The organism is Glutamicibacter sp. NPDC090743 (assembly GCF_044769125.1).
Taxonomy (GTDB): Bacteria; Actinomycetota; Actinomycetes; order Actinomycetales; family Micrococcaceae; genus Glutamicibacter.
This window is the reverse complement of record NZ_JBIVXE010000004.1, coordinates 57,672-171,340: the sequence shown is the minus strand read 5'-3', so window position 1 is coordinate 171,340 and position 113,669 is coordinate 57,672. Positions and strand designations below refer to the sequence as shown.

The window sequence follows — 113,669 nt, the reverse complement described above, 5'->3', positions numbered from 1 at the left end:
CACCGCCCAGCTATCCCTATGGCCACGAAGCCAGGATTTGCGCCGCGCCCCCTCCAAGCCTTCGGGCAGCTCGCCGACGCCTTGCAGGTGGTCGAGCATCGAGGTACCGACGTTCTGCTCGGTGATGTCTTGGGACAGGCACCGGTCGATGGCGTACTGGACACGCAGCCACCATTGCCCGGCGGTATCCAGCTCCGAGCGCAGCCGCAGTGTCCGCAAGGCCAGAACAACGCCTACGGCCGCGATGAGTACTGTCAAAAGCGGGACGAGCGAGAGCAGGATCCCCAGCCCCGCGCCCCAGCTACCACCATAACCGTTCATGCTCCGATCCTAGCCCCTGAATCGGGGTCGGACCGGAGCAATCCTCGGGTTGGAAGAACTAGATGCGCACCAGCATCTTGCCGGTGTTCGCACCGCGCATCATGCCAAGGAAGGCGTCCACGGTATTCTCGATGCCATCCACGATCGTCTCGTCGTAGGCGATCTTGCCTTCGGAGAACCACTTGCCCATGCGCTCGCCGAACTCGGGGGCGAGGTCGAGGTAGCTGGAGAGGGTGAATCCCTGCAGTTTCAGGCCGCGGGTGATCAGGTTGGCCATGTTCTTCGGGCCCGGAGTCGACTCGGTGGTGTTGTAGCTGGCGATAGCGCCGCACAGCGCAGCACGACCGCCATCGTTGAACGCTGCCAGGGCGGCTTCAAGGTGGTCTCCGCCCACGTTGTCGAAGAAGACATCGATGCCTTCCGGGGCTGCGGCGGCCAGCTGCCCGCGGACATCGCCATCCTTGTAGTTGAAGGCGGCATCGTAGCCGTACTTGCTGGTCAGCAGTTCAACCTTCTCTGTACTGCCGGCCGAGCCGATGACGCGCTTGGCACCCATGAGCTTGGCGATCTGCCCGGCAGCCGTGCCCACGGCACCTGCAGCGCCGGAGACGAAGACGGTCTCGCCCTCGGCAAGATTGGCGACTGCGCTCAGGCCTACATAGGCGGTCAAGCCGGTCATTCCCAAGATGTGCAGGCGCAGCGACGAGGAAACGCCGGGCAGATCAGGTGCGGACTTGAAATTGGCAGAGTCGGCCTGCACGGTGTCAGACCAGCCCAGCTGATGCTGGACCAGGGTACCTGCCGGGAACGCTTCGTCCGCGGTCTCGATGACACGGCCAATGGCGCCGCCGAGGATCTGCTCGCCAATCTTGAATGGCGGGATGTAGGAACGGGTGTCATTCATGCGTCCGCGCATGTACGGGTCCACGGAAATGAACTCGTTGCGCACCCGGATTTCACCGGTCTTTAGCTCCGGCAGCTCAACGGTCTGGACGGTGAAGTTCTCCTGCGTTGGCCAACCGGACGGACGGGAGGCGAGCAGGATCTGCGTGCTGGTTGCTTCAGTCATGGTTACCAGTTCTTTCAATTCTCGGTGATATTGGAAACTCTCGGTGTCGTTCTAGTTGCCCAGCGCCAGGCCGAGGACCAGCAGCGCAACTGACAGCAGCGGGAACATCCCTTGCTTGACGGCCAGCTTGGCTTTGCCCGGGCTTCCCAGTGCCAGCACCAACGCAGCGGCCAGCATGGAGCCGGCTCCGGCGAAGACCAACGTGGCACCCACAGCCAAGTGGCCCATGCCCAAGGCAATCACCCCGGCAAGTGCGGCAACCGCCAGGAAGAGGTTGTAGAACCCCTGATTGAAGGCCATTTCGCGCGTTGCTTCTGCTTCAGCCTCGCTGGTCTTGAACAAGGCGCGGGTTTTTCCAGTGGTCCAGGTGATGGACTCCATCGAGAAGATGTAGACGTGGAGCAGGGCAGCGGCGGTTGCGAAGATCTGCGCGGCGATGATCATGGCTTGTCCTTGGTGTTGGGAAGGCAACTATTCTGTAACGACCATTTCAATATATACTGGAATGGTCGTTACGAAAAGAGGAGGTGGGTGTGATGGCGCGTACATCTGCATTCGACAAGGAAGCGGCTATCCAGAACGCCCGCTCGGTGTTCTGGTCCAAGGGCTTCGAGGCCACGTCCATTCCCGAACTTGAAAATGCCACCGGCCTGAGCCGTTCAAGCATCTACAACTCCTTCGGCTCCAAGCGCGGCCTGTTCGATGCCGCAGTGGACAGCTACCTCAATGAAATTGTCCGCCCGCGGTTGCGTCCGCTGCTCCAGGACCCAGTACCTTCACAGGCATTGGGAGACTATCTGCGTGGGCTTGCTGCCGTTTTCGCGAAGCCGGAGTCCCTGCCTGCAGCCCATGGGTGCCTGCTGATCAACACCGCCAGCGCACCGATTGCAGCAGAGAACGAAATCGCCGCCATCATTGCCGCGTACCGGGAAGAACTTGATGAAGCCATGGGCCGTGGCTTGCATGCCCTTCGGCCGGATCTTTCAGTCGAACGCCATGCCCTGCTGAGCGACACCATTACCGGTCTGGTGGTAGCGGCCTTCGCACTGGTGCGCATCTCCCCCAGCGAAGCTGTTCGCTTGTTGCAATGCGCCGAGAACTTGCTGGAAGACTAGTACCGGCTCCTTTCCAGGATCAAGGCGCAAGCCCCGGGGCATCTGTTGTCCGGATTGCTTCTAGCCAGGCACTGATCCACGGATCCATTCAGTGAATGCATCGCGGAGGGCTGCCGGCTCGATGCGCGGGGGCTCCGCCGACTGCTGCCAGCGGCAGATCGTTCTGCAATCACCGGCGCATGCTTGGCAGATGAGTTCGCACGCAGGGGGCCTTATTCGTCGCGCTTGCCACAGAAAATCCAACTGGCTTTGGCTGCCGCACCGATTTTCCGCACCTCTGGGATCAGTTCCTCCATGAGCGCATGGCACTGGCCGGGGCCTGCGCCTATCCCACCCAGCATTCTGCTGAGCACGCCCCACGGCTACCAGTTCCAGCGAAGCGGGACAGCGTGCAGAAGGGCTCAAAAGGCAGAAGCCCACCAGTTCAATCGAATTGAACTGGTGGGCTTCGGATCAGCCAGCAGCTGCTAGCGTCAAATCGCTTCGCTTAGTGGGTGTCCTCGGCAGCGATCTCGGTACGGTCACCGCTCCACTGCGTGTGGAAGGTGCCTTCCTTGTCGGTGCGGCGGTAGGTGTGCGCACCGAAGTAGTCGCGCAGGCCCTGGGTCAGGGCTGCTGGCAGACGGTCGCGGCGCAGGCCATCGTAGTAAGCCAGCGACGAGGAGAACACTGGTGCAGGGATGCCCAGCTGGACAGCAACGGAAACCACGCGGCGCCATGCTGGAACTGCCTTGTTGATGGCTTCAGCGAATGCCGGAGCGAACAGCAGGTTCGAAGGCTTCTCGCCTGCCGAGTAGGCAGCGGTGATGTCCTTGAGCAGGGCTGCACGGATGATGCAGCCTTCACGCCACAGGCCGGCGATCTCGTCGAGCTTCAGGTCCCAGTTGTATTCGCCGGCAGCCGAAGTGAGCATGTCGAGGCCCTGCGCGTAGGAGACGAGCTTCGAAGCGAACAGCGCCTGGCGCACGTCCTCGACGAAGTTCTCCGGCAAGGTGACCTCGGCGGTTTCGCCGGTCAGCACCTTCTGGCCCACGGCGCGGATATCGCGCTGCGAGGAAAGGGAACGGGCGAAGACCGACTCGGCGATGGCCGAAACAGGCGAGCCCATATCCAGGCCGGACTGCACGGTCCAGCGGCCGGTGCCCTTCTGGCCTGCGGAGTCCTGGATGACGTCGACCAGCGGCTTGCCGGTGGAAGCATCGACGTGGCCGAGCACTTCAGCGGTGATCTCGATCAGGAAGCTGGACAGTTCGCCCTGGTTCCATTCGTTGAAGATCTCCGACTGCTTGGCTGGCTCGATGCCGGCGGCGCTGCGCATCAGATCGTAGGCTTCGCCGATGACCTGCATGTCGGCGTATTCGATGCCGTTGTGGACCATCTTCACGAAGTGGCCTGCACCGTCGGTGGAGATCCAAGCGCAGCACGGTGCGCCGTCGTCGGCCTTGGCGGAGATCTTCTCCAGCATCGGGCCCAGCGACTTGTAGGATTCAGCGGAACCGCCGGGCATGATCGATGGGCCGAGCAGCGCGCCCTCTTCGCCACCAGAAACGCCGATGCCAACGAAGTGCAGGCCCTTTTCAGCCAGGGCAGCTTCGCGGCGGCGGGTGTCGGTGTAGTGCGAGTTGCCGGCGTCGATGACCACGTCGCCCTCTTCGAGCAGCGGCACCAGCTGGTCGATAACCGAGTCCACTGGACCACCGGCCTTGACCATGATCAGCACGCGGCGCGGGGTTTCGAGGTTTGCTACCAGCTCTTCCAGGCTTTCGGTGCGAATGAAATCGCCCTCATCGCCATGTGCTTCAAGCAGCGCGTCGGTCTTGCCGACCGAGCGGTTGTGCAGGGCGACGGTGTATCCGTTGCGAGCGAAGTTACGGGCAAGGTTTGCGCCCATGACGGCCAGACCTGTGACACCAATCTGTGCAGGCATAAAAATAAGTCTCCATCGATTACGGGGAGTTGAACCGCCAAGCAGAGACCGGATGAGTCACGATCCCTGTTCACGGCCACGTGACCTTTCCATCCTACAAGGGCGATGCCCGTGTTTTACAGAGGATCGCGTAAATTAAAGCATATTTATTTCGCGGATCGACTCGCCATAGTCCGATTTGGCGCAAGTCATTGGCTAAACTGACCCCATGGCAACTAGTCTGCACGCTCATGTGGTTGAGCACCTCGGCTCTCGCATTATCAGCGGGCAAATTCCGCGCGGCTCCATTATCCTCGCCGCCGACCTCGAGCAGAAGCTCCAGGTCTCGCGTTCGGTGATCCGTGAAGCCATCCGCGTTCTGGCCCAATGCGGCCTAGTCACCAGCACCAAGCGCGTGGGCATCCGCGTGCTGGGGGCCGAACGCTGGAACCCCTACGACGATCATGTCATCCGCTGGCGGCTGGCCAGCGACCAGAAGGGCGCACAGCTGCGCTCGCTGACCGAGCTGCGCATTTCCGTAGAGCCGATGGCCGCGGAACTGGCTGCCGAGTTCGCCCCCGAAACGATGCGCAAGGAGCTGATGATGCTCTCGGCGCAGATGAACCATTACGGGCGCCAAGGCGATTTGCGACGTTTCCTGGAACTGGATATCCGATTCCACGCTGTGGTGCTGGCCGCCTCCGGCAATGAGATGTTTGCGAACCTCTCCACCCCGATCGGAGCGATTTTGCGCGGCCGCACCGAATTGGGCCTGATGCCTGAACGCCCGCACGAGGAAGCCCTGCTCTGGCACCAGTCGGTCGCCGATGCCATCTCCAATTCGGACTCCGCCAGCGCGCGGAAGAACATGGAAAGCATCATGCGCCGGACGCACAACGAGATCTGCAGCCTCTGGGACGGCGCGCCGCGCTTGTTCGTGGACCCGGCCAAGAGCGCCCAGTAACCCGGCATTCCCTTCTTAAATGCGAATCCGCCGGGGCAGCGATGCAGATCGCTGCCCCGGCGGATTTTTTGTCCTGCTCGCTGCCCTTAGTTAGGCCAGCGCGGTCGCCAGGCCGTAGAGCACCATGACGCAGGCGAAGCCGACCACCGATACCAGCGCCTGGCCAACAGTCCAGACCTTCAAGGTGGTTGGCACATCGATGTCCAGGAAGCGCGAGATCAGCCAGAAGCCGGAGTCGTTGACGTGGCCGGCGAAGACCGAGCCTGCTGCCAGCGCCAGCACCATGGCGGCGACCTGGAAAGCGGTCAGCGAGGCATCCGCCAGCACCGCCGGCTGGACAATGGCGGCCGCAGTGGTCAGCGCTACTGTTGCCGAGCCCTGGGCCAGTCGGACGATGGCCGCGATCAGGAAGCCGGCGACAATCAGCGGCATGCCCACCGATTCAAGCGATGTGGCAATGGCGTTGCCGATGCCGCTGGCACGCAGCACGCCACCGAACATGCCACCAGCGCCGGTGATCAGGATGATCGAGCAGACCGGGCCCAACGCGGAGTCCACGATGGTCTCGGTCAGGGTCTTATCCTTGCCCTTGCGGAAGCCCAGAAGGAACATTCCCAGCAGCACGGTGATCAGCAGGGCCACCGGAGTTTCACCCAGCAGACGCAGCCAGCGCACCCAGGAGGTTTCCGGGTCCACGACGCCGGCTGAGCCGAGCATATTCAGCCCCGTGTTCATGAAGATCAGCAGCAGCGGGAGCAGCAGCAGGCTGAACACCGTGCCCACGGAAGGAGAGGACTTGAACTCGTCCTTAGATGCGCCGTTGCCCAGTGCCGTATCCAGGATATTCGGTACCGGGATGTTGAACTTCTTGCCGACAAACTTTCCAAAGAGATGGCCTGCAACGAACCACGTTGGAATCGCGACGACCAGGCCGAGCACCAGCACGAGCCCGACGTTGGCTTCCAGCAGGCCGGAGGCGGCCACAGGGCCCGGGTGCGGCGGAACGAAGACATGCATCACCGAGAATGCGGTGGCCGATGGGATGGCGTAGAGCAGCAGCGAGCCGCCCAAGCGGCGGGCCACGGTGAAGATGATCGGCAGCATGACTACCAGCCCGGCATCGAAGAAGATCGGGAAGCCGAAGAGCAACGACGCAACCGACAAGGCCAGCGGTGCGCGCTTCTCGCCGAACTTGGAGATCAGCCAGCTGGTCATCACATCGGCGCCGCCACTGGTTTCCAGCATGCGTCCGAGCATTGCGCCAAGGCCGACCAGCAAGGCCACACTGGCCAAGGTGGATCCGAAGCCGCTGGTCAGCGTCGTAATGACCGATTCAGCAGGGATGCCGGAGGCCACCGCGGTCAGCAAGCTGGTGAGCACTAGTGCGAGGAACGCGTGGACGCGGAAGCGGATAATCAGCACCAGCAGCAGCGCTACCGCACCGACCGCCAGCATCAGGAGCCCGGGCGTACTTAACGTCCAGTTCAGTTCAAGCTCAGTTGTCATTGTCTTCCTTGATCAATGGGAGGCTTATGCCATGGGTGGTCTGTGGATTGCTGCCAGCGCACTGCGCTAGGACAGTTTGGCGATCAGCTGTCGAACGATGTCCTCGGGGCTATCGGCAATGTCGGCGCTGAGCACAGGCTCGTCCGCAGCTGGGGCCTCCAGCGTGGCCAGCTGGCTGTCGAGCAGGCTGGTGGGCATGTACTCGTGCGAGCGCGCGTTCATCCGATCGCGAATCAGGGTCGGGACACCGGTGAGGTGGACGAAGATCGTCGCTGGCTCCAAGCTGAGGATGAGATCCCGGTAGCTGCGCTTGAGTGCGGAACAGGCGATCACCAGCGGCGCCTGGCTTTGCTTGCTTTCGGACAGCTTGGTGCCGATCAGCTGCAGCCACGGCTCGCGGTCAGCGTCATTCAGAGACTGACCGCTGGCCATTTTTTCCTTGTTGGCCTTGGGGTGCAGGCTGTCGCCATCGATGAACTCATGATGCAGCTGGTCAGCCAGCATCTTTCCGATGGTGGTTTTGCCGCTGCCCGAGACACCCATTACAACAAGGGGCGGGACCTGTTCACTCATCCATTTACTCCGTCGTACGTGAACCTAATATATGACTTATGCTGTATCCAAAGTCATAAAGTATGATTTAACTAGAGTAAGAGTGGCGGCCGATGCTGTCAACAGGTCGCACCTGGTCCATTGCGGACGATTCTGCAAAACATGTGACCATAGAGGGAATTCCCGACTCAATTGGCCCTAGGTTCAAGCATGGCTTGAACCCAGCCTTAGAAAATGCTGAATTTCTGCGATGTCACTGTAGAACCCCAGCTCAATGCCATGTACTCTCGGTTTTTAGGTGGATCGAACCCGACCACTGCACAGTCTGACCATTGGAGCGAATCATGGGATTCATTGGATGGATAGTTTTGGGCTTGATTGCCGGAGCGATCGCAAAGGCCATTCTGCCCGGCAAGCAAGGTGGCGGCTGGATCGCTACCCTGATTCTCGGCGTCGTAGGCGCCCTACTCGGAGGCTGGATCGGAAGTGCTATCTTCGGTGAGGGCGTGGATGAGTTCTTCTCGATCTCAAGTTGGCTTCTTGCCATCGGTGGCGCCCTGATCGTCTTGGTCATTTGGGGCTTCATCACCAAACGACGGGCATAACGCTCCTCCCGAGGGACCATTGTCCCGCGGATCTTGAATTCCCGCCGAGCAGCAGTACCAACTGCTGCTCGGCGGGTTTTTCTCTTGTGTTGGCTACTTCACCCGCAGCAGCTCAGAGCCCACGGCTTCCCTGCGCAATTCGAAAAGCAGAAGGCTCCCCTCCGTGTCCGAGGCTTCCCCAAGTGCGGTATGGAACACCTTGAAGCTCAGTACCGCTGGGCAGTTGCGTGCGAACATCTGGGCCACGGCAGCAGGCCGGGACCGCTGGCCCGGGGCGTCGAAGACCATATCGGTAAATCCTTCGGGAACCCAGCGTGCACCAAGGTTGTCGTCGCCATCCAGGGAAGCTTCCTGCTGCTTTTCCCAGCGTTCAACGATCCGTTCTTCCGAGACATCTTGCGGCGCGTACGCCTCCACGATCTGAATCTCGTATCCGGCCTCCTGCAGCTGAGCTGCCAGCTTCTGTGCTGAATCCTCGGACGCAAGGACCTTGTCAATGACGACATTCAGCCCTTGCTCGAAGCATGCGGCACGCAGGTTCTCGCTGAGCATGGAAGATTCCTCATGCACCAGGCTCGCCATGTCCATCGGGAAGAACTGCTCACCGCGCTGCTCGCGCTCTTTGACTTCCCGAGGCTTGAAGAATCCTTCGTAGGTTCCGTCTTCTTGCGCTTCGCGCATCAGATTCGCCTTGAATTCATCGGCATCGATCACCACATAGTCATCTTCATGACCGCCAAGCAGTTCGCGCAGCAGGCTGCTCTTGCCGGCTCCCGGAGCTCCGGCAAGCACAACAGCTTGGCGCTGCGCTTGGGCGCCGCCCGCTGCCCGCAGTTCCTGGTCGATCAACCGCCGATGCAACTGGTCGCGTTCCCCGATCGCCTTCCACGAGCCCGGGGCCACTTCTTCGAACCAGTCAGGGTTGCGCACGGAGATGAACGGTGAATCATTGGCCAGCACTTCTCCGGGCTCATTGAGTTGAGCAATAGTCTTCAGGTGTTCGGTGATTTCTTGGTCATCTGCCATATTCGAATCCTAATCGGGATTAATCGCGATGACCCCACAGCACGCTGACAGCCGATTATCGTATAGTTCGATGATGGGCCCAGTGCCCGCGCACGACGTTAAGGAGACCCATGGCTACCGCACCGCTACCATCTGCAGGCAAAGGCCGAGCCGGGCGAACCTTCGCGCACATCGGCACCGAGCGTACTCGCTGGCGCGGGCTGATCCATGCCTGGTCCACCCCGGGCATTATCATCATGAGCCTGGTGCTGGTCGTACTGGCCAACGGACGCTTGGCGGAATGGACCACCGCGGTCTTCGCGCTCTGCTCGATCCTGCTCTTTGGCACCTCGGCGCTTTACCATCGTGGCAACTGGACCGACAAGGTCATGGGGCTCTTCCGCCGGGCCGACCATGCGAACATCTTCCTGCTCATTGCCGGCACCTACACTCCGGTAGCGGCATTGACCTTGCCCGGTCCGCAGGCGATCATCGTGCTGTCCGTCATCTGGGCCGGTGCACTGGCCGGCATTGCCATCAAGTCATTCTGGCCCGCGGCACCCCGCTGGGTTGGAGTCAGCCTCTACATCCTGCTCGGGTGGGGCGCATTGATGCAGTTGCCAGCGTTCTGGGCCGCGAACCCCGCGGTGATGATCCTGATTCTCGCTGGCGGCTTGGCCTACACGATCGGCGCGGTTTTCTACGCCACGAAGCGGCCAAATCCGCTGCCGAGCATTTTCGGATTCCACGAGCTCTTCCATGCCTGCACCGTCATGGCCTTCCTGTGCCACTGGACGGCTGTGCTTCTGGTGGCCCTATAAGCGCGCGAACCCACTGGAAAAAGCGATCGCCGCAAGCTCCACGAGGAAGCTTGCGGCGATCATTGGCTGAATCCCAGGCCGGACTAGCGCTGGCCGTAGCGCTTTCGCACGACCACGAGGCCGATCAGCGAAATCACGGCGATTGCCATGTAGTACAGGCTCGGTGCATCCAGCGACCCGGTCAGGTCCAGCAACCAAGTCAGTACCAGCGGGGCAATTCCGCCCAAAAGGGTCACGCCCACGTTGTAGGCCACCGACAGGCCCGAACCACGGATGGCAGCCGGGAAGAGGTTGGAGAGCAACGCCGGCAGCGGACCGAAGTAGAAGGACATGATCACGCCGAGAACCGCGATCACGATCACCATCACGATCACGCTCGGGTTCGACGTCATCAGCTTGAACAGCGGATAGGCCAGCACGAACGCCGCGACCGCCGCGTAGGTCATCACCCGGGCCGGGCCAATGCGGTCGGCCAGATGGCCCACCAGCGGGACGCCGCACAACGTGATGATGCCCGCCGAGATGCCGCCCAGGAAGGCCGCGTCGGCAGGGATCTTCAGGTTCGTGACGGCGAAGGTCGGCATGTACAGGATCATGTACACCGAAATCGTGGCCACGCCAATGGTAGCCGCCGCGGCCAGCAGGCGGCCGTAGTGCTGGGTGAACAGCGTGCCCAGTGGCGATTTCTCCTTGGCGGCGGAAACGAACTCGTCGGTCTCATCCAGCTTGGCGCGGATATACAGGCCCACCGGCCCGATCAGCAGGCCAACGAAGAACGGCACGCGCCAGCCCCAGCTCTCCAGGGCTTCCTGGCTCAGGCCGGTGGTCAGGAAGTAGCCGAAGGCAGAAGCCAGCAGCATGGATGCACCCTGGCTGGCGACCTGCCACGAAGAGTAGAACGCCTTCTTGTGCGGTGCGGTTTCGATCAGGAATGCGGTGGCCGTGCCGAATTCGCCACCGGCAGAGAAGCCCTGGATCATGCGCGAGAGCAGGATGATCAAGGCACCCGCCACGCCTGCCACCTCATAGGGCGGCGCCACGGCCATGATCAGCGTACCGAGCATCATCAGGCCCAGGGTGAGGGTCAGCGCGTTCTTGCGTCCCTTGCGGTCGGCGTAGCTGCCCAGCACCATGCCGCCCAGGGGGCGGATCAGGTAGGAAATCGCGAAGGTGGCGAAGGTGAGAATCAGCGCGAACGTGCCGTCCGATTCCGGATAGAACACCTTGGCAATGGTGGTCGCGAAGGTGGCATAGACAATGATGTCGAACCATTCCAGCGCCGCGCCAATGGAACTGGAGATGACCGCCTTGCGGGCTTTGACGATCTGCTCGGGTGTCGCCTTCACCTCGGCGCTCACGAGCTGACCTGCGCAATCAGCGAATCGATGAAGTTCTCGCACGCCACGATCTGCTCCAGCTCGATGTATTCGTCCGGAGCGTGGGCTTGGGCGATATCGCCAGGACCGCACACCACGGTGGGGATGCCGGCCGCGGCGAACAGCCCGGCCTCCGTGCCATAGGTGACCTTTTCATCGGTGGCAATGGCGCCGCAGGCGGCCGCGAAGGACACGATCTCTTCCTCCGCAGCGGTATCCAGTCCCGGAGCGCCCGCCTGCTGGGAGAACTCCACGGAGCAGCTCGGGTTCTGCTCGCGCATCTGGGCTTCCAGCTTGGCCGCTTCTTCGCGCAAGCGCGCGGTCAGCGCCTCGCGGTCCACCACCGCGAGCGAGCGGTACTCGAAGAACACCACCGCCTGCGAGGGAATGGTGTTCACCGCGATGCCGCCGTCGAACTTGTTCACGTTCATGGTGGTGGTCGGTTCGATGAATGCTTCATCGCGCGGGCCATGGTTGCGCAGCTCGGCCGAAACCTCCTCGACGAAATTCGCGAAGCGCAGCGCATAGGAAATTGCGTTGACTCCCTCGGAAGGCAGCGAGGAGTGCGCTGCGACGCCGTTGAATTCGGCGCGGAAAACGTTCATCGACTTGTGGCCGCGGATCGCCCGCATGCTCGATGGCTCCCCCACGAAGCATCCGCGAGGCGCCAGCTTCTCGTCAACAATTCTCTGCACCAGCGACACCGCGCCGACGCAGCCGACTTCTTCGTCATAGGACAGTGCCAGGTGGATTGGTTCGGCAAGTTCTGCGCCGGTGAGCTGGTCCAGCTTGGCCAGGATCACCCCGAGGAAGCCCTTCATGTCGCAGGTGCCGCGGCCATAGAGCTTGCCTGCGCGCACCTGGGCGTCGAATGGATCGCTACTCCATTTCTGCCCGTCCACTGGCACCACGTCGGTGTGCCCGGAAAGCACAATGCCGCCTGTGCGGGTTCCGTCGGCGGCGGGGATGGTGGCCAGCAGGTTGGCCTTGGTGCCCTCTTCGTTGTGGATCAGCTGGGAGCTGATGCCATAGGCGTCCAGCTTCTTCACGACATTCCCGATCAGCGCAAGGTTGCTGTCGCGGCTAGTGGTGTCCACGGCGATGAGCTCGTGGATTTCTTTCATGCTTGCTTCGCTGGGCGCGGGCATTTCAGCTCCTGGTTCTAGGCGATGATGCTATGGATTCATGTTTCCATATTGCTCCCGCACCACCTAGAAGATGTCAAAGAATGGCCTCTGGCTAGTCGGGAATAACACCGGCACCACGCAGATAGTGCATGATCGCGTTTTCGAAGGCGGTTTGCTGGTCCACGGGTCTTGCCGCTTGGCCCAGCGCGGCCGACAGGTGGGGGTAGCGGCCTGTTTCCAGCTGCGCGAACAGGGCCGCCGGGTCTTCGGGCCGCTGCTGGCTTTGCTCATTGAGCGCAAATGCTGCGGTGATGGCGTTGAGCATCGCCAGGCAATGCAGCTTGGCCCCTGCCTCCAGCCCGCTGCCTTCCAAGGCCGCTAATCCACGTTCCAGGTAGGCCAAGGCGTTCGGCCCCACGGACGACTTGCCCATGGCCAGCAAGGGCACCCAGGGATGCCTGCGCATGATCTGCAGGCCCTGGGTGGCCAGGCCGAGAAGCTGCTGGGCAGCCGAACCGGCCAGCGATTCCAGTTCATATTCCGCGCTGATCTGCTCAACCATGAGTCCGGTGAGCTCCTCATGGGACTCAACGTAACGGTACAGGGAGGCGGCTCCTGCTCCGATCTTTGCAGCGACGGCTCTGATGGATACCGCTCCCATGCCTTCTTCATCGGCCAGCACGATCGCCGCCTGGGCGATTTTGGCCCGGGAGTGCCGGGGCCTGGGCCCGGTGCGAGGCTGATTGCCGGTCATCGCCCGTCCTTTCCCGCAGGGCGCGTCGCGCGCCGTGCTCTGGCTGTATAGTTAACAGCGAACACTGTTCGCATTTAACTCTACAGGAGGAACCATGCGCTTGCTGATGATCGCACCGGGAACACGAGGCGATGTCGCGCCGATGGCCGGCCTCGGCCAGAAGCTGGCGCTCCATGGTTTCGTTGTATCCATTGCGGCAAACCCGGCATACAAGGACCTTGCCGTTTCCGCAGGCTGCCGATTCCGGGAGCTCCCCGGCGACATGGGCGCCTTGGTCAAGCCGGCAGCTCCGGGCGCTAAGGCCAGCCCCAAGGATCTGCGCCGGTACCTGCGGGAGCTCCGGGACTATTTCGAACTGGCAGCTACCGGAACGATGGCCGCAGCCGAGCGAGGTGCCGATATCATCATGACCAATGCGGTAGCACCCTATGCCTACGACGTGGCCGAGGCCATGGGCATCCCCGCGATCGGCGCGCACCTGCAACCCATTGAACCCAGTGCAGCGTACTTGCCCATGGCTTTGGGTGCATCACGCAGCTTCGGGCCACTGGGCAACAAGCTGCTCGGCCAGCTCTTCGCCGCTTCCAAGGCGCCGTACGACCTCCCAGCAAAGCGGGTACGCGAATCCCTGGGATTGCCCGCGCGCAGCCGTATTGCCTCCGAACGCCTTCGCCGCCAGCACCGGAGCCCCATTCTCCACGGCTTCAGTTCAGTTATCGTTCCCCGGTCCGCTGATTGGCATGAGGGGATCGTCAATTGCGGGTACTGGTGGCCGCCAGCCGATCCGGCATGGACACCGTCGCAGAGGCTGCTCGACTTCATCGACGAGGGGCCGGCGCCAGTCTTCATTGGCTTCGGCAGCACGCAGGCGCTGGAACCGGACTTCATCACGGATGTTGCCCGGCGCACCGGAAGACGGACTATCGTGCAAGGGGAACCGGAAATCGACGAACCCGGCATCCTGGGCATCGGCGCGGTACCCCACCACTGGCTGTTTCCGCAGATGGCGGCCGTCGTGCACCATGCCGGGGCCGGCACCACGGCCGCTGGCCTGCGGGCAGGCGTCCCTGCAGTTCCGGTTCCGGTCTTCACCGACCAGCCGTTCTGGGCCCAGCGCATCCACCGGCTCGGCGCGGCTGCCGAGCCCATTGCCTACAAGCACTTGACTGCGCAGCGGCTCGCGTCCTCAATTACCGGAGTCCTGGCCAATGAGGACCTGGCCGATGGCGCCCGGCGAATTGCCCGGCAGCTGGCAGCCGAAACGGACAGCTCGATTCCAGTGATAAGGATCCTCGAACAGCTGGGCGCCAGGCACCGGCCCAGCTAGCCTGGCCGGGACCGGTAGAATTGGAACTCCAGCCCCTCGCAACAGAACAGCTCATGCGCGGTTGCCATGCGCTTGAGCAACGCTGATCGACAGGGCCATCCCATCGCTTCCCATTCCGCCACCGCCCCTGTGACCGTTTCCTGGGACCACGAAGGAACCAGCACCACAGCCATCTGGCTGTCCGCCAATTCCCGCCGGGCACCAGCACACATCGTGGTGGCCGATGACCGCTTGAGCGCGGATGCGGCCATGCGCCACGCGGCCCGCGGCACGGCCATGCTGTGGACCGGCGACTTCCACAACGCCAAGCAACTGCTTGCCGCCATGGACCGGCGCATGGCGGCCGCCAACGCGGCCAAGGCCAGCAGCGCGAAGGCCAAGAAAAAGGTCCTGGATGATGCGCAGAAGTTCTACGCCATCCGGCAGGCCCGGGCCCAGCGTTCGCGGATGCTGTCGCTGATCCTGATTCCCTTGGATTTCCACGCCGAGGACGGCCTGGCCGTCCTGGACTTGCCCCGGGCGCCGATCGTCGGTCCGGCGGTGGCATTCGGCTACGAGCAGGCCGCGGACCTGGCTGGACACCTGGCTGTGGCCAGCCTGCAGGAACTAGCTGGCATGCTCAGTGCCCACCAGTGGTTCCTGAAGGGTGTGGACGTTCCGGCACTGGGAGCGAAAATCCACCCGGCCTACGGGACGTTCATGCCCACCCGTCAGGAATATGTGGATCTGGTGGCGGTGGCTCCGCTGGAGGACCTCTCGCTGGCTTTCGACATCGGCACCGGAACCGGAGTGCTCTCGGCAGTGCTGGCCCGCCGCGGAGTCAAGCAGGTCATCGGCACCGACATCCACCAGCGCGCGGTGGACTGCGCCAACGACAACTTCGCGCGCTTGGGTATTTCCGGCGCCGCCCGTGCGCAACTGACCAGCATGTTCCCCGAAGGCCGGGCCCCGCTGGTCGTGTGCAATCCCCCGTGGCTTCCGGGCAGCGCGCCGAGCACCCTGGATGCGGCTATTTACGATCCCGAGAGCAAGATGCTGATGCAGTTCCTGCGCGGATTGCCTGGTCACCTGACCGAGAACGGCGAAGGATGGCTGATCATCTCGGATCTCGCCGAGCTGCTGGGCTTACGTACCCGCGCGCTGCTGCTGGAGGCCATCGAGGCGGCAGGCCTTGAAGTCATCGACAAGATCGACACCGCGCCAAGGCACCACCGCGCACAGGATGCCCAGGACGTGCTGCATGCGGCCCGTTCGAAGGAAGTCACTTCATTGTGGAGGCTCAAGGCCAAGTAGCCCCGAGTGCGTTCCATGCAGAAACGGCAAAGGTGCCCGCGGAATTCGCGGGCACCTTTGCCGTTTAAGCTCCTGCGTGCCTGTTGCTACTTGTCCAGGCCGTCGCGTACGTCCTTGGCCGCATCCTTGACTGACTCGCCGGCCTGCTTGGCTTTCGCAGCGGCTTGGTCCTTAACGCCTTCAGCCTGCAGGCGTTCATTGCCGGTCGCATCGCCTACGGATTTCTTGGCCTTGCCCGAAACTTCTTGCGCCTTATTCTGGATCTTATCGCCTAGGCCCATTGGAAAATCTCCTTCTGCAGTTGATTCGACAGCGTACCTTCTCCAGCCTAATGGGCCGCGCAGATGATTCACCTGTCCCGGGCCTCTGCATTAGCTGGCAGATTTTCCCGGTTCCTCCCCGGCTGCGCAATTGCGTGTATCCTTACGCGTTCGTCCGGCGATCACACCGCATCCAGCAGTGCGCGAAGCTGTTCCTTGTACTCTTCGAAGGCGGTTCGCCCAGCGCGGGTCAAGGCAATGTAGGTCACTGGGCTGCGCCCCTCCAGGATCTTGTCCACCTTCACGTAGTCAGCGTCTTCCAGCTTGCGCAAATGCGTTGCCAGATTACCCGAGGTCATCGACAGCAGGCCCTGCAGCTTGGGAAACGAGATGCTGTCTCCGGCCCGCAAGGTGTCCAGGACCGTGACGGTCCTCAGCCGTGCCTGGGCGTGGATCAGCGGGTCAAGCTCCTGCATGCCCACCCCGGATCAACGCTCCTGAGACCAGTTCCGGCTTGCTGCCGTGCAGCAGGCCCAGCACGATGAATCCCAGCCCGCCAACGGCACCGGCCAAGAGGTTCAGCGGTGCCGGCACGGCCAGTGAGAGCAGGGCAATAGCCAGGATCCAGGACCCGAAGACCAGCTGGGCCCGGTCGTTGAAGAGCACCGAGCCGGCAACCACGAGCACGCCGATCACCAGGCACAGGCCGGTGAGGGCAAAAGTCGCCATGCCCATTGAGCTCAGCCCCTCGACATGCAGCCGCCAACCGAGCAAGGCGGTGATGATCATGCCCAGGCTGAAGGTGTTGCCGTAGATCGCTCATTGCGCCATCGACGGACCTTTGGTCCCCGAACCGCGCTTGGCCGAATGCACGGCGGAAATCACGATCGCAATGAGGAATGAGGCAACTGCGGTGCCGATGCCAACCGCCGGCGGCAGCAGCGGCGCAGACTCGTGCCCCACCGTTTCCTGACCACGGCAGAAGCCGCAGGCCAGGGCCTTTCAAGAGCGATTGCACGTCGCATGGAAGCGAAGTGGATTTTTCCTGCAGCGCTCGGTTTGCGCTTGGCGCTATTTGCGCCCGAGCACGGCCACCAGGAAATCGGCGGCAGGCAAATGGAAGTTCCAGGTCGAATAGCGTTGCTGCAGTGCCAGCCCCGCCTCCAAAGCGTCGGCCTCGAAGTCATCGAACCCGTAGCCGCGTCCCGAGCCGAAGCCGATGATCATGCGCCCGTCCGCCGCCAGATGCCCGCGCAGTTGCTGCAGCGCCGGGCGGCGTTCGGACTCGGAGAGGAAGGTGACGACATTGCCGGCAGAAACTATCAGGTCGAATTCCTGGTTCTCCCCCGCTGCGTCAGCGATGGTGAAGTCAGCCAGATTGCCGACCTGCCATCGGGCTTTGGGGTAATCTGCCCGGGCAACATCGATTAAATGCGGGTCGAGGTCCACGCCAACCACTTGGTGCCCTTGCTCGGAAAGCCAGCCGCCGATCCGCCCGGTCCCGCATCCGGCATCCAGAATTCTGCTACCCCGGGCAACCATCGCGTCAACGGCGCGAGCTTCCCCAAAAATATCCTGGCCTTCGGCGGCAAGCGTGCGCCAGCGCTGGGCAAAATTCTGCGAGTGGTCCGGGTTCTTGCGAACGGTGGCGAGCCAAAGGTTTTCTTCTGGTGCAGTCATGCATCCAGTTTCGCACTTTCGCTGGCATCCGGCGATTGGCTGGCGCCGGCCGGGAATACGAAGAAGACCGCTTCAATCACTCTTTCCAGAGTGATTGAAGCGGTCTTCGTTTTGGTGGGCCCTACCGGGATCGAACCGATGACATTCACGGTGTAAACGTGACGCTCTACCAGCTGAGCTAAAGGCCCTCCTGCAGTGTGTGAAATCGGGAAGTTTCTTTCCTTCAGTCCTTCGCTGCAACAAGTAATAATCTAATGCATCCCGGACTGACTTGGCAAATTGAAATGGAGGTTTTCATAGAAGAGTGCCGAGCGTCACCACATCGCCTGATCTTGGAACCTACTCTCCAGTGGCGTTGCCGGCAAGTTCGAGGCTGTTCGCATGCACGGGTAATCCGCAATCGCCAGCATCGCCCCCACACCTGCTTATTCCACGCTGCACCACTGGGACCAGCGCCACCGAGGCGCGAGCTCAGTCCAGCGCGGAAGAACACGAGGCGCCTGGATCTGCGGACTTGCCCCGCAGGTGGAAGCGAAGCAGCTCGATGAGCGATAGCACGTACCAGGAAACGGTGATCGAAGACGACGCCGCCACCCTCCACGGGGCATTGGAAAACAGCGATGCCAGATCGCTGTACCGGGTTCGCAGATTCGAAGCACCCTCCGGTGCCGCGCAAGGGCCACCGGCTCAGCCACGCTGGCTTCGGACGACAATGCCAGGAGTCCAGCGTCATCGAGGATCAAATATTCAATGAAGCCGGCACTATGGGCACCGCAGGACTTGCCCGAGTGGAAAAATCGCCTCAAGGAGACAAAAAATCCCCGATCCGAATGGATCGAGGATTCTTATTTGGTGGGCCCTACCGGGATCGAACCGATGACATTCACGGTGTAAACGTGACGCTCTACCAGCTGAGCTAAAGGCCCTTACCATGTTCGCTTTTGCAAGCCAACGAGGAATAACTCTACACAGGTTTCTGCGTCCGGGCAAATCGGTGAGCCGACTTTTTTCGTGAACTGGAGCACAGCCCATATCGGCACGCTAAACGGCGCGTTCCACTGCCGCCTTGTAATCATCAATGCTTCTTGGCTGCGTCATCTCGCTGCGGAAAATATCGCGCACTTCACCGTCAACCAGGTACAGCGTCAATCTGGCCGCGACCCCACGCTCAGGGTCAAAGGCGTCGGCCTGTTGCGCCACCGCCCCATGAGGCCAAAAATCGGCCAGCAGCTCGAAGTCCAAGCCAAGCGACTGCGCATAGTTGCGCAGGGTGAATTTATGGTCCACCGAAATGGCCACGATGCGCACCTGGTGCTGCGTGAAGAATTCGGAGTGCTCTTGGAGTGTTGCCAGTTCCGACCCGCATACCCGCGAAAATGCCCAGGGATAAAAGACAACCAGCACCCGGCCGCTAGACAGCCCGGTACTGGTTATCGTTTCGCCGTACTGATTTTCCAGCGAGAAGTCGAACAGGCGTGAACCTGTTTGAATCATTAGTTCTTCTTACGCGGGGCGAGGCGGATTGCGGACCAATCCTCCGAAACGCCTTCACTAGTAGTTACATGCAGGCCAGCGGTTGGCGCCTCCTGCTGGATAAGTGCTGGGGATACATGTCCCTCGCGGCCCTGCTTAGGAGTAAGCAGCCAAACGATGCCACTCTCGTCCAAGCAGTTCAGCGCGTCCATCAATGCGTCAACTAGATCTCCATCGCCGTCGCGCCACCAGAAAATGACTGCGTCGACAACGTCATGGTCCTCTTCGGTGAGCAGCTCTGAACCAATCAGGTCCTCGATCGATTCGCGCAGATCGTAGTCCACGTCATCGTCGTAACCCAGTTCCTGAATAAGGTCTTCATTAGCGAAGCCCAATTTTTTGGCGGGCTCCAAGTTTGCCGATACGGCGTCGCTCACTTCATTCCTCCTGCTGGTGCAAAGCGTTACTACCAACGAAACACGGTTTTGCCGCTCCGTTCAAGCGCTACAGCGATAACACGCCGAACAAATATAACCCACATTCCAGTGACCCGCATCATATTGACATGGCCATCGGGAAGTTAGCTCCCGTACCTAGTTGCGCAAGTCACTTCAAATATCTGATTTAAACCGGTTCTTGCTGGAAAACGCGCCACAAAACTGGATCGTTTAACACTAGAGTTGCATATGAACCGGCAGTGCACATCATTCCAGTGCTACTGCACCCGTTGTCCCAATACCGATGCACCGCAGCGCAAAACTGCACAGCGTCGGAGCCGCAATTCAATCAAGGAGCTTCCGTGGCTGTAGAGGAACACATCTCCCAGATCCGTAGCGGGTTGACTTACCAGCTGTCCGATCGGGATCCTGAGGAAACTCAGGAATGGATGGACTCGTTTGACTCCCTCGTAGAGACCCAGGGCACCGAGCGTGCCCAGTTCATTATCCGCTCGCTGCTGCAGCGTGCAGGTGCCAAGTCCGTGGGCGTGCCGCACGTGACCACCACCGACTACGTGAACACCATTCCTGTGGACCAGGAACCAGAATTCCCGGGCGACGAGGCCATCGAGCGCCGGTACCGCGCCTTCATGCGCTGGAATGCCGCCATCATGGTGCACCGCGCCCAGAACCCTCATATCGGCGTTGGCGGGCACATCTCCACCTATGCCGGTGCAGCGACCCTGTATGAAGTAGGTTTCAACCACTTCTTCCGCGGCAAGAACCACCCAGGCGGCGGCGACCAGGTCTTCTTCCAGGGCCACGCCTCGCCAGGCATGTACGCCCGCGCATTCCTCGAAGGCCGCCTGTCCGAAGAGGACATGGACGGGTTCCGCCAGGAAAAGTCGAAGGAAGGCCACGCGCTTCCTTCCTACCCTCACCCGCGTTCCCTGCCTGACTTCTGGGAATTCCCAACCGTCTCGATGGGCATCGGCCCAGCTAACGCCATCTACCAGGCGCAGCTGAACCGCTACCTGCAGAACCGCGGCATCAAGGACACCTCGGACCAGCAGGTCTGGGCCTTCCTGGGCGACGGCGAAATGGACGAGCCGGAGTCGCGCGGCTTCCTGCAGCTGGCCGCCAACGAAAAGCTGGACAATCTGAACTTCGTCATCAACTGCAACCTGCAGCGCCTTGACGGCCCGGTTCGCGGCAATGGCAAGATCATGCAGGAACTGGAAGCCTTCTTCCGCGGTGCCGGCTGGAATGTCATCAAGGTTGCTTGGGGCCGCGAGTGGGATGCTCTGCTCGAAGCAGACAAGACCAACGCGCTGGTTGACATCATGAACCAGACCCCGGATGGCGACTACCAGACCTACAAGGCTGAGTCCGGCGCATTCGTTCGCGAGCACTTCTTCGGCCAGCGTCCGGAAACCAAGGAATTGGTTGCCGACATGAGCGACGACGAGATCTGGAACCTGAAGCGTGGCGGCCACGATTACCACAAGGTCTACGCCGCCTACAAGGCTGCTGCGGAGTTCAAGGGCAAGCCGACCGTTATCTTGGCCAAGACCGTCAAGGGCTACGGCCTGGGTTCGCACTTCGAGGCTCGCAACGCGACCCACCAGATGAAGAAGCTGACCATGGAGGACTTGAAGAAGTTCCGTGATCACCTGCGCATCCCTATCACCGACGAGCAGCTCGAAGCGGACCTCTACACTCCTCCGTACTACCGCCCAACCGAGGATTCGGCTGAGTACAAGTACATGATGGAGCGCCGCGAGGCCCTGGGCGGTTCGGTGCCTACCCGCCGCCAGGAAGCTTCGAAGAAGCTGGCCCTGCCAGGCGAGAAGACCTACGCGATCGCCAAGCGCGGTTCGGGCAAGCAGCAGGCGGCCACCACCATGGCCTTCGTGCGCCTGCTCAAGGACCTGATGCGCGACAAGGAATTCGGCCACCGCATCGTGCCGATCGTGCCAGATGAGTCCCGTACCTTCGGCATGGACTCGTTCTTCCCGACCGCGAAGATCTACAACCCGGGCGGCCAGAACTACCTGTCCGTGGACCGCGACCTGGTCCTGGCCTACAAGGAATCCCCTCAGGGCCAGCTGATCCACCCGGGCATCAACGAGGCCGGCGCTGTCGCAGCCTTCACCGCTGCCGGCACCAGCTACTCGACCCACGATGAACCGCTGATCCCGATCTACGTGTTCTACTCGATGTTCGGCTTCCAGCGCACCGGCGACCAGTTCTGGGCAGCCGGGGACCAGATGACCCGTGGCTTCATCATCGGCGCTACCGCCGGCCGCACCACCCTGACCGGTGAAGGCCTGCAGCACGCAGATGGCCACTCGCCAATTCTGGCCTCGACCAACCCTGCTGTGATCACCTACGATCCGGCCTACGGCTACGAAATCGGCCACATCATGCGCTCCGGCCTGGAACGCATGTACGGCGGAACCCACGCCGATCCGAACGTGATGTACTACCTGACCGTGTACAACGAGCCGATCAGCCAGCCAGCTGAGCCGGAGAACGTTGACATCGAAGGCATCATCAAGGGCATCCACCTGCTCAAGGAAGCTACCACCGACGGCCCGCGCGCACAGCTGCTGGCCTCGGGCGTGGCCGTGCCATGGGCGCTGGAAGCCCAGGCCATCCTGGCCGAGGAGTGGGGCGTTTCGGCTGATGTCTGGTCGGTCACCTCGTGGAACGAACTGGCCCGCGACGGCCAGCGCGCCGACGCCGACGTGCTCGTGGATCCATCGAAGCCGCGCCGCACCCCGTACGTGACCTCGAAGCTGGAGTCCACCCCGGGCCCAGTCATCGCGACCACCGACTACATGCGCGCCGTGCCCGAGCAGCTGCGCCCGTACGTGCCAGGTGAATTCCACACCCTGGGCGCAGACGGCTTCGGCTTCTCGGACACCCGTGCCGCGGCCCGCCGCTTCTTCAAGATCGATGCGCACTCGCTGGTCGTGCAGACCTTGCAGTCGCTGGTTGAGCGCGGCGAAATCCCTGCGGACACCGCAGTGAAGGCGCACGCCAAGTACGACCTGAATAACGCTAACGCCGGCCAGTCCGGCAACGCTGGCGGCGACGCCTAGGCCCCAGGGTCCAGGTGCCCGGAGCTTGCTCCGGCGCCGCATTGAGCAGCTGCCCGATGACGAGGTTTTCCTCGTTGCCGGGCAGCTGGCTCATTTAATCTCACCTTTACCTGCTGTGCCGGGCGCGGGGGAAGAAAAGAAACTAAGCTGGAACCCATGAGTCCTGAAATGGATGCCGCCGCAGCTCCGAAGAACCGTCCCAGCCGATCCCAGGCACCCAGCAGTGAAACGCTCAAGCGACTCAAAAGCCATATTGGCGTCCTGTCCACCACCGCGCTGAAATACCTGGACCAGCAACTGCCCTGGTACCGATCGCTGGCGCCCAATGAGCGCGCCGCCTTGGGACTGATCGCCCAGAAGGGCATCTCCACCTTCGTTACCTGGTACGAGGATCCCTCCTCCACCCCGTCCTGGGTGGTGACCGACGTCTTCGGCGCCGCTCCCACGGAGCTGACCCGATCCATCTCCCTGCAGAAGGCCTTGGGCCTGTTGCGCACCATCGTGGAAGTGGTCGAATCCCAGGTGCCCGACATCGCCGCCGAGCATGAGCAGGCAGCCCTGCGCGAAGCGGTGTTGCGCTATTCGCGCGAGGTCGCTTTCGCCGCCGCCGATGTCTATGCCCGCGCCGCCGAAACCCGCGGCGCCTGGGACTCGCGCTTGGAGGCCCACGTGGTCGACGCGGTGCTGCACGGCGAGGCCCACGACTCGCTCTCCTCGCGCATTGCGGCCATTGGCTGGAAGTCGCAGAAGAATATCCGCATCCTGGTGGGCACCACCCCTTCGTCCAACCCGGCCACCTTCGTCTCGGCCCTGCGCCGTATTGCCATCCGCTACTCGCGCGATTCGCTGGTGGGCGTGCTCGGCGACCGCTCGGTGCTGATGCTTTCGGACACCAAATTCGAAGAAGCGGATCTGAGCCGGCTGACCCGGTTCTTCGGGCCCGGCCCGCTGGTCTACTCCCCCATGGCTCCGACGGTGAAGGAAATGCACCACGCCGCGGTGGCAGCCGTGGCGGGATTCAGCGCCGCCAAGGCCTGGCCGCAAGCACCGAATCCGGTCGGTGCCGATGACCTGTGGCCAGAACGCGCCTGCAACGGCGATGAATTGGCCCGCACGGCGCTGGTGGACCAGGTCTACATTCCGCTGCAGCAGGCCTCCAATGGCCTGGCTGAAACGCTCTCCAGCTACTTGGCGCTCGGCCACTCGCTCGAAGGCACCGCCCGGGAACTGTTTGTCCATGCAAACACGGTGCGCTACCGGCTCAAGCGGGTCAGCGAAGTCACCGGTTGGGATCCACTGGTTCCCCGGGATGCCTTCGTCCTGCAAACCGCGCTGCTTTTCGGACGGCTCCACGAATCGAACTTGTAGGCTTCAACCAAAGAGCGTCGAGCTCCCGACACCGATAATTCCGAGTTGATCGCGCATTACAGCGGAATTCAGCTTCTGGATACGCTAGGCTTTTGTAGAAATCCTACAAACAGTCACCACGAGCTTGGTACTCAAATGAAGCGCCAAAAGCTCCCAACATTTGGAAAGCTGTAAGAGTGTTAGCAATCGTTTGCCCCGGACAGGGCTCCCAGACCCCAGGTTTCCTCACCGAATGGCTCGACGTCGAGGGCGTGGCCGAGCATTTGCAGGCGCTCAGCTCGATCACCGAGCGCGACCTCACCGCCCACGGCACCACCTCCGATGAAGAGACCATCAAGGACACCGCCGTCGCCCAGCCGCTGATCGTCGCTGCCGGCCTGGTCACCGCCCGTGCGCTCTTTGGCAGCTCGCTGCCGGCAGGCGCCGTTGTGGCCGGCCACTCGGTTGGCGAGATCACCGCGTCGGCCCTGGCCGGCGCGGTGGACGAAGCTGACGCCATGAATTTCGTGAAGGTCCGCGCCAACGCCATGGCCGAAGCCGCTGCGGCGGCTCCGACCGGCATGGCAGCAGTGCTCGGCGGCGACCCGGATGAGGTCCTGGTCAAGCTCGACGAACTGGGCCTGACCCCGGCCAACGCCAATGGCGGCGGCCAGATTGTGGCCGCAGGAACCATGGAGCAGCTCGCGGCCCTGGGCGAGAACCCGCCGGCCAAGGCTCGCGTGATCCCCCTGAAGGTTGCCGGCGCATTCCATACCGCGCACATGCAGCCCGCAGTTGGCATCCTGGAGGAACTGGCCGGAACCATCACCCCGAAGGAACCAGCGGAAACCCTGCTCTCGAACTTCGACGGCAAGGCCGTAGCCGATGGCCAGGCGAACCTCGATTCGCTGGTCGCCCAGGTATCGCGTCCGGTCCGCTGGGACCTGTGCATGCAGACGCTGGCCGAAGCTGGCGTGACCGGTGTGCTGGAACTGGCACCGGCCGGAACCCTGGTGGGATTGGCCCGCCGCGGGCTCAAGGGCGTGAAGACCCTGGCGGTGAAGAGTCCAGCGGATCTGGAAGCTGCCAAGACGTTCATCGCCGAGCACACCGCCAACTAGGCTTTTGCGCCGTTCACAGATTGTGCACGCCGGGAACGTCATGTTGCGTCCGCCGAGCGCGTCTCTGGCCTAAGCTTTAAACCGACGAAACGTGCCGCGCATTCTTGATGCGCCACCAAAGTTTCATTAAGCCGGCTGGAACCGGTTCCTGGAAACAGGATCTGCACCCAGCCACAAAAATGACCGGAGTCCTCCGGCTAAGAAGAAAAGGAGCCATCCATGGCTAGCAACGAAGAAATCCTGGCGGGCCTCGCCGAAATCGTCAACTCCGAGACCGGCCTGGACGAAGCAGACGTGCAGATGGACAAGTCCTTCACCGAGGACCTGGACATCGACTCGATCTCGATGATGACCATCGTCGTTGAGGCTGAGGAAAAGTTCGAGGTCAAGATCCCTGACGAAGAGGTCAAGAACCTGAAGACCGTCGGCGACGCCGTCAACTTCATCGCTGCGGCACAGGCCTAAGCTTCCCGGCGTTTTTCGCCACACCGTTGTGCGGGCAAGCCGCGCACACCGGCCGGTACGTCAAGCCGGCCCCCTGAATTTCCAAGCACAGTTCTTATTCGCACAGTAGAGAGTTTGATGATGGCGCGCAAAGTAGTGATCACCGGTCTCGGAGCCACCACCCCAATCGGCGGGGATGTCCCCACCCTATGGGAAAACGCCCTCAAGGGCGTCTCCGGCGCCGTAACCCTGGAAGATGACTGGGTTAAGGAATACGACCTGCCGGTCACCTTCGCCGCCCGCGCTGCTGTGCAGCCGACCGAGGTACTCTCCCGCCCGGAGACCAAGCGCATGGACCCATCGACCCAGTTCGCTGTGGTTGCGGCCCGTGAAGCCTGGGCCGACTCAGGCCTGGTCAAGGAAGAGATGGACCAGAACAAGCTGGCCGTTGCCTTCGCTACCGGCATCGGCGGCGTCTGGACCCTGCTCAACGCTTGGGACACCCTGCGCGAAAAGGGCCCACGCCGCGTCCTGCCCATGACCGTTCCAATGCTGATGCCTAATGGCCCAGCAGCTGCCGTGTCGCTGGACCTGGGTGCCGCCGGTGGCGCGCATACCCCGGTTTCGGCTTGCGCTTCGGGTACCGAAGCGATGCACGTTGGCCTGGAGCTGATCCGTTCGGGCAAGGCCGATGTGGTCATGGTCGGTGGCGCAGAAGCCGCGATCCACCCCATGCCGATGGCCGCCTTCGCGTCCATGCATGCACTCTCACGCCGCAACGATGATCCGACCAAGGCTTCGCGCCCCTACGACACCGACCGTGATGGCTTTGTCATGGGCGAGGGCGCTGGCGCGCTGGTGCTGGAAGCCGAAGAGCATGCAATCGCCCGCGGCGCACGCATCTACGCCGAGCTGGCAGGCTCCTCGGTCACCTCCGATGCGCACCACATCACCGCACCGGATCCAGAAGGCATGGGTGCAACCCGTGCGCTGAAGGCTGCCATGTTCGATGGCCGCATCCAGCCAGAGGACGTAGTCCATGTGAACGCCCACGCAACCTCCACCCCAGTTGGCGACAAGCCGGAATACGCTGCGCTGAAGAACGCCCTGGGCGATCACCTCGAGAACGTGTGGGTATCCGCGACCAAGTCGCAGATGGGCCACCTGCTAGGCGCCTCCGGTGCCGTGGAGTCCGTGCTGTGCGCACTGGCCATCTACAACCGCAAGGCCCCGGTGACCATTAACCTGGACAACCAGGATCCAGAGATCCCGTTGAAGGTCGTCACCGGCCAGCCTGCGCAGCTGCCTGCAGAGGGCTCCATCGTTGCGCTCAATAACTCCTTTGGCTTCGGCGGCCATAACGCCGTGGTCGCCATCCGCAGCGTCTAGCCGTTCCGGCAGCTGCAGGCGAGCGCGCCATTGGGCTGGTTGAAGATTACTCTTCAACCAGCCCAGTGGTCTTTAACCCCGAAAGAATTGGCTCAGAGCCATTGCTTCGGTCCTGACATGTTCGTTAAGCTCAAGTACCGCCTCATGTCTGAGGCAACTGACGGTACTTGCCACGAGCAAAGGATCCCTTCCCATGCGCACCCTGATCGCCACTTCCTTCGTCTCCTTGGACGGTGTCGTCCAAGCCCCGGGCGGCGAACCCGGCTACCGCAATTCAGGCTGGACGATGAACTCGGTCGAGTTCGACCCCGCCGCCTACGAACTGAAGGGCGCCGAGCAAGAAGAAGCCAGCGCCATGCTCTTGGGCCGGCACAGCTACGAGGCCTTCTGCGCGGTGTGGCCCTCGATGACCGAGCAGTTCCCGCAGTACAACGCGATGCCCAAGTACGTGCTCTCCACTACCTTGCGGGAGAAGGACTTGGCCGGGAACTGGGGCGAGACTGCGATCTTGCGCTCGGTCGCCGATGTGGCGCGGCTTCGAGCCGGCGACGGCGGCCCGATCAGTATCCATGGATCGGCAACGATGGTCCACTCGCTGCAAGAACATCAGCTCATCGACCAGTACAACCTGCTGGTCTTCCCGGTTTTGCTTGGTGCAGGCAAGCGCCTTTTCAGCGACGCGAGCCTGGACGCGCAGAAGCTGGCCCTCATTGATTCGCAGGTCTACTCCAACGGCATCCAGAAGAACGTGTTCAAGGTTCAGCGCTAGCTGGTCCTAGCTGGCTGCGGGCAGGTAAGGCCGGGTGATCAATTCCAGGTAGTGCCCGGAAGGATCAAGCAGATAGACTCCCCGGCCGCCGTGTTCATGATTAATCTGCCCTGGCAGCTGCCGTTGGGGATCGGCCCAATGCTCCATTTTCCCCTCGCGGATAGTCGCGTAGGCGCGGTCGAAATGCTCGTCATCGAGCAGGTAGGCATAGTGCTGCGCTGGGAAGTCCATCGGTGGTGCAGCGAATTGAAGCAGCACCCCGTGGGCCAGGCTGATGTTGGTAAATGGTCCCCAGCTTGATTCCGCGCGGGCTTCGAGCAGCTCAAGATAGAACTTTGCCATGCGTTGCGGGTCGAGTGAAGCGATGATGGTGTGGTTGAACTGTGCGGTCATGTCTCCCTTTCGTGGTTCAGATGTGCTGTTCTTTGGTGGAATGCATCTGGCACGGGAGGGCCGCGGATCAGGGAACGACCAGTTTGCCGTTCCGGGAGTGGCCGCATGCGGCCTGACTGGTCTTCATCGCCATCGAGCATAGCACTGCGCTTCGGCGCTTCTCCACAACCGCAGTTTTTAAAGCAAGAAGTGGGATCCCCGGCATGGGATCCCACTTCTTTTGGGTAACAACCCCGCACCATCGGGGTTGTATCTGAGTGCCGGTTGATAAGTCACTCAGGGACTGGATAACCAGTTGCTAAACCACCTGGTTGAGCCATCGAACAGGCGCGTCTTCGCCTGCGTGACGGAAGGGTTCGAGTTCTTCATCCCAGGGCTCGCCGAGAGCGATGGACATCTCCTGGTAGAAGACCGAGGGATTTCCGTCGCCCTTTTCATAGGCCCACCGGATGCGTTCTTCGCTGACCATGACGTTGCCAGCGCAATCAACGGTGGCGTGGAAGATGCCAAGATCAGGGGTCACGGACCAACGGCTGCCGTCGGCACCCGGGCTTGGGTCTTCGGTGATTTCGAAACGAAGGTGCTGCCAACCATGCATCTCACTGGTCAGCAAAGCGCCGGTACCTTGCGTACCTACCCACTCGATTTCGGCGCGACAAAATCCGGGTGCGACGTGCTGTTCGGTCCACTCCATTTTTACTGGAGTACCGAGCACGGACCCGATTGCCCATTCCAGATGTGGGCATAGCGCTGCAGGGGCGGAATGAATATAAATCACGCCTCTGGACATCGGTGCAGACATGCCATCCTCCGTTGCGGTGTTGATCGTCTTCCCCTACGTCAACATCGTTCCGGTGCCATCGCCGCCGATACTTCCATTTTGCCCGATGAAGAGGCCTTTCGCCACCCAGAAAGGCTATTTTTGCAGATTGGTACCAAATAGTCAGGCTCGGGGATGGGCTTGGCGGTAGCTTTGCCTCAATCGGTCAACCGAAACGTGAGTATATAGCTGGGTCGTTGCCAGCGAAGCATGCCCGAGGAATTCCTGGACAGCACGCAAATCTGCGCCCCCATCCAGCAGATGCGTGGCTACGGTGTGCCTTAAGGCATGCGGGCCGCTGGCAGCGGTATCCCCCAGCGATTGCAAGGCCTTGGAAATGACCTCTCGTGCCTGGCGTACATTCAAGCGCGCACCGCGCACCCCTACGAGCAAAGCGCCTTGAGCTTCCTGGCGGGCCAGGACCTTGCGATGCGACCGAATCCACCCGATGATCACGCGCTCGGCGGGCTTGCCAAACGGAACAACCCGTTCCTTGTTGCCCTTGCCGAGAACCCTGACGGTGCGTCGTTCGAAGTCGATGTCGTCAACGTCCAAGGCCACGAGCTCGCTGATACGCAGGCCGGATGCGTACAGCAACTCGGCGATGACTTTATCGCGTGCCGCTACGGCCTGGCTCTTGGCATCGGGGGCAGGTTCCGGCTTGCTCTCGCTGACTTCTTTTCCAGCAGGCGGCTGGGCTGTTTCGGAGAGCAAGCGGTCGATCTGGCTTGGCTGCAAAACATGCGGAAGACGCCGTTCCTTCCTGGGCGCGGCCAGCCGCAGGGCAGGGTCCGCGTCGATCAGCTGATGCTTCAGCGTCCACGCGAAGAAGCTCTTCACCGCAGAGATCCTGCGGGCCAAGGTGGTGCGGGAAATCTGCGATTCATGAAGCTGTGCCAACCAATCGCGGAGCGTATCAACTGAAATCTGCTTGAGGCTCGGATCCTGCGCATGGTGGAGCAAGAACTGGCCGAGGTTCCGCAAATCCACTTCGTAGGCTCGCAGGGTATTAGTGCTGCGGCCGCGTTCGCGTTGCAGGTACTCCAGGTAGTCTGCCACCGGCTCAGCGAATTTTGCTGACATCGCATTGCTGGCGTGCGTCGTTGATTCTTGCTTCATCACTATTGAGGATACCCTCAGCTGCGTCACCGGTCAGTTTTGGCGCACCAACTTCCATGCCAGGCCATCGGTGGCAGCCATTTGCAGTGTCTCCAATCGATTGATGGCGCGTAGCGTCTGGATCAACGGCACCCCGCTGCGGGCAGAGATCTCATCAACCAGCAATCCTTTGGTGAAGGACATGATGTCGTACACCATTGCTTCGTCCCTACCCAGGATGTCCGTCGGGCGTTGCTGAACTTTGGCACTCCGCGGCTCTGCTTGGCAGTGGTGGCCAACCAGGCCCAGCGCATCTTGCGGGCTGGCGAGCAAGGCCGCACTGCCTTCTGCAATCAATCGGTGGCACCCTGCGGAGTTGGGCGCGAAAACGCTTCCGGGAACGGCCGCTACATCGCGTCCCAACTCGACTGCATGGCTGGCGGTGTTCAGCGCTCCTGAGCGGTGGCGCGCTTCGCTGACGATAACCAGCCTGCTCAATGCCGCGATCAGCCGGTTGCGGTTCAGGAAGCGGAAGCGTGCTGATGTGGTTCCGGGAGGCACCTCTGAGATCAGCACGCCGCGAGCAATAATCTGGTTGAGCAGGTTGCTGTTGCCCGAAGGGTAGAGCCGATCGATGCCGCCAGCCATAACCGTGATCGTTGGCGGGTTCGGATGCTGCCAATCGTCCACGCTCAGAGCGGCCCGGTGCGCGCTGGCGTCAATGCCGTAAGCGCCACCCGAGACAATGGTGTACCCGTTCAGGGCCAGGGTCCGGCCAAGATCGAAGGTGACTTGATCACCGTAGTCACTGGCATCGCGGGAGCCGACGATGGACACGCTGCGCGCCAGCTCTTGGCCTTCGAGCAATTGCGGGTTCGCTGAACGCCACCACAGGCACAGGGGACGTCCCAGTTCCAGGTCGGCTAGCTGTCGCGGCCACGAAGCATCGTCCGGGATCAGCAATCCGCCACCCGCGCGCGCAGCGGCATCCAAGGCTCCCGCTGGGTTGCTCAGCGACAGGCGCTTTCTCCATCGGGCCAAGGCTACGCTCAAGTCTTGTGCGCCATCCCCGGGCGGGTGGAATCCGAGGATTCCGTCGACCGGCGCTTTGAGCGCGGCCGGGTAGAAATCCTCTCGCTGGATCAGGCGCAGCAGTTCCTGTGGGCTCATCAGTTCCAGCAAGGCCGTGGCCACATAGTCGTTGGGCTCGATAAGTTGGTTCAATTGGGCGTAGACCCGGCGCTCCTGGCTGGTTGGAGCCGAGGCTTTTCCGGCAGTGTTCACATCGTTGAAAGTCATGGCCTTACCTAGCTATTTTCCAAGTTCTGGCGAAGGTGAGCGGCGATGGCCAGATCATCCTCGGTCGGTGCTGCATGCCCTTGCTGGTCTGCAACCGTCCACGCGACCCGCAGGAGGCGGTGGATGGCGCGCGCAGAGAGCCCGCGTCGTGTGGCGAGTTGTTCAAGCGCCGCCCGGGTCTTGGCCGGGTATTCCAGTTCATTCCTGAGGATCTGAGTTGGTATTTGCGCGTTGCAAGCAATGGAGAACTTTCCCAGCCGCTCCTTGCTGCGTGCCCGGGTGGCCAAGACGCGTTCACGCACCTGTGCACTGGATTCATTTGGTACTCCGCTAAGAAGCTGTGCTTGCGCTACCGGATTGACTCTGACTTGCAGATCCACACGGTCGAGGATGGGTCCTGAAAGCCGGGCGAAATAGCGCCGGCGGGCCATGGGCGTACAGGTGCACCCGGTACCGGTGCCGAAGTTTTTTCCGCAGGGACACGGATTGGAGGCCATGATGAGTTGGAAACGGGCCGGCAGCCGCTGGTGGCCGCGTATCCGCGCGAGGTTGATATAGCCTTCCTCGATCGGTTGGCGAAGCGCATCAAGTACTCCGGTGTGGAATTGCGCTGCTTCATCGAGGAATAGAATGCCCTGGTGCGCGCGGGTAATGGCCCCGGGAATGAGTTGGGCGGTTCCGCCGCCAATCAGGGCTGAACGGGACGCGGTGTGGTGCGGCGCCACGAAAGGCGGGGTGCGTTGCAGCTGGTCCAATTCCCCGGATCCGCCCCGAGTAATGGAATGCACCGCGGTGGCTTCAAGGGCTTGCAGGTCATCAAGTGGCGGCAGAATCGATGGCAGGCACTTGGCCAGCATGGTTTTGCCGGCACCGGCCGGTCCGACCATGATCAGGTGGTGCCCGCCGGCCGCGGCCAGTTCCAAGGCGAGCCGAGCTTCCTGCTGCCCGTTGACCAGGCCCAGGTCCGCATCGCCCGAGGCAGCAGTTCCTGCGGCAGGGCCAGCAGATTCGGTAGGCGCCTGCGGCTGCCGGTGGCGCAGGTAAGTGGTGACATGTTCGGCTGGGGCACCGCAGCAGGTGAGGACCTGTCCCAGATGGCGTAGCGCCATGACCTCGATTCCATGCACCAGCCTCGCTTCGGCCCCGTTAGCCTCGGCCACGATCACCCGGTCGAGACCATGGACCTTGGCTAGCTGCACCGCTGGCAGCACCCCGGGTACTGGCCGCAAGGTTCCATCCAAGCCGAGTTCCGCCATGAACAGCGTGCTCGGTGACGCGAACAGCTGTTGATCAGCGGCCAAGGCGGCGATGACGATGGCCAGATCGAAAGCTGATCCATACTTGGGCAGGGTGGCTGGCGAAAGATTGACCGTCAGTTTCCGGTTTGCCAGAGGAATCCCTGAATTCCTTGCCGCGGCTTTGATTCGTTCACGGGCCTCGCTCAAAGATGCATCGGGCAAGCCCAGCAGGACGAATCCTGGGATGCCGTTGCCGAGGTCGGCCTCGACTTCCACCAGTGAGGCGCTGACCCCGTGCAGTGCCACTGCGCTGGTCCGGGCGGTGCTCATGAGCGCACGTTCTCATGCAGCCGGCATTCGAACCCTGTTGCTGTCAGATAGACCTCGACGATGTCCACGCGAAGTTCGGCAAGAAACATGCGATGGCATTGGGCCCAGGAAATCAGCAGCCTGTTGAGCCGGCGGAATTTTGCCGCGCTGATCGCCTCGAAGCCCGATCCATAGCGTTGCGAGGACCTGGTTTTGACTTCGACGGCGGTGATCTGGCCGTTGCCGGCTCTTGCCACCAGGTCCAGCTCCCCTGCTGGGCATCTCCAATTGCGATCGAGGATTTCGTAGTGCTGCCCGGTGAGAAATGCGGCGGCAGCTTGTTCGCCATCGGCCCCTAGGCGTTGCTTCGCGGTCTGCATGTTTGCTCCTCGATGTCTGCGATCCGTAATGGAAACATCGTCGGAGAATTATGGTCCACAGCGGCGGCGCCCGCCGCGGAATGTGGACAATTCGCTTTAAGCGAGATCGCCGGCTTTGTTCCAGGAACAGAGCCGGCGATCGAATGCCACAGTGCCTCGCGCTAGGAGCCCAGCCCATCCTTCGGGATCTGGAACTCGTCAGGGTTGAGTTCTTCGACGTTGACGTCCTTGAAGGTCAGCACCTTGACGGACTTCACGAAGCGCCCTTGGCGGTAGATGTCCCAGACCCACGCGTCGGTGAGGTTCAACTCGAAGTACACTTCCCCGGCGTTGGACAGGGTCTTCACGTCCACTTGGTTGGCCAGGTAGAAGCGGCGCTCGGTCTCGACCACGTAATTGAACAGCCCCACCACGGTCTTGTACTCGCGGTATAGCTGCAGTTCCATGTCGGACTCGTAGTTTTCCAGGTCGTCGGCAGCCATCACTTTGCTTTCTTTGTCGTGGCTTCACCTTGGGCCTGATCAGCACCCGAAGTCAAGTTCCAGCTCTTGCGGTGGTAGTCGCAGGGACCCTGCGCAACGATCGCGGCACGATGCGCAGCGGTGGCATACCCCTTGTTGATCTCCCAGCCGAAGGCCGGATGCTCGGTGGCCAGATCAACCATGATGCCATCGCGTTCGACCTTGGCCAGGATGGAAGCTCCGGCGATCGCCTGGCAGGTCATGTCGCCTTTGATGATGGTCGTCACCGGGATGTGCAGGCCCACGGGTTCGCGGTCATCGGCCAGGATGTCGAAGAGATCCGGTTCCGGTGCGGTCAGCCAGTCGTAGCTGCCATCCAGAAGCGCCGCCTCGGGCTGTACCGCGCACAGCTCCATGGCCCGCGATCCGGCCAGGCGCAGGGCGCCAGTAACTCCCAGCTCATCGATTTCAGCCGCAGAGGCATGCCCAACGCCATAGCCCACGGCCCACTGGCGAACTGGATCGACCAGTTCCGTACGGGTTTCCGGGCTCAGCAGCTTGGAGTCGCGCAGCGCTGGGAACTCCGTGACCTGCTCAATATCTATTACCGTCATGCCGACGGTAATCGGACCAGCCAAGGCGCCGCGTCCCACCTCATCGACCGCTGCGATATAGCGGAACCCATGCTTGGCTGCCAAGGCGCGCTCATGTTCTAGCGTGGTTGCCTTGCTCTTCAAAACGGCCATGGGCGGTGCCCCTACTTCGCCACTGCGTGCGGGACGTTGGCGAAGACTTCTTCGTGCGAGTCGACGATGCCCCAGCGCGAGGTTGGCCAAGAGATCACCGAAGCGCGGCCCTGGACGGATTCGAGGTCGACGAAACCGCCCTGGCGATCGGCGTGGAAGCGGGAATCCGCGCTGGCACCTCGGTGATCACCCATCACCCAGATTTTTCCTTCTGGGACGGTCGCCTTGAATTCCATGTCTGACGGGCTGTCGCCGTCAAAGATATACGGCTCGTCAATGGGCTCGCCGTTGATCGTGATGGCGCCTTCCGCGGTGCAGCATTCCACGGTGTCACCGGGCATGCCGATGATGCGCTTGACCAGGTACTGCTCATCAGCCGCTGGCAGCACGCCGACAAAGGAGAGCACATTCTGGAACGCGGTGGGGTACTCGGTCAGCGGTGGCAGCCATTCCTGGTCATCGCGGAAGACGACGACGTCGCCACGTTCCAGCTCGAACGGCCCGGGAACCATGAGGTTGGCGAAAATCCGGTCGTTGACCTCGAGGGTATGCTCCATGGAGCCTGATGGGATGTAGTAGGCACGGAAGAAGAAGGTCTTGATCACGAACGAGAGCAACAGCGCGATCGCGATGATGATGACAATCTCGCGGACGAAGCGCCATATTTTGTATAGGGGTCCCCTGCTTGGAGGAGTCTCTGCTGATGCTGCGCTCACGATTCGATTAGTACCTTCCATTGTCGCGTGTAATCCCCATCTTACGTGTCTTGCCAGGCGCAACGGATCATTGCATAGCCACGGCCAGTTGCCCAGAAACGCACCAATGGCCAGGTCCGTCGCCGGGCCTGGCCATTGGTGCGTCCGTTCAAGCGGGCTGCGGGCTACTGGGTGGCAGCAGGCGACATGATGCCACCGCTCTGCTTGTAGTCCACGGGGATTTCGCCGATGGGCTTCTCAGCGTCAATCAGCTTTTGGACTTCGTCCAGCTGGCTCTTATCCACCGACAGGGTGATGCCGCCCGTTTCAGGATTCAGCGTGTATGCATGGATGGCAGTGCGCACGGGGTTTTCCTGCTTGCCCTGCCACTTCATGATTTCGGAAATCGCCGAACGAAGCTCCTCGCTGCTGAATTGGACTAGGTGCCCGATAGCCCCGGCTTCTTCAATAACGGATAGCTGCTCTTCGCTGGTCGTCGAAACATTCAGCTGCCCGTCCTTGATCCAACCCTGGACGTATTCATCGCCCAAGGCTTCGGAGAGCTGGTCATTGGTCTGGAGCAATGCGTCTTGGTCCACGGTGTTCCCGCTCGATTTTTCTGTTTGCTGCGAGGGTTCCGATGCCGTGGCGCTGGCCCTAGCCTGCGCACCTGGATCGGTTCCCTGACCACAGCCGGTTAGCAATAGGGCAGCCATGGCGGCAGTAGAGGCCAGCATGATTGGCGTGCGTGAAGTTCTAGCGTTGAAATTCATAATTTACACCTCGGTGATATTCACGTTGCCGCAACGATCTTAGCTTTGAGACTAGTGCCGAAATCGTAGAGCAACCAAGGAACTACATGTGTGCCAAGTAAAAATGCCCCGCTACTTGTTCTCAAGTAGCGGGGCATTTTCAGCAGGACCCAGTCCCGCCGGAACAGAATCCCTTAGCCGTGGCGACGTGCGTTGCGGCGGAACAGCAGGAATGCCGCACCGGCCAGGGCCATTGCGCCACCGGCGGCGATCAGCGGAACGCTGTTCGAACCGGTATCCGCCAAAGGATCGTCCTTCTTAGGAGTTTCCTTTGGAGTTGCAGACTTGCTTGGCTCGTCGTCCTTCTGGTCCTTCGGAGCTTCCGACTTATCGTCCTCCGAAGCGGAAGGAGAGGTGCTCTCCGATGGCTTGTCGCTTTCTTCTTCGGAAGGCGATGGCGAGGTGCTCTCGGAAGGCTCCGTAGTTGGTTCCTCAGTAGGTTCCTCGGTAGGCTCCTCAGTAGGTTCCTCAGTAGGTTCCTCGGTAGGCTCCTCAGTCGGTTCCTCGGTAGGCTCCTCAGTCGGTTCCTCGGTAGGCTCCTCAGTCGGTTGCTCGGTTGGAGTCGGCGTCGGAGTCGGCGCAGCAACGATCACGACGTTGGCGTTGACCCGCTCAGAGGTGTTGAAACCGTTCTTGGCCACAACGCTGAACGCAAACTTTCCTGGTTCTTCCGGGGCAGGGAACGAGAAGTTTCCTTCAGCGTCCAGCTCAACCTTCTTGTAGAGCTTGCCGTCAACGACCACACGGATGATGGTGCCAGCCGGAGCATTGGCAAGGGTACCGGTGATTGCTTCACCAGGTTCAACTTCAGTACCGTTTTCCACCGTGATGGCAGGGGTATTGATATGGAATTTCAGCGTGTAGCCATCAATGTAGCCCTTGTCGAAGACATCATCGAGCGAGGTGTACATGGCGATGTCATCAGCGGTGTTTTCCTTCAGGTCTTCACCTGCGGCGTTGGCCGAGTTGATGCCTGCCGCCTTGCTGCCTACGAGCATTGGGCCACCGGAGTCACCCTGGTCAAGCACGCTCTGGCCAGGATTTTCAGCGACATAGCCAGCAACTGAACGGTAGGTCTTATCCGAGCCACCAACGAAGAAGACGCCTTCACCGATAATCGGGGAGCAGCTCCAACCGGTCGTACGACCCGAAGAGCAAGCTTCCGACCCAACTAGTGCCTTGGTCGTGCCAGTCACGTTGATAACTTCGTCGCGAGGTTCCTTGCCGTCAGCCCATTCGGACACAGCAGCGTGCAAGTTCAGCGCAGGATTGATGTTATCGATCACCGAGATGTCCGTGCCTGGTTCCAGGTTATTGAACTCTTCCTCGGTCATGGAGTCCAGTTCTTCGGCGGATAGGCCCGAATTACCCGGACCACCGAACTGGTTGAATCCAAAAGTACCCAGCTCGGCACCCAGAGTTGGCGATTGGCCTGGAACCGACTGTTCGGCAAGGCCCAAAATCCTGGTGGCGCCATCTTCCGAGCAGTGCCCAGCCGAGATGATGGCATCTTCGCCCTCTGCGGTCCACGCGGTGAATCCGAGCGAGCAGACGGTCGACTTACTAGTAGGTGCGCCGGACTTGTCCATTGCGTAACCCAAGGCGCCGTAAATATCCTCTGCGGCGGTGGTCTTGGCAACACCCGAGCTTTCTACACCGTCAACGTGCGTAGCTTCGCTGACGAACTGCTCAACGGTCAGCTTCTCAGGCAGGGAGCCAGCGGACTTGGACTTCAGGTCGTCCGCAGCTTCCTTCTCGTCGAAGCCCTTTGCATAGATCTTCAAGCCATCGTTGGTCTGAAGGATAGCGGTGATGCGCTTCAGTTCCTTCGGCTCGATGTTGGCCAAGAGCTCGGTGTAGACCTTGTCTACGGTCTTGACCTGCGAGTCGACTTCGGTCACCACGATAGGAGCCGGAGCAGCACTGGCCTTGACGATCTCCTTGGCCTTGGCAGCGTCCTTCTTGCTTACGGTGATCTCGGCTTTGCCGTCCTTCACCGAGGCAGTGGCGTCAATGCCTTTCGCATTCAGTTCGTCGCGGACCTTGGAAGCAGCGTCGCTGGTCTCCCCGTCCTTGACGTACTCTTCAACGGACTTATTGAGGTCCTTCTCAATAGCCTTGCCGAGCCCCTCGGTGTCCAGAGCGGTTTCGCTGGCCAAAGGCTTCTCGCTTGCCGTAGCGGACGCAGACGGCGATTCGGAGGCCGTTGGCGCCGCTGCGGCAGGCATGAAGCTAGAGCCGACCACCAAGGCGGTCGCGGCTGCTGCAACGATGCCGCGTTGCGCAGTCTTCTTTTTTGGATGTGGCATTAATGCTTCTCCCAGATTTATGGTGCGAGTGCCCGCGCGTCCCCTTACCTAAGGGCGCGCGCGTAAGCACAGGTGTTGTTACCAAAATGAAACAATACTTGGTTCCGACACAGCTTTTCAACCATCGAATCCAACAAAAATATAAATTCCAGAACCCGTTTCACCTAGTCAAATAGCTCTACCCTCATCGAGGTTGGTTACAACTTACGTGCCAGTAATATTGGTTTAAGATTGGACTTCTCTTTCTAATCCCTAGTCAGCTTGGTGGATCCTGAGTGTTGTCGCGAAATTTACACACCAATTGCACAGCAAATCGGGTGGGATGGAAATCCATCCGAATTAATTCCATTAACCTAGAAAAATAGCGCCAGATGGGTAGTTCTACCCATCTGGCGCTATCAAAATCGCCGGTTGCTACGGCGTGTCATCTGATTACTGAACGCTGATCGAGCGGCCAAATCACCTCGGTCGCTTTGCCCGTGACGCGCTCGACGCTGATCATTCCGCCGCCGCTTGCGCCCAGCAATGCCCGCGAATCCTTGGAAGTGGAGCGGTGATCGCCCATGACCCACAAGCGGCCAACCGGCACTTCTACGGAAAACTTCTGTTCGCTCGGAGCATCCCCGGCGAAGATGTACTGCTCGTCTGCAGGCTCGCCGTTGACGAGCAGTCGCCCATCGGCGCTGCAGCATTCCACGGTGTCTCCCCCAACGCCAATGACGCGCTTGACGTACTTATTGCTGCTCCCGGTGAGGCTGAACGCCCCCAGCAGATCATCAGCGAAGCTGGCCTTGGCGTAGGGCAGGAACGAGCCGCGGCCATCGAAGACGATGATGTCTCCGCGTTGCGGTTCGGCATCCGAGTAAGCGCGGCGGTCTACGGCGATGCTCTGGCCAGGATTGAGCGTGGATTCCATGGAGTTGGACTCGATATGGAAGACGTCGATCAGGGTGGCGCGAATGACGATGGTGGCCAGCAGACCAAGAATGATGGCGAGTACAGCGAAGCGCCAGACCCATGGAAAGGCCCGGCGCTTCATTGTTGCCCGCTCAGTGCGTGCAATCCGGTTCATTGAAGAACGCAGATTACTTCTTTGCGCTGAAGTCGCGCTTCTCGCGGATGCGAGCAGCCTTGCCGTGACGATCGCGCATGTAGTACAGCTTTGCACGACGAACGTCACCCTTGGTCACAACCTCAATCTTGTCGATGATTGGGGAGTGAACTGGGAAGGTACGCTCAACACCGGTGCCGAAGGAAACCTTGCGAACGGTGAAGGTCTCGCCAACACCCTGGCCCTGGCGACCAAGGACGTAGCCCTGGAAGACCTGAACACGGGAGTTCTTGCCTTCGATGATGTTGACGTGAACCTTCAGGGTGTCGCCTGGGCCGAAGGCTGGAACGTCGGAGCGCAGCGAGGCTGCGTTAACAGAGTCAAGAATATGCATAGTGCATCTCCTAGGATCAATGCCGCAGGTCACCGAATCCTCGTAGCGGGGCCCGACACCGGTCGGAACCAGTGAAATCCCCGGAACGTTGTACCACCGATTGCCTCTAGCAAACGGTGCGGCGGTCTTCTGTGGCTCGAACTTCCCCCTGCGGCAGGAGTCGAACAAAAACACACCAAGAAACAATTATGCCGTATCAGCGAAGCCGATGCGAGTTTGCCCGAAATGGCTTTCGAGTGATTTTGGCCTCTTAGTCGCTCTCGGTGCCAGCGCCGGTAGCCCAGTCCAATTCGGATTTGGGGGTTATGGCACCGTCAACGAGCGCGAATCCGCTGTGCCATAGGGCATCGCGGTCCCTGCGGTTCAGGCTCTCGGCATCCAGCTGCGTGATCAGGTCGGGGCGACGCTCTGCGGTGCGCTTGATCTGCTCGTCGCGGCGGAACCGTCCCACCCGCTGGTGGTTGCCACCGAGCAGCACCTCGGGGACATCGCGGCCGCGCCAGGAGGCCGGCTTGGTGTACACCGGGTATTCCAGCAGAACATCCGAGTGGGATTCTTCTACCAGCGATTCCGGGTTGCCGATGACTCCTGGGATCAGCCGGGCGATGGCTTCCACCATCACCATCACGGCCACTTCTCCCCCGTTGAGCACGTAATCGCCGATGGATACGGGGATGACGTTGAAGTTCTCGTGCGCGTATTCGATGACGCGCTCATCGATGCCTTCGTAGCGGCCGCAGGCGAAGACCAGATGCTCTTCCTCGGCAAGGTCGTAGGCCATCTGCTGGTTGAAGACGGCGCCTGCAGGCGAAGGGACAATCAGGGTTGGCTTGGGGCCGCCAGCATCGGCTGGGCGCACCGCGTCCAGTGCCTGTCCCCATGGTTCCGGCATCATCACCATGCCGGCGCCGCCACCGTACGGGGTGTCGTCGACCTTGCGGTGCTTGTCGGCAGTGAAGTCGCGCAGGTTGGTGACGTTCAGATCCAGGATGCCGTCTTCGGCTGCGCGGCCGATCAGCGAAAGCGAGAGCGGCTGGAGGTACTCAGGGAAAATCGAGATGACGTCAAGGCGCATGGCTTACTTTTGTCCCTCTTCGTCGCTGCCGTCTTCATCGCTGTTCAAGGTCAGCAGGCCTGCCGGCGGGGTGATGACCACGATGCCGGCTTCCGGATCGATCTCTGGGACGAATTCGTCGACGAACGGGAGGTAGATCTCCTGGCCGTCAGCGTCTTCGAAGACCAGCAGGTCCTGGGCGGGGTTGGTGCGCAGTGCGGTGATGGTACCGACCTGCTCGCCATCGAGCATCACCTTCAGGTCCAGCAGTTCATGCTCGTACCATTCATCCGAGTCGTCTTCCGGCTGATCGGAAACTTCAATCTCAAGGCGCGCGCCGCGCAGGGTTTCAGCCTGGTTGCGGTCGGCGATTTCCTTGAAGGAGAGCAGCAGGATGGTCTTGTTCCAGCGCGCATTGGCGATGGTCAGCGTCTTGACCGGGCCGTCGACGACGATGAGTTCTTCGCCAGCGGTGAAGCGCTCTTCCGGGGTGTCGGTCATGACCTGGGCGGTGACTTCGCCACGGATGCCGTGGGGCTTGCCGATGCGGGCAACCTGCAATCGCATAGTCTGCTGCTCTTTCTGCACTGTGTTCCGTGGCGTGTGCCGGGAGACTGGAATGGAAATTCTAGGGGTAAACACGAAAGGAGTTTCCGTCACTAGTTAGGACGGAAACTCCTTTCGTTTCGAAGCCAACTTAAAAGCCAGACCTCTAAGTTGCTTAGCCTCGGCGACGGTCGGTGTCGATTACATCGACACGTACCGGCTCCTTGGCCAACGCTGCCATTACGGTGCGCAGTGCTCGTGCGGTGCGTCCCTGGCGTCCGATCACACGACCGAGATCCTCAGGGTTCACACGTACTTCGAGCAGGTCGCCGCGGCGGGTGGACTTCAAGGCGACCTTGACGTCTTCCGGTTCCTCGACAACCCCGCGTACCAGGTGGTCTAGCGCGTCAACGAGCACTGTTACTCAGCCTCGGTAGCTTCGGCCTCTGCCTCTTCAGCAGCTGGCTTTTCAGCCTTCTTGGTGATTGCCTCTGGGAGGATCACCGAACCCTTGTCAGGAGCAACGAATGCTGGCTTAGGCTCGGCAACCTTGTAGGTGCCTTCCTGGCCATCGATGCCTTTGAACTTCTGCCAGTCACCGGTGATCTTCAGCAGTGCGTGTACCTGCTCGGTTGGCTGAGCGCCAACGGACAGCCAGTACTGTGCACGATCCGAATCGATCTCGATAACCGATGGGTTCTCGGTTGGGTGGTACTTGCCGATCTCCTCGATGGCACGGCCATCGCGCTTAGCGCGCGAGTCCATGACGACAACGCGGTAGAAAGGTGCGCGCATCTTACCGAAGCGCTTCAGACGAATCTTTACGGCCACTTTTGTGGTCTCCTGTTTCTCAACATGGTCGAATCCGATTTTTAGCACCTGTGGGGCAGGCCTTACTTACCAGACTCTAAAAGGACAGGATTCATAGCGGAGAGAGGGGCCACTGCGAATCGAGTACCCTGCAATTATGCCAGAGAGCGTGCGTGGTGGCCAACTCTAATTGGCCCCGCGCGTCGGGCGAAGATCATGAGCTTGCTCACCCTGGGGGCCGCACCCAGATGCAGCTACTAGCATTGAGTGCATGACCGTTGCTTCCGCATTGCTGGGTTTCAGTATAGTTGCCGCCCTGATGACGTTGATTCCGGGTGTCGATACCGCGCTGATCCTGCGATCGGCCATCGCCCGGGGACGCGGTGAAGCGCTGCTGGCGGCGCTGGGGATCTGCACGGGAGTATTCGCTTGGGGTGTGGCCGCGGCCGCGGGAGCTTCGGCAATTCTGGCCGCCTCATCCCTGGCCTACCAGGTGCTGGTCTATGCCGGTGCAGCCTATCTGGTGTTCTTGGGCGGGCAGATGATCCATCGGAGCCTGCGGGGCAAGCAGTTGGCCACGATCCGAGTTCCGGTATCGCACAGCAGGTATCGAACCTACCTGACCGGGCTGGTGACCAACGTGCTGAACCCGAAGATCGGCGTCTTCTATATCGCCGCGATCCCGCAGTTCACCCCGGCGGGCACCAACGCCCTATTCATGGGCATGGGGCTATCGGCGGTGCATGTTGCACTGACCCTGGTGTGGGCAGTGGCCTTGGTATACGGGGTTCGGATCGCTGGCCGCTGGCTGGGCTCAGCGAAGTCGGTGTCCTGGATGGACCGGATCACCGGGACAGTGCTGATCGGGTTCGGACTGAAAGTTGCGCTCTCGCGCCCATAGCATCTTGGCCACGCCGGCAGGTGCAGCAGTTCGCGGCTCCGGGTGCTCAGGCGGCCACCGGAACACTGTTTCTTCGCGGTACCTGCATCGGGTCCAGGTGCTTGGGCAGCAGGATGTGAGCCAGTCCCCCAACGGTAACCAGGGTCAGCAATCCTGCATGAATGGCATGGTGGTGCCTCCGGCACAGGCAGCTGCCATTGCGCGATGAAGTGCACCCGCCACGTTCCCACCAGTTGTCGTGATGGTATTCGAGCATTTCAGGCGGTGCGGTGCATCCCGGGACGATGCATCCGCGGTCGCGGGCGAAAATTGCGCGCTTCATTGCATCCGTGAAGAAGCGTTCCTTGCGTCCTACATCCAGCGGTTGCCCATCGGGTCCGAAGACCACCCGGTAGATCTCGCCTTGGCAGATCAGCTGTGCGGTGTCCGCGGAATCGAGTTTCACCCCGTGGTCGGAGGTGGCGCGAAGCTTGGCCGGATCTCCAAGATCCTGCGGATCGCGCAACTGGATATGGATGCCGATCCTTGGAATGATTCCATTGGGCGCGGCACCTGCCGTGCGCCCTCTCAGCGCGGCCAATAGTGCGTTGAGCCGGCGCTGGGCCACCGGAACCTCCCCATCGCCAAGCAGCAGGGACGCTTGGAGGCCTTCGCCTGCTCCGCCTGCGCCGCGCGTTTCCTGCTCATCAACAAGCTTGTCAGGTTGTTGCTGCGCTCCGGACAAGGATTCTTCCTCCCCGTGCCCGTCCTGGGCCCATGGCGGTGGTGGTTCCTTGCTGCTGAACAGGTCGTCGGTGGCTGATTGCCCGGCATTTGCCCCGGGATCCGCTTCCTGCTGGTCCTCTGAGGCGTTCTGGCCATCATCAGGGGCAGCGCCTGAACCGGATTTGGCGGCACGGGCGGCTTTGCCTGCCTTGGTACGCGGGTTATCGGCCTGGGCCAGGGTGGAGCGGAATTCCTCGCGCTGGGTCCCGGCGATGTAGAGCTCGTACTTGTCGCAGTCGCCCACGGTGCCTCGCGGATAGATTCCGGGTGCCGGGTTCCTGGTTTGCTTGCGGGCCCTGCGCTCGGCGGAAAGCATCGCCGCGAGCTGGGTCTCGCGTGTGGCACGGTCAGGTTCCTGCAGCAGGGCGGCGGCTTGGTGATCGAGCAGCTGGCCCTGTTCATTGCGGGCGGACGATTCCAGCGGCCGGCCTTGGAAGCTCGTGTCAGCCGGCTCGAATTTGTCCAGTGCGCGGGCCGTGCGGGCAATCAGCCGCGGGTCCAGATCCGGCGCTTCGGCGTAGAGCCTGGCCAGCTGGGACAAGCGCGGGGCGGCGGTGCTGCCATCCATGAGGCGCCGGGCGATGAGCAGGTGCGCGTCATTCACCCGGTGCTGCCCCTCATGGGCGTTGATCCCCATCCAGCTGGCCAGGAAGTCGCCGGTGTTCTGGTAGTGGGCGCGGCCTGAATGCTGGCGGGCGGGGCGGTCGTAGCTGGTCCGCGATGCGGAAACGGCCGCCAGCTCATCGTCTTCCAGCAGGTGGGCGCCGGTTGATTCGAGATGGATAGCGCAGTGCAATTGCTCCCGCAGGGTGTAGCGGTAGAGCGTTTCAATCAGCCGTGCATGCCCCGCCGCCACCCGCGGGTCATCGGACTCGCGCAGGGTGCAGGAGAGCTTGGCCAGCAGCGCGCAGCAGGAAGCCATCAGCTCAAGGAGCACTTGGATCGCTCCGCGCGGGAGCGACCCGGTGATGGATTCGCGCAGGATCTGGATCGCTGCGGCTAGCTGGTGGATGCCCATGGACCCATCATGGGCGCGGCCAGAGGCCCGAGCTGGCAGCCATCGCCAACTGTGGATAAACCGCTAGCCGCGTTGGCGGACCTTGGATTGGCGGATGACCAGGAAGATCAGGTACGGGGCGCCAATCACCGCGGTGGCCACCCCGGCGGGCAGGATCACCGGGAAAGCCCGGGCCGCAACCAGGTCGGCCAGCAGCACGAAGATCGCCCCGATCAGCGCGGCATGGGGCACCGGCGGGATGGTGCCGCGGGCCACCAGCCGCGCGGCATGCCCGCTGGCCAGCGCAACGAAGGCCAGCGGCCCGGCGATCACGGTCGCGGCGATGGCCAGCAGCGAGGCGATGCCGAGCATCAGGACCCGGTCGCGCCCCAGGTTCATGCCCAGCGCGCGGGAGGTATCCGAATCCAGCGCCAGCACCTCGCGCTGGTTGCGCAGCAGCGCGGCCGCGGCCAGTCCCAGCACGATGACCACCGGCGCGAAGGCCAGGTCGGCCCAGGAGATCGCGTTGATGGTCCCGGCCAGCCAGGTCAGCGCCTGCTGGGCGTTGTAGATTTCTCCCAGGGTCAGCATCCAGGAGGTCAGTGCGGCGCACAGCCCGGAAAAGCCCAGGCCCACCAGCACCAGCCGGTTGCTTTCCAGGGAACTGTGCCAGACCAGCGCGAAGACCAAGGTCGAAACCAGCAAGCCGCCCAAGGTGGCGGCAATGGGCAGCCCGTAGTGCACCAGCAGTTCCGAACGCCCGCCGGCGTGCACGCTCAGGGCCAGCACGGCCACTGCGCCCAGGGCCGCGCCGTTGGTCACCCCGAGGATGTCGGGGCTGGCCAGCGGGTTGCGCGCCACGTTCTGGGTCAGCGCCCCGGCCACTCCGAAGCCGGCCCCGGCCAGCACCGCGGCCACGCTGCGCGGCAGCCGGAACTCGATGATCGTCAGCTCGGTGCGCGGATCCGGGGCCGCGCCGAAGAGCGTGGCCACCACATCGCCCAGCGCGATCGGGGTGCCCCCGATGGCCAGGTGCAGGCAGAAGGCCGCGAGGGCCACGGCCAGCAGGATCAGGCCGGTAGCCACAGCGCGCCGGGCGCGCACCGCGGAAGCGGGGGTGCGGATCGCCGGGGCGCTCATACGGTGACCGCCTTGCGGCGCCGGGCCACGTAGATGAAGAAGGGCGCACCGAGCAGCGCGATGACCACGCCCACGGGCAGTTCCCCGGGGCGGGCCAGCATGCGGCCGAGCACATCGGCCACGCACAGCAGCAGCGCGCCGCACAGGGCCGAGCCGGGAATCACCCAGCGGTAGTCGGCGCCGAAGATGCGCCGGGAAATATGCGGTACCAGCAGGCCCAGGAAGGCGATCGGCCCGGCCAGGGTGACCGCCAGCCCAGACAGTGCCACGATCGCCGCCAGCCCCAGCCCGCGGGCAGGCAGGGCGGTGACCCCGAGGCTGCGGGCGGAATCCTCGCCCAGGGTCAGCGCGTTCAGCCCGCGGGCATTGGCCAGCGCCAGCACGGTGCCGGCCACCAGCAGCGGCCACAGCGACAAGAAGGATTCGTAGCCTTGGACCACGGAGCCGACCTGCCAGAAGCGCAGGGTTTCCAGGGCGGCTTCGCTCAGCAGCACGATGGCCGAGACCACTCCGGCGCAGAGCGCGGTGACCGCGGCGCCCACCAGCAGCAAGGTGATGGGCGATCCCCCGCGCCCGTCGATGCGCCCGATGCCGAAGACCACCAGGGCCGCCAGCAGCGCTCCGCCCAGGGCCAGCAGCGCCTGGGTCCACGCCGGCAGCGGGCCGGTGAAAGCGGCGACCGAGACGATGGCCAGGGCCGCCCCCTGGTTGATGCCCAGCAGGCCGGGTTCGGCGATCGGGTTGCGGGTGTGGCCCTGGATCAGCGTGCCAGCCATCCCCAAAGCGGCGCCGGCAGCCAGCGCGGTAACGGTGCGCGGCCAGCGGATCTCGCGGATTGCGATGTCGCTGACCTGGCCGTCGGGGGCCAGCAGCGCGTGGCGCAGCTCGGCGAAGCTGGAGGTGGTGCTGCCGATCCACAGGCTGAGCCCGATGACGGCGCCCACGCCGGCGGCCAGGGCCAGCAGCGAGCTGATGCGCGGTGTGGTGCGGTCGATGGTCGGTGGCCTTTCTCGGGCCGCGGAGTGCGCGGCGGGTGCGTGCAGGATATGCGAAGCAATGATGTCGCAGGACCTTGACCGGGACGGCCGGATCCATGCTACTGTTCTTCTCGCGCGCTAAGCTTACCCTTGCCTAAGTGGGGCAAGCAAAAATACATCATGCGCTAATTAGTCAATCACCTTCATGGAAAGCACTCGCATGCACACTCCCCGCATTCTCGCCCTGAGCGCCGCCCTGGCCGCGGCCGCCCTGGCCCTGTCCTCCTGCGCCAGCTCCTCCCCGAGCACCGAGCCGGCAGAAACCGCCGCCACCGCGGAAGCCGATTCCAGCTTCCCGGCGGCCATCAAGCACTTCCGCGGCACCACCGAGCTGGCCGAACGCCCGCTGCGCGTCGCCGCACTGGACCCTTCCTACGTGGATGCCGCCATGCTGCTGGGAGCCGAGCTGGTGGCCTACACCGAATACCGCAAGGGCAACAACCCCTTCCCCGAGTACCTCGGCGACATCACCGAGCAGACCGACGAAGCCGTGAACGTCGGCACCATCACCGAACCGGATCTGGAAAAGCTGCTGGCCACCGAGCCGGACGTGATCATCTCCGCCGACGTGCGCCAGGGCGCCATGTACGACCAGCTGAACAAGATCGCCCCGACCATCTTCTCCGAGTCCACCGGACCAACCTGGAAGGAAAACGTGGTGCTGCTGGGCGAGGCCCTGGGCAAGAAGGAGCAGGCGGAAACGGCCGTGGCTGACTACGAGGCCCGCGCCTCCGCGGTGGGCAAGGAAATCCTGGCGAAGAAGCCCGAGACCACTTACTCGCTGGTGCGTTTCGCCGGCGAGGACACCGCGCGCCTGTACGCCACCGATTCGTTCATCGGCGAGATCATGGTGGACATGGGCATTCCGCGCCCGGAGGATGCCCCGGATACCACCGAGTCGATCTTCGTTCCGCTGTCGCCGGAGGAAATCCTGAAGGCCGACGCCGAAGTGATCTTCCAGTCCACCTGGGCCCCGGAAGGTGCCGAGGGCGACGCGTCGCGCGCCCAGGAAGACAAGTTCACCTCCAACCCGTTGTGGGAGAAGCTGGAAGGCGAGGTCATGCAGGTCGACGACTCGATCTTCCTCTCCTCGGTGTCGCTGCAGGGCGCCCACGAGGTCATCACCCAGGTGGCCGAACACTTCGAGGTCGATCCGCAGCTACCGTAAGCGGCACCCGGAAAACCGGCAATTAAAATACTCGAGTCCCTGCCCGGCGTCTTTCGCCGTAGTCAGGGACTCGATTCATTTACCGGCTCCGTGCGTGGGAGCCGGTGCCAATCAGTGGTTATCTGGCAGCTTTGCGCACCGGATCGACAGCGACCTCTGCGTGCTTCAGCCGCTTCTCAGCGCGTTTTTCCTTGATGCTCTTGCTTGGTTTTTTCGCTTCGCCCTTGCGTGGGGATTTGCTCGACATGACGTGCCGTCCTTTACCGGAGACGCGCTGCGCCTCCAACAAGTGTGGGGAGAGTACCCCATAACCTGAACCATAGGAAGTTTCGCACCGAAGAGCAAGGGCTGGAGCCTTCCCGGCGATTCTCCCACGGCGTTCGGCGAGCGCCATGGCGTTTTCGAAGATACGTTCGAATCCGCGTTGGCCGCCTCTTCGGCCACTGGGCCATCCCTGCGGTGCAGATCAGGGAAATCGAGGCCGACACGACGGCGCCTTCCCAGCGCCCGCCTAGCTTCACCGCGTAGTCTGGAACTTGGCGCGAGGAACTGCATATCTTCGCGCGAAATTAACTTTGCCGTGGTCAAACTAAGGATCATTCTCCGTGGATATCAGGGAACAGCAGCTGGACGCCTACATGGTCACGTGGAAGCTTGAGCGCGAATTCGGCGGGATGACCACCGTCTGCACCCAGCGCGCGGCCGCTTTCGCCCAGCGGCACGGTTCTGCCGCGGTGGTGACCTTCGGCCCCAACGAACAGCTCCCGCAGATCGTTGGGGAACTCGTGGAGCGCGGCAAGCTTTCGCCCAAGGTCCGGGTGCTCAATCCCTACCTCCACCTGGCGGAGCATGACCTGCAGCCGCAGGCCAGCATCCCCCAGCGGAAGGCCGAACCGGCCTGCCTGGACTTCACGGTACGCCAGTCCGTCCACCACCCTGGCCAGGATTCCGCCTTGTTCTGCGAGCACAGCGTTGCAGGCCCCGAAGGCGGGGTTGCAGGCCCCGAAGGCGGGATCAAGAAGACCACGTACTACCGGGCCGATGGCACCGTCTTCTTGTCCGATATGAAGTTCCATGACGGCAAGGCCCGCCGCATCGTTGAGGCTTTTGACCGCAGGGGAACCCTGGTGGCCCGCTTCCCCAGCGCGGCGGCTTTCTACCGCCATTGGCTGTCGCAGATCGTCGACCACCCGAACTCCTTGGTGGTCATCGACAGCAAGTACACCGCGGCCATGCTCGCTTCCTGGAAACCGGTGCATGTGCCCAAGGTGTTCGCGTTCCACAGCATCCATGTGGCCAAGGGGCAGGACCTTGCCAGCGGCCAGCTCTCCAAGGGCCACGAACCCATCATCGAAGAACGCTCCAACTGGGATGCTTTTGTCTTCCTGACCCACGCCCAGCGCCAGGCCTATGTCGACCGCTTCGGCGCAGCAGACTCGGCATTCGTCATTCCCAACCCGCTGAACCCGTCCACCGTGCAACCGCCGGTACCGGCACGCAGCTCGACCAGCCTGATCGTGGCCGGCTCGCTGACCCCCAACAAGAACGTAGCCGCCGCCCTGGATGTCCTCCACGAGCTGGCCCTTCGCGGCAAGCGGCCGACCCTGCACATTGTGGGCAAGGGCAGCGAATACGCCGCGCTCACCGAACGGGCCGCCGAGCTGGGCCTGCGCGAGTCGGTCATCTTCCATGGCTATTCCGACCAGCTCCCCCGCCACTTCGCTTCCTGCACGGCGCAATTATTCACCTCGACCAACGAGGGCCAGGCGCTGGTCATCCTCGAGGCCCAGGCCCAGGGATGCATCCCGGTGTCCTTCGACATCAACTTCGGCCCTGCCGACAGCATCGCCGATGGGCATAACGGCTTCCTGGTCCGCCATGGCGATATCCAGGCCATGGCCGACCGGGTGCAGCAGCTCATGGACGATCCCGCCCTGGCCGCCCGGATGTCGCAGCAGGCCCGCACTTTTGCCAGCGAGTACCAAGCTCGCGATCTAGTCTCACTTTGGGAGGACACCATGTCCATAGCCAAGATGCTCAAGAAGCTGGGCGCGAAGAACCGCGTCCCGCATTTCGAAGCAAGGCTGCGGGGCGTCGACTTCCCCGACGGCCAGGGATTGCAGGTGCGGGTAGAGCATCGGGCCCACGTCGAAGACCTGCCCGAACCGGCAACCTTCGAGCTGGTCTTCGTCAATCGGGACAGCAAGGCAGAAATTGCGGCCGTGGCCAGCAGCAGCGTGGACGAGCAGCTGGCGGTCTTCGATGTGGAACCGCAGCTCTTGGGCGAGACCCAGGAACAGGATGCAGCGGTGGACGTGAACCTGCGCCTGCGCGTGGGCAGGGCCATGGAAATGAAGCGCCTGGGTCTGCCCGAATCAATGATCCTGCCGTACTTCACCACGCAGAAGAACCTCTCCTTCCGCCCTAGGCAGTAGCCGGGCAGCAGGTCGCATCCAGCGCGCGTTCGGGACTTGCTGACAATTCTCCAAATCCGGTCCCATAAAGTCGATCGCATGCGAATTCAGATGTCCCAACTGCGGCCGCTGCTCAAAAGCCACCGGATCCTCATGACGGTTCCGGGCATGAAGGATTTCGAGAACACCGGAAGCACCTACAATCCCGAGGCGTGGATCAGCTACCAGGAAGACCTCGCGCTGGATCCCTACACCACCTTCTGGGGAACCAGCGGAACAGCCCTTCCGCGCATGGGCGCGTTCTCCTACACCCATTCAAAGCTCAACAAGGCCATCAGCGTCGGGCGGTTCACCTCGATCGCCAAGGGCGTGACGGTCATGGGAGCCAAGCACCCCCTGGAGTGGGCATCGACCAGCCCGGTGTTCTACAACCAGCGGCTGCTGATGCGCACCTACGCGGCTGATCACGGCGCGGAACTGGGGACGACGAAGTACGGCTACACGCCGGGGAAGATCTCCATCGGCAACGATGTATGGATCGGCGAAAAGGTCACGCTGGGCCATGGGGTCGCCATCGGCGAAGGCGCGGCCATCGCCTCGAATTCCGTAGTCACCAGCGACGTCGAGCCGTACACCGTGGTCGGCGGCCTGCCGGCCAAGAAGATCCGCGACCGCTTCGATGCGCCGACCGTCCAGGCCCTCCAGGCATCGCAGTGGTGGCAGTACGCCCCGGAGAACCTGACCCACCTGGACGTGGCCAACCCGGCCGCCTTCGCCCAGCAGGTGCTAGAGCAGGCCGAGGCAGGGAATGTACGGCCATTCCAGACGAGGCCCTTGACCGCCAAGACCATTGCCGAGCACCTGGAGGCCCTGGGCACCGGAACCGGGTGAAGACAGGAAGTGCCCCCGGGCGCTCGCCGCTTCGGCGAGCGCCCGGGGGCAATGAAGCCTCGGTGCGTTGTCTCCGCGTTAGCCTACGGCGACGCGCAGTTCGTTGTTCCAAGGGTCCCGGAAGCGAAGTTCGGCTCCGGTGTGGTGGTTTGCCACCTTGGCGTAGGCCAGCCGCTCGGCGAGCTTGCCCACTTCTTCTTCGGTCGGGACGTTGATCAGCACTTCGCCCAGCCCCAGCGTGTCCTTGCGCGGGCCGGCTCCGCGCGAGTTCCAGACGTTCATGGCCATGTGGTGGTGGTACCCGCCGGCCGAGACGAACAGTGCCTGCTCGCCCAGGGTGGTGGTTTCGTCAAAGCCCAGGGTGCTGACGTAGAACTGGCGGGCGGTTGCGACATCGCCCACCTGCAGGTGCACGTGGCCTACATCCGCGGCGGCCTTGCGCTGTTCGGCAATGGCCTGCTCGGTCAGGTGCTCATTGAGGAACTTGTTCGGATCCAGGTAGATGGTGTCCATGGCCACCTCGCCGCCGCTCCAGCTCCAGGTATCGCGCGGGCGGTCCCAGTACAGCTCGATGCCGTTGCCCTCCGGGTCAGTGAAGTAGAACGCTTCGGATACCAGGTGATCGGAGCTGCCCACGAAGCGGCTCTGGTCGAACTGGGCTGCCGACAGGACGGTCGCAGCCAGATCAGCCTTGGTGTCGAAGAGCAGCGCGGTATGGAACAGGCCCGCTTCATTGCGCGACGGGAGCTGCAGTCCTGGCGCGTTCTGCAAGTTGACCAGTTCCTGGGTATCGCGGCCCAGGCGGGTGCCTTCGGCTGATTCGGCCAGCACTTCAAGGCCCAGGGCCTTCTGGTAGTACTCGCTCATGGTTTTCATGTCGCCGACCTTGAGCTGGACTGCGTTCATGTGGGTGGTGGCCGCTAGTTTGTCTTGCTGGAGTACTGACATGGCAAGCTCCTTTTCCAAGTGCATCGATTCCTTATTGATTAACAGCCTATCGCAAATTACTTGATGCTTCAATGAAATTGGGATGTTCAGCCGATCACAGCGAATTCTGTTCCGGAACCCCGGCTGCACGGAATCCATCCGCGAGGATTGATGAAACCGCGACCCTAGAAGTCAAGCACAAACAGCGACTGACTTCCCTGGCCAAAGAACTCAAAGCCAAAAAGGAAGTAGCCCGCGAGCTGCCCGAGGATTCTGGAGGCGGGAATCCGATGGCCGAGCTCCCGCGCATGAACCATCCGCGGGGCAACTTTGCCCGCGAGTCCTAGCCATGCAACCCCAACAAGGAGAAGCCTGGCCCCTAGCAGCGGGACGCGCAGAAGAACGAAGGGCCAAACCGCTAGGCGCACCCTGGTTACCTCCTAGCAAACGACCGGATTCAGCTTCGGGCCGGCCTTGCCCCTCAATCTAGGCCAATCAAATCCATGCTGGCAGACACCTGCGAAGCGAAAACACTTGCGGTCATAATAAAAGCTGGTTGCCAATCCAATTGCCAGTTCTTGCAACCAGCATCCGAAAGTCATATGCGTCAAAGAATTTGAATATTCAATAAAAATGCATAACTTGAGAACATCACTAGACTGCCCTGCAAAGCCTTCAGGGCATCCTCACTCGCACAACAAGGAACCAATAAGAATTGAAGAAAACAACTGCATGGATATCCATTGCGCTCACCGGGTCGCTGGTCACTGCAGGAGCCGTCGTCGCGGCCACGCACAATTCAGACAATCACGGAATCGTCACGCGCGTAATTGACGGTGACACCGTAGATATGACCATCGCCGGCAACGAGACGCGGGTGCGCTTGCTGAACATCGACACTCCAGAAACCGTAGACCCAAATAAGGCCGTAGAGTGCTTGGGCCCCGAAGCTTCAGAGCATTTGGAATCATTGCTTCAGCCTGGGGACAAAGTCGACCTGGAATACGACATCGAACGAGAAGATCGCTACGGCCGCACACTGGCCGCCGTCTACAAGGACGATGAGTTCATCAACAGGTCCATCGCCGCTGCTGGCCTAGGCATCGCCGTGAAGTACGAGCCGAACACCAAATTCTACAACGAGGTGCTCGAAGGGCAGAACGAAGCCGAAAAACGCACCTCTGGCCTATTCAGTCCGGAAGTATCTTGCACAATCGCCTCGCAAGCCAGCAATGCAATCTACGCGCTCAATCAGGTTCCAGACGAAGCCGCCACGGCCATCGACGAAGCCGAGTCCTTGGCGGGAGAAGCTGCAGCCGCCGTGGCAGCAGGTCTCGCGACCAGCAAGGCACTCAAGTCCATAACTCCCAGCTCCCACCCAGTTACGGCGGCCCTGCTCGCAAGTTCATTCAAGGACGCGGTTGGCACCCTCGAGCACTCAATCAAAGAAACCCAGAAGCTAGAAGACAAGCATTCTGAGCGCCGCAATGAGCTCATCAAGGAAGAAAAAGAACGCAAGAAAAAAGAGGCCGCAGCTAAAGCCAAACGCGAGGCCGAAGCCAAGCGCAAAGCTGAAGAAATTGCGGAACGTCAGGCCGCGCAACGCGCGGCCGAACGTCAAGCCGCAGAGCGACAGGCCACATCGCAACCAAGGGCCACTACGCCACGACGCAGTACGCCAATACAGCCTTCGGTACCTAAAAATTACAATGGCCCACGCTGCTACGCACCAGGGGGAAAAACATGGAAGCCCTGTGGTTAGCTCATCAGGACTGCTAAGCGACAGCTAGTAATTCAAAGCCGGCCGAGCCTCGCGCATTCCAGTATTGCGCGGGGCTCGTCCATTTATTCAGGTCAAGTACCAGCACGCTTCCTCTTCCACTCGCTAGGACTTCCAAGTATATTGACTGGTGATCCACCTCACCTTGGGTTTTGGTGGTTTACCCAGAGCTACGGAAGGTTAGTTGTGAGCGTTACCGAAGAATTCAGAGCAGCCCGTGACCGTCTCCTGGAGCTAAGGGAGGATTACCACCAGGCTCGCGCCGAGTTCGCATGGCCGGAATTCACCCATTTCAATTTCGGCTTCGACTGGTTCGACCACGTTGCCCGGGATCCGCAGCGCTCCGAGCGCCCAGCACTGGTCATCGCCGAATCCGACGGCAGCTGCACCCAGCGGACCTGGGCAGAACTATCAACCCGGTCCACCCAACTTGCGCGCTGGCTCAGCGACCAGGGCATCAAGCGCGGGGATTCAATCGCCATCATGCTGGGCAACCAGGCCGAGCTTTGGGAATCGATGCTGGCAGGCATCAAGCTGGGTGCGGTCATGGTCCCCTGCACCACGCAGCTGACGCCCACCGATCTGGCCGACCGCATTGCCCGCGGCCATATCCAATGGGTCGTCACCAACGAGGGCGAAATCCCCAAGTTCGAATCGGTGCCGGGCGATTACACGCTGATCCAGATCGGCGGGCAGCCACCGGCTGGCATCCTCGACTACTCCCAGTCATCCTCGGCAGAAGCGGCCTTCGCCCTGGAGCACCCGACCCGCGCCGATGAAACGCTGCTGCGCTATTTCACCTCCGGCACCACCTCGAAGGCCAAGCTGGTCGAGCATACGCATACCTCGTATCCGGTCGGGCACTTGAGCACGATGTTCTGGATCGGCCTCGAACCAGGCGATGTCCACCTGAACGTCGCCTCGCCGGGCTGGGCAAAGCACGCGTGGTCCAACTTCTTCACCCCGTGGATCGCCGAAGCGACGGTCTTCATCTACAACTACGACCGCTTCGACCCAGTGACCCTGATGACCCAGATGGACGCCCAGCAGGTCACCAGCTTCTGCGCGCCGCCGACCGTCTGGCGCCTGCTCATCCAGGCCGACCTCGGCGCACTGGAGCATCCGCCGCAGAAACTGGTCTCGGCCGGCGAGCCGCTGAATGCAGAGGTCATCGACCAGGTCCACAAGGCCTGGGGGCATGTGATCCGCGACGGGTTCGGGCAGACCGAAACCACGGTGCAGATCGCCAATCCCCCGGCGGAGCCCATCACCATCGGCGCCATGGGACGCCCGATGCCCGGCTACGAGATCGTGCTGCGCGATCCGGCCACCGGGGAAGAAGGCGATGTGGGCGAGATCTGCCTGGTCACCGCCCAGCGCCCGCTGGGGCTGATGAAGGGCTACTTCGAGAACGAGGAAAAGACCAATGAGGTCTTCCGGGACGGGGTCTACCACACCGGGGATATCGCCGAGCGGGACGAACGCGGCGTCCTGACCTATGTGGGGCGCGCCGATGACGTCTTCAAATCCAGCGACTACAAGATCAGCCCTTTCGAGCTCGAATCGGTTCTGATTGAGCATCCGGGCGTGGCCGAAGCGGCCGTCGTTCCAGCACCGGATGAGCTGCGGCTGACGGTGCCCAAGGCCTACATCGTCGCTTCCGGCGGGCATGAGCCCGGACCGGAATTGGCCGAATCGATCCTGGCCTACTGCCGCGAGCACCTTTCGGCTTTCAAGCGCATCCGCCGGCTGGAATTCGCGGACCTGCCCAAGACGATCTCGGGCAAGATCCGCCGGGTGGAGCTGCGCCAGGCTGAAGAGGACCGGCACCGCGCTGGCGCCCCGGCGGGCACCGAATACAGGGACACCGACTTCCCGAATCTCAAGGGGTAGAGACCTCGAGCATCCAGGGCGCATTCCGGACATGGCTTCGGCAGGCGCCCTGGATTTTCCTCTTCCCTCGAAACGTCCGCCAGCCCATCGCTACTCCCCTTCCTCGCGTCAAGCCGCCAGGGCTCGCTTCGGGTTTATTTCCAGAGGTTTCCCGCTTAAGAAGCCAATAGTTTACATCGTGAGCTGACACTCATACTATGAGTTCTCATGCCGTGGCTTATGTCACACTGCTCCCCGATTCCTCTAGAACGGATCCAACATGTCCGATATCGCGATTCTGATAAATACCGCGGTGGCCGTGCTTGCCGCCGTGGTGCTTATCGTGAGATTCAAGGTCAACCCAGTCATCGCCTTGGTCATTGGCTCGCTCTACCTGGGCCTATCCACCGGCTTGGGAGTCTCCAAGACCATCGAGACCATCACCCAGGGTTTCGGCGACATCATGGTGGAAGTCGGACTGCTGGTGGCTTTCGGCGTGCTGATGGGTTCCATCCTCAATGAGACCGGCGCCATCCGCCGCCTGGTCGAGCACCTGCTGAACACTTTCGGCCCCAAACGGCTGCCCTACACCATGGCGTTGGCTGTCAGCACCGCGCTGCAGACCATTTTCCTCGATGTGCTACTGGTCATCGCGGCCCCCTTGGCCCGGCGCATGGCGCCGAAAATCGGCAAGAACGGAACCGCGCGCATTGCCACGGCCATGGCCATCGCCGGCGAGGTCGGCATCGTCCTCATGGTCCCTGGCGTCGGCGCCGTCGCCTTGGCCGGCATGCTTGAAGTTCCCCTGGGCAAGATGCTGATCTTCGGCCTGCTGGTCGTCGTGCCCACGGTCTTGATTTCCGTCGCCATCATGTCCTTCTTCTTCGACCGGGGCTTCTGGAAAGCCGAGAGCGATGAGCAGCTGCTGGCGCAAGACGAGCCGACACCGGGAACTCGCAAGCTGGAGCGCGGCGAAGGAACCGGCCAGGATGCGGCACGCACCGGTAACGCCGGAACGGCCGCCGCGGCCACCGCGGTGCAGACCGGGCAGCGCCGCGAGGCGCCCCTGTTCCTGCTCTTCCTGCCGCTGCTCGCATCCTTGCTGCTCATCGCCAGCGGCGCGCTGGCCGAGATCCTGGGCTATGAGGCCAGCTGGATCCAGCTGGTCGGCAATCCGGTAGTTGCCCTGCTCATCGGCCTGGTCGGAACGATCGCCGTGGCACGCTACACCATCGGCCAGAAGGCGATTGACCGCGGCGTGGCCAGCGGGTTCAGGGAAAGCGGGCAGATCCTGTTGCTGACCGGTGTCGGCGGCTCCTTGGCAGCCACGGTTTCCACGGCTGGATTGGGCGACATCATGGGCCAGTTCTTCTCGGCCAGCACCGTTGCACCACTGGTAGTGGTCTGGGGCATCGCGGCCCTGCTTCACATTGCCGTAGGCTCGGTGACCCTTTCCGGGATTACTGCGGCAAGCCTCTTGGCACCGATCGCCCCGAGCCTGGGCATCGACCCGGTGCTCATCGCGTTGGCGGCAGGTTCCGGAGCGCTGTTCATGGTCCATGTCACCTCGAACACCTTCTGGCTCCTGCAGTCGTTGTTCGGGCAGACCGTGCGCGGTGCCCTGAAGACCGTCAGCGTAGGCGTCTCGGTCGCATCCATCGTGGCCCTTGGAATGGCCATGATCCTCAACATCTTCATTTAGCGCGACAGCAAAGGAACGGCAGAACATGTCAGAGCACATCGCCCCATTGACGGGTGTCCGCGTTCTCGAATTGGGCAATTACATTGCCGCCCCCACTGCAGGCCGGCTCCTGGCGGACTTCGGCGCCGAGGTCATCAAGGTGGAACGCCCGGGAACCGGGGACGAGCTGCGAAATTGGCGGCTCAAGAAGGGCAGCGTCTCGATGCTGTACCGGACGATCAACCGCAACAAGAAGTCCATCGTCTTGGACCTGCGCAGCGATGCCGGCCGGGAGGCCGTGCTGGAACTGGCCAAGCACTGCGATGTGCTGCTGGAAAACTTCCGTCCGGGCACCTTGGAGAAGTGGGGCCTGGGTCCAGAAGAACTTAGCGCCGTGAATCGGGACCTGGTGATCACCCGCATCTCGGCCTTCGGCCAGACCGGGCCGCTCTCCGAGCGTCCGGGCTTTGCCGCCGTGGCCGAGGCCTTCAGCGGCTTCCGCAATCTGGTGGGCGATCCGGATCGCGCGCCGGTTCGTGTCGGCGTATCGATTGGCGATTCCATTGCCGGACTGTATGCCGCGTTCGGCGCGGTGATGGCGCTCTACCAGCGGGAGATGGCGCGCGGGGAAAAGGCCTCCCTCGGGTTGGACCATCGCGTGATCGATGTGGCGCTGCACGAGGCGATGTTCTCCATGATGGAATCTTTGCTCCCGGACCACGGCGCCTACGGCGAAACCCGGACCCGCACCGGTGGACGCATGGAAGGCATTGCGCCATCCAATGCGTATGCCTGCGCCGATGGGGCCAGCATTGTGGTCGCCGGAAACGGTGACGGGATCTACCGCCGCTACATGGAAGCCATCGGCAGGCCGGAGCTCGGGGCCGATCCGCGGCTGCAGGGCAATGCCCAGCGTTGGGAGGCCAGGGAAATGCTGGATGCCGCCATTGGCCAGTGGGCCGCAAGCGTGGATTCGAGCACGGCACTGGCCATCCTCGATGCGGCAGGAGTTCCTGCCGGTCCGATCTACACCGCAAAGGACATTGCCAACGAGCCGCAATACATCTCCCGGAACATGATCCAGCATCTGGATGTCTCCACCGGCGAGGAAACCTTGCAAGGTGTCGGCTTCCCCGGCATCGTGCCGGTCATGGGAGGGACCTCGCTGCCCATTCGGAACCTCGGCCCCGACCTCGGGGAGCATACAGAACAGGTATTGGGCGGATTGCTGGGAATGACCGATGCGCAAATCGCGCAAGCCTCGGCTGGCGAAAGGAATATCGCGTGAGCTACTCATTCACCCCCGCAGCCGCGTTGCGCGACGTCACGCTGCGTGACGGGCTGCAGCTGACCGGGAAGCTTTTGAGCACCCCGGAGAAAATCAGGACCGTGCGCGAGTTGATCCGGCTCGGAGTCCAGGAAATCGAGCTCGGCTCCATGGCGCGTGCCGACCTGGTGCCGCCAATGGCCGATACCCTCGATGTTGCCCGGGGGCTGCGCCCCGACGAGCTGGAACGCTGCTGGATCTGGGTGGCGACCCCGGGGCATGTGGCCAAGGCGGCCAAGGCGGGCCTCCGGAACTTCCAGTATTGCCTCTCAGTTTCCGATGCGCACAACCAGGCGAATATCGGGCGCAGCACGGAGGCGAGCCTCGCCGCCCTGCCAGAAGCCGTGCGCTATGCCCAGGAAGCCGGCGGGCGCATCCAGCTGTGCCTGGCCACCTCGTTCACCTGCCCTTTCGAGGGGCAGGTCCCCGCCGAGCGCGTGCTGGAGATCGCCAATGATCCACGGGCAGAGGGCACCTGCGACATCGTCATCTGCGACACCCTGGGCCAAGCAGTTCCGGCACAGGTCGCCTCGCTCATTTCCAGGGTGCGCGGCGAAACCCCGCAACGGCGCATCGTGTTCCACGGCCACGATACCTGGGGGCTGGGTGTTGCCAATACGCTGGCAGCCATTTCGGCAGGAGCCACCCTGGTTGATGGAGCGCTCGGCGGCTTGGGAGGCTGTCCCTTCGCCCCCGGGGCCAGCGGGAACACGTCCAGCGAGGACATCCTGTTCGCCACCCAGCCGCCATGGCTCACGCCGCAGCGCTTTGCCGGGCTCGTCGGGCTCTCCGAATCCTTGCTGCAGGAGCTGGGCGAGCCGAACCGTTCCAAGTCGGCCCAGGGGGCGCGTTCCAAGGCAGAAGCCTTTGCCTGGGTGATCCCCTCTGATGCCACCCCGGATTGCGGCACCAGCCTCTAGTGCCGCTGCTGCCTGGTGCCGCCGCAGCCCTCGGACCGGGCGGGCGGCGCTAGGCGGAAGGCCGGTGGGTTTCGCCCGGGAAGCGTCCGCCGATCAGCCGGGTCATCCGTTCAGCAGTGTCCAGCAACGGCTCGATCCAGCTCTGGCAGGTCTCCCGCGGCATGCGCAGGGTGGGTCCGCTGATGGTCACCGCCGCCACCAGGCCCGCCGCGGAATCGAACACCGGTGCGGACAGTCCCGAGGCCCCGCTTTCACGCTCCCCCGTGGTGATCGCGAAGCCATCGGCGCGGGTCTGCTGAACCGCTTTCTCCAGGCTGGCCATGCCGGTAATCGTGGCATCGGTCAACGGCTGCAGCTGTGATTCCTGCAACCGCTGCATGAGCTCGGGCTTCCAGGCCAGCAGCACGCGGCCGGCAGATCCGGCATGCAATGGGGCGAGCTCACCCAGGTGCATTTCCCTGCGCAGCGCGTGGCGCGTTTCGGCAATGCCCACGCACACGCGGAATTGCTGCTCGGCACGGAAGAGGCAGGCTGTTTCCCCGGTGAAGTCGCGCAGTTCGCGCAACGACGGGCTGATGACGTCCAGCACTTCCCGCCCCCGGGTCGCCGGCGCGGCCCAGTAGGCCATTTTCATCCCGATGCGGAAGCCGTCATCCTCGCGGTCCAAGAAACCCTGCCCCACCAAATTCGCGACAAGACGCTGCACCGTGGAGGCAGGCAAATCCGTTGCTTCACGGATATCGGCCAAGTTCATCACCGGCTGGCGCAGTGAAAAGGAATCGAGGATGGAACTGATTTTTCCCAAGACCAACAGGGGGTTGTGCTTCTTGGCGGGGGTCTCTTCCTTTGGCATATTCCAGACGCTAGACCATCGGCATCTGCGAGTCCAGTTGCCTGCCCGGCACTGCTCTCCGGCGACACTGCCAGCCCGCCACCGGCAGCGTCCCCGCCAGCAGGTTCAGCCGGATCGGGCATTCGGTCACTATGCATGCCCGCACAGGAAGCTACTGGACAAAATTCGTGAAGTTCAGCACCTGCACCACGCATGATGACGCAACAATTCGCCAGAACTGTGCACTGAAGTATATTGAATCCTGAAGACCGAAGAATTCTGTCGGGCGCAGGCGCCCATCACGCAAAGGACCCCCATGGGCAATACCGAGAAGTTCCGCGCAGCACGCGATCTGCTGCTGGCAGCACGCGATGACTACGACCGGGCTCGGGCAGAGTTCACGTGGCCGGAATTCACCGATTTCAACTTCGCCTACGACTGGTTCGACGAGGTAGCCAAGGACCCGGCGCGGGCCAATGAGCCGGCACTGATCCTCACCGAACCCGATGGCAGCTCGGCACGCTACAGCTGGGCCGAACTTTCACGCCGCTCCACCCAGGTGGCCCGCTGGCTTTCCGACGAAGGCCTGCAGCGCGGCGATACCATCATCGTCATGCTGGGCAACGAGGTGGCCCTCTGGGAAGTGATGCTCGCCGGCATGAAGCTCGGCGCAGTCATCATCCCGACCACCACGCAGCTGGTCAGCGCGGACCTCGCCGACCGCATCGAGCGCGGCAACGCGAACTGGGTGATCACCAGCCATGACCAGGTCGCCAAATTCGAAGCAGTCCCCGGGGACTACCGGATCGTGCAGGTCCGCGGGCAGGCCGCTGAAGGGACCTTGCACTATGCCAAGTCCCACGACGCGCCGGCCGAATTCCGCCTGGATTCCCCGACCCTGGCCGATGAGAACATGCTGCTCTACTTCACCTCGGGCACCACCTCGTTGGCCAAGCTGGTCCAGCACACCCATACCTCGTACACCATCGGCCACCTGGCAACGATGTTCTGGATCGGCCTGGAACCAGGCGATGTCCATCTGAATGTGGCGTCCCCCGGGTGGGGCAAGCACGCCTGGTCGAATTTCTTCGGCCCGTGGATCGCCGAAGCGACGGTCTTCGTCTACAACTACGAGCGCTTTGATCCGCTGGCGCTGATGAACCAGATGGATACGGAGAAGGTCACCAGCTTCTGCGCGCCGCCCACCGTTTGGCGCTACCTGATCCAGGCGGACTTGGGCACCTTGCAGACTCCCCCGCGCAAGCTGGTCTCTGCCGGCGAGCCGTTGAACGCCGAGGTCATCGACCAGGTGCGCACCGCATGGGGGCAGGTGATCCGTGATGGCTACGGGCAGACCGAAACCACGGTGCAGATTGCCAATTCGCCGGGTACCGAGGTGAAGGTCGGCGCGATGGGCCGCCCGATGCCGGGCTATGCGGTGGAGCTGCGTAATCCGACCACCGGGCAGCTGGCCGAAATCGGGGAAATCTGCCTGCGACTGGATCCCCGGCCTGCCGGGTTGATGAAGGGCTATTTCGCCGATCCGGAGAAAACTGCCGAGGCGCTGCGTGGCGGCGTGTACCACACGGGAGATATCGCCGAACGCGATGATGAAGGCGTCTTGACCTACGTGGGGCGTGCCGATGACATCTTCAAATCCAGCGACTACAAGCTCAGCCCCTTCGAGCTGGAGTCAGTGGTCCTGGAGCATCCCGCGGTGGCCGAGGTGGCGGTGGTGCCTTCGCCGGATCCGCTGAAGCTCTCGGTGCCCAAGGCCTTTGTGGTGCTGGCATCGCACGTCGAGCCCGGCGCGGAGGTCGCCAAGGACATCCTCGGCTTCTGCCGCGAGCACCTGGCTCCGTACAAGCGGATCCGGCGGCTCGAATTCACCGCGCTGCCCAAAACCATTTCAGGCAAGATCCGCCGCGTGGAGCTGCGCCTTGCCGAGGAAGAGCAGCATGCGGCCGGCACCAGCCCGAGCGGCGAGTACCGGGATACCGACTTCCCTGAGCTGAAGGAACGCGGCTAGGAACGAAAAGCAGAAGACCGCCCGGCGGGAAGCGGATTTAGCTTCCCGCCGGGCTGTCCTTTTGACTGCGGCGAGCGCCTAGCGCTTGTTCCTGGCCTTCAGCACATCGACGATGCCCTTGCCCAGATAGAAGGCGCCATCGGCGTACCAGGCCAGCATCAGCAGCTGGCGCGCCGGCTTGGGCAGCCAGGCGAACTTGCCGCTCTTGGCCAGGACCAGGTGCGCTGCCGCGCCGGAGGCCAGTACGGCGGCACTCGAACCCATCAGCGCTTTCGGATTCCAGTTGTGGCGGTACAGCAGCCGTTCCAGTCCCTTGGCCTCGCGCTCCTGCTCAGCCAGTGCGGACTTCAAGGTCTTGAACGGGCCGCCGGTGGCAATGACCCTGCGGTCTTCGGGCAGCGGACGGCCGGTGAGGTAATCGATGCTGCGCGGGTCGAAGCCGAAGAGCGCGACCAGGCGCTTCATGTCCTTCAGGTCCCCGCTGCTGCACAGCAGCTGCTGGGCCTCGGCGCGGTCGGCCGGATCCGAAATCAGCTGTTCGATGATCTGCATTTCTTCTTCGTCCCAGCCAAAGAGCAAGCTGTTGAGTTCCTCCAGGCGCACCGCTGCCGGCGAACCGGCTTCCGGTTCCAGGATTGCCGTGCGTTCCAGGTCCACCACCATGGACACCGAGGAACCGAACATGGTCCGGCGTGGGCCCTTGGCCTCGATGGTTGCGGTAATGGCATTGCCGGTACGGTCCAAGCACAGGTACGGGCGGTTCGAGCGCGAGATGCTCGGGGCATAGACCGGTTCCTTGGGCATGGCCATCAGGCCGGATGCATTTTCCCAAACGGTGATCTCGTTCTCGGCAAAGCCGGCTGCCAGCACCAGCTCGGAACCCTTGAGCTTTGGCCCGTGCAGCAGCTCGTTGGTGCCGCCGTACTCGCCGAGCTGCTCGTCATCCGGGTTGGGGCCGTCAATCTCGTCCCCGTCCACCAGCACGTAGTCGGCGCCGGTGGAGTTCTTCAGTTCGTGGACCAGTTTGGTCACGCGCGAGCCTTCGCGCAGCTTGCCCTTGGCATCGATGCGGTAGAGCACCGCATCGCGGGCTTCGCTCACCGTGGCCACCTCGGCGGCTACTTCAGTGGAGTTCTCGCGCTCAACAGCTCCGCCGATGAAACCCAGCAGGCGGCGATCGGCCAGCGCGGTGCGTACCAGTTGTGCAGATTCAGGCTTGTCGCCCATGAAAATGAACTCTAGGTTGAGGTAGTTGAACCCGGTTGAATCCACGAAAAGTAACCCCTTTGGTTAATTGGATATGGCGATAAGTCAATCATAGGCGGTAACCCGTGCTGTCCTGGCAGGCAGCGCCCGGGCGGTGGCCTGGCGCTAGCGCCGGCGCCGGGCGCGGAACCAGCGGACCGCGCCGAGGACGGTATTCCCGGTGGCATCAACATAGCCGAGCACCAGCAGCAGCACGATTACCCAGGGCGGCGCCCAGGGCTGCTGCCAATGGGTGGCCGCAAGCACCAGCGAGAATACCAGGGCCTCGATGAGCCCCAGCGCCAGCTGCGCGGCGGGTTTCCACGACAACGTGTTGTACCATCGCCGCCGGGCACCGGAGGTGCGGGATTCGGCGACCAGTGCACGGCCCACTGCCCTGGCCATTGACACCGGTTCGATCCATCGCGCGTCCTCGGGAAGATCGGCGTCGTCCAGATAGCGGGCCAGGACCGGTGGATGCCCGAAGGTCTCCAGCACCAGCTGGGCCGACTGCAGGCTGCCGGTGCCCACCAGCGCCTGCTTGAGCCGCTCGATGTGCTCGGCGCCGACCAGAAGCCCGGCCAGCTCGTCGAGTTCCTGGCCATCGACGCTGTCCTGGTTGGCGATCAGCCAGTCCAGTTCGCGCCGGGCGGGTGTTGAGGCCTGCGGCCAGAAGGCGGGGCTGGCCGCGACCGGCCAGATGTGCACCCAGGCCGGGTGCCCGCCGAGCTTGGCCGGCTGCTTGTCGAACCAGAAGCTGGCGGTGAAGCGCGCGCCGGTGCGGCTGAGCATGATCGCCGGATGCTGGCTGGCAGCCAGCACGCCGCCCACCAGGAAGCCTTCGTGCACGGCCACCGCGGCGCCGGCGGATTCCGGCGCCAAGAGCTGCCAGCTGGTTTTGCTCGCGGCGGCCCACACCCCCATGTCCGGCTCGTTCAGCGCGCCGATGGCCACGGTCCGCCCCGGCGGCATGGCGTCGAGCCGCGGATCCTCGATGGGCTCCCCGGTTTGCACCTCGGCGTCGTCCTGGTCGATGTACAGCGCACCGGTGCCCAGCTTCAGCGCCAGCGCGAAGTCCTCGACCTGCTGGCCCAGCCTGATGGCGCCCGCGGCGCCAGCGAGCAGCAAGAGCCCCTCGTGGTTCACCGCAAGGCTGGCTTCGATCATCGCCAGCCCGTTCCAGGGCACCGGCACGGAGACCAGCGAGATCACTTCGCGTGCGGCCAGCAGTGCGCGGACCGTGGCTTCGGCCTGCTGCGCCTGGGGTTCTTCGAAGAAAAGAGTCAGGGCGGCGACCAGCGTGTGCTCCTGGTCGCCGCCCTGCAAGGACTGGTTGCTACTTGTTGCCAAGGTACTTTTCGAAGCCCGCCGGCAGGTTCAGGCTCGAAGGATCGAAGTCCTGGTTGGCGCCCTGCCCGAAGGCGGCACCGCTCGGGGCGGCGGCCTTCTTGTTCTTGGCCTCCAGCTCGGCCTGCGCGGCCTTGGCCGGGTTGCCGAACTTCTGCTGCTTCTTGCCCTTGCCCTTGGCCTTCGCCTTGCGGGCAGCGCCCTTGCCGGCCCCCGGCATGCCCGGGATGCCGCCGCCGGCAGCCATCTTCTTCATCATCTTCTGCGCTTCGGCGAAACGCTCCAGCATCTGGTTCACCTCGGAGACCGAAACGCCCGAACCCTTGGCGATACGCGCGCGGCGCGAGCCGTTGATGATCTTCGGAGCCACGCGCTCGTGCTGGGTCATCGAACGGACGATGGCCTCAACGCGGTCGATCTGGCGTTCGTCGAACTGCTCGAGCTGCTGGCGGGAGATCTGCGCGCCGGGCATCATGCCCAGCAGCTTCTTCATCGAGCCCATCTTCTTGATCTGGGCCATCTGGGCCAGGAAGTCGTCCAGGGTGAAGTCTTCCTGGTCGGCGAATTTCTTCGCCATGCGCTCGGCTTCGGTCTTGTCCCAGTTCTTCTCGGCCTGCTCGATGAGCGTCATCACGTCGCCCATGTCCAGGATGCGCGAAGCCATGCGGTCCGGGTGGAAGATCTCGAAGTCGTCCAGGTTCTCGCCGGTGGAGGCGAACATGACCGGCTTGCCGGTGACCGAGGCGACCGACAGCGCGGCACCGCCGCGGGCATCGCCATCGAGCTTGGAGAGCACGACACCGGTGAAGTCGACGCCCTCGTGGAAGGCCTGGGCGGTGTTGACCGCGTCCTGGCCGATCATCGCGTCGATGACGAAGAGGACTTCATCCGGGTTGATGGCGGCGCGGATGTTCGCGGCCTGGGCCATCATCTCGGTGTCCACGCCCAGACGGCCGGCGGTATCGACAATCACGATGTCGTGCAGCTTGGCCTTGGCCTCGGCGACGCCGTCGCGGGCTACCGCTACCGGGTCGCCGGTGGCGGTGTCGAATTCCGAGGAGACGCCCGGGTGCGGTGCGTAGACCGGCACCCCGGCACGCTCGCCGTTGATCTGCAGCTGCTTGACGGCGTTGGGGCGCTGGAGGTCGCAGGCCACCAGCAACGGGGTGTGGCCCTCGGACTTCAGGTGCTTGGCCAGCTTGCCGGCCAGGGTGGTCTTGCCGGCACCCTGCAGGCCGGCGAGCATGATCACCGTCGGCGGGTTCTTGGCCAGGTTCAGGCGGCGGGTCTCCCCGCCCAGGATGCCAACGAGTTCCTCGTTGACGATCTTGACGACCTGCTGGCCCGGGTTCAGCGACTCGGAGACCTCGGCACCCAGAGCGCGTTCCTTCACCTGGGCCACGAAGCCGCGGACCACCGGTACGGCAACGTCGGCGTCAAGCAGGGCGCGGCGGATCTCGCGTGCGGTACCGTCGATATCCGCTTCAGTCAGGCGGCCCTTGCCGCGCAGGTTCTTGAAGGTTGCTGTCAGGCGATCGGAAAGTGAATTAAACACGTGCCGGGCACTTCTTTCGATAGGTCTTGTGGTGCGCATTGGAAAATCGCACAGGACTCAACTCCCAAGAATATCAATAATCGGGCGCTGGACTAACCAGCTGTGCAGCGTTTCACCAGTTGTCTCTTCCCCGGCGCCACGCTGCTCCCGCCCAAAGGGACGGGAGCAGCATCAAGGAACCGGGCAGCCAAGGACTACGGCTTGGCCTCGCTGGCAGGTGGTGCGGCCGCTGCCGGCGCCTGCGGGAGCTTGGCCGGGGCAGCTGCTTCGGGCTTCACCGCCGCCGTTGCCTTCGGCTTGGCCGGTGCCGGAGCAGCTTTCTGCACTGCCGGCGCTGCAATGGCAGGCGTGGGCTTCGGCTTGGGCAGGGTTGCGACCGGCGCCTTGGCGATCTGCTTCACGGGTGCTGCAACTTTAGGCTTGGCCGGGGCCGCGGCCTTGGGCTTCGCTGGCGGCTTGGCCTGCTTTTTCGCAGCCGGTGCGGCGACAGCAGGCTTGGGCTTGGGCTTCTCAGCCGGTACTTCCTTCGCGGCCGGCTTTTTCGCAGTTGTGGACTTGGCCGGTGGCAGGGCCTTGGCCACTGGCGGTTTCTTCTCCGGCTCTTGTGCTTGCAAGTCCACGTTCTTGGGTTGGGCTGCACTTATTTGGCGCTCGACGCGGACCGCAGGGTCCGTCGGATCGTCACTGGCTGGAGCATCCTTACCGCCTGGGTCCTGGTCCTCCCGGGGGTTCAACGCCTGTTTCCTCGCTGGGTCCAGGCACTTGGGTTGGTTCAGAGGTTGGCGTGGAGTTGGTCGATTCCGATGCTTCCGGGACGCTATCCGGAGCTGATGGCGCCACGCTGGAAGGTGGTGCCGAAGGACTTGGCGACGCGGTCGGCGCCCTCGACGGGCTCGGCTCAGCAACTGGTGCAGTGCTGGGCGTCGGCGCTGCGCTCGGCGCGCTCGGCTTGGCCGAAACGGGTGCCGGTGACGCTGATGCAGATGGCGTGGCCTTCGGGATTTCGGTATTCAACTTTTGTGGCGGCTCGGGTTTTTTGCTCGGCTCTGGGGCCGGGTGCGCGGGACGCGGGGTCGGGCGGAGTTTGCCGGATTCCTTTTTCGGCTGGGCCTTCGGCTTGGCTGGCGCGGCTTGTTTCTTCTTGCTCGCCGCTGGCGACTGGAGCGGATCCGCCTGGGAGTGCCTCGTGGTCTTCGGCGGCGCTGGATGTTCCGTTCGGGCCGATCCGTGATGCCTGGCCGCCCCGGCGTACTGCCCGCTTCTTCCTGTTGCCGGTTGATGGCGCATCGCACTGCCGGCATCGACTGCAAATTGCGTCGAAGCGAACAATGCCTGGCGTTGCCCGCCGCCTGAAGGAAGGTAGTTGCGTGGATTATGCCATTGGCCATTGACGATGACCTCGAAGTGCACATGGCACCCCGTGGAGTTGCCGGTGGTCCCGGCCAGGGCGATGATCTGGCCTTGGACAACAAGCTCGCCCACTCTGACGAGCAAGAGCGAGTTGTGGCTGTATCCGGTCTGCACCTCATGCCCGTGGTCAATGGCGACGCGCTGGCCCGAATGCCCGGCCCAGCCCGCGACGACCACCCGGCCCGACTCGCTAGCGCGCACGGGCGAACCGCAGGAAATTGGATAATCCTGGCCGATATGGATTTGGCGGCCGAACCCGGTCGGGTTGAACCTCCAACCGTACGGGCTGGAAATCCGGCGGGTGGCCACTGGATGCTCCAATAGCAGACCAGGGCTCAGCATTGCCGGACGGATGCCCTGGTCGGCAGCTAGCGGCGCGGGCTGTGCCAGCGCTCCAGGACTTGTCTTTGCTGTCATCGCCGCCCGATTGGCGGCCACGTGGGCCAGCGGGTCGGGCGCGGACCCTCCGGTCCTTCCGCCAAGTGAACTCAGTCCGAGGACTTGGATAGCGGATGTTCCGCCCAGATCCGGTGCGGTGACAGGCTCGCTCCCGAGCGCCGGCGCTGGCGCGGCGGGAAAGGCCAGTGTGCTCGATTGGGCTCTGGCTGGCACTGCACCGGCCGCCCCGGGCCAAGCCAATGCACTGCTTAAAGCGAAGGCCGCTGCAATGGCCAGCGCCCCATACGGAAGCCGCCGGCCATTCCCCAAAACGCCGCGCGGCACAGAGCTGCTTAAACCATGATGTTGTCGTTTCATAACTTGCCAGTCCCCCAAAAACTGCAACTACTCAACAGAACCTCAGAATAGCCCCGGCACGATGATTAATCCATGGCTAGTTGAAGCCATCTTCAGCAGCGTGAGGATTCCATGCACCACTGCTTTCCCCCCTGCGCCATCGCGGCCACGCCACGCGCGTGGAAATCCAGCACCGGTTCGATGCGGTTTCGGGACCTGGGCGAGGCCCAACGCACCCTGGAATCCGCCAAAGCACCATGCCTCGCCATCCCAGCCAGCACCTGTTAGGGACCGGATTCGGGCTGAAGCATTTCAAGCCCCCACATGGCATGTGGGCTGGCATGGGCTGTGAAGAGGGCTTCAGCTCGCCGCGGCAGCGGTCTGGCGGGCGGCCCGAGTCCCGGAATTTCCCAGGCCGGGCGATGTCGCTGCCGGACTCAGCCCTACTCATGTGGTGATAATGCTCTTGGGACCGCGCCGCGGCGCAACCGGTCCCACAGCGCAACACGCAGCAAAGGAGCACCGGTGGAGACCAGCACCCTGTCCAGCAGGCTATCGCGGTGGGCGGTCCTGTCCCGCGCCTGGCTGCAGGATTATCTCTATGCCGGTGCCTGGCAGCTGCGTTCGCTGCTGCCAAGTGCGGAGGCCGGCCGGCTGCGCTCCGGCTGCCATCCGGCAGCCGAACCGGTGGTGCTGATCCCGGGAATCTGGGAATCCTGGAAATTCCTGCTCCCGCTGGCCAACGCCCTGCACCAGGCCGGCCACCCGGTGCACGTGATCCCGCAGCTCGGCTTCAACCGCGGCACGGTGCCGGAGATGTCCCAGGTGGCCTCCCGCTATCTGGACCGGGCGCAGCTCGACGATGCGGTGCTGGTGGCGCACAGCAAGGGCGGGCTGATCGGCAAGTACCTGATGTCCGCCTCGCCGCAGGGCTACCGGATCAGTCGGATGATCGCCATTGGCACCCCCTTCTCCGGTTCGCGCTATGCGCGCTATGCGCCGGTCCGCTCCCTGCGTTCGCTGTCCCCCAACGACCAGGGGCTGCTCAAGCTCTCGGCCAACCTGAGCGTGAATTCCCGGATCATCTCCATCTACAGCAGCTTCGACCCGCACATCCCCGGTGGCTGCGACCTTGCCGGCGCCACCAACATCAAGCTGCCCACGCTGGGGCATTTCCGATTGCTGGCCGATGAGCGCCTGCACGCCGCAGTGCTCAAGCACTTGGTACCTGGATTGCCGCCGGCCAGCTGAATTCCGGCAGGCAGCGCACCGCAATCCGTGCGTTCCGTGTGAATCGCCCGGTGCTGTTGAGCCCGCCGGGGCCCTGGCCTAGCGTGAGCGGACAAGGGCTGGATCCCCAGCCCGCAGCCCAGATGCAGATAGGAGCAGCCGATGGACCCGCAGGAATCCTCCGCGTCGCAGCCCGACGCACAGTTGGATGAAGCCCAAGAGGCCAATCGCGAAGCCGCAGCCACATCCAACCCCGACCCGGAGCAGCAACTGATTACCGGACTGGAGCCGGGCGGTTCGGTGCCGCCGGGCGAAACCCCGCCCGGTGAAGGCTCGATGAGCCAAGACCAGGGGCATGGCGAATAGCGGCCCGCAGCGTCCGATCAGCGAGGCGCGCATAGGACCCTGGCTTGAAGAGCTGGCCGAGTCGGACGGGAATCCGGGCGGCGGAGCGGCGGCGGCACTAATGCTCGGTGTTGCCGCCGCGCTGATGTCCATGTCAGCCGGCTACGTCTCGGCCTCCGGACCCGCACAGGCAGAGCTCGCCGGCCTGCAGGCCCGGGCCAAGCAGCTGCGGATCGACGCGCTGGGCATGGCCGACCGGGATGCCAAGGCCTCCGCGGATTTCGGGGAAGCGTCCGCGCAACCGCCCTCGGAGCAGCGCGACCGCCAGCTCGCCGCGGCCTGCTTGCAGGCCGCGAAATCCTCGGCGGCACTCGGTGCGCTGGCCATGACCGCCGTGAATGACCTGCGCTGGCTCGACCAGCACGCGAAACCGCAATTGGTGGCCGATGTCGCCGCCGCGCTGGGCATGGTCCGCGCAGTGCTGCAGGCCGCCAGCAGCAACCTGCGCTACGACCTGTCCCAGCTGCCCTCCGGCCCGGCGCACGCGCAGCACTCCGGATTATGGGATACCGCAGCATCGCTGGAGCGGGCGATGCAGACCGCCGCGCAGCTGGCCGCACGCGTTGATGCACGCATCAAGCGCTGATCCGGCTGCCCGGGAGCACCCTCGATGACAAGGAATGATAGCCATGGCCCAGACACCGATTAATGCACTGATCCTGGTCTGCACCCTTTCCCCTTCGCCCAAAGCCTCCAGCAGCGATCTGCTGGCCCGGCAGGTGGCGGCGGAATTCACGGAGCACCAGGTCCACTCCGAGATCCTGCGCATTGCCGATTTCGACGTGAAGCCCGGAGTGCTCAAGGACATGGGAGACGGCGACCAGTGGCCGGGGATCCGGCAGAAGCTGCTGGCCGCGGACATCCTGGTGCTGGCCACCCCGATTTGGGTAGGCCACCCCTCGAGCCTGGCCCAGCGGGTGCTGGAACGGCTGGATGCCGAGTTGTCCCAGACCGACGAGCAGGGCCGCCCGATCCTCTTCGGCAAGGTGGGAGTGGTGGCAGTGGTGGGCAATGAGGACGGCGCGCACCACGTGATTGCGGAGCTGGGCCAGGGCCTGGCCGATGTCGGGTTCACCCTGCCGGCCCAGGGCTCGACCTATTGGGTGGGGCAGGCCATGCACACCACCGACTACCAGGATCTGGACCAGACCCCGCAGGCCACGGCCAACGCCACGCAGATCGCCGCACGCAACGCGGCGCATCTGGCGCGGCTGCTCAAGGCCCGGCCTTTCCCGGCCCCCTAGCCGCCGGATGCTGGGTGCAGCCTGCGGATCAGCGCCCGGCCATTGGCCAGCGGCGGCCGGTGCCCTAGCGTTTCAGCCAGCAGAAGACTGCAACCCCAGGCGAGAACTAAGGACGGGCACATGCCGCACAACACCATCGACCAGACGACCTTGCACCGGTACCTGAGCGAACACCTGCTGGGTTCCGAATCGGGGCTGAACCACTTCAAGGCCGCCCACGGCACCTGGGCGGACACCGCCTATGCCCAGCGCTTCGAATCGCTGCACCAGCAGGTCCAAGCAGATCAGGATGACCTGAAACGGATCATGGACCGGCTGGGATGCCGGCAGCGTCCGCTGGCCCGCCTGCTGGCTCCGGCGGCCAAGCTCGCCGGGCACGTCAACCCGTTCAATCCGCTGCGCATGCGCAAGCTGGCCGCCGCGCAGGTGCAGCTCGATGTGCTCACCGGGCTGCTCAATGCCAAGCTGCGCATGTGGCAGACGCTGCTGCTGATGCTGCCCCATGATCCGCGCCTGGACCAGGCGCTGCTGCAGGACCTGTCGCACCGGGCCGAGTCGCAGATCAGCCAGCTCAAGGCGCTCAGCGACGAAACCTGGCCCGAGCGCTTCGCCCCGCCAGTGAACGATGAGCAGGGGGAACACCGCCCATGACCGGCAGGAAAGCGAACATTGTTGGCGCCGGCCCCAATGGGCTGGTCGCCGCGGCGGTTTTGGCCGAGCAGGGATTCAATGTCCAGGTCTTCGAGCGCAATGCCCATCCCGGCGGTGCCGCGGCCTCCGGCAGCACGCTGGGCGAAGGCACCATCGTGGACCTGGGAGCTGCCGCCCACCCCTTCGCCTATGGCAGCCGCGCCTTCGCGCATTTCGATCTGGCCGGACATGGTTTGCAGTGGGATTTCCACGGCTATCCGCTGGCCCACCCGCTGGACGACGCCGAGTCGGTCTTCCTGCACCAGGACCTGAAAGCCACCATGGCGCAGTTCCCCGCAGACCGGAAGATCTGGCAGCTGCTGCATGGCCCGCTGGTGCGCCATCCGCAGGAGATCCTGGACAACGCCACCAGCCCGCTGCTGGGCATCCCGCCGCATCCGGTGCTCATGGCACGCTTCGGGCTGCGCGCGCTGCCGCCGGCGAAGCTGCTGGCTTCCGCCGCGTTCCGGACCCGGCAGGCCGCGGCGCTCTTCGCCGGATCCAGCGCGCATTCCATGCTGCCGCTCTCCCACCCGTTCACCTCGGGATTCGGCGCGCTCTTCGGGGCCTTGGGCCAATCCTGGGGCTGGCCGGTGGCGCACGGCGGCACCGGCAGCATCATCGACGCGCTGCTGCGGGTGCTCGACCCGCTGGGGGTGCAGATCCATACCGGGCACCAGATCAGTCACCTCGCGCAGCTTCCCGATGCGGACCTCACCTTCCTGGATGCCACGCCCCGCCAGGTAGTGCAGCTCGCCGGAGACCAGCTCCCGGCACGACTGCGCCGGCGGTTCGAGCGCTGGCGCTATGGCACCGCGGCCTACAAGGTGGACTACCTGCTCGATGGGCCGATTCCCTGGAAGGATGCGCGCACCGCGCAGGCCGGCACCGTGCATGTGATCGGCGATGCCGCCGAGCTGGCCTTGGCCGAGCGCCAGGTCGCCGCCGGGGCAATGCCCGAACGCCCATTCGTGATGGTGGTCCAGCCTTCGAGCGCCGATGCCTCGCGCGCCCCGGCCGGCCGCCAGGTCATCTGGTCCTACGCCCACGTGCCCCAAGGCTATGACGGGGATGCAGGGGCGCTCATCGATGCGCAGATCCAGCGGTTCGCGCCGGACTTCAAGGACCGGATCGTGCAGCGGGTAGTCACCGGCCCGGCGCAGCTGCAGGCCTGGAATCCGAATCTGGTCGGCGGGGATATCGGCGGCGGATCACTGGCCGGCACCCAGCAGTTCTTCCGCCCCTCGCCCTCGCTGAATCCCTATTCGCTGGGCGTGCCGGGACTGTACCTGTGCTCCTCCTCCACCCCTCCGGGCGGCGGGGTGCATGGCATGGCCGGCTGGCATGCGGCGCACCGGGCGCTGCGTGATCTTGGGCGGTACTGAGCCTCGCAACCATGGTAGCTGAATAGGGATACTGACTAGTAGAGAATAAAGTCTGGGAATTTCCTCAGAATCGCGGCCTGTTCGCAACAACTTGGTGGGCCAATGATAATTTTTTATCAAGTCCCCACCGCTGGCCGCAGGGTCCACAGCGCATTTCAAGGGCCACGCTGCCCAGTCCGGAGGGACAGATAACTGCATTGTTGAAGTGAGAAGTATCGTCTAGAAGTGGAGGGTAGTTCACATGCCAGGAAGGCTAGTCAGGTCCCAGACCGCGTTGCGCGTAGCAGAGTTGCTGGGATCACGCGAGGGAAGAAGGCATCTGAGCAGCTATGGCTGGACCCAAGGAATGCCAGTGGTCATGACACAGCCTTTGGAAGCGCTCGATGATGTGATGGGCCTGGTCTCGGTGCACAAGCGGCCGGTGCTGGTCGCGATGGTTGAACCGCAGACCGAGGAACTGAAGTTCTTGCACATTTCCGAGCCTTCTCCAGTCTTGGAAGTGGTTCAGGCCAGCGCGCCGCGCAGCAAGATCAAGGATCTGTTCGGCCAGGCCGAGCACAGCGGAATGGCTGCATTCCGTGTGAAGTACTGGCAATACACTGCGCTCGCCCACGCGGTTCCGGCTTTCGACGCCAGCAAGCTGGGACACAGGTACGCCACACAGGAGTCCGGCAGCAGCGTGTAACCGCAAGCACCGCCGCAACGGGCACAGCCCCTCGGGAAATCGCGCATCCGCGCTGATTCGCCGGGGGCTGTTCCTATGCCAGGGACCGGGACCGCTTACTTGGGCGCTACCGGGCGTGGAGCATCTGGTGATCCAGCGCGGCAAGATAGTCCGCGAAGCCCTCGCGCAACCGCCCGCGCAAGCGCCCCGAGGTGATCGCCTGCAGCCGGGCCGTGGCCTGGACCCGGTAGCCGGCGCGGCGCAGCGCCTCGACCAAGGCCACATCCTCCCGGGCCGCCAAGGGCTCGAAGCCTCCAACATCCAGGTAGGCAGCAGCGCACACCCCGAAGTTCGCGCCGTGGATATGGCCATGCCCCTCGATCGGCTGGTAGGCCTGCTCCCATAAGGCGAAGATATGCTCATCGAGTTCGCCGCGGTCCGGTTCCACGGTTCCGGCCACCGCATCGGCCCCGCCGGCGTGCAGGCAGGCAAAGCCCTCCAGCCAATGCTCGGCGACGCAGGTATCCGCGTCGGTGCTGGCCAGCCAGATGGCGCTCGGGTCCGCGTCCGCGCCGAGGCAGGCCAGGGCGTGGCGTGCGCCGGCATCCCGGCTGGCTCCGACATTGCCGAAGCTGGCCTGCAGCAAGCTGATCCGCTGATCTGCGCTGATCTGCCGCTGGGCAACCTGTACCGTGCCGTCGGTGCAGCTATCGGCAACCACGATGGCCCGGACCTGCAGCTGCGGGCGGGCACGCGCCAACCGGTCCATGGCCGCGCGCACCGAATCCAGGCAACGGCCCAGGCGTTCTTCCTCGTCATGGGCCGGGATGATGACCGCCATGGCCGCCAGCTGCCTACCCATGGGCACCAGCGGGCTTGCGCAGTATTTCAAGCAGGAAATCGGCCTCGCGATGCTCCACGATGCGCTCCCACCCCAGGTCTCCCGCCATCCGGTGCACGTCCTCCCCGTCCAGCGGCCAGCCTTCAATGGGATGCAGCCAATGGCAGAGCACCAGCTCTCCGCCGGCTTCCAGTGCTGCAGCACTGGCGGCGAGCACCTGCTCCAATTCGTCGGCGGCCAGGAAATAGCCGATCTCGCTGAGCACTACCAGCTGCACGCTCCCCGGCTCCAGCTGCGGAAATTGTTGGGGCACCGTGGCCTGCAGCAAGCTGACATGCTCCATTCCGGCCACGGCACGCCGGGCCTGGGCTAGCGCGGTAGCGCTGGCATCCACCGCCAGCAGGCTGGTGCTGCGGCGGCCCAGTTCGGCGCTCTGCACCCCGATGGAGCATCCCAGCTCCAGAACCGCCGCATACTGTTCCCGGGGCAGGGAGGCGAGCAGGATCTGCTGCTTGCGCTGCTCGTAGCGGCTGCTGCGGTATTCCCACGGATCTTCGCGCTTTCCGTAGAGCTCGTCGAAGACCGCCGGAGCCGACGCGGCGTCCTTGTGGCCAGGCCAGGTGGCGCGGAAGATCTCGGCGCCGCGGGAAAAATGCTGCAGGAAGCCTTCGCTAAGGAGGACCTCGTCTCCTGGCAGGGCGGACAGCGGCCTCGTTTGGGAACGGTGGGCCTCCAGGGCGCGGGCCTTGGCCTGGGCGCTGGAAGCATCCAGGGCCAGCCGGCGCCAATGCCTGAAGCTGGGCTGCCGGCCCGGTTGCGCCCAATGCCAGAACCAGATGGGGAATTCCAGATGGCAGGCATTGTGCGCCAGGGCGCAGTCCGCGGCGAGCAGGCCCAGGATTTCGTGGTCCGGGTGCCCGTCGCCGCGGTAGGTGCTGGCGATCAGGCAGCGCTCGCCGGCGTGCTGCTCAAGGGCTGCGCGGATCGGCTCCTGCTGCGCTTCGAGTTTCCCATCGCCCAGGCCCAAGCAGTGCAGATGCAACGTTCCGCTGCGCGGTCCTTGTGCGCGCAGCGTGTCCATGGCCTCGGCCAGCTCGGCCTGGCGCAGCGCGGCCAACCGGGCCGCGGAGTGTGTTGTGGAGTCCGGATGCGAGGCTTCCCCGAAGCTGCAGACGATCACGTGGACATCGATCCCCCGGCCAAGCGCCATGCGGATCAGCCCTCCAGCTCCCAGCGTCTCGTCATCCGGGTGGGCGGCCAGAACAATCACCGATGCGATTGCGTGGAAGAGCTTCTCCGGATCCAGTACGGCGATCCGCTCTAGCCCAGCCTGCTGCCAGCAGCTTGCAGATGTTCCCTGGTCCTCATGCGTGAAGTTCACCATGCGCTGCCGCCTTCCGCGCCGGCGCGGTCCACCATCAGCTGGCCCAGCGCCGCGTCATCGCGGGCCGCGTGGTGCTGGCGCAGATATATGCCCAGGTCAGCTGCACGCCGCGCATGCTCCTCATCGGCGGTCAGCGGGCCCGGACCGGTGGACTGGCCGCTGAGCTGCAACACCCGCTCGCAGGCCCCGGCCACCTGGCCGCGGACCCGATGGGCCGAAATGGCATCCAGCGCTCCGGCATCGGCCAGCCCGGCGGCCTGTTCCAGCAGCGCCGCGCAGCCGGCCAGCAAGCGGTCTGCTTCGCCGAGCCAAGCAAGGGCCAGCTGATCCGGGGTGCGCGCTTGGGCGCTGCGCAGCAGATGGCGGTAGATTCCCACCGCTGCCCCGAACCAGCAGGCGGCCACGCCAACGCCCCCGACAGCGAACCCGGGACGGGACAGGTACCAGCCGGCGTCCTGCACCGGTTGTGCCGGCACGCCGGTGAAGTTCACGCTGCCGCTGGGCAGCTGCGCCATGCCGCGGCTGACCCAGGCATCCGATGCCGGTTCAACGCCCGGATGCCGCAAGGAAACCATGAACAGCCGGCCACCATCGGGCGTGGGGGCGGTGACCAGGGCATGCGTCAGCTGCGCGGCCAACGAGCACCAGGGCTTGGTGCCGTTCAGCTCCCATCCCCCGCCGGACTGGCGAACCGCTTCCAGGGTGGCGTTGGGCGGCTGCGCGGCGAAAACGCCCCATGCGGTGCCGGCCGGCCACGACATGCCCGCCTGGCTCAGGATTCCCCCGGCATCCAAATGCGGTTCCAGCGTCCTGGCCGCGACCAGGTCGGTGGCGGCCACGGAGGCCAGCAGCTCCCACAGGCGCTGGGTCTGTCCGGCCGCTGGCACCGGAGGTTCCTCCCCCGAACTTTCCAACGTACGCAGCATCGCTTGCGGGTTGCCCTCGCAGTGCACGGCGGCCGCACGCACCGCTTCTTCGGCACCCCACCATGACTCGCTGTTGCGGGGGCGGGATCCTGGTTCGGCTGCACTAAACGACACCGGCCGCTGGTCCATCGGCTCTCCTTCTCTGTTCGGAACTTTTGGCCAGTCTAGGTCACGGCCCATTCGTGCCCGGCCCAGCTGAATGACTCCTGATAACCGCAAAGGACAGCGCAACGCAGCGTGGCAGCTTATGTGGTTGGCCGCCGCGACGGCGGCACTGTGATGATCTGCAAAGTTGGCCGCAAGCAAACTTTCAGCTTCGGGACCCCGATTTGCAATCTGCCCTATAGTTCAAATTGTAAGTAACCAGATCCACACAGGAGGTAAGAATCATGGGAATTGGAGACAAGATCCAGAACAAGGCCCAGGAAGCATCTGGCAAGGCCAAGGAGGCCTACGGCGATGCCACTGATAATGAGCGCCTGCAAGCTGAAGGCGTGAAGGACCAGGCCGCTGCCAAGGCAAAGCAAGCAGGAGAACACGTCAAGGACGCCGCGAAGGATGTCAAGGACGACCTATCCTAAACCGCACTACCAGCTATGCCCCATGGATGCGTATCCATGGGGCATAGCTCTGCGCTAGGTAATGTGCACAGCAATACGGCCGCTGCTCCGGGAATTCGGAGCAGCGGCCGTTGGCGGTTTTCGGCGTCCTAGAGTTCGACGCTATTCGAGTCCCCGGGCTCGGCAGGTTTTCCGGTGAGCTTCTGCTTCACCCAGCCGGCCACCAGGCTCGCCGCCCCGCCGGGGTTCTCCCAGTATTCAGCGGAGTCGGCATCGACGCGCAGCAGCACAGTCTGCGCAGATTCCGGGCCTTCGCTGGCGAAGGTTTCCACTGCGGCGTTCCACAGTTCCTTCTTCTTGGCGACATCGAGCACCACCTCGGCGTGGCCGCTGACCGACACCCACGCCTTGGATCCGCTGAACGCGGCATTGACCAGCCCCTGGGCCCGGATTTCCTGGACAATCCCGGCGTCGGCGGCAGAGAAGAACCAGAGCTCTCCTTCGTCGGTGGCTTCAATCAGCGTCAGGGGGCGGCTGGCCAGCCGTCCAGCGCTGTGGGTTGTGACCATGGCGATCCGCAGGTCCTGGATGATGCTGATGACTTTGCTTGCTTCGTCGTTGGCCATGATGAGCTCCTTTGTCTTGGAATGATCTGGTCGTTTCACACGCTACCGAGGTGCCGGCCCGCGCCAAGGGGCGCCCAGGCGATTGCCAGCTTCGGCTCCTGCTCAGCTTTCCGGGTTCCGCCTGGAATCCGGATCCGCTTGCTCTTCGGCGTCCAGCTCGCTGGCAAAGCGCAGCTGCCGCCCGTCGCTGATGTCCTGCTCTTCTTTTTCCTCCTGCTTCATGCTGGCCTTGGTATCCCGCGGCGGAAGCTGGACCGAGCGCTCGGCGGCAATCCCCGCCTGCAGCTGGCGCCCGCGCTCGGCTTCCGCGTCGAAGACCGCGCCGAACAGCAGCGACAGGTTGGCGATCCACAGCCACAGCAACAGCACGATGACCCCGCCGATGGCGCCGTAGGTCTTGTTGTAGTTGCCGAAGTTCGAAACGTAGAAGAAGAAGCCCACGGTCGCCAGCGCCAGCACGAGCAGCGCGATGGCCGAACCGAGGCTGATCCAGCGGAACTTCGGTTGCTTCACATTGGGAGCCCCGTAGTAGAGCACGGCCACCAGCACAATCGCGCACAGCACGATCACCGGCCATTTGGCGATATTCCATATCGCCACCGCGCCCTCGCCCAGCCCCATGGCGTTGCCCAGCGCCTGGGCCAGCGGACCGGAGACGATCAGCAGCATCCCCAGCACGGACACTGCCACAAGAAGCACCAGTGTCAGCAGCAGCATCAGCGGGCGCAGCTTGTAGAACGGCCGGCCTTCGGCCACCTCGTAGATCTGGTTCATGGCCCGTCCAAACGCCCCGACATACCCCGAGGCGCTCCATAGCGCACCGAGCAGACCGGCAATCAGCGCCAGGCCTGCCGACGGGGCCGAGGCCAGCTGCTCGATGGGCTGGCGCAGGGTTTCGACCACTTCCTTGCTGGCCAGTTCCTGGATCAGCGAGAGGATGTTGCGGGTCATGTTCTCCGCCTGGCCGGCAACTCCGAGCAGGGAGACTACCGCCAGCAGGGCCGGGAAAATGGAGAGCATCGCGAAATAGGTCAGCGAGGCCGCCATGTCCGTGCATTTCTTCCGGGAGAATTCCCTGATGGAGCGCTTGGCCGCGTATTTCCATGACCTGGAGTGCATATCCGGCGGGGAATCGGGTTTGGATTCGGCATCGGGTCCAGGAGCGTGCCGGGCTTTGGCAGCGGTTTCGGCCGCGTTCCCGTTCCCGGCATGGCTATCGGTTCCTGAAGGCATCTTGCACCTCTCTTCATCAGCTATTTGTGCCAGTTGATTGCCGCCGGCCCTGCTGCTGGGCCAGGCCGGCGCGGCAGGCAAATCGAATCATGCACCTGCCGCGCCGTCCGCTAGGCCAGCTGGGCCGCGCTGCTACTCAGCGACCGGGAAACGCTCCCACGCGCGGTGGGTGGACAGCAACTGCTCCGCGCTTTCGGCCACCGCTGAAAGTTCCACCAGCGCGATGCCCGGCGCATCATCCTCCAGGCCCACCGCTTGCAGCAGGCCATCGGAGAGCCCGTCCAGGGTGATGATGGCCTTGTTGTGCCGGTAGGCCTCCGCGACCAGCAACGCCACGCGCGGGTCGATGGGAACCCCGCCTGCCCCCATGGCTCCGGCCTTGGCATCCAGCGCAACCGCGGCGTCCGGGGCCGGCGGCAGCGGGCCGATGAGCACCAGCGCATCGAATTCGATGGAGCGCGCCGTCAGGTAGGTGCGGTCGATGGGCAGGTCCGGGGCCACCTCGCCGCCGGAGGCCGAAACGAGCAGCGGGGACATGCCCCGTTCGGCCAGCGCCTGGGCTATTGCCGGCACGTGCTGGTGGTTTCCGCTGTTGAACACCACCCCGACCTTGCGCCCGTCCACCGGCCAGGCTTTTCCGATCTGCGACAGCGCGGGACTGGCCACCGGGTCATCCAGCTGCACTGCGGCCGGTGCCGGCAGGCCCAGTGCCTGGGCGACCCCGGCGGCCAGCTGGGTATCGATCTTCGCCAGGCATTCCACCTGCCGCTGGCGGATCGCCGTATCGGTGCACTTGCCCAGCTCAAAGGAGTAGGCCTGCTGCACATGGGCGCGCTCCACGGCCGAGAGGCTGATGTAGAACAGGCGCGCCTGGCTGTAGTGGTCCGAGAAGCTGGCCGGCTCGGAACGCACCTTCTTCCCGGAGGCCACAGGCTGCGGGAAGTCCAGCGGAGGCTGCTGGCCAGAGAGAACCTGCGACATGTACGGGCAGCCGCCATCCAGCGAGTTCGGCTTGTACGGCGCGATGCCCTTGGGCACCCGGTGCTGGTGGAAGCCGTCGCGGAACATGTCGTTGACCGGCGAGTCCGGCGAGTTGATCGGGATCTGCGCGAAGTTCGGTCCACCCAAGCGGGTCAGCTGGGTGTCCAGGTAGGAGAAGAGCCGCGCCTGCAGCAGCGGGTCGTCGCTGATATCGATGCCCGGAACCAGATGCCCGGGGTGGAAGGCGACCTGCTCGGTCTGCGCGAAGTAGTTCTCCGGGTTGCGGTCCAGCACCATCTTGCCCAGCGGCTGGACCGGGGCCAGTTCTTCGGGCACGAATTTCGTCGGATCCAGCAGGTCGATGCCCTCGAAGACCCCCGAACCGTCGTCGGGGAAAATCTGCACGCCCAGTTCCCATTCGGGGTAGGCTCCGGCATCAATGGCTTCGGCCAGATCGCGGCGGTGGAAGTCCGGATCCGCGCCGGCGGCCAGCTGGGACTCTTCCCAGGCCAGCGAGTGCACGCCGAGCTTGGGCTTCCAATGGAACTTCACCAGTGACGCTTTGCCCGCCTCGTTGACCATGCGGAAGGTGTGCACGCCGAAGCCTTCCATCATGCGCAGCGAGCGGGGTATCGCACGGTCGCTCATCTGCCACATCACGTGGGCCTGAGCAGGGGTATGCAGGGAGACGAAATCCCAGAAGGTATCGTGGGCCGATTGCGCCTGCGGGATCTCGGTATCCGGGTGCGGCTTCGCGGCATGGACCAGATCCGGGAACTTGATGCCATCCTGGATGAAGAACACCGGGATGTTGTTGCCCACCAGGTCGAAAATGCCCTCTTCGGTATAGAACTTCGTGGCAAAGCCGCGGGTATCGCGGGCCGTGTCCATCGAGCCGCGGGAACCGACCACGGTGGAGAACCGCACGAAGACCCGGGTCTGCTTTCCGGGCTTGAGGAAATCGGCTCGGCACAGCTCGGAGGCGTTGCCGTAGCTGATGAAGGAGCCATGGGCGCCAGCCCCGCGGGCATGGACCACGCGCTCCGGAATCCGCTCGTGGTCGAAATGCATGATCTTCTCGCGCAGGTGGTGATCCTGCAGCAACGTGGGCCCGCGCTCTCCGGCTTTCAGCGAATGGTCGGTATCGCTGACGGGAGCTCCCTGGTTGGTGGTCAGGAATTCGCTGTCCTGGCCGGGGCCGGACAACACCGGTTCCCCTCCCGGGCTTGCTTGCTGTTGTGGTTCGCTGGCCATGGCACTCTCCTAGCTGCTTGGGAATAATCGGCTGGTGAATGCCACGCTAGGGGCCGGTGCACCGCTGATGCCAGCGCACTAGGCGATTCCCATGATTTACACATGTGCCCGGCACCGGGCGTGAACACGCCAGGACCGCCGGTGGCTGCATGGCCCACCGGCGGTCCTGGTAGGACGTTTCAGAAACGCCCTGCCCCTCGTGCTTGTGTTGCGTTATTTTCCAGATTCCGCTCCTTACTTGGAAACCAGCTGGTATCCATTTTCGTTGTGCTCCGCCTCGTCGATCCCGGCAATTTCGATATCTGCCGCGACACGCCATGGGCTGAACTTTCCAATGACCGTGGCGATGACCCAGGTCATCACCGCGGAGAAGACCATGACCACAATCAGGGTGGCTGCCTGGGCGATCAGCTGGGCGACGCCGCCGCCGTAGAACAGTCCGCCAGCGCTTTCCTCGGTTGGCAGGGCGAAGAAGCCCAGGAACAGGGTTCCGATCAAGCCGGCGACCAGGTGCACGCCGACAACATCCAGCGAGTCGTCGTAGCCCAGCTTCCATTTCAGGTTCACTGCCCAGGCTGCACCGGCGCCAGCCAGGACGCCCAGCAGCATCGCGGCCCACGGGGCCACATCTGCGCAAGAAGGAGTGATGGCGACCAGGCCGGCCACCAGGCCGGAGGCGACACCCAGCGAGCTGGGGCGGGAACCGCGAAGCTTCTCAACCAGGATCCACCCAAGGACGGCCGCACCCGGAGCTGCCAGGGTGTTGACCCAGATGAGTCCAGCCTGCTCGACGGTGGTCGCCGCACCGGCGTTGAAACCGAACCAGCCGAACCACAGCAGGCCGGCACCGAGCATGACCAGCGGGGTGTTGTGCGGCTGCGGACGGTCGTGGAAGTTGTGGCGCTGGCCCAGCTTCAGGGCCAGGACCAGGGCTGCGATACCTGCGTTGGTGTGGACCACTGCGCCGCCGGCGAAGTCAATGGCTTCGCCGAAGATGCTGCCCAGGAATCCGTCTGCGGAGAGCAAGCCTCCACCCCAGACCCAGAAGGCCACCGGTGCGTACACCAGGGTGACCCACAGCGGGACGAAGAACAGCCATGGCGCAAAGCGGGCACGGTCGGCGATGGCTCCGGAGATGATGGCTACCGAGATCATGGCGAAGGTACCGGCGAATCCGGCGGCGAGCAATTCGGACTGCTCGGTATTGTGCATGGCGAAGTCGCTGATTGGATTGCCGACGATTCCGGCGATGGCTGGTTCCCCGGCGGAGAACGAGTAGCCCCAGAGCACCCAAACAACGGCGGTGATCGCCGCGGCGGAGAAACTCATCAGCATCATGTTCACCACGCCGGTGGCGCGAGTCATGCCGCCGTAGAAAAGTCCCAGTGCCGGTGTCATCAGCAATACGAGTGCGGCAGCTATCAGGATCCATAAGCTGGCTACATCCAACTCCATCTGGATCACTTCCCCTCAAGGTATTCGGTGTATCGGTGGTGTTATGACTATCTAACGCGTCCGATGTTTCCGAACACTCGCTGCTTCGTTTCCGCTGTGTATCAAGTTCCTGCCGGGGGTAACGTTTGCTTCTCGGCAATGTTTCGCCGCCGTTTCGAACAGTTCACGGTACTGCTGGCCGACGATCAAAAGAACAGCCCGGCATCAGCAGAAAGTGCTTTCTGCTGATGCCGGGCTGGCAAGGTGGACGCCGGCAGCGGCTATAGCCGCTTGATCTTCACGACCTGGAACTTCGGCACCGTAGTGGATCCGCCGATGGTCGTGTCGTAGCTCAGGGATCCGGTCACCGTAGCGGTGATTTGGACAATGTCCTCTGCCACGATGTCATCCAGCGCCTCGCAGTCCTCCAGGCCGTCACCGGCAGTGAACATCGAATTGTGCTCGTAGTCGTATTTGCCCACCTGCGCGTGGCTCAGCTCGGCCCGGAAGGTGCAGGGACCGGTCGCGGAGTCGAACTGGGTGACCAAACCGTAGAGAATCACATTCTCATCAATGTGCGAGTCCGGTTGCTTCACGATTTGCGCCAGAGCCCGCTTGGTGACCTTCTTGGCCTTGTTGGCCTTGGCTTTTTCCGCCGCGGCCTCAACTTCCCTGTCTTCCTTTTCCTTCGCCTTGCGTGCCTTCTGGGCTTCTGCGGCTGCTGCGCGTTCTTCCTCGGCTGCGCGAAGCTCTGCTGCTTCTTGCTCGGCCACGGCCAATTGCGTTTCGGTTTCAGCCAGCTGGGCTTGCAGTGCGTCCTTTTCAGCAGCTATGGCTGCGCTCGAGGCTTGCGCAGCCTCGAACTCTTCTGCCGATACCCCGCAGGCAGCCAGCGTTAGCATTCCGGCCAGTGCGGTTGCAGTTACTAAGAACCTTTTCATGCTCATTCCCCATTTCACGAGTGCGAGTTGCTTGAACCCCCAAGTTTCAAGTACCCATGATCCTTACAGGGGCCGGGGACAATTTAGCTGGAGCAGGCACACTGGAAGCATGGACCGATCTTTCTTCTTGCCCGATGCCTTGGACGTTGCGCCCCGGTTGCTCGGTGCAGTGCTCACCGTGGATTCCAGTCACGGACCGGTCAGCGTGCGCATCACCGAAACCGAAGCGTACCTGGGCCTGGGAACCGCAGGTCCCTATGACCCGGGCAGCCACTCGAAGGACAGGAAAACCGAACGCAACGCGTCCATGTTCCTGGAACCCGGGCACGCGTACGTGTACTTCACCTATGGAATGCACTACGCCCTGAATTTCGTTTGCTCACCGCCAGGAGCTGCGTCCGGGGTGCTGATACGTTCTGGCGAAATTATTTCCGGCACCGATCTGGCCCACGCACGAAGACTGGAGAAGCGGCCCGTCCGCTACGCCCGCAACCCCATCCCGGAAATCCAGCTGGCCCGTGGACCGGGGAACTTGGCCACCGCATTGGGCCTCACAAGACTGGAACATGACGGGCTGGATCTGTTCGCTGCCCCCTTTACCCTCCATGCTGCCCCTGGTCTCCCGGAAGCTTTGCGCACTGGACCCCGCGTTGGCGTCGCGGGGATAGCCGGCGGTCCGCAGTTCCCCTGGCGATTCTGGCTGCCCGATGAGCCAAGCGTTTCCGCATTTCGCCCGGGCCGCGATGCTCCTGGTCCTGCTTCGGTGTAGTGCTTATGAGCTCTTGTGAATTACGAAACATCAGCCTTTCATAACTTGCGATTGGTCCCAAAAATATATGCTTGTTCTTGTCACCAACGGTGTTTCTTTTCAGGCCGATGTCGAAAACAGAGCGGATACATCGATTCGTCTCGAAAACTTCATCCGATGTTCAGTTGAGCTGAATTGTCCGATAAAGTTTTCTTTTATGACGCGAGTGTTTATTTATGGTGGATGCACGAGCCGAGACGCGGTCGAGTTTTACCATGATTACGATTTTGAGCTGCTCACCTATGTGGCTCGCCAATCTCTAATCAGCGCCTTCCAGCCTGCTGATCCACAGGAATTTGCGATACCGAACGATGCCGGGCCGTTTCAAAAGCGAATGATCGCTGGAGACATAGTCGGCAATTTGCCGGCATTGATTAGTAGAAATGCTAAGAACACCGATCTGTTTGTCTGGGATCTGATGATCGAACGAGTCGGCGTCGCTAAAGTCCGTTCAGGTGGATTCGTAACCCGAAACGGGGTATCCAAGGCCCCTGGAGCCCGACCGTCTGGGGGTACCTACGAATTCGGAACAACGCATCACTTACGTCTTTGGGCCTGGGCTCTCGGAAAATTGGTTAAATCTCTGGAACGGAATGGTCTACTGGAAAAGATAGTCATCAACGCAACACCTTGGGCCACACGCGACACCTCGGGTAAATTGTTCCAGTCGCGATCATCGCTGTCCCCAGATTGGTTCAACTCGAATGTGGAGAAATACTGGAGATTAGCAGAAGACGCAGGCATTAAGGTCGCTAGGATTAATCAGGAACTCGCGATTGCGGACCCAAATCACAAATGGGGACCAGCATATTTCCACTATGCTCCGGAAACTTACAAGGCTCAACTCGAGGCCATTTCAACTATCCGATAATTCTTCGGTATTACACTATCTAAGCTGACGACTTAGATTCCCCTATTTTGCTCCCGTCAAACTTGTCGGATTAGCTCCGATCATTATTCGGTTGCGACAGAAGTCGAGATAGCATGATACTTCACAGTTAAACTGTAGTACTTAAATAAGGTCGGGCAACGGGTTGACCTACTTATCATTGTCAATGACCGTCTATATTCGCTTGCTACAGTGAAGATATCCAAAAGTCATTACCGGAAATGCAGACCTTTCCATTTTGCGTTCATGCTATCCCGCGCAAACGGAGAACATACCAGCCAGCTTGCAAGAGACTATTCTTAGACAACTTAATGCCGAGCTGAAGAATTGCGACTTGGTGGCCTCCAAGCCGAAACGATTACCAGCCAGATTTGGAGTAACAGCGCATTCTGCCAAATAACCAGAGAGCATTGGGTTGCCAATTTGTTAATCCTCAATATTTGCTACTCACAACGCGCACAAACGATAATTTGGTTCCAACTATAAACATGTTAGATTTGCACTAGTTTGTTTCACATATCTACAGGTTGAACAGGAAGATAATATGACTGTCACTGAAGTACCTGAATGGCCTAAGAAAGTGGGCGTTGATCCTTTCTACCGAGTTCCAATCTACCGACAGCGTTCCTCTACGTTTCTAAGGTTTTCAGGCATCCAGAGAAATGGCAGGCACCAATTCATGGTCCCCGAGTTAGGGATGCTTGATTGGTACGTCGGGTTACGCAAGTCGGACACCTTGCGTGTCGTACTTCATGGAGCCGTAAACCGTGAAAAAGATCGCCTACCCCGTTTTGACCGCGTTCGAACCTCATTGCAGTCAGAGGATGCCTATATTGCATTCGCAGACCCTATTCTTCCACATTCCGATAGTGTAGGAATTGGATGGTATCTCGGAAATAGCCAGGTGGATCCAACGAAGCACATTCTCAACGTGATCAGAAAAGTGAAATCTCAGGTTGGTGCTAAAAAGGTCCTATTCATCGGTGGATCAGCAGGTGGATTCACAGCCCTTCGACTCTCGGCTGCGATGCCTGGTTCCGGCGTCTTCGCCTTTTCTCCGCAAACGCGCGTATCGAAATATCATGGCCGCCTAGTTCGCCAACTACTGGATGGACCATTCGACCCTCCGAAAATTACCATGTCTAATTTTCAGCACACGTTTTCGGGACGCGAAGATTTGTCGGTCATCTACGGAGAAACTGAGACAGATAATAGAATTTATCACTTTCAGAATATGAACGATCCCTTCCATCTCCGTGAACACTTTGAACCGTTCAAAGCCACCATGGAACATCTTGAACTCCAAGGCATCCGAAAAGTTGGATCGTACAAGTCAGTTATCGTCGATTCTGTAAAAGGACATGGCCCACCCCGGCCAGATGAATTCGAAGATCATCTACTCCTCGCAAAACAACACATCTGGTCGTAACGCAGACGACGAAATTTTCGTTACCTTTAGGCCCACGATTGATGATTTATCGGATCTTCTTCAAGGTTCCGAATTCTCAAATCGTGGTGCGCATTATTGTCCATCGCAGACTTCCGAACAGGAGGATGCGATGGACAATAGGTACGCTCCTCAGTACGTGCGGAATAGTTCTTGAGAATCCAAAGACTTCTTCAACCGCCCTTCAAGCGTTTCAGTTAACGACTGTGCGAAGGTTTCGGTCAGGTGCGAGTGGTCCCAATAGGCCACGATGCCACCGACTACCGCAAAGCAGCGTCCGTCCTCGCACAGTTGGTCATTCATGTCCACATCAATAATATTCGGCTTGTCCAGGGCCTTCACCGCATCTACCTGCGGATCCATCGGGATCCATTGCTTCGCCTCGCCACTGCATTCGCTGAATTCGCCATCGCTGGAGGCCACGCAGTCAGGCACATTCTCCACGGTCTCCCCCGGGAAGGACGTATCCCGGATGACCGCTACAGCGGCGCCGGTGCCGGCCCAGTCCTGGAGAATCTTTTCGTAGGCCTGCTGGGCAGGCTCAGCGGTGTTTTCCATTTCGTATCCGGAAACCGGAAGGGACTGGCGGTTGGAGCTGATCACCAGATCATAGTCTTCCTTTTCGATCTGCTTGGTCACCCAGCTGCCATAATCAGCGCAGCCCTTTTCCCGTGCCTCGGAGTCAAAGACCTGGGGTTCGCCCATGACGGCGCAACGGCTGGCCAAATAGGTATCAATACTCCAGCCATTCTTCTTCGCCATCGGTTCCAAAGCAGGAATCCACTGGCCTGCATGCGAGTTTCCAACCAGTGCTACCTTGATCTTGCCATCACCGTATTTGCATACCGGGCGGTCCGTGTAGTTGGCGTCCTGGGTGGCGAAGCAATCATCCTTGTAGACAACCGGCTTGTCGGTCTTCGCAACTACCGGGGCGGGAGCCACCGGCTGGTAGGCCGTCTCGATATTCACTGCTTCACCGCATGATTCACTGAGCGACGCGGCACCGAAGCAGTCTTCGCCCAGCTCCTTTTCGACCTGGGCCAAGGCCTTGTCGACGTCTTGGGCGTCATTGATAATGCGTTCGGTGTTGAGGTAGAAAGCTCCGGCAACCAAAGCCAAGACGAGGCTGCCCGTGGCAAGGAAGCGTGGCGCCGTGAGCAATACCGAGGCGTCAATGAACTTACGGAATCGAACCTCGACAAGCTTCTGCGTCAAAACAGCCAAAACCAACGTCAAGGCCAAGGCGATGATCTTCTGGGGCCATTTGAAGTCATCCACCATGAACGGCATCAGGATCAATAGCGGCCAATGCCAGAGGTAGATGGCATAGGAATTGTCACCGAAGAACTGGAACGGCTTGCTGCTCAAGAACATGTTCGGCGAATACTTGTGCGTGGAATGGCAGAGCAGGATCAGTGCGGTGCCGAATACTGGAATCGCTGCAATGTATCCGGGGAATGGCATCTGCCCGGTAAAGGCCACCGCGCTGAATGCGATGGCAAGGACTCCGCCCCACGACCCGATCAAGCTCATCGCATCCTTCTTGGCCGCATGCGCACGCGTTCCCAAGGCCGCCACCAGGGCGCCTGCCGAGAATTCCCAGACTCGGGTAAAGGTCGAGAAGTATGCGCTGCCCGGTTCAGTCGCGGTCGCGTATAGCGAGTATCCGAAGGAAATCAAGAAGACGGCGCTGATCCCGGCCAACGCGGCGGTTGCCGGCTTGATTCCGGACTTGATGGCAGCAAAGATCAGCAGGCCGATCAGAATTGGCCATACGAAATAGAACTGCTCTTCTGCAGACAGGGACCAGAAATGCTGGAAGGGGCTTGGAGCTTCGCCTTCGGCAAGGTAATCGACCTTGGTCAGTGCCAGGTACCAGTTCTGGAAGTAGAACGTCGCGGCCATCGCTTGCAACCCCCAGTCCTGCCACACCGTGGACGGTGCGAAGAACCAGATGCCCAAGACGCTGGCCAGGATCACCAAGAAGGAAGCAGGGATCAGCCGCTTGACTCGCCTCATCCAGAAATTGACGACATCGCCAATGCTCTTCGGCGGCTTGGCGAGCAGATGCGAAGTGATCAGGAATCCCGAGATCACGAAGAACACGTCGACTCCGACGAAGCCGCCGGGCAGATAGTGCCCCCAGAAGTGGTACAGCACAACAACACCTACGGCGATGGCGCGCAGGCCCTGGATGTCCATGCGGAAAGCCCTGGGCTTAGGGTCCTGCTTGACTGGTATGGGCAGGTCTTGGTTCGACGACACTTCTGGATGGATCCTTTACCGGCTGGTCTAACCGCACGGGGGCACCCAGAACCAACCGGAGTATCCCTCATGCAGTGCGTACAGATTGAAGGGACACACTTCCCCAGAAAACATCTTTACCCAAGTAGTCTGGACGTTTTCTGTAGCGCTGGTCACTGCTTCCTTGGGTGACCTGCGGCCAGAAGGCGCCCGAAAAGTTCCATTCACTAACTGACTAGATCTTTTCCGCGGGGGTTCCAATGAAAGCTCCGGACCCGGAGTCAGGCGGTGTGATCGACCTCACTGCAAGATTTCCTTGATTCCAACCCCTGTGTGCGCCCATGGCCCAACAGGAACAAAACCGCTCTGTGCAGGAATTGCAGATGCGCAGCGCCCGTTTAAACAAGATCTCCCCGCCGCAGGAAGCGACGGGGAGATCAGGAAAATATGGAATTATCGATTAGCCTTCGAGCAGTGCGTCCACGAAATCTTCCGGGTTGAATGGCGCGAGGTCATCCGGGCCCTCGCCCAATCCCACGAGCTTCACCGGAACACCGAGCTGACGCTGGATAGCCACGACGATACCGCCCTTGGCAGTGCCGTCGAGCTTGGTCAGCACGATGCCCGAAACATTGACAACCTCGGAGAAGACCTTGGCCTGCTGCAGGCCATTCTGCCCGGTGGTCGCATCGAGGACCAGCAGGACTTCGTCAATGGTGGCCTTCTTCTCGACCACTCGCTTGATCTTGCCCAGCTCGTCCATCAGGCCGACCTTGTTCTGCAGGCGGCCAGCGGTGTCGATCATGACGATGTCGACTTCCTGCTCGATGCCCGCGGAAACGGCTTCAAAGGCAACGGATGCCGGGTCGGCGCCGTCGATCTCGGAACGAACGGTAGGCACGCCCACGCGGTCGCCCCAGGTAGCCAGCTGCTCGGCGGCGGCCGCACGGAAGGTATCGGCGGCGCCCAGCAGGACGTCCTTGTCTTCCGCAACGAGTACTCGCGCCAGCTTGCCGATGGTGGTGGTCTTGCCAACACCATTGACCCCGACCACCATGATGATGCTTGGGCGGTCCGGATGCGGTTCAGGCAGGTAGCTGCGGTCCAGGCTAGGATCCACCAGCTTGAGCAGTTCCTCGCGGAGCATTGCCTTGACGCGAGCCGGGTCCTTGCTGCCTTCAATCTTCACTCGTTCACGCAGTGCGTCAACAAGCTCAAGCGCAGGCTCGGTACCCAGGTCTGCCATCAGCAGGTTTTCTTCAATCTCTTCCCAGACATCCTCGTCAATCGAGTCTTGGCTGAGCAGAGCCAACAGGCCCTTGGAGAACATGCTGTTGGATTTGGTCAGTCGCGCACGCAGCCGGGCCAGACGGCCCTGCACTGGTTCTGGAACATCGAGCTGTGGCGCAGCAGGTGCGGCAGGCTCTTGGACCGCGACAGGCGCATCGCTTGCACCGGCAGTGTCCGCTGCGGCATCAGTATCGCCCTCAGCACTCTGGCCAGCTGGCAAGTCGTCTGCATCGCGCTCTGACGTATACGGAGTCTTGGGCTTGCGGCCCTTGGTGACGAAGGCAATGACGCCAATGGCCACCACGGCAACAACCGCGACAATGATGATGGTTAATATAAGCGAATCAGACACGCTCTAAATCGTCTCATATCTCCAACGATTTAGGGATCATATGGCAGGCGGCACCAGCATCAGCACATTTTGCATTCAAGGCTAGACTGGCAGGTGGGTTGCTTAGCCCCGTTCGTCGTTCCAGAAAGGCTGAGGGTTACTGTTCGCTGAGCGGCAGAACCATCTGTTCAATTGATATGGCATTGAAAACCACCCGTGCTGCCAAGGCGCCCATCCCCCAAGAAATCGGCGTATTGCTGGTTGCGGCATTCATCATCGCATTGGGTTTCGGGCTCATCGCCCCCATCTTGCCCCAGTATGCAGTGAGCTTTGATGTCGGCAATGCGGCCGCCACGATTATCGTCAGCATTTTCGCCTTTACCCGATTGATTTTCGCACCGGTAGCAGGTGTCCTGGTAGGCAAGCTCGGCGAGCCCAAGATCTACGTCACCGGTGTTTTGCTGGTTGCGGTATCGACTTTGCTTTGCGCTGTGGTCCAGGACTATACGCAGCTATTGATTGCTCGTGGACTGGGCGGGTTCGGTTCGACCATGTTTACTATTTCAGCGATGGCATTAATTGCGCGGCTGGCTCCGGAGAAATCCCGTGGACGCATCTCGGGCTTGTACGCCGGCTCGTTCCTCTTGGGCAACGTCTTCGGTCCGGTTCTTGGAACCTTGCTTGCCCCGCTGGGCATGCGTATTCCGTTCTTGATTTACGGCACCGCCCTGGTGATTGCCGCAGGCGTGGTCTACATGGCCTTGGGCCGTCGCCGCGATCTGGATGCAGATGCGGCAAACCCGCGATCAAGGCATTCCGATATTGAAGTGGTGACCACCCGCGAGGCGCTGGTCTCCCCCGCCTACCGGGCGGCATTGTTCTCCGGGTTCAGCTACGGCTGGCTGGCGTTCGGCGTGCGCAACAGCATGATCCCGCTTTTCGCCTTGGCCGTGTTCGGCCAAACCATGGGTGCCACGGCCGCCGGAATCTCCATGACGGTGTTTGCCATCGGCAATGGTTGCGCGCTGGTGTTCTCCGGTCGCCTGACAGACAGCATCGGACGCAAGATCCCTGTGGTCCTTGGCATGAGTGTCCTGCTCGTGTCCATTGGCGCGATGGGGTATTCGACGTCCCTGGTTGGCTTCATCGTCTTCTCGGTCCTGGCCGGCATTGGCGGCGGGCTGCTGGGCCCAGCTCAGCAAGCGTCCGTGGCTGACGTAATTGGTTCCGGCCGCAACGGTGGCAAGGCACTGGCCGGATTCCAGATGTGCACCGATCTAGGCTCCATCATCGGCCCGCTGCTGGCCGGGGCCATGGCCGACATGATCAGCTTCCAATTAGCCTTTAATATTTCGGCTGTCGTGGGCCTGGTCGGAGTGATTGCCTGGCTGTTGGTTCCCAAGACCATAAAACCGGTGGAATTGGCCGATTAAGCAATTCCGCAGTTTTAGATTTCCCCTGACTTTCGCGCCGATATTAATTCCCGGAATCTTGCCGGGAAACATCGGGTAGATATACTAGCAATGGCTTTCGCCATTTCACTTGCACTCGATTATTCAGGGGAATCCATGCCGGCTATCCGGACGCGACGATCCAAAGCTCTATCAATTGCGGTTATAGCCGCACTTTCCATCCCGCTTTCTGCTGGTCCGGGGTTCGCCTCTCCAACAGAAGAGCCCTCCGCTCAAACTGTTCAGTCTCCCTCGCCCACTGCTACCGTGGCTGATGCGCCGGAGCCATCGTCTACGCCGTCTCCCGAGGCCAAGGCCACCGGGACCAGCACCAGCGAAGTTGAGACCAAGGCGCCATCACCCAGTGCGCCGGCTGCTATTGCCACTCCAGCAGCTGGAGAAATTTCCAAGGCACTGTCCAAAGACGATGATCTTTCCAAGAAAGAACGCGTGCAGCTAGCCGACAAGGCGCTGGCCGAATTGGAGCTCGTGCACCTCGATGCCCAGCTGGGCCAGGGTGCCAAGCGAATTGCCGAAACCGGTGACGCGACGATCCCTACCATGGACGAACTAGCGAATCTCGCGAAGCTGTCTTCAAATGATTCTGCGGCTTCAGTTCCGTTCCAGGTGGGCGCGCCAGCTTCCCTCGATGAGTTGCGGACCTGGCGTCCACCGGGCACCCTTGGGATCGATGTTTCCCGCCATCAGGGCGACGTGAACTGGTCCACTGCCAAGGCAAACGGGGCACGTTTCGCCTACATCAAGGCCTCCCAGTCGTGGCCTTCTTCCTTGTACAAGGACCCTAAGTTCAGCCAGAACTACACCAAGTCGCGCAATGCCGGCCTGATTCGCGGTGCGTACCATTTCGCCATGCCTGCCCATTCTTCCGGTGCTGTTCAGGCCAGGGAATTCATGGCCAACGGCGGCGGTTGGACCAATGACGGGTACACCATGCCGCCACTGCTGGATATCGAGTGGAACCCGTACAACAAGACCGCTTATCCGCAGGGCAAGGGCGATATGTGCTACGGCATGACGCCTTCCCAATTGGTTACCTGGATCAAGGACTTCGGCAATACCGTCAAGGCCAAGACCGGTCGCCTGCCGATGATCTACACGGCCCAGTCGTGGTGGGATGAGTGCACGGGTGATTCTGAAGCGTTCAAGTCCTGGCCACTGCATGTCTCGATCTTCCCCACCGCTGACGTTGCGAAGAATCCTCGCGAACTACCCGAAGGCTGGACCACGTTCAATGTCTGGCAGTATTCTTCCAACTCCAATATGTTGGGGTCAACGAAGAATGTGGATGCCAACGTGTGGAACGGCGATCTGACATCGCTGCGCGACTTCGCGAAGAACCGCCGCAGCACGCAGTACAAGCTGACTACCAGCTACTTTGGCAATATGGATGTCTGGCCGACCCGCTTGGGCCCATCGCGCATGTCTGGCGCCAACCGCTATGGAACGCCTGTTGCGATCTCCAAGCGCACCTTCCCCTACGGGGCCAAAACTGTTGTCGTGGCTTCCGGCGAGCACTTCGCTGACGCACTATCAGTTACCTCGCTGGCCAACGGCCACAATGCACCCCTGTTGCTGACCAAGCAGGCCTATCTGCCGAGCTCAGTGGCTGCGGAAATCAAGCGGCTCAATCCGTCCCGCATCATCATTGCAGGTGGCCCAACCGCAGTCAGCAGCAAGACGTTCACGCAGCTGAAGAAGTATGCACCGGTATCCCGAGAAGCAGGAAACACGCGCTATGGAACCAGCGCAGAGATTGCTACGAACTGGTCTTCTGCCAAGAACGTGTTTGTGGCATCTGGACGCTCGTTCCCTGATGCCCTGTCCATGGCAGCTGTCGCGGCAGACCGCAAGGCTCCATTGCTGCTGAGCAGCAAGAAGTACGTGCCAAGCACCATCTTGAAGCAGCTCAAGCGCCTGAATCCCTCCACCGTGTACTTGGCTGGTGGGCCACTGGCAATATCCAGAAATGCGGAAAACGAGATCCGAAAAGCGCTTCCGAATGCCAGGATCGCTCGTTACGGCGGAGAAACACGTTATGACACCAGTGCTGTCATCGCGAAGGCCTTCTGGCCAAATGGTGCGCAGCGCCAGTTCATTGCCAACGGCAAGAGCTTCCCCGACGGCCTGAGCGGTGCCGTTGCTGCAGGCTACAATGGCGCGCCCATGCTGCTGGCTAAAAAATCCTGCCTGCCCAAGTCCATAGGTTCAGCGCTGACCGGCATGGAAGGTTGGACTAATGTGCTGATTGGCGGTCCACTGGTTCTCGACGAGACTGTGGCCTACCGAAATGACGGCTCCCTAAATACGTGTTCGTAGGCGTTGCGAGTTAGGGTTCGCCTAGCTGCACAGAGGCTCGTAGTTGCTGCTTGGGGCAACTACGAGCCTCTGTGTGTTCTGCAGGAGGGTGCCTGTCCCGGGGAAGGCGGACAGCCCGGCTCCCTATAGCTCCGTGCTACTTAGCTTGGCGAGCATCTATGCTCATATATCCATTGGCCGTTGCGTAGACCAGCAAGCCCGAGAATTCCTGGCTCGCAGCGCTTTTCCCCATCTTGATCCGCTTTGCTGGAACGCCCTGATACTCGATGAAGATGTTGCCCAAGCGAGAAATCGATTCAAGCACGGTGGCACGCGGGAAAGATGCAGTGAGCCGCGATCCGCTTTCGTCAACTGCAAGCTCTCCCCTTGCCACGGTTTCGGTGTCCCGATCCCTTATATGAATGCCGATTGGCGACGGTCCCGAGGCTGGAAAATCGACAACCAAAGAAATGCGTTCAGCAGTATTTTCGACCGAAACAACTGCAGGCGCTTTCTCGGAATCCATTTTATTCTGGGCAAGCTGCTCCAGGTATTCCAAGTCGCCGGCGAGGATGGCGTCGACCAGCTTTGCCTCTTGCGGCTTGAAGAGCGCTGCAGAATTATCCAGTTGGAAGGTTTCCAAGAAACTCTTGTGGCTCGACACCCATGCTGCGCGCTGTTCTGCGGTATAACTCAGGAAACGTTGTCCTTCATAGAAACGCAAACCCTTGCGAACGAACAATCCGGCAATGCGCTTCCTTGCCACTTCCAGATCCGGCCCCGTGTACGTCGCGATAGTCTGCGCGATCTTGGTCAAGGAACCTACATAACCGGCAGGATCGATTTGCTGCGTACTAATATTCTGGCCGTCCGACCTTAGCCGGATCTCGTAGTAGTTGTAGTCGCCCAGGATGCTGATTCGCCGAGCAGCGGAATATGCTTCGACCATGGCGATGCCATCTTCAAGCCTGACTTTTTCTTCGACAAAGCGGATGCCATGCGAATTGAGAAGCCGTCGCCTGATCATCTTTTGCGGCGAAAGGGTCCGCAGAATAAAGTCGTAGTCGACATCGAGAATTGTTTTTTCAAACAGCTTCGCTTGAACTCTCCGGCCGTCCAAACCGACCATTTTCGGCACGAGGACATCCACGTCGTGCTCCAGCGCAAATGAAGTCATGCGCCTTAGCGCTTGAGGCCCGAGCCGGTCATCACTGTCGATGAAGAAAACATATTCTCCACGCGCATTCTCAATGCCTACATTGCGCGGCTTGCCCGGCCAACCACTGTTCTCTTGATGCAGGGCGATGAAGTTCGAATTTCGCTTCGCATAGACATCCAAAATCTCTCCGCCAAAATCGGTCGAGCCATCATCCACGGCAATGACTTCGAATTCTTCTGGCTTCAGGTCCTGGGCTTCCAGAGAATTAAGCAGTTCCGTAAGGAATGGCATGGCGTTGTAAACGGGAATAACCACACTCACCAATGGAGAAGGTCCCTGGAGCACCGACCCGCTCGGGAGGACATCCTCCTGCCTTGATTCCCGATGCACAGGACTCTTCGTAACAGCAGGGTTATCATTGATACGTTTACGGAAAAATATCATGTCATCCTCAGTAGAGACAGTGAATTACAGAGCAAGCAAGCTCGCTCCTGCAATTCCCTACTTTACCGCAATAGCTACGTCGTCACAGCTCGTTCCATTTTCTGGCTAATAACCGTAGAAACCCCGTCGCCGCGCATAGTGACGCCGTACAGGGCATCAGCTACTTCCATGGTCTTCTTCTGGTGGGTAATCACAATCAGCTGCGAGGACTCGCGCAACTCTTCGAAGATCGTGATCAGGCGCCCCAAATTCATATCGTCCAAGGCAGCCTCCACCTCGTCCATCACGTAGAACGGCGATGGGCGAGCCTTGAAAATGGCGACCAGCAACGCGACAGCAGTGAGCGAACGCTCGCCACCGGAGAGCAGCGAGAGCCGCTTGATCTTCTTGCCGGCCGGACGCGCTTCCACCTCGATGCCTGTGGTGAGCATATTCTCGGGATCGGTGAGCACCAGCTGGCCCTCGCCGCCTGGGAAGAGGCGATCGAAGATCCGCCTGAACTGCACGGCGGTGTCGTTGTAGGCCTCGGTGAACACCCGCTCGACGTGGGAATCAACGTCGGCAATGATCTGCTGCAAATCCCCTCGGGACTTTTTCAAATCCTCGAGCTGGCCGGAAAGGAACTTATGGCGTTCCTCCAAGGCAGCGAACTCTTCAAGTGCCAACGGATTGACCTTGCCCAAGGCCGCCAGGTCGCGTTCTGCCTTCTTCAGCCGCTTTTCCTGCTCGACGCGATCATATGCCCGGGTGCCGACAGGATTGCCTTCTTCATCAACGTTTTGCCGCAGCGCGCCCCACTTGTCATCTTCGTCGAGGGCCTCCGGAATCAGCTGGTCTGGACCGTAATTGGCGATGAGGTGATCAGGGGTGTATCCCAGTTCTTCCAGGGCCTTGGTCTCAAGATTTTCAATGCGCATCCGCAGTTCCGCACGGGCCATCTCGTCACGATGCACAGCATCAGCAAGACGGGCCAGCTCGGCGGAGAGCTGCTCCGCTTCCTTGCGTTGGCTGACAAGCATGGATTCCAGTTCGGATTTCTTTCCGGCCAGCTCTTCGCGTTCTTGGCCAGCCATCGATACGGATACTTCAATGAAACGCAGGACGCGCTCAGCAGCTTGCTCAATACGGATCGCATTGGCCGCTTGCGCCTTGCGCTGCTCAGCGCGACGAGCTGCAACTTCACGGTGATTGCGCTCAGCTGCCGCAGTGCGGCGCAGTCCCTCAACGCGTGAACGCAACGCAGAAACGCGCTCTTCACTACTGCGCAAGGCAAGCCGGGCTTCTAGCTCCTGCTGTCGTGCCGCGGCTGCAGCATCTGCAAGAGCTGCTCGTGCCGCGTCATCAACGGTTTCTTCATCTTGATCCGTTGAAGCTAGCTCCATGCGCTCGGTAATCTCTTCAAGAGATTCCTGCTCGATTTCCAGCTTCTCCAGCCTTGCTTCGAGCTTTTCTTCCAGCTTGGCTTTGTCCGATCGCGCGCTGCGAAGTTTCTGTCCAAGACGTGCCAGATACGAGGACAATTCATCAATGGTGGCGTCAGATTCAGCCAGCGCCGACAGGGCTTCATCTCGCTGTTGCTGAGCGATGGAAAGCTCTGATCCCCGCTGAGCCAATCTTTGCTCGACTGTGGAAAGTTCTTCCTGGCACTGGGAGAGTTCAGTTTCCGTCTGCTCCACTAAGGCCTGCTGCGCGATCAGGGAAGCGCCTGCTGAGTCCCCCACGGAACTGCGGACTGCCGAAACAGTGATGCCATCCAAGGTGGTGAGCAGCGCAGATGGGTTCTGCACCAAGGCCACAGGTGCTTGGCTCATTTCCTCAATGATGTAATGGCCAACAAGAAGCTGATCAAGCAAGCTGTCCAGCGGGCCATCGGCAGCTACAACTTCACGAGCGCTGACGGCATTAGGCATTGCAGTAGCCTTTGCACCACTTGGCAGAACTTCGGCGTGCAGGAATACCTGGCTGGCCTGCTGCTGTTGGAGGTCCTCGATGAGATCCAACGCATCACCAAGGTTCTTGGCTACCAAAGCTTCGGCACTGTCACGCAAAATCGCGGCGATGGCCTGTTCATATCCCGGATTAACCGTAATCAGCTCCCCCAAACGACCGAGGAGCAGTCCGGATGTTGATCCAAGAAGCTGTGACGACTGATCATCTGGTTTGGAGTTCAGCTTCAGGGCTTCAAGGCGAGCACGCAATCCGGAAACACGCACCGATAGCTCGCGTTCACGCTGGCTATCGGCATTGTGCTCTTCTGACAATGCTGCGTGTTCCCGATCTGAACTCTCAAAATCGATATTCAGTTGGGCTTCGCCAGCCAATTGTTTTTCAAGATCACTGGCAACTTCTGCGTGAGAGCGCATATCCAGTTCAAGGTCCGAGTCGAAGGACTGGACGCTTTCCTGGAGTCGGGATATTTCGGCCCTGGTCACGTCGACACGGCTGCGTGCGGAAGCCACCTGCGAGGCGAGCCGTGACATGCCTTCTCGACGGTCCGCCGCGGCGCGGAGCATGGCAGCCATCCGCTGCTGTTCGGCGCGTGATGCTTCCTCGGCCTGCTCTTTAGCCTCTACAGCTTCAGCAAGAATCTCGTGGCGGTCTTCAAGAGCTTCTTCAAGTTCCTCAAGTTCTTCGCTCATTCGCTCAGCTTGAGCTTCCAAACGCTCAGGATCACGGCTGGAATCGAAATGGGTTTCATTGCTTTCCAGCAATTTCCCGCGTTCACGAGCCAACGCGGCAAGCGATCGGTAACGCTCTGCCTGCGTGCTCAACGAAACCCACGTTTCCTGGATTTGAACCAGGCGCGGGGTAATGGTTTCCATCTGGGCAGTCAGTTCAGCGATGTGCTTCTTGATGCGTTCCAGGCGTGCCGCAGCGTCTTCTTGCTGAGCTTGGATCTTGGATTCGTCATCAATATCCTGGGCAAGCTTGTTGTTCAGTGTGACCAAATCATCTGCCAGAAGACGGGACTTTGCATCCCTGACATCAAGCTGCACCGTCTGCGCACGGCGAGCGATTTTCGCTTGCCGGCCCAGTGGGGCCAATTGGCGGCGAACCTCGGCGCTCAAATCATCAAGACGATCCAGATTTCCCTGCATCGCTTGCAGCTTGCGCAGGGTTTTCTCCTTGCGCCGGCGGTGCTTGAGCACGCCGGCCGCTTCCTCGATGAAGCCACGCCGATCTTCAGCGGTAGCGTGCAGGATGCGGTCCAGCTGCCCCTGTCCGACAATCACATGCATTTCTCGACCCAGACCGGAGTCCGAAAGCAGCTCTTGAATGTCCAGAAGACGGCACGAACTTCCATTAATGGCGTATTCGGATCCACCAGTACGGAACAGCGTGCGGGAGATAGTGACTTCTGCATAGTCGATAGGCAGCTGGCCATCAGAGTTATCGATTGTCAGGGACACATGGGCACGTCCCAGTGGTGGGCGGCCAGAAGTGCCAGCAAAGATCACGTCTTCCATCTTGCCGCCGCGAAGCGTCTTGGCACCCTGTTCACCCATGACCCAGGACAGCGCGTCAACCACATTGGACTTGCCGGAACCGTTAGGTCCTACAACAGCCGTGACACCCGGTTCAAACTCAAAAGTGGTCGCCGATGCGAAAGACTTGAATCCGCGAACGGTGAGAGTCTTGAGATGCACGGCGTGAAGTTCCTATGTTTGGGCCAAATCGCTAAAGTTGGGTTGGGCAATCAAACCCAATCCTTGTCGCAATTCTAGCGAAGCGTACCGGGGATTATCTGGTTGTGCTCGCAAAATCCGAGGAAGAAAATCGAGGGATAGATCATTCTATGAGCATTCTGACGCAGATTGACCAGTGGCCAAGTGACAACGCGGTATCCGTGGTGGTGAACGGCAATGGTGCAATCGTTGACCAGCACGGTGATACTGCACGTGTTTACACCTTGGCTTCGGTGACCAAGTTGCTCAGTGCCTACACGTTCTTGGTTGCTCTGGAAGAAGAAGCCATCACCCTCGAAGACCCTGCAGGGCCAGAGGGTTCAACGGTGCACCACCTATTGGCGCACACAGCCGGGTATGACTTTGATTCCGAAACCATCCGCTTTGCCGTAGGGACTAAACGCGGATACTCCAACTACGGCTTTGAAAAGCTCGCAGAGCATATGGAACAACAGACCGGAATCAGTATGGCCCAGTACGCCCAGGAAGCGGTCTTCGCTCCACTGGGGATGGCTGATACGGAAATTGTCGGCAGCTGCGCAAAGGATGGCCGATCCACCGCTGCGGACCTAGCAAAATTCGCCGCCGAACTTTTGCACCCAACTATCGTGGCGCAAGAAACATTGAGCGAGGCAACGCGTGTGCATTTCGAGAACCTCGCTGGAATTCTGCCCGGCTATGGCCGGCAGAACCCGAATGACTGGGGACTCGGGTTTGAAATCCGTTCATCCAAAGCACCGCACTGGACCGGTGCAAGCCATCCAGGTACCACTTTCGGGCATTTTGGTCAGTCCGGTACATTCCTCTGGGTAGATCCGGAGCATCGTCTGGCCTGCGTGACTCTCACCGATAAAGGCTTTGGCCAGTGGGCTGTTGACGCTTGGGCACCGTTCAATGAACAAGTGCTCAAATCGCAGATTGCATAGCTTGAGGAAAGCTCCTGATGTGCCAGCTAACGTCTTGTTCGGCGTGGTCGCGGCTGGCACACGGGGCAGCTATAGGAAGAACGGCCCATGAAGGGATCACGACGAATCAGAGACTCACGGCCGTTTTCTCTGCAACGCAAACAGGCTTTGCCTTCGCGCCCGTAGGCGTTCAAGGACCTGGAGAAATAACCGCTAGCGCCGTTAACATTCACGTATAGAGAATCAAAGCTCGTACCACCAGCGGCGAGGGCGCGTGTCATCACATCAACCAAAGCATCATTGAGGCGTTGCACTTCTGGACGCCTGATAGTGCCAGTATTGCGCAAACCTGAAAGGCCTGCTTGCCAAAGTGCTTCATCCGCATAGATGTTGCCGACTCCGGAAATGATCCCCTGGTCCAGAATGGCTCTCTTGAGTTCTGTCGTCTTTTTGCGAAGCGCGACGTACAGGTCTTCGGGCTTGCGGTGAGGATCCATCACGTCTCGGGCAATGTGAGCAGCCGCCTGTGGGATCGATGCTTTTAGCGACCCGGATCCGGCAGGCAACCCATCGGTTGTTGCAACCAGTGGGGAGATAAACATTCCCCCAAAGATTCGCTGGTCTACGAAACGCAGTTCGCTGGGGAAATCAGATCTCTCGCTGAGTGAGAGCCTGACTTTTAGATGTTTCTCATCGGGAGCATCAGGTTCTTCGACAAGAAGTTGACCGCTCATGCCGAGGTGGGCAACCAATGCTGCAGGAGTTGAAAGGCCTTCGAGGTCCATCCACAGGAACTTGCCGCGGCGAACCACAGAAGCGATAGAGCAACCGCTCAATGTCTGTTCAAAATCTTCAACGCCGTCGGTATGACGGCGGACGGAACGCGGGTCCAGCACTTGAGCGGTTAGTACCGTTCGAGTGCGAACCCACTTATCCAGTCCTTCTCGGACTACTTCAACTTCTGGCAGTTCTGGCATGAACTAAACGCTATCCCTTAGGTAGCTGCTCACCTGGATGCAGCAACAGCCAAGTCTTGTGCGCCGCTTCCTGCTCAGCTTCCTTCTTGGATGGCCCATGTCCCTGGCCGTATCCCTCGTTTCCGATGCGGAGTTCGGCAAGGTAGGTGCGTGCGTGGTCAGGACCGGAACCAGTGACTTGGTAGTGCATCTCGCCGAGCTTTTGGGAGGCTACTTCTTCCTGGATTACAGTTTTCCAGTCAGTCGTCGCGCCCAGCAGCCGATGATCTTCCAGCAGTGGAGTGACGAAGCGAAGCACAAACGAGCGCGCAGCTTCCATGCCTTGAACCAAGTAGGTGGCCCCAAGAATTGCTTCCATGGTGTCTGCGAGAATGGAGGATTTATTGGCTCCGTTGGACTGGGCTTCCCCACGTCCTAGGAGCAGGTGCTCCCCCACTTCCAGGTCACGGGCAATGATCGCCAAGGCGCGGGTACTGACGATAGCCGCTCGCCGCTTCGCGAGATCGCCTTCTGGCAGATTCGGGAAAGTTGCGTATAGGTATTCTGCAACGCAGAAGCCAAGAATTGAATCGCCTAAGAATTCAAGGCGTTCATTCGTTGGAATGCCACCGTTCTCATAGGAATATGAGCGGTGGGTAAATGCAAGACGAAACGTCTCGGAATCAATATTGATTCCGAGACGCTTCATAAGTTCTTCTTTTGAAGACATGTCTTAGACGTCTGCGACCTTGCGACCCTTGTACTCAAGGAACAATTCGGTACCAGCCGAGTCGGTGACAACCTTAGCCTGGTGAGGCAGGCTGTAAGTTACGCGACCGTTTTCAACGGTCTTCACCAGGTTCGGTGCGGTAGCCTTCCACTGAGAACGGCGGGCACGAGTATTCGCACGGGACATCTTCCGCTTTGGAACAGCCACGACTACTTCTCTTCTCTCTTGTCTGACGTTTTATCATTTGTCGCATCCTCTGCGACAATGTCGGACAGCTGCGCTAGCGCTGCCCAACGTGGATCCAGAATCTCATGATCATGCTGAGGGTCATCGTTGAGACTGATTCCGCATTCACTGCAGAGCCCCAAGCAATCTTCCCGGCAAACCGGCTGGAACGGCAGGGCGGTAACCACTGCGCTCCGTACTACCGGATCGATGTCAATCAAGTCACCGACCACCCAATACTGATCCACATCATCATCGTCTTCGAATTCTTCGCTCTCTTCATAATAGAAGAGCTCTTGAATATCAGCCTCGAAGTCGTACTCGATGGGCTCCAAGCATCGTCCACATTCCCCAGCGATTTGCGCTGTAGCGGTACCCGATACCAGAATTCCTTCATGCACGGCTTCAAAGCGAAGATCTAAGTCAAGCTCAGATCCTCCACGAATACCGATGAGTGCATTTCCCACATCTGCGGGTGCCGAAACCTGCTCATTGAGAGTTTTCATTGAGCCAGGCGAACGGCCGAGCTCCCTGGTTGAAAAAACCAGAGGCGAGTTGCGATCGAGTTCGCCGTGTGACGATCGATCAGAACGCTTTTCGCTAATGATGACTCCTATAGAAACATAGTCCGACATTTCATCTTAGCTTGCCGTAGCCCAAGTTCCCAAACTGAAACCAGTTTTCAGAGCTCGATGCCGGTGTTGCACTCACCACAGCATATCGTAGACGACCTGCCAATCCCTACTTGCACGCGTTGCTAATCCAACATTCCCGACCTTGCAATCCGCGCCGCGGACTTCGAAGAAGAATCGGAATAACGCCAGGGACGAGCGCGACGCAAAACGGCTTATAGCAAACATCCCGAAGAAAGCTTGCCCAGCGAATTATGCTTGGTCATGCTTCGAATTAAGTGGTGAGGGATTCTCCGTGAAAGTGTTACGAACCGTCAATAGCGTCGTCAAGAAAGTGCAATCGCGCTTTGAGACACGGCGACACCTGAAGTTCATTCAGAACCACGCCACAGAACTACGCCACCTGCCGGTGGACGCTGACCGGTACAAGGTAGCGCTGCACTTTCCCGATGAGATGGCCAACGCCTACCAGATCAGGCAATGGTACGAACCGCTTTTAGCCTTGGCAGAGTTCGTGCCGGTGGTAATCATCGCACGAAGTCCAGATACTGCGCTGTCGCTGCGCAAGGAATGCCCGCTACCGATTCACTTCGCCCCCGCCGTGGTAGATGTTGAGCGATTCATGCAATCCCAGGATCTACGTGTGGTGTTCTACGTGAATCAAAATATCCGGAACTTTCAAATCATGCGGTTCAATGCGCCTAATCATGTCTTCATCTGCCATGGAGAAAGCGAAAAAGCCTACATGTGGTCCAACCAGCTCAAGGCCTACGATTATGTATTTTCAGCCGGTGAAGCAGCTAGAGATCGCCTGGTAAATCACTTGCGCAATTTCGACGCTTCGTTGCGATGCCGGTTAATTGGGCGTCCGCAAATAGATGTGGATTATGCGTCGCCTGTCGACCTGAATAAGGAACTACCGACGCTTCTCTATGCCCCAACCTGGGAAGGCGACCGGCCTTCCATGAATTATGGCTCCGTACTATCCCATGGTGAACAATTAATTGACGCCTTGATCAAGGACGGCGGATTCAACGTTATTTTTCGCCCCCATCCACGTTCTGGACTGGGTGCGAAACCCTATGGGCAAGGCGTAGAAAGAATCCGAAAACAGCTGAGGGCGCACAGCGAAACTTCGAAAGCCCAATTCATTTTCGATGACTCGGCCCACTGGGGCTGGCAGTGGTCAGCTGCCGACCTTTGCGTGACTGACATTTCCGCAGTTGCTTATGACTTTTTAGCTACAGGAAAACCAATGTTCGTGACGCAACCGGTGTCGACCGAGGCTACCGTTGATGAATCTCCAGCGCTGCAACAGGTGCCTGCCCTTACAGCTGCGGCGGCAACGGAAATCAGCCGGCTGGCGCGAGAAGCCTTGGCCGGCAACAACCCGCAGCTACGAGGACTGGTCAATTACTACTTTGGCGACGTTTCCCCCGGTGCCAGCATGCAACGTTTCATTGCAGAAACGCTGGCGCTAGTGCAAGAAGACAGCGTCACTGATCACTAGCCAGCTTCAGCAGCATAGTGGTGCCGGGCCTGCAGGAGGCCCGGCACCGCAATTTCAATAAGCTGCGGTGTCTTCCTTATTTGAAGAAGCGCTCAACAACGCGCCGCGCGGCATGCCCGTCATCATTTGGGGCAAACTTTTGAATGAATTCGTCTCGATTCACCCCTGGCAGATCAGCCCCCACCAAAGCTGACGATAGTGCATCCCAAAGGTCGTTCTCTTCTTCAACAATTGGGCCAGGCAACGCACTCTCGTAGTCCAAATAGAAACCACGCAGATTATCCCGGTAGTTCTCCAGATCGTATGCATAGAAGATAATTGGTCGTCGCAACAGCGAGTAGTCGAAGAATACCGACGAATAATCAGTAATCAATACATCAGAAGCAAGGTACAGTTCCTGAATATCTGGATGACTCGAGACATCGATAATGCGATGCCGCAGGCTCTCCGGAATCGACACGGCATTTGATACCAGCACATGCATGCGCAACATCAAGATGGTGTCTTCGCCAAAACGACGGTCGAACTCCTCCAGATCCATTGGCAGGTCGAATCTGAATTTACCGCGGCTTGAAGCCGCATCGTCACGGAATGTCGGCGCGTAAAGTACGGTCTTGATTCCTGGGGGTATCGCAAGCTCATCACGAACACGCTTTTCTTGCTCAGCAACGTCGGTACCGGTCAAAATGTCGTTTCGGGGATAGCCAAGCTCCACGGCTTCGCCTGAGAATGCATAGGCGGATCGCATGATCTCGCTCGTGTAGCGAGAAGGCGAAATGAGGTGCGTCCATTGGCGCGTTGCTCGTGTAACACGCTCAAGATACCCCTCATCGCGGCCTTGAACTTCGCGAACATCGAGTGCCATCTGCTTGAGTGGTGTTCCGTGCCAGGTCTGCAGGAACACTCCCTTCGCGCGACGCTTCACATAGTGCGGGAAGCTCTGGTTATTCACCCAGTATTTTGCCCGTGCGAGGTGCCAGAAATATTCCGGTGACAATCGCTTAACGGTAGTCGTCAAAGGATCGGAGAAGCGGTGCTTTCCCGAGTAAACCCATACCTTGCGACGTGTGTCACCTTGTCGCAGCAATTCCTCGTAAATATACCGAGGAGAGTCGCCGTACTGATTCCCGAGGCCTGATTCGAGGACGATGAGGTCTTCTTCCATGGGAGCAAGCTTGTACAACTTGTATAGCTTGCGCATGACGTCAAAGTACCGCTTGTTCCTACGGAACTTGTTCTTCAACTTAACCGGCAATTCGGCACGCCAGCCAACGTTGGGTCTGCCGCGCAGCTCGGCTCGCTCGATTTCTTCCGTTATGCGTTGCGAATTGTTTTGGTCCCGATGGGTCATGAACACGTCAGCACGTTGGCGGTACTTGTCTTCCATGGCTTTCCCTCGTTGCAGGGTACGTGAAAGATCATCCAGCAATGTTTCTGCGTCAAAGGCAATGCGGCCTGGCAATTCGTCGTCCAAGTTCAAATGCGATCCGCTCGGTCCCAAGAAGCGAGAGCGATCGAACTGGTAGTAGTGAACAGGCTTGTGCAGGAAGCTGAAGTCAAAGTTCACTGAGGAGTAATCCGTGACCATGATTGCCGCGGTCTTGATTAGTTCCTGGACGTCAATTTCACCTTGGACAATTAGTCGAGCGGGCGCGCCAGCAAAATGATCCCTGAATTGCATCATGTTGGGATGGAGGCAGAAAACAACTTCCAGGCCATACCTCTGGACTAATTCTGCAAGTTCCGCCGAATTAAGCAGGTTTTTCCATTGCTCGAGGTAGTCTGATTCTAGGAAAACTTCCTCATTCTGCAACCAATCACGCCACGTTGGGATGATCAGGAGCATGTTCTCGTTAACACTCAAATCCGTCGCCAGCAAGGAATCGAACCGCGATAGCCCGGTGACCTTGACTTCGCCAGGCGAGTAGAGGAAGTCCTTAACGATGTACTGCTTCTCGCGCTCAGAGGAAACCATGAAAAGGTCCGTCGCAAAGCCAGGTGAATTCTTGCCGTAGTTGGGAACCATCCATTTGGTTCCCATGACGCCATGCTGCAAGAACACTCGAGTAGCGCGGCAACGCGACGAGAAGCTATGGTGCCTTGTTGGGTACAAGTAATCGGCATGGTGCGTGCCGATGACTCGTTGCGCACGAATAGCCAATTCAAAATGTTCTTTGCTGCCATGGAAAACGACGTGATCCATGGAATCGAAATTCCGCAAATCGGGAGCTTGCTCATCGATGACGTAGTACGCATCAATATCTGAGCGTTCTTTGCGCAGGTATTTAAACAGATGCAGCCCGTTGTCCTGAGCCTTGTAGGACAGTTCGCCGACGATCCAAATCGGCTTCGAATCCGATGGCTGGCTGATTGGGAAACTACGCTGTTTAGCGTTAGCGAGTACGGCAAAGGCTTCTTTGTCGAACACTTCCAGAATCACCGATGTTGATTTTGCTTTGAAAGTGAAATACGGAGAAATCGCTAGAGTCTTTTCACCGATTGTCACCGCATCTGCACGTGTCGTGCTGCGCACGGCAAACGGGGTACGAGTCACTCGGATGCGTGCAAGCTCTCCGCTGGAATTCGAAGTCGCCAGCAGATAGAGATCGTAGTTATCGCCACGATCGATCGCCTCCCAGTCAGCAGATTTGAAATCCAGGGTTGCTGACCAGCTGTAGATAGCACGTCCAAAGCGCTTTGCTGCATGCTTTTCGTCGAAAACCAGCTCCGCTGGAACTTCAACTGCAAATTCCGATTTACGTCCAACCAGTTGCAAAGTAACTGAGGACAACCGGTCGCTCTGCGTTTCCAGAACTCCGCCCAACGACAGCATGCCGTCATTGATCCGGGTGATGTCAGTACGAATTCGATACTTAAAGCGAAGAGGACGGTTCAGGGCCAAAGCCACTTCGGCCTTCTTATTGATATAAAGTCCTACGCTGCGTTCGCCTGAATTATAGACCGTGTCATGGCTAAAAGTAGTCGACGAGAACCGCCCCAGAATACGGTGGGCGATAACAGGGCCGTTGAGGATTAGTTCCCCGGCGTCGATCCGTTCCCGGACCTCTTTGCGCCTGAGCAGTTCACCGTCTTCAGTTAGCTGCAACCATGCGATACCCGGAGGCAATTGATCGAATTCGGAGCTGAAGGTCAGTGCAAGACGAACCGTACCGGCGTACAGGTCATTTTCTAGAGTCACTTGGTTGTCATCTGCGTCATCCGAATCAGGAACGCTGGATTCCGGCTCTTCGTCACTGGAAGCGAGTTCCCGATAGTCTTGCCATCGATCAAGAAGGGGATCCAGAGAGATCTCAGCATGGATTCGATGGGATTCATCGTGACCATTCTTGACTAGATCAACCGGAAGTGGCGCAACAGAAAGAACGATGTGGCTACCGTGTAATACCGAAACTGATTGCACGGGGTGGGCAACGGTAGCGTCCAGATGCAGAACTTCATCACGAATTGCAAGGTTCAGCTCTTGGTAGCCGCTGTAGTAGCGATACTTCTTACGCTTCAACCGCTGGGTACGCAAAGTCTGCATCGCTGACTGCGCCAAGTCTTGCATAGCTCGAATTTCAACTGCCACGAATAGTGTCCTTCAATGTTTTAGCTGCTATCCCCCGCGTAAGTCGTTCAGCGGAACAGCTTGGAAATCACGCGTGTACAACATGAATAGGCCGCTAGCACCACACGGCAGTGGCCGTCATTTCATGTGATCCACAGTCTAAGATTACCGCCCGTGGGCTCTCGAATCAGTTTGAAACCGCCACGGACACCTGCAAATGACCATAGAGTCTGCTTCGACTGGAGCGTTGTCATTATCTGGCGCTTAAAGCAATTGGTCCCAATTCGTATGGTACGAATCGGGACCAAGGAGTCAGCGGACCTCTAGCTGTGCCAACCCCGGAAGTTCTCCAGCTTTCCTTGACGTTCAACAATCAGCTTCTGAATGACGTCCTGGAATCGCTTAGTTGAATCGCCTCGGTTCAGGTCGCCAAAGTAGAACTGGCGCATTTCAATGCGCTGATCCTTGTGTCCGTCACGAGTCAGTGCATCGGCGAGCAGGTCTCCAACGTTCTTCACGCTATCTTGGTCTACCACGTGGCAGGCCTGCGCAACGGGTGCATCGCGGTGAAGAATTTCGCGGTTACTACGTCGGTCGGAAATGACTAACGGATTGCCCGGGTGGAGGTACAGGTAGTCCAGGCCTACGCTGGAAACATCGGTAATCAGCGCATCGGTCGACTCGAACATGGCCAAGATATTGCCCTGTTCGGATATCACGTGCTCAGCGCCGGCTTCATTGGCAGCTTCGATCATTTCCAGAATGCGTGCGTGTGCCTGAGCTACGCCAGGAGTATTGCTGTCCTGAATTCGTGGGTGCGGCTTATAGACGACGCGCCAAGAAGGGTTCTCCAACAATGACTCGACAATGGCAACACCGTATTTGTCCAACGAGGTGTAGTTGTTGTCTTCGTTTTCCCCTTCCCACGTCGGCGCATACATGACATCGAACTTCTCGCTTGGTTCCAATTCGAGTTCGAAGTTGATATCCAGCTGCGGACGACCGGTGACTTCCAATTTGTTGAACTCGAAGTCAATCAACATTGCCTCGTGGCGCTTGATGGCTGCAGGGCCTGCGACAAAAACCTTGTCGTAGGCCTTGGCCTTATTCGAAACCATCGAGAGTTTGTCGCTCTCACCATGGTTTACATGCACGTGAACAAGCCTTGGGTGATCCAGGGACTGGAAATTCGTGCGCGAATTGTTGGTGTATATGACCAGCTTCAGGTCATTGTCATCATAAAGATCCATGAGATCGGTCAATCGGCGTACATAGATCCGTGGCAGGTCTGTAAATTTCTCCGCCGCTTTGAAAGCACTCAAAGTACGGAAGACCAGCAGAACTTCTTCTTTCTCATGGAGTTCTTCAAGCACCGGAAGCCACTGAGTCACCTGATAGATCTTGTCAGCGCCATCGCCGAAGTAAACCGCTACAGATCCTGGTACCGGAATATTGGATACACCAACATTCACATTGGCCGACGGACGACCGGTTAGCCCCATCAGACGGGATATCCGTTTTGCTTCCGGACGTCGCCCCACTTTTTGCAGGGCGCCCTTTACGCTGGACTTGATGGAGTCTGTGATGTGCTCGCTAGCCATGAGTACTTTCAAATCTCGAAAACAACAACTTACAACTAAACGAGTTTACTAGCTCAGTTCCTTCACGATCTGGCTCAAAGTGTCCAATGTGTTCTTTAACGACGTGACATGTCGCTCATCGAACTCGCTCAGGACACGTTTCATTTCAGTTGTCGAGATACCGGAGGTACGTGGAAGGTAGACAACTTCGACTTCATCACCGAGGTCGTCAAACTTGCCCATCCAGTCTTCGCCGATGCCGAAGACCTTTGCATCGTACTTCTTGATGTCCGTACGTTTCTGTTCCCAGTTCTCTTCGGGAATGGCGAGGTCTACGTATTTGATGGCCTGGACGATCTCAAGACGCTGTTCGAAAGGAACTACAGGCTTCTTGCCCTTGACGGCGTTGAATTCGTCAGTGGATACGCCAACAACCAGGCGGTCGCCCTTCTCCTTAAGACGCTTCAGGATATTCAGGTGGCCGATATGGAACAGGTCAAAAGTTCCGTACGTCAAAACAGTTTTAGTCATGGGTCCCTTTCGAAGTAAGGTAATAGCTTCGCTTGCTCAGCTAGTGGCGCTCACTTGTATTCGTCGTTAGATAATAGGCAGACGACCCGCGAGGGTCATGCGAACTATTGTTTTCCATCTAAGTTTAGGCCGTGGTTCACGGTACCAGGGGCTGCCGGTCCAACCTGCCCGCCATCCGGCTATGTACTGGGACACAGCGCTTTTGTTGTGTCGCAGCCGCAAGCACTCAATGAGCATCCAGGTTGTTGGATAGATCCAACGCAGCGGCACGGGCAAGTTACGGCGAGCCAGCCACACCCGGTTTCGGGCATTCAAACGATAGAACTCGTCGTGGCGTCGTGGATCCACGATTGGATGGCCAATCTGCATGTCGCCGGCATACCAGACGTAAGTGCCGGTGTCCCATACGCGCCAGGCAAGTTCGATGCCTTCATGCGCGTACCAGAATCCCCCTGCCCAGCCACCCGTGGAATCAAAAATTCTGCGGGTAGTAACTAGGCAAGTTTCCCCCACGTGGAAAACTTTGCTTGGTTCAACTGCCGTTCGTTTTTTTAATCGCGGGATCCAACGTCGTGGATTCTGTTCTTCGTTTTCCGGATCAGTGATGCGCGGCTGCAACAGCCCCATGCGAGGGTAGTGCTTGAACCGTTCGACAGCCGTAATCAAGAAGTCATCATCGATGAACCATGAATCGTCATCGAGGAAGCACAAGTATTCGCCATTTACCTGGTTCACTCCAGCATTGCGGCCGGCCGGAATGCCCAAATTCTCTGGAAGAAAATGAGTCTTGATCCCTTCAGGGATATCCGTAGGATCCCATCCGTTGCCTACGACTACAGCGTCAATCAGCACTGAGCGTTGGGCCAGCAAAGATTCCAGGGCGCGTCGGAGCTCAACCGGGCGGTTACCCATGGTCAACACAACTACGCCGATGGTTGGCTTGATCTCTGCAGGCATTTGTCCTCTAAGGCGGTGGGATATACGGAATTAGGTCAAACTATGCTTTGAGTCGGGACGAGGCCATATTGGAAAGGAAATGCCCAAAGTTCACCAAGACGCATGCAGGCAACAGGACACAGATCATCCACTTTTCAGCGACTCCTGGAATACCAACGATTACGGAGATAATTGAGCATCCAAGAATGATCAGCGATAGTTCCACTGCGTGCAGTAGCTTATGGAATGGCAAGAAGCGAGCCAAGGAACGCAGCTTTCCAACGAATGAAATTGTTGGAACAGATCTGGCGGCGGCAGTATCCGGCAATTTCCCGAGACCCGCCATGCCTCTGGCCGCATGAACCATGAGTGACTGCGAACGGTTCAGGACCAGAAGAACCGACAGGCAAGCGGCCATGAACAGTGTAGGCCAGGCCTGCTCAACTGAGGAATCATCCGCAGATAGTTCTCTGAAGACTCGGTAGCCCAAAGCAATTGGGATCAGCGCCTCTGTTGTGTGGTGCCCAACCATGTCAATGAAAATACCGCGAGGAGATTGAGTTCCCCTCCAACGTGCGACTTCTCCGTCAGAACAGTCAAAATACAGCTGGAGCTGCGACAAGATTACTGCCAGCAACGGTCCCCAGATGCCAGGGATCAACAGCGCTAGAGACATGAACCAACCCGCAAGAATCATCAAGCCGGTAACGCCATTGGCACTGATACGCGTGCGCACCAGTATTGCGGTGAGGTAAATGGAGATATGGCGCAGGTACAGCTCAGCTGTCCAGTGCTCGGCATTCTTACGCGCACGGACTTCCGGAGGTTGGCATACCGCACGCAGCTGTTCGAGCGTTGGATTCTTTGGACGTTCAATCATGATTACTTAACGCGCCCTTTGTCGACAGTTCCGGCTGCCCCGCAAAAACGACCCTTGATGTATCCAAAAGCCCAAGGCAAATGGATTGCGGGGAAAGCACACGCTGCCAGCAACTTCTCCTTGGTCCCAACTGCCTTACTAGATAGGCCTGCACAAAGCGATACCACCGAGTACAAAACTGGAACGATTTTCAGGAC

105 protein-coding genes, 2 tRNA genes and 1 pseudogene (2 of these 108 cut by a window edge) are annotated in these 113,669 nt (G+C 60.9%); 38 read left to right on the top strand and 70 right to left on the bottom strand.

Going from position 1 to position 113,669, the window contains the following annotated elements; all coding sequences use genetic code 11:
• The 3 genes in view from ACIQTS_RS09545 to ACIQTS_RS09535 are tightly spaced (at most 58 nt apart) and all read right to left on the bottom strand, a layout consistent with a single transcriptional unit that may run on beyond the window.
• A protein-coding gene (locus ACIQTS_RS09545) for a hypothetical protein (protein WP_402472991.1) crosses the window boundary here: on the bottom strand, positions 1-321 show its 5' portion. Its footprint begins 213 nt before the window's first position; the window shows 321 of its 534 coding nt (coding positions 1-321); it begins with the start codon at positions 319-321; the stop codon falls past the left edge of the window.
• 58 nt (positions 322-379) lie between these two features.
• Positions 380-1,390, bottom strand: a complete 1,011-nt coding sequence (locus ACIQTS_RS09540) for an NADP-dependent oxidoreductase (RefSeq protein ID WP_332731585.1) — start codon at positions 1,388-1,390, stop codon at positions 380-382.
• Positions 1,391-1,441: 51 nt separating this feature from the next.
• Positions 1,442-1,834 (bottom strand): DUF1304 domain-containing protein, encoded by a 393-nt coding sequence (locus tag ACIQTS_RS09535; RefSeq protein ID WP_402472989.1) that lies wholly within the window; start codon positions 1,832-1,834, stop codon positions 1,442-1,444.
• A 92-nt stretch (positions 1,835-1,926) separates the two neighbouring features.
• Here ACIQTS_RS09535 and ACIQTS_RS09530 point away from each other — a divergent pair, with 92 nt between their 5' ends.
• On the top strand, positions 1,927-2,505 hold the full coding sequence (locus ACIQTS_RS09530) for a TetR/AcrR family transcriptional regulator (RefSeq protein WP_402472986.1): 579 nt from the start codon (positions 1,927-1,929) through the stop codon (positions 2,503-2,505).
• Positions 2,506-2,992: 487 nt separating this feature from the next.
• On the opposite strand, the gene gndA is transcribed toward ACIQTS_RS09530, so the two are convergent.
• Positions 2,993-4,432 carry an NADP-dependent phosphogluconate dehydrogenase gene (gene gndA, locus ACIQTS_RS09525; protein ID WP_105657765.1) on the bottom strand — a complete coding sequence of 480 codons (1,440 nt, stop codon included), beginning with the start codon at positions 4,430-4,432 and terminating at the stop codon, positions 2,993-2,995.
• A 208-nt stretch (positions 4,433-4,640) separates the two neighbouring features.
• On the opposite strand from gndA, the gene ACIQTS_RS09520 reads away from it, so the two are divergent.
• Entirely contained in the window at positions 4,641-5,375 is a 735-nt protein-coding gene (locus ACIQTS_RS09520) for a FadR/GntR family transcriptional regulator (protein ID WP_400288947.1), read from the top strand.
• Between the two features lie 90 nt (positions 5,376-5,465).
• Here ACIQTS_RS09520 and ACIQTS_RS09515 read toward each other — a convergent pair whose 3' ends face one another.
• Both ACIQTS_RS09515 and ACIQTS_RS09510 read right to left on the bottom strand, forming a co-directional pair.
• Positions 5,466-6,881 carry a GntP family permease gene (locus ACIQTS_RS09515; RefSeq protein ID WP_400288945.1) on the bottom strand — a complete coding sequence of 472 codons (1,416 nt, stop codon included), beginning with the start codon at positions 6,879-6,881 and terminating at the stop codon, positions 5,466-5,468.
• A gap of 66 nt (positions 6,882-6,947) precedes the next feature.
• Positions 6,948-7,454 carry a gluconokinase gene (locus ACIQTS_RS09510; protein WP_400288944.1) on the bottom strand — a complete coding sequence of 169 codons (507 nt, stop codon included), beginning with the start codon at positions 7,452-7,454 and terminating at the stop codon, positions 6,948-6,950.
• A 323-nt stretch (positions 7,455-7,777) separates the two neighbouring features.
• Between ACIQTS_RS09510 and ACIQTS_RS09505 the strand changes: the two genes are divergently transcribed.
• Positions 7,778-8,038: a GlsB/YeaQ/YmgE family stress response membrane protein gene (locus ACIQTS_RS09505; protein ID WP_105657761.1), complete on the top strand. Its 261-nt coding sequence runs from the start codon at positions 7,778-7,780 to the stop codon at positions 8,036-8,038.
• A gap of 93 nt (positions 8,039-8,131) precedes the next feature.
• Here the strand turns inward: ACIQTS_RS09505 and ACIQTS_RS09500 are convergent, their stop codons facing one another.
• Positions 8,132-9,064: a zeta toxin family protein gene (locus tag ACIQTS_RS09500; RefSeq protein WP_400288942.1), complete on the bottom strand. Its 933-nt coding sequence runs from the start codon at positions 9,062-9,064 to the stop codon at positions 8,132-8,134.
• 110 nt (positions 9,065-9,174) lie between these two features.
• On the opposite strand from ACIQTS_RS09500, the gene ACIQTS_RS09495 reads away from it, so the two are divergent.
• Entirely contained in the window at positions 9,175-9,864 is a 690-nt protein-coding gene (locus ACIQTS_RS09495; RefSeq protein WP_181148856.1) for a hemolysin III family protein, read from the top strand.
• Positions 9,865-9,947: 83 nt separating this feature from the next.
• Here ACIQTS_RS09495 and ACIQTS_RS09490 read toward each other — a convergent pair whose 3' ends face one another.
• From ACIQTS_RS09490 to ACIQTS_RS09480, 3 genes are all read right to left on the bottom strand, one after another.
• Positions 9,948-11,222 carry an MFS transporter gene (locus ACIQTS_RS09490; protein WP_105657759.1) on the bottom strand — a complete coding sequence of 425 codons (1,275 nt, stop codon included), beginning with the start codon at positions 11,220-11,222 and terminating at the stop codon, positions 9,948-9,950.
• Positions 11,219-12,388: an acetylornithine deacetylase gene (argE, locus tag ACIQTS_RS09485; protein ID WP_402472980.1), complete on the bottom strand. Its 1,170-nt coding sequence runs from the start codon at positions 12,386-12,388 to the stop codon at positions 11,219-11,221. The genes ACIQTS_RS09490 and argE overlap by 4 nt, the downstream gene beginning before the upstream one ends.
• A 91-nt stretch (positions 12,389-12,479) precedes the next feature.
• On the bottom strand, positions 12,480-13,121 hold the full coding sequence (locus ACIQTS_RS09480; protein WP_402472978.1) for a TetR/AcrR family transcriptional regulator: 642 nt from the start codon (positions 13,119-13,121) through the stop codon (positions 12,480-12,482).
• Positions 13,122-13,215: 94 nt separating this feature from the next.
• Between ACIQTS_RS09480 and ACIQTS_RS09475 the strand changes: the two genes are divergently transcribed.
• Positions 13,216-14,448, top strand: coding sequence for a glycosyltransferase (locus ACIQTS_RS09475; protein WP_402472975.1), 1,233 nt, complete (start codon positions 13,216-13,218; stop codon positions 14,446-14,448).
• 66 nt (positions 14,449-14,514) lie between these two features.
• Positions 14,515-15,741, top strand: a complete 1,227-nt coding sequence (locus ACIQTS_RS09470) for a methyltransferase (protein WP_402472973.1) — start codon at positions 14,515-14,517, stop codon at positions 15,739-15,741.
• A gap of 86 nt (positions 15,742-15,827) precedes the next feature.
• Here ACIQTS_RS09470 and ACIQTS_RS09465 read toward each other — a convergent pair whose 3' ends face one another.
• The 9 genes from ACIQTS_RS09465 to ACIQTS_RS09425 all read right to left on the bottom strand — a co-directional run bounded on the left by ACIQTS_RS09465 (position 15,828) and on the right by ACIQTS_RS09425 (position 19,591).
• On the bottom strand, positions 15,828-16,022 hold the full coding sequence (locus tag ACIQTS_RS09465; protein ID WP_105657755.1) for a CsbD family protein: 195 nt from the start codon (positions 16,020-16,022) through the stop codon (positions 15,828-15,830).
• 161 nt (positions 16,023-16,183) lie between these two features.
• A complete protein-coding gene (locus ACIQTS_RS09460; protein ID WP_402473347.1) occupies positions 16,184-16,477 on the bottom strand; it encodes a transcriptional regulator in 294 nt (97 codons plus the stop codon).
• Positions 16,464-16,790 (bottom strand): hypothetical protein, encoded by a 327-nt coding sequence (locus tag ACIQTS_RS09455; protein WP_402472971.1) that lies wholly within the window; start codon positions 16,788-16,790, stop codon positions 16,464-16,466. The genes ACIQTS_RS09460 and ACIQTS_RS09455 overlap by 14 nt, the downstream gene beginning before the upstream one ends.
• A gap of 30 nt (positions 16,791-16,820) precedes the next feature.
• Entirely contained in the window at positions 16,821-16,964 is a 144-nt protein-coding gene (locus tag ACIQTS_RS09450) for a hypothetical protein (protein ID WP_402472968.1), read from the bottom strand.
• A gap of 108 nt (positions 16,965-17,072) precedes the next feature.
• Positions 17,073-17,681, bottom strand: coding sequence for a class I SAM-dependent methyltransferase (locus ACIQTS_RS09445; protein ID WP_402472966.1), 609 nt, complete (start codon positions 17,679-17,681; stop codon positions 17,073-17,075).
• Positions 17,682-17,793: 112 nt separating this feature from the next.
• Positions 17,794-17,869, bottom strand: a tRNA-Val gene (locus ACIQTS_RS09440).
• 662 nt (positions 17,870-18,531) lie between these two features.
• Positions 18,532-18,607, bottom strand: a tRNA-Val gene (locus tag ACIQTS_RS09435).
• A 115-nt stretch (positions 18,608-18,722) separates the two neighbouring features.
• A complete protein-coding gene (locus tag ACIQTS_RS09430; protein WP_402472964.1) occupies positions 18,723-19,175 on the bottom strand; it encodes a redoxin domain-containing protein in 453 nt (150 codons plus the stop codon).
• Positions 19,175-19,591 (bottom strand): DUF3052 domain-containing protein, encoded by a 417-nt coding sequence (locus ACIQTS_RS09425; RefSeq protein ID WP_105657750.1) that lies wholly within the window; start codon positions 19,589-19,591, stop codon positions 19,175-19,177. The genes ACIQTS_RS09430 and ACIQTS_RS09425 overlap by 1 nt, the downstream gene beginning before the upstream one ends.
• A 362-nt stretch (positions 19,592-19,953) precedes the next feature.
• Here ACIQTS_RS09425 and aceE point away from each other — a divergent pair, with 362 nt between their 5' ends.
• Positions 19,954-22,698, top strand: a complete 2,745-nt coding sequence (gene aceE / locus ACIQTS_RS09420; RefSeq protein ID WP_105657749.1) for a pyruvate dehydrogenase (acetyl-transferring), homodimeric type — start codon at positions 19,954-19,956, stop codon at positions 22,696-22,698.
• On the opposite strand, the gene ACIQTS_RS09415 is transcribed toward aceE, so the two are convergent.
• Positions 22,658-22,792, bottom strand: a complete 135-nt coding sequence (locus ACIQTS_RS09415) for a hypothetical protein (protein ID WP_286134540.1) — start codon at positions 22,790-22,792, stop codon at positions 22,658-22,660. The two genes, aceE and ACIQTS_RS09415, sit on opposite strands and share 41 nt — an antisense overlap.
• Before the next feature lie 62 nt (positions 22,793-22,854).
• Here ACIQTS_RS09415 and ACIQTS_RS09410 point away from each other — a divergent pair, with 62 nt between their 5' ends.
• From ACIQTS_RS09410 to ACIQTS_RS09390, 5 genes are all read left to right on the top strand, one after another.
• On the top strand, positions 22,855-24,066 hold the full coding sequence (locus ACIQTS_RS09410; protein WP_105657748.1) for a CdaR family transcriptional regulator: 1,212 nt from the start codon (positions 22,855-22,857) through the stop codon (positions 24,064-24,066).
• 176 nt (positions 24,067-24,242) lie between these two features.
• Positions 24,243-25,166: an ACP S-malonyltransferase gene (locus ACIQTS_RS09405; RefSeq protein WP_402472960.1), complete on the top strand. Its 924-nt coding sequence runs from the start codon at positions 24,243-24,245 to the stop codon at positions 25,164-25,166.
• Positions 25,167-25,385: 219 nt separating this feature from the next.
• Positions 25,386-25,631, top strand: a complete 246-nt coding sequence (locus ACIQTS_RS09400) for an acyl carrier protein (RefSeq protein ID WP_105657746.1) — start codon at positions 25,386-25,388, stop codon at positions 25,629-25,631.
• 120 nt (positions 25,632-25,751) lie between these two features.
• A complete protein-coding gene (fabF, locus tag ACIQTS_RS09395) occupies positions 25,752-26,999 on the top strand; it encodes a beta-ketoacyl-ACP synthase II (RefSeq protein ID WP_402472957.1) in 1,248 nt (415 codons plus the stop codon).
• Between the two features lie 193 nt (positions 27,000-27,192).
• Entirely contained in the window at positions 27,193-27,768 is a 576-nt protein-coding gene (locus tag ACIQTS_RS09390; RefSeq protein ID WP_105657744.1) for a dihydrofolate reductase family protein, read from the top strand.
• Between the two features lie 6 nt (positions 27,769-27,774).
• Here ACIQTS_RS09390 and ACIQTS_RS09385 read toward each other — a convergent pair whose 3' ends face one another.
• From ACIQTS_RS09385 to rpsP, 17 genes are all read right to left on the bottom strand, one after another.
• Complete coding sequence (locus tag ACIQTS_RS09385) at positions 27,775-28,161, bottom strand: VOC family protein (protein WP_105657743.1); 387 nt, start codon at positions 28,159-28,161, stop codon at positions 27,775-27,777.
• 298 nt (positions 28,162-28,459) lie between these two features.
• Positions 28,460-28,963 (bottom strand): DUF3145 domain-containing protein, encoded by a 504-nt coding sequence (locus ACIQTS_RS09380; protein ID WP_105657742.1) that lies wholly within the window; start codon positions 28,961-28,963, stop codon positions 28,460-28,462.
• A 141-nt stretch (positions 28,964-29,104) separates the two neighbouring features.
• Complete coding sequence (locus tag ACIQTS_RS09375) at positions 29,105-30,100, bottom strand: tyrosine recombinase XerC (protein ID WP_402472953.1); 996 nt, start codon at positions 30,098-30,100, stop codon at positions 29,105-29,107.
• A 33-nt stretch (positions 30,101-30,133) separates the two neighbouring features.
• Positions 30,134-31,378 carry a DNA-processing protein DprA gene (gene dprA / locus ACIQTS_RS09370; RefSeq protein ID WP_400288927.1) on the bottom strand — a complete coding sequence of 415 codons (1,245 nt, stop codon included), beginning with the start codon at positions 31,376-31,378 and terminating at the stop codon, positions 30,134-30,136.
• Positions 31,379-31,386: 8 nt separating this feature from the next.
• The gene (locus ACIQTS_RS09365; protein ID WP_400288925.1) at positions 31,387-32,946 is read right to left on the bottom strand and encodes a YifB family Mg chelatase-like AAA ATPase; all 1,560 of its coding nucleotides are present in this window, start codon (positions 32,944-32,946) and stop codon (positions 31,387-31,389) included.
• Positions 32,943-33,305, bottom strand: coding sequence for a YraN family protein (locus tag ACIQTS_RS09360; protein ID WP_332595130.1), 363 nt, complete (start codon positions 33,303-33,305; stop codon positions 32,943-32,945). The genes ACIQTS_RS09365 and ACIQTS_RS09360 overlap by 4 nt, the downstream gene beginning before the upstream one ends.
• A 161-nt stretch (positions 33,306-33,466) precedes the next feature.
• Complete coding sequence (locus ACIQTS_RS09355) at positions 33,467-33,787, bottom strand: DUF2469 domain-containing protein (protein ID WP_105657739.1); 321 nt, start codon at positions 33,785-33,787, stop codon at positions 33,467-33,469.
• Positions 33,787-34,512: a ribonuclease HII gene (locus tag ACIQTS_RS09350; RefSeq protein WP_105661214.1), complete on the bottom strand. Its 726-nt coding sequence runs from the start codon at positions 34,510-34,512 to the stop codon at positions 33,787-33,789. Before ACIQTS_RS09350 ends, ACIQTS_RS09355 begins: the two co-directional genes overlap by 1 nt.
• 11 nt (positions 34,513-34,523) lie before the next feature.
• Positions 34,524-35,228 carry a signal peptidase I gene (lepB, locus tag ACIQTS_RS09345; RefSeq protein ID WP_286134220.1) on the bottom strand — a complete coding sequence of 235 codons (705 nt, stop codon included), beginning with the start codon at positions 35,226-35,228 and terminating at the stop codon, positions 34,524-34,526.
• A gap of 164 nt (positions 35,229-35,392) precedes the next feature.
• Positions 35,393-35,980: a hypothetical protein gene (locus ACIQTS_RS09340; RefSeq protein WP_400288922.1), complete on the bottom strand. Its 588-nt coding sequence runs from the start codon at positions 35,978-35,980 to the stop codon at positions 35,393-35,395.
• A gap of 173 nt (positions 35,981-36,153) precedes the next feature.
• The gene (locus ACIQTS_RS09335) at positions 36,154-38,328 is read right to left on the bottom strand and encodes a trypsin-like serine protease (protein ID WP_402472948.1); all 2,175 of its coding nucleotides are present in this window, start codon (positions 38,326-38,328) and stop codon (positions 36,154-36,156) included.
• Between the two features lie 424 nt (positions 38,329-38,752).
• Complete coding sequence (gene lepB, locus ACIQTS_RS09330; RefSeq protein ID WP_402472945.1) at positions 38,753-39,400, bottom strand: signal peptidase I; 648 nt, start codon at positions 39,398-39,400, stop codon at positions 38,753-38,755.
• A gap of 13 nt (positions 39,401-39,413) precedes the next feature.
• Positions 39,414-39,773, bottom strand: coding sequence for a 50S ribosomal protein L19 (gene rplS / locus ACIQTS_RS09325; protein WP_105657733.1), 360 nt, complete (start codon positions 39,771-39,773; stop codon positions 39,414-39,416).
• A 250-nt stretch (positions 39,774-40,023) separates the two neighbouring features.
• Positions 40,024-40,848 carry a tRNA (guanosine(37)-N1)-methyltransferase TrmD gene (gene trmD / locus ACIQTS_RS09320; protein ID WP_105657732.1) on the bottom strand — a complete coding sequence of 275 codons (825 nt, stop codon included), beginning with the start codon at positions 40,846-40,848 and terminating at the stop codon, positions 40,024-40,026.
• A 3-nt stretch (positions 40,849-40,851) separates the two neighbouring features.
• A complete protein-coding gene (rimM, locus tag ACIQTS_RS09315; protein ID WP_133833441.1) occupies positions 40,852-41,394 on the bottom strand; it encodes a ribosome maturation factor RimM in 543 nt (180 codons plus the stop codon).
• Positions 41,395-41,548: 154 nt separating this feature from the next.
• The gene (locus ACIQTS_RS09310) at positions 41,549-41,791 is read right to left on the bottom strand and encodes an RNA-binding protein (protein ID WP_038991490.1); all 243 of its coding nucleotides are present in this window, start codon (positions 41,789-41,791) and stop codon (positions 41,549-41,551) included.
• Positions 41,792-41,793: 2 nt separating this feature from the next.
• The gene (rpsP, locus tag ACIQTS_RS09305) at positions 41,794-42,204 is read right to left on the bottom strand and encodes a 30S ribosomal protein S16 (protein WP_105657730.1); all 411 of its coding nucleotides are present in this window, start codon (positions 42,202-42,204) and stop codon (positions 41,794-41,796) included.
• Between the two features lie 250 nt (positions 42,205-42,454).
• On the opposite strand from rpsP, the gene ACIQTS_RS09300 reads away from it, so the two are divergent.
• On the top strand, positions 42,455-43,084 hold the full coding sequence (locus ACIQTS_RS09300) for a LysE family translocator (protein WP_402472941.1): 630 nt from the start codon (positions 42,455-42,457) through the stop codon (positions 43,082-43,084).
• Between the two features lie 46 nt (positions 43,085-43,130).
• On the opposite strand, the gene ACIQTS_RS09295 is transcribed toward ACIQTS_RS09300, so the two are convergent.
• From ACIQTS_RS09295 to ACIQTS_RS09285, 3 genes are all read right to left on the bottom strand, one after another.
• Complete coding sequence (locus ACIQTS_RS09295) at positions 43,131-44,867, bottom strand: hypothetical protein (RefSeq protein WP_402472938.1); 1,737 nt, start codon at positions 44,865-44,867, stop codon at positions 43,131-43,133.
• A gap of 63 nt (positions 44,868-44,930) precedes the next feature.
• The gene (locus ACIQTS_RS09290; RefSeq protein WP_402472936.1) at positions 44,931-45,986 is read right to left on the bottom strand and encodes a FecCD family ABC transporter permease; all 1,056 of its coding nucleotides are present in this window, start codon (positions 45,984-45,986) and stop codon (positions 44,931-44,933) included.
• Entirely contained in the window at positions 45,983-46,930 is a 948-nt protein-coding gene (locus tag ACIQTS_RS09285; protein ID WP_402472933.1) for a FecCD family ABC transporter permease, read from the bottom strand. The genes ACIQTS_RS09290 and ACIQTS_RS09285 overlap by 4 nt, the downstream gene beginning before the upstream one ends.
• Before the next feature lie 253 nt (positions 46,931-47,183).
• Here ACIQTS_RS09285 and ACIQTS_RS09280 point away from each other — a divergent pair, with 253 nt between their 5' ends.
• Positions 47,184-48,191, top strand: a complete 1,008-nt coding sequence (locus tag ACIQTS_RS09280) for an iron-siderophore ABC transporter substrate-binding protein (RefSeq protein WP_332727382.1) — start codon at positions 47,184-47,186, stop codon at positions 48,189-48,191.
• 118 nt (positions 48,192-48,309) lie between these two features.
• Here ACIQTS_RS09280 and ACIQTS_RS09275 read toward each other — a convergent pair whose 3' ends face one another.
• Positions 48,310-48,438 carry a hypothetical protein gene (locus tag ACIQTS_RS09275; protein ID WP_402472931.1) on the bottom strand — a complete coding sequence of 43 codons (129 nt, stop codon included), beginning with the start codon at positions 48,436-48,438 and terminating at the stop codon, positions 48,310-48,312.
• 358 nt (positions 48,439-48,796) lie between these two features.
• On the opposite strand from ACIQTS_RS09275, the gene ACIQTS_RS09270 reads away from it, so the two are divergent.
• Both ACIQTS_RS09270 and ACIQTS_RS09265 read left to right on the top strand, forming a co-directional pair.
• Positions 48,797-50,626: a glycosyltransferase gene (locus ACIQTS_RS09270; protein WP_402472928.1), complete on the top strand. Its 1,830-nt coding sequence runs from the start codon at positions 48,797-48,799 to the stop codon at positions 50,624-50,626.
• A gap of 78 nt (positions 50,627-50,704) precedes the next feature.
• The gene (locus ACIQTS_RS09265) at positions 50,705-51,496 is read left to right on the top strand and encodes a CatB-related O-acetyltransferase (protein ID WP_402472926.1); all 792 of its coding nucleotides are present in this window, start codon (positions 50,705-50,707) and stop codon (positions 51,494-51,496) included.
• Positions 51,497-51,574: 78 nt separating this feature from the next.
• Here ACIQTS_RS09265 and ACIQTS_RS09260 read toward each other — a convergent pair whose 3' ends face one another.
• Positions 51,575-52,444 (bottom strand): VOC family protein, encoded by an 870-nt coding sequence (locus ACIQTS_RS09260; RefSeq protein ID WP_402472923.1) that lies wholly within the window; start codon positions 52,442-52,444, stop codon positions 51,575-51,577.
• Between the two features lie 829 nt (positions 52,445-53,273).
• Between ACIQTS_RS09260 and ACIQTS_RS09255 the strand changes: the two genes are divergently transcribed.
• From ACIQTS_RS09255 to ACIQTS_RS09235, 5 genes are all read left to right on the top strand, one after another.
• Complete coding sequence (locus ACIQTS_RS09255) at positions 53,274-54,185, top strand: thermonuclease family protein (RefSeq protein ID WP_402472920.1); 912 nt, start codon at positions 53,274-53,276, stop codon at positions 54,183-54,185.
• Between the two features lie 204 nt (positions 54,186-54,389).
• A complete protein-coding gene (locus ACIQTS_RS09250; protein WP_402472918.1) occupies positions 54,390-56,096 on the top strand; it encodes an AMP-binding protein in 1,707 nt (568 codons plus the stop codon).
• 259 nt (positions 56,097-56,355) lie between these two features.
• Positions 56,356-57,777, top strand: a complete 1,422-nt coding sequence (locus tag ACIQTS_RS09245; protein WP_402472915.1) for a GntP family permease — start codon at positions 56,356-56,358, stop codon at positions 57,775-57,777.
• A gap of 25 nt (positions 57,778-57,802) precedes the next feature.
• Positions 57,803-59,044, top strand: coding sequence for a CaiB/BaiF CoA transferase family protein (locus ACIQTS_RS09240; RefSeq protein WP_402472912.1), 1,242 nt, complete (start codon positions 57,803-57,805; stop codon positions 59,042-59,044).
• Positions 59,041-60,003, top strand: a complete 963-nt coding sequence (locus ACIQTS_RS09235; RefSeq protein WP_332504654.1) for a hydroxymethylglutaryl-CoA lyase — start codon at positions 59,041-59,043, stop codon at positions 60,001-60,003. The genes ACIQTS_RS09240 and ACIQTS_RS09235 overlap by 4 nt, the downstream gene beginning before the upstream one ends.
• Positions 60,004-60,052: 49 nt before the next feature.
• On the opposite strand, the gene ACIQTS_RS09230 is transcribed toward ACIQTS_RS09235, so the two are convergent.
• A complete protein-coding gene (locus ACIQTS_RS09230; RefSeq protein WP_332595301.1) occupies positions 60,053-60,856 on the bottom strand; it encodes an IclR family transcriptional regulator in 804 nt (267 codons plus the stop codon).
• Positions 60,857-61,151: 295 nt separating this feature from the next.
• On the opposite strand from ACIQTS_RS09230, the gene ACIQTS_RS09225 reads away from it, so the two are divergent.
• Positions 61,152-62,864: an AMP-binding protein gene (locus ACIQTS_RS09225; RefSeq protein ID WP_402472909.1), complete on the top strand. Its 1,713-nt coding sequence runs from the start codon at positions 61,152-61,154 to the stop codon at positions 62,862-62,864.
• A 78-nt stretch (positions 62,865-62,942) separates the two neighbouring features.
• Here ACIQTS_RS09225 and ACIQTS_RS09220 read toward each other — a convergent pair whose 3' ends face one another.
• From ACIQTS_RS09220 to ACIQTS_RS09205, 4 genes are all read right to left on the bottom strand, one after another.
• On the bottom strand, positions 62,943-64,136 hold the full coding sequence (locus ACIQTS_RS09220; protein WP_402472906.1) for a hypothetical protein: 1,194 nt from the start codon (positions 64,134-64,136) through the stop codon (positions 62,943-62,945).
• 99 nt (positions 64,137-64,235) lie between these two features.
• Entirely contained in the window at positions 64,236-65,459 is a 1,224-nt protein-coding gene (locus ACIQTS_RS09215; protein WP_402472903.1) for a hypothetical protein, read from the bottom strand.
• Positions 65,446-67,011: a signal recognition particle protein gene (gene ffh / locus ACIQTS_RS09210; protein WP_105661194.1), complete on the bottom strand. Its 1,566-nt coding sequence runs from the start codon at positions 67,009-67,011 to the stop codon at positions 65,446-65,448. Before ffh ends, ACIQTS_RS09215 begins: the two co-directional genes overlap by 14 nt.
• 194 nt (positions 67,012-67,205) lie before the next feature.
• A complete protein-coding gene (locus ACIQTS_RS09205; RefSeq protein WP_402472901.1) occupies positions 67,206-67,625 on the bottom strand; it encodes a hypothetical protein in 420 nt (139 codons plus the stop codon).
• 170 nt (positions 67,626-67,795) lie between these two features.
• Between ACIQTS_RS09205 and ACIQTS_RS09200 the strand changes: the two genes are divergently transcribed.
• Positions 67,796-68,242 (top strand): hypothetical protein, encoded by a 447-nt coding sequence (locus ACIQTS_RS09200; protein ID WP_402473364.1) that lies wholly within the window; start codon positions 67,796-67,798, stop codon positions 68,240-68,242.
• A 197-nt stretch (positions 68,243-68,439) separates the two neighbouring features.
• On the opposite strand, the pseudogene ACIQTS_RS09195 reads toward ACIQTS_RS09200, so the two are convergent.
• Positions 68,440-68,763, bottom strand: a pseudogene (locus ACIQTS_RS09195) (M23 family metallopeptidase); the annotation flags it as partial.
• 918 nt (positions 68,764-69,681) lie between these two features.
• On the opposite strand from ACIQTS_RS09195, the gene ACIQTS_RS09190 reads away from it, so the two are divergent.
• The 7 genes from ACIQTS_RS09190 (at position 69,682) to ACIQTS_RS09160 (ending at position 74,795) form a co-directional block, all read left to right on the top strand.
• Entirely contained in the window at positions 69,682-70,407 is a 726-nt protein-coding gene (locus ACIQTS_RS09190) for an esterase/lipase family protein (protein ID WP_402472899.1), read from the top strand.
• Between the two features lie 141 nt (positions 70,408-70,548).
• Positions 70,549-70,752 carry a DUF6480 family protein gene (locus ACIQTS_RS09185; RefSeq protein WP_105657709.1) on the top strand — a complete coding sequence of 68 codons (204 nt, stop codon included), beginning with the start codon at positions 70,549-70,551 and terminating at the stop codon, positions 70,750-70,752.
• Complete coding sequence (locus ACIQTS_RS09180; RefSeq protein WP_400288878.1) at positions 70,742-71,377, top strand: cyclodeaminase/cyclohydrolase family protein; 636 nt, start codon at positions 70,742-70,744, stop codon at positions 71,375-71,377. Before ACIQTS_RS09185 ends, ACIQTS_RS09180 begins: the two co-directional genes overlap by 11 nt.
• Before the next feature lie 43 nt (positions 71,378-71,420).
• A complete protein-coding gene (locus tag ACIQTS_RS09175) occupies positions 71,421-72,035 on the top strand; it encodes a flavodoxin family protein (protein WP_400288876.1) in 615 nt (204 codons plus the stop codon).
• A 120-nt stretch (positions 72,036-72,155) separates the two neighbouring features.
• The gene (locus ACIQTS_RS09170) at positions 72,156-72,686 is read left to right on the top strand and encodes a hypothetical protein (protein ID WP_402472896.1); all 531 of its coding nucleotides are present in this window, start codon (positions 72,156-72,158) and stop codon (positions 72,684-72,686) included.
• Positions 72,683-74,110 (top strand): phytoene desaturase family protein, encoded by a 1,428-nt coding sequence (locus ACIQTS_RS09165; RefSeq protein ID WP_402472894.1) that lies wholly within the window; start codon positions 72,683-72,685, stop codon positions 74,108-74,110. The genes ACIQTS_RS09170 and ACIQTS_RS09165 overlap by 4 nt, the downstream gene beginning before the upstream one ends.
• A gap of 358 nt (positions 74,111-74,468) precedes the next feature.
• A complete protein-coding gene (locus tag ACIQTS_RS09160; RefSeq protein WP_286134535.1) occupies positions 74,469-74,795 on the top strand; it encodes a hypothetical protein in 327 nt (108 codons plus the stop codon).
• A gap of 106 nt (positions 74,796-74,901) precedes the next feature.
• Here ACIQTS_RS09160 and ACIQTS_RS09155 read toward each other — a convergent pair whose 3' ends face one another.
• From ACIQTS_RS09155 to ACIQTS_RS09145, 3 genes are read right to left on the bottom strand one after another with little or no spacing between them, the layout of a single operon-like run.
• Positions 74,902-75,636: a glycosyltransferase gene (locus ACIQTS_RS09155; RefSeq protein WP_402472892.1), complete on the bottom strand. Its 735-nt coding sequence runs from the start codon at positions 75,634-75,636 to the stop codon at positions 74,902-74,904.
• Positions 75,629-76,999 (bottom strand): PIG-L family deacetylase, encoded by a 1,371-nt coding sequence (locus ACIQTS_RS09150; RefSeq protein WP_402472889.1) that lies wholly within the window; start codon positions 76,997-76,999, stop codon positions 75,629-75,631. The genes ACIQTS_RS09155 and ACIQTS_RS09150 overlap by 8 nt, the downstream gene beginning before the upstream one ends.
• Complete coding sequence (locus ACIQTS_RS09145) at positions 76,993-78,054, bottom strand: acyl-CoA dehydrogenase family protein (protein WP_402472887.1); 1,062 nt, start codon at positions 78,052-78,054, stop codon at positions 76,993-76,995. Before ACIQTS_RS09145 ends, ACIQTS_RS09150 begins: the two co-directional genes overlap by 7 nt.
• A 260-nt stretch (positions 78,055-78,314) precedes the next feature.
• On the opposite strand from ACIQTS_RS09145, the gene ACIQTS_RS09140 reads away from it, so the two are divergent.
• Positions 78,315-78,506: a CsbD family protein gene (locus ACIQTS_RS09140; RefSeq protein WP_105657701.1), complete on the top strand. Its 192-nt coding sequence runs from the start codon at positions 78,315-78,317 to the stop codon at positions 78,504-78,506.
• Positions 78,507-78,634: 128 nt separating this feature from the next.
• Here ACIQTS_RS09140 and ACIQTS_RS09135 read toward each other — a convergent pair whose 3' ends face one another.
• The 5 genes from ACIQTS_RS09135 to ACIQTS_RS09115 form a co-directional block, all read right to left on the bottom strand.
• Complete coding sequence (locus ACIQTS_RS09135; protein WP_332727417.1) at positions 78,635-79,111, bottom strand: pyridoxamine 5'-phosphate oxidase family protein; 477 nt, start codon at positions 79,109-79,111, stop codon at positions 78,635-78,637.
• 102 nt (positions 79,112-79,213) lie between these two features.
• The gene (locus ACIQTS_RS09130; protein WP_332728536.1) at positions 79,214-80,344 is read right to left on the bottom strand and encodes a YihY/virulence factor BrkB family protein; all 1,131 of its coding nucleotides are present in this window, start codon (positions 80,342-80,344) and stop codon (positions 79,214-79,216) included.
• Positions 80,345-80,476: 132 nt separating this feature from the next.
• Positions 80,477-82,579, bottom strand: coding sequence for a catalase (locus tag ACIQTS_RS09125; RefSeq protein ID WP_402472883.1), 2,103 nt, complete (start codon positions 82,577-82,579; stop codon positions 80,477-80,479).
• A gap of 234 nt (positions 82,580-82,813) precedes the next feature.
• Positions 82,814-84,034 (bottom strand): ammonium transporter, encoded by a 1,221-nt coding sequence (locus ACIQTS_RS09120; protein ID WP_105657853.1) that lies wholly within the window; start codon positions 84,032-84,034, stop codon positions 82,814-82,816.
• Between the two features lie 260 nt (positions 84,035-84,294).
• Positions 84,295-84,954: a hypothetical protein gene (locus ACIQTS_RS09115; protein WP_402472880.1), complete on the bottom strand. Its 660-nt coding sequence runs from the start codon at positions 84,952-84,954 to the stop codon at positions 84,295-84,297.
• 109 nt (positions 84,955-85,063) lie between these two features.
• Between ACIQTS_RS09115 and ACIQTS_RS09110 the strand changes: the two genes are divergently transcribed.
• The 3 genes from ACIQTS_RS09110 to ACIQTS_RS09100 all read left to right on the top strand — a co-directional run bounded on the left by ACIQTS_RS09110 (position 85,064) and on the right by ACIQTS_RS09100 (position 88,080).
• On the top strand, positions 85,064-85,723 hold the full coding sequence (locus tag ACIQTS_RS09110; RefSeq protein WP_402472877.1) for a DNA-3-methyladenine glycosylase: 660 nt from the start codon (positions 85,064-85,066) through the stop codon (positions 85,721-85,723).
• Positions 85,724-85,790: 67 nt separating this feature from the next.
• Positions 85,791-86,633: a DUF6270 domain-containing protein gene (locus tag ACIQTS_RS09105; protein WP_402472875.1), complete on the top strand. Its 843-nt coding sequence runs from the start codon at positions 85,791-85,793 to the stop codon at positions 86,631-86,633.
• Positions 86,634-87,195: 562 nt separating this feature from the next.
• On the top strand, positions 87,196-88,080 hold the full coding sequence (locus tag ACIQTS_RS09100) for a hypothetical protein (protein ID WP_402472872.1): 885 nt from the start codon (positions 87,196-87,198) through the stop codon (positions 88,078-88,080).
• Positions 88,081-88,230: 150 nt separating this feature from the next.
• Here the strand turns inward: ACIQTS_RS09100 and ACIQTS_RS09095 are convergent, their stop codons facing one another.
• Together ACIQTS_RS09095 and ftsY are read right to left on the bottom strand one after the other, a co-directional pair.
• Positions 88,231-90,363, bottom strand: coding sequence for an acyltransferase family protein (locus ACIQTS_RS09095; protein WP_402472869.1), 2,133 nt, complete (start codon positions 90,361-90,363; stop codon positions 88,231-88,233).
• Positions 90,364-90,802: 439 nt separating this feature from the next.
• Positions 90,803-91,984 (bottom strand): signal recognition particle-docking protein FtsY, encoded by a 1,182-nt coding sequence (gene ftsY / locus ACIQTS_RS09090; RefSeq protein ID WP_105657694.1) that lies wholly within the window; start codon positions 91,982-91,984, stop codon positions 90,803-90,805.
• Positions 91,985-92,160: 176 nt separating this feature from the next.
• Here ftsY and ACIQTS_RS09085 point away from each other — a divergent pair, with 176 nt between their 5' ends.
• Both ACIQTS_RS09085 and ACIQTS_RS09080 read left to right on the top strand, forming a co-directional pair.
• Positions 92,161-93,396, top strand: coding sequence for an MFS transporter (locus ACIQTS_RS09085; RefSeq protein WP_400288847.1), 1,236 nt, complete (start codon positions 92,161-92,163; stop codon positions 93,394-93,396).
• A gap of 285 nt (positions 93,397-93,681) precedes the next feature.
• Positions 93,682-95,751: a cell wall-binding repeat-containing protein gene (locus ACIQTS_RS09080; RefSeq protein ID WP_402472864.1), complete on the top strand. Its 2,070-nt coding sequence runs from the start codon at positions 93,682-93,684 to the stop codon at positions 95,749-95,751.
• A gap of 136 nt (positions 95,752-95,887) precedes the next feature.
• Here ACIQTS_RS09080 and ACIQTS_RS09075 read toward each other — a convergent pair whose 3' ends face one another.
• Both ACIQTS_RS09075 and smc read right to left on the bottom strand, forming a co-directional pair.
• Entirely contained in the window at positions 95,888-97,333 is a 1,446-nt protein-coding gene (locus ACIQTS_RS09075) for a glycosyltransferase family 2 protein (RefSeq protein ID WP_402472861.1), read from the bottom strand.
• Between the two features lie 74 nt (positions 97,334-97,407).
• On the bottom strand, positions 97,408-100,980 hold the full coding sequence (smc, locus tag ACIQTS_RS09070) for a chromosome segregation protein SMC (RefSeq protein ID WP_402472858.1): 3,573 nt from the start codon (positions 100,978-100,980) through the stop codon (positions 97,408-97,410).
• A gap of 149 nt (positions 100,981-101,129) precedes the next feature.
• Between smc and ACIQTS_RS09065 the strand changes: the two genes are divergently transcribed.
• On the top strand, positions 101,130-101,945 hold the full coding sequence (locus ACIQTS_RS09065; RefSeq protein ID WP_402472856.1) for a serine hydrolase domain-containing protein: 816 nt from the start codon (positions 101,130-101,132) through the stop codon (positions 101,943-101,945).
• Between the two features lie 26 nt (positions 101,946-101,971).
• On the opposite strand, the gene mutM is transcribed toward ACIQTS_RS09065, so the two are convergent.
• From mutM to ACIQTS_RS09045, 4 genes are read right to left on the bottom strand one after another with little or no spacing between them, the layout of a single operon-like run.
• Complete coding sequence (gene mutM / locus ACIQTS_RS09060) at positions 101,972-102,901, bottom strand: bifunctional DNA-formamidopyrimidine glycosylase/DNA-(apurinic or apyrimidinic site) lyase (RefSeq protein ID WP_402472854.1); 930 nt, start codon at positions 102,899-102,901, stop codon at positions 101,972-101,974.
• A 10-nt stretch (positions 102,902-102,911) separates the two neighbouring features.
• Positions 102,912-103,610, bottom strand: a complete 699-nt coding sequence (rnc, locus tag ACIQTS_RS09055; protein WP_105659217.1) for a ribonuclease III — start codon at positions 103,608-103,610, stop codon at positions 102,912-102,914.
• Between the two features lie 3 nt (positions 103,611-103,613).
• Positions 103,614-103,817 (bottom strand): 50S ribosomal protein L32, encoded by a 204-nt coding sequence (gene rpmF, locus ACIQTS_RS09050; RefSeq protein ID WP_013348816.1) that lies wholly within the window; start codon positions 103,815-103,817, stop codon positions 103,614-103,616.
• A gap of 2 nt (positions 103,818-103,819) precedes the next feature.
• Positions 103,820-104,341: a DUF177 domain-containing protein gene (locus ACIQTS_RS09045; RefSeq protein ID WP_181148963.1), complete on the bottom strand. Its 522-nt coding sequence runs from the start codon at positions 104,339-104,341 to the stop codon at positions 103,820-103,822.
• 421 nt (positions 104,342-104,762) lie between these two features.
• Between ACIQTS_RS09045 and ACIQTS_RS09040 the strand changes: the two genes are divergently transcribed.
• Positions 104,763-105,977, top strand: a complete 1,215-nt coding sequence (locus ACIQTS_RS09040) for a CDP-glycerol glycerophosphotransferase family protein (RefSeq protein ID WP_133833482.1) — start codon at positions 104,763-104,765, stop codon at positions 105,975-105,977.
• 76 nt (positions 105,978-106,053) lie between these two features.
• On the opposite strand, the gene ACIQTS_RS09035 is transcribed toward ACIQTS_RS09040, so the two are convergent.
• From ACIQTS_RS09035 to ACIQTS_RS09010, 6 genes are all read right to left on the bottom strand, one after another.
• Positions 106,054-109,566, bottom strand: a complete 3,513-nt coding sequence (locus ACIQTS_RS09035; protein ID WP_402472849.1) for a CDP-glycerol glycerophosphotransferase family protein — start codon at positions 109,564-109,566, stop codon at positions 106,054-106,056.
• Positions 109,567-109,868: 302 nt separating this feature from the next.
• Complete coding sequence (locus ACIQTS_RS09030; RefSeq protein WP_402472847.1) at positions 109,869-111,146, bottom strand: CDP-glycerol glycerophosphotransferase family protein; 1,278 nt, start codon at positions 111,144-111,146, stop codon at positions 109,869-109,871.
• Positions 111,147-111,194: 48 nt separating this feature from the next.
• Positions 111,195-111,656, bottom strand: coding sequence for an adenylyltransferase/cytidyltransferase family protein (locus ACIQTS_RS09025; RefSeq protein ID WP_402472844.1), 462 nt, complete (start codon positions 111,654-111,656; stop codon positions 111,195-111,197).
• 66 nt (positions 111,657-111,722) lie between these two features.
• Positions 111,723-112,613 carry a glycosyltransferase family 2 protein gene (locus tag ACIQTS_RS09020; protein ID WP_400288827.1) on the bottom strand — a complete coding sequence of 297 codons (891 nt, stop codon included), beginning with the start codon at positions 112,611-112,613 and terminating at the stop codon, positions 111,723-111,725.
• Positions 112,614-112,653: 40 nt separating this feature from the next.
• The gene (locus ACIQTS_RS09015; RefSeq protein ID WP_402472841.1) at positions 112,654-113,472 is read right to left on the bottom strand and encodes a CDP-alcohol phosphatidyltransferase family protein; all 819 of its coding nucleotides are present in this window, start codon (positions 113,470-113,472) and stop codon (positions 112,654-112,656) included.
• Positions 113,473-113,474: 2 nt separating this feature from the next.
• On the bottom strand, positions 113,475-113,669 hold the final stretch of the coding sequence (locus ACIQTS_RS09010) for a glycosyltransferase family 2 protein (RefSeq protein WP_402472838.1). It continues 843 nt past the right edge of the window; 195 of the gene's 1,038 nt are visible here — the last part of the coding sequence; its start codon lies off the right edge, out of view; its stop codon occupies positions 113,475-113,477.

Bases quoted from the DNA above. Each gene is read 5' to 3' on its own strand.
- ACIQTS_RS09380 (WP_105657742.1), bottom strand. From the start codon at position 28,963: ATGTCTGCACCGATGTCCAGAGGCGTGATTTATATTCATTCCGCCCCT.
- ACIQTS_RS09355 (WP_105657739.1), bottom strand. From the start codon at position 33,787: ATGGCTGCCGACGACCTGGAAAACTACGAGTCCGACATGGAACTGCAG.
- ACIQTS_RS09140 (WP_105657701.1), top strand. From the start codon at position 78,315: ATGGGAATTGGAGACAAGATCCAGAACAAGGCCCAGGAAGCATCTGGC.
- ACIQTS_RS09225 (WP_402472909.1), top strand. From the start codon at position 61,152: ATGGGCAATACCGAGAAGTTCCGCGCAGCACGCGATCTGCTGCTGGCA.
- ACIQTS_RS09445 (WP_402472966.1), bottom strand. From the start codon at position 17,681: ATGACTGCACCAGAAGAAAACCTTTGGCTCGCCACCGTTCGCAAGAAC.
- ACIQTS_RS09510 (WP_400288944.1), bottom strand. From the start codon at position 7,454: ATGAGTGAACAGGTCCCGCCCCTTGTTGTAATGGGTGTCTCGGGCAGC.
- ACIQTS_RS09495 (WP_181148856.1), top strand. From the start codon at position 9,175: ATGGCTACCGCACCGCTACCATCTGCAGGCAAAGGCCGAGCCGGGCGA.
- ACIQTS_RS09530 (WP_402472986.1), top strand. From the start codon at position 1,927: ATGGCGCGTACATCTGCATTCGACAAGGAAGCGGCTATCCAGAACGCC.
- ACIQTS_RS09535 (WP_402472989.1), bottom strand. From the start codon at position 1,834: ATGATCATCGCCGCGCAGATCTTCGCAACCGCCGCTGCCCTGCTCCAC.
- ACIQTS_RS09460 (WP_402473347.1), bottom strand. From the start codon at position 16,477: ATGCAGGAGCTTGACCCGCTGATCCACGCCCAGGCACGGCTGAGGACC.
- ACIQTS_RS09400 (WP_105657746.1), top strand. From the start codon at position 25,386: ATGGCTAGCAACGAAGAAATCCTGGCGGGCCTCGCCGAAATCGTCAAC.
- ACIQTS_RS09520 (WP_400288947.1), top strand. From the start codon at position 4,641: ATGGCAACTAGTCTGCACGCTCATGTGGTTGAGCACCTCGGCTCTCGC.
- argE (WP_402472980.1), bottom strand. From the start codon at position 12,388: ATGCCCGCGCCCAGCGAAGCAAGCATGAAAGAAATCCACGAGCTCATC.
- ACIQTS_RS09120 (WP_105657853.1), bottom strand. From the start codon at position 84,034: ATGGAGTTGGATGTAGCCAGCTTATGGATCCTGATAGCTGCCGCACTC.
- ACIQTS_RS09110 (WP_402472877.1), top strand. From the start codon at position 85,064: ATGGACCGATCTTTCTTCTTGCCCGATGCCTTGGACGTTGCGCCCCGG.
- ACIQTS_RS09430 (WP_402472964.1), bottom strand. From the start codon at position 19,175: ATGATTCAAACAGGTTCACGCCTGTTCGACTTCTCGCTGGAAAATCAG.
- ACIQTS_RS09155 (WP_402472892.1), bottom strand. From the start codon at position 75,636: ATGGGTAGGCAGCTGGCGGCCATGGCGGTCATCATCCCGGCCCATGAC.
- ACIQTS_RS09165 (WP_402472894.1), top strand. From the start codon at position 72,683: ATGACCGGCAGGAAAGCGAACATTGTTGGCGCCGGCCCCAATGGGCTG.
- ACIQTS_RS09135 (WP_332727417.1), bottom strand. From the start codon at position 79,111: ATGGCCAACGACGAAGCAAGCAAAGTCATCAGCATCATCCAGGACCTG.
- rimM (WP_133833441.1), bottom strand. From the start codon at position 41,394: ATGCGATTGCAGGTTGCCCGCATCGGCAAGCCCCACGGCATCCGTGGC.
- ACIQTS_RS09335 (WP_402472948.1), bottom strand. From the start codon at position 38,328: ATGCCACATCCAAAAAAGAAGACTGCGCAACGCGGCATCGTTGCAGCA.
- fabF (WP_402472957.1), top strand. From the start codon at position 25,752: ATGGCGCGCAAAGTAGTGATCACCGGTCTCGGAGCCACCACCCCAATC.
- ACIQTS_RS09045 (WP_181148963.1), bottom strand. From the start codon at position 104,341: ATGAAAACTCTCAATGAGCAGGTTTCGGCACCCGCAGATGTGGGAAAT.
- ACIQTS_RS09075 (WP_402472861.1), bottom strand. From the start codon at position 97,333: ATGATATTTTTCCGTAAACGTATCAATGATAACCCTGCTGTTACGAAG.
- ACIQTS_RS09255 (WP_402472920.1), top strand. From the start codon at position 53,274: ATGACCATCGCCGGCAACGAGACGCGGGTGCGCTTGCTGAACATCGAC.
- trmD (WP_105657732.1), bottom strand. From the start codon at position 40,848: ATGCGCCTTGACGTCATCTCGATTTTCCCTGAGTACCTCCAGCCGCTC.
- ACIQTS_RS09455 (WP_402472971.1), bottom strand. From the start codon at position 16,790: ATGATCATCACCGCCTTGCTCGGTTGGCGGCTGCATGTCGAGGGGCTG.
- ACIQTS_RS09290 (WP_402472936.1), bottom strand. From the start codon at position 45,986: ATGAGCGCCCCGGCGATCCGCACCCCCGCTTCCGCGGTGCGCGCCCGG.
- rplS (WP_105657733.1), bottom strand. From the start codon at position 39,773: ATGCATATTCTTGACTCTGTTAACGCAGCCTCGCTGCGCTCCGACGTT.
- ACIQTS_RS09360 (WP_332595130.1), bottom strand. From the start codon at position 33,305: ATGCAGACCGCGAAGCAACGCCTAGGGGCCGATGGCGAACAAGCTGCC.
- ACIQTS_RS09480 (WP_402472978.1), bottom strand. From the start codon at position 13,121: ATGACCGGCAATCAGCCTCGCACCGGGCCCAGGCCCCGGCACTCCCGG.
- ACIQTS_RS09475 (WP_402472975.1), top strand. From the start codon at position 13,216: ATGCGCTTGCTGATGATCGCACCGGGAACACGAGGCGATGTCGCGCCG.
- ACIQTS_RS09025 (WP_402472844.1), bottom strand. From the start codon at position 111,656: ATGACTAAAACTGTTTTGACGTACGGAACTTTTGACCTGTTCCATATC.
- ACIQTS_RS09065 (WP_402472856.1), top strand. From the start codon at position 101,130: ATGAGCATTCTGACGCAGATTGACCAGTGGCCAAGTGACAACGCGGTA.
- rnc (WP_105659217.1), bottom strand. From the start codon at position 103,610: ATGTCTTCAAAAGAAGAACTTATGAAGCGTCTCGGAATCAATATTGAT.
- mutM (WP_402472854.1), bottom strand. From the start codon at position 102,901: ATGCCAGAACTGCCAGAAGTTGAAGTAGTCCGAGAAGGACTGGATAAG.
- ACIQTS_RS09125 (WP_402472883.1), bottom strand. From the start codon at position 82,579: ATGGCCAGCGAACCACAACAGCAAGCAAGCCCGGGAGGGGAACCGGTG.
- ACIQTS_RS09230 (WP_332595301.1), bottom strand. From the start codon at position 60,856: ATGCCAAAGGAAGAGACCCCCGCCAAGAAGCACAACCCCCTGTTGGTC.
- ACIQTS_RS09385 (WP_105657743.1), bottom strand. From the start codon at position 28,161: ATGACCGCACAGTTCAACCACACCATCATCGCTTCACTCGACCCGCAA.
- lepB (WP_402472945.1), bottom strand. From the start codon at position 39,400: ATGAACCGGATTGCACGCACTGAGCGGGCAACAATGAAGCGCCGGGCC.
- ACIQTS_RS09130 (WP_332728536.1), bottom strand. From the start codon at position 80,344: ATGCCTTCAGGAACCGATAGCCATGCCGGGAACGGGAACGCGGCCGAA.
- ACIQTS_RS09295 (WP_402472938.1), bottom strand. From the start codon at position 44,867: ATGGGCATCCACCAGCTAGCCGCAGCGATCCAGATCCTGCGCGAATCC.
- ACIQTS_RS09175 (WP_400288876.1), top strand. From the start codon at position 71,421: ATGGCCCAGACACCGATTAATGCACTGATCCTGGTCTGCACCCTTTCC.
- ACIQTS_RS09020 (WP_400288827.1), bottom strand. From the start codon at position 112,613: ATGCCTGCAGAGATCAAGCCAACCATCGGCGTAGTTGTGTTGACCATG.
- ACIQTS_RS09115 (WP_402472880.1), bottom strand. From the start codon at position 84,954: ATGAAAAGGTTCTTAGTAACTGCAACCGCACTGGCCGGAATGCTAACG.
- ACIQTS_RS09505 (WP_105657761.1), top strand. From the start codon at position 7,778: ATGGGATTCATTGGATGGATAGTTTTGGGCTTGATTGCCGGAGCGATC.
- ACIQTS_RS09540 (WP_332731585.1), bottom strand. From the start codon at position 1,390: ATGACTGAAGCAACCAGCACGCAGATCCTGCTCGCCTCCCGTCCGTCC.
- ACIQTS_RS09465 (WP_105657755.1), bottom strand. From the start codon at position 16,022: ATGGGCCTAGGCGATAAGATCCAGAATAAGGCGCAAGAAGTTTCGGGC.
- ACIQTS_RS09365 (WP_400288925.1), bottom strand. From the start codon at position 32,946: ATGAGCACCGCCCGGACCAGCGCAGTGGCACTGCACGGGGTCAGCGCC.
- dprA (WP_400288927.1), bottom strand. From the start codon at position 31,378: ATGACTTTCAACGATGTGAACACTGCCGGAAAAGCCTCGGCTCCAACC.
- ACIQTS_RS09150 (WP_402472889.1), bottom strand. From the start codon at position 76,999: ATGGTGAACTTCACGCATGAGGACCAGGGAACATCTGCAAGCTGCTGG.
- ACIQTS_RS09085 (WP_400288847.1), top strand. From the start codon at position 92,161: ATGGCATTGAAAACCACCCGTGCTGCCAAGGCGCCCATCCCCCAAGAA.
- ACIQTS_RS09185 (WP_105657709.1), top strand. From the start codon at position 70,549: ATGGACCCGCAGGAATCCTCCGCGTCGCAGCCCGACGCACAGTTGGAT.
- ACIQTS_RS09245 (WP_402472915.1), top strand. From the start codon at position 56,356: ATGTCCGATATCGCGATTCTGATAAATACCGCGGTGGCCGTGCTTGCC.
- ACIQTS_RS09515 (WP_400288945.1), bottom strand. From the start codon at position 6,881: ATGACAACTGAGCTTGAACTGAACTGGACGTTAAGTACGCCCGGGCTC.
- gndA (WP_105657765.1), bottom strand. From the start codon at position 4,432: ATGCCTGCACAGATTGGTGTCACAGGTCTGGCCGTCATGGGCGCAAAC.
- ACIQTS_RS09470 (WP_402472973.1), top strand. From the start codon at position 14,515: ATGCGCTTGAGCAACGCTGATCGACAGGGCCATCCCATCGCTTCCCAT.
- ACIQTS_RS09275 (WP_402472931.1), bottom strand. From the start codon at position 48,438: ATGTCGAGCAAATCCCCACGCAAGGGCGAAGCGAAAAAACCAAGCAAG.
- ACIQTS_RS09240 (WP_402472912.1), top strand. From the start codon at position 57,803: ATGTCAGAGCACATCGCCCCATTGACGGGTGTCCGCGTTCTCGAATTG.
- ACIQTS_RS09300 (WP_402472941.1), top strand. From the start codon at position 42,455: ATGACCGTTGCTTCCGCATTGCTGGGTTTCAGTATAGTTGCCGCCCTG.
- ACIQTS_RS09500 (WP_400288942.1), bottom strand. From the start codon at position 9,064: ATGGCAGATGACCAAGAAATCACCGAACACCTGAAGACTATTGCTCAA.
- ACIQTS_RS09100 (WP_402472872.1), top strand. From the start codon at position 87,196: ATGACTGTCACTGAAGTACCTGAATGGCCTAAGAAAGTGGGCGTTGAT.
- ACIQTS_RS09145 (WP_402472887.1), bottom strand. From the start codon at position 78,054: ATGGACCAGCGGCCGGTGTCGTTTAGTGCAGCCGAACCAGGATCCCGC.
- ACIQTS_RS09410 (WP_105657748.1), top strand. From the start codon at position 22,855: ATGAGTCCTGAAATGGATGCCGCCGCAGCTCCGAAGAACCGTCCCAGC.
- ACIQTS_RS09105 (WP_402472875.1), top strand. From the start codon at position 85,791: ATGCTTGTTCTTGTCACCAACGGTGTTTCTTTTCAGGCCGATGTCGAA.
- ACIQTS_RS09390 (WP_105657744.1), top strand. From the start codon at position 27,193: ATGCGCACCCTGATCGCCACTTCCTTCGTCTCCTTGGACGGTGTCGTC.
- ACIQTS_RS09350 (WP_105661214.1), bottom strand. From the start codon at position 34,512: ATGGCCGTTTTGAAGAGCAAGGCAACCACGCTAGAACATGAGCGCGCC.
- ACIQTS_RS09415 (WP_286134540.1), bottom strand. From the start codon at position 22,792: ATGAGCCAGCTGCCCGGCAACGAGGAAAACCTCGTCATCGGGCAGCTG.
- ACIQTS_RS09180 (WP_400288878.1), top strand. From the start codon at position 70,742: ATGGCGAATAGCGGCCCGCAGCGTCCGATCAGCGAGGCGCGCATAGGA.
- ACIQTS_RS09280 (WP_332727382.1), top strand. From the start codon at position 47,184: ATGCACACTCCCCGCATTCTCGCCCTGAGCGCCGCCCTGGCCGCGGCC.
- ACIQTS_RS09265 (WP_402472926.1), top strand. From the start codon at position 50,705: ATGCGAATTCAGATGTCCCAACTGCGGCCGCTGCTCAAAAGCCACCGG.
- ACIQTS_RS09015 (WP_402472841.1), bottom strand. From the start codon at position 113,472: ATGATTGAACGTCCAAAGAATCCAACGCTCGAACAGCTGCGTGCGGTA.
- ACIQTS_RS09170 (WP_402472896.1), top strand. From the start codon at position 72,156: ATGCCGCACAACACCATCGACCAGACGACCTTGCACCGGTACCTGAGC.
- ACIQTS_RS09030 (WP_402472847.1), bottom strand. From the start codon at position 111,146: ATGGCTAGCGAGCACATCACAGACTCCATCAAGTCCAGCGTAAAGGGC.
- ACIQTS_RS09260 (WP_402472923.1), bottom strand. From the start codon at position 52,444: ATGTCAGTACTCCAGCAAGACAAACTAGCGGCCACCACCCACATGAAC.
- ACIQTS_RS09160 (WP_286134535.1), top strand. From the start codon at position 74,469: ATGACACAGCCTTTGGAAGCGCTCGATGATGTGATGGGCCTGGTCTCG.
- ACIQTS_RS09340 (WP_400288922.1), bottom strand. From the start codon at position 35,980: ATGAATTTCAACGCTAGAACTTCACGCACGCCAATCATGCTGGCCTCT.
- ACIQTS_RS09375 (WP_402472953.1), bottom strand. From the start codon at position 30,100: ATGAAGCAAGAATCAACGACGCACGCCAGCAATGCGATGTCAGCAAAA.